At 60.8% G+C, this 114512-nt stretch carries 109 protein-coding genes, 1 tRNA gene and 4 pseudogenes (1 of these 114 running past the window's edge); 42 read left to right on the forward strand and 72 right to left on the reverse strand.

The genetic code is table 11. From position 1 onward, the window contains the following. Positions 1–137: transposase (locus HKD27_RS16790; RefSeq protein ID WP_370544274.1), on the reverse strand; the 137-nt coding region annotated here is incomplete at its 3' end. A gap of 188 nt (positions 138–325) precedes the next feature. Between HKD27_RS16790 and HKD27_RS12380 the strand changes: the two are divergent. Beyond that, a pseudogene (locus HKD27_RS12380) lies at positions 326–1062 on the forward strand (IS5 family transposase). An 11-nt stretch (positions 1063–1073) separates the two neighbouring features. Here HKD27_RS12380 and HKD27_RS12385 read toward each other — a convergent pair. After that, entirely contained in the window at positions 1074–1556 is a 483-nt protein-coding gene (locus tag HKD27_RS12385; protein WP_194690216.1) for a hypothetical protein, read from the reverse strand. Between the two features lie 558 nt (positions 1557–2114). Here HKD27_RS12385 and HKD27_RS12390 point away from each other — a divergent pair. Then, positions 2115–2948 (forward strand): annotated as a pseudogene (locus HKD27_RS12390) (IS481 family transposase). On the opposite strand, the pseudogene HKD27_RS12395 reads toward HKD27_RS12390, so the two are convergent. Then, positions 2946–3338, reverse strand: a pseudogene (locus HKD27_RS12395) (IS5 family transposase); the annotation flags it as partial. The pseudogenes HKD27_RS12390 and HKD27_RS12395 overlap by 3 nt on opposite strands. Positions 3339–3564: 226 nt before the next feature. On the opposite strand from HKD27_RS12395, the gene HKD27_RS12400 reads away from it, so the two are divergent. From HKD27_RS12400 to HKD27_RS12415, 4 genes are all read left to right on the forward strand, one after another. Further along, positions 3565–7548: a non-ribosomal peptide synthetase gene (locus HKD27_RS12400; protein WP_228518509.1), complete on the forward strand. Its 3984-nt coding sequence runs from the start codon at positions 3565–3567 to the stop codon at positions 7546–7548. 19 nt (positions 7549–7567) lie between these two features. Then, positions 7568–8863 (forward strand): glycosyltransferase, encoded by a 1296-nt coding sequence (locus HKD27_RS12405; RefSeq protein WP_194689739.1) that lies wholly within the window; start codon positions 7568–7570, stop codon positions 8861–8863. Positions 8864–8934: 71 nt separating this feature from the next. Beyond that, on the forward strand, positions 8935–9648 hold the full coding sequence (locus HKD27_RS12410; protein WP_197436616.1) for an ATP-binding cassette domain-containing protein: 714 nt from the start codon (positions 8935–8937) through the stop codon (positions 9646–9648). Between the two features lies 1 nt (position 9649). After that, the gene (locus HKD27_RS12415; RefSeq protein ID WP_062494179.1) at positions 9650–10399 is read left to right on the forward strand and encodes an ABC transporter permease; all 750 of its coding nucleotides are present in this window, start codon (positions 9650–9652) and stop codon (positions 10397–10399) included. A 304-nt stretch (positions 10400–10703) separates the two neighbouring features. Here HKD27_RS12415 and HKD27_RS12420 read toward each other — a convergent pair whose 3' ends face one another. The 5 genes from HKD27_RS12420 to HKD27_RS12440 all read right to left on the reverse strand — a co-directional run bounded on the left by HKD27_RS12420 (position 10704) and on the right by HKD27_RS12440 (position 15544). After that, positions 10704–11102: a tyrosine-type recombinase/integrase gene (locus HKD27_RS12420; protein ID WP_408875981.1), complete on the reverse strand. Its 399-nt coding sequence runs from the start codon at positions 11100–11102 to the stop codon at positions 10704–10706. A gap of 313 nt (positions 11103–11415) precedes the next feature. Next, positions 11416–12711, reverse strand: coding sequence for a DEAD/DEAH box helicase (locus HKD27_RS12425; RefSeq protein ID WP_194689741.1), 1296 nt, complete (start codon positions 12709–12711; stop codon positions 11416–11418). A 299-nt stretch (positions 12712–13010) separates the two neighbouring features. After that, complete coding sequence (locus HKD27_RS12430; protein WP_194689742.1) at positions 13011–13619, reverse strand: nitroreductase family protein; 609 nt, start codon at positions 13617–13619, stop codon at positions 13011–13013. Positions 13620–13748: 129 nt separating this feature from the next. Beyond that, positions 13749–14354 carry a methionine biosynthesis protein MetW gene (metW, locus tag HKD27_RS12435; RefSeq protein ID WP_024716992.1) on the reverse strand — a complete coding sequence of 202 codons (606 nt, stop codon included), beginning with the start codon at positions 14352–14354 and terminating at the stop codon, positions 13749–13751. After that, positions 14354–15544: a homoserine O-acetyltransferase gene (locus tag HKD27_RS12440; protein ID WP_194689743.1), complete on the reverse strand. Its 1191-nt coding sequence runs from the start codon at positions 15542–15544 to the stop codon at positions 14354–14356. The genes metW and HKD27_RS12440 overlap by 1 nt, the downstream gene beginning before the upstream one ends. 148 nt (positions 15545–15692) lie before the next feature. On the opposite strand from HKD27_RS12440, the gene HKD27_RS12445 reads away from it, so the two are divergent. Both HKD27_RS12445 and HKD27_RS12450 read left to right on the forward strand, forming a co-directional pair. Then, positions 15693–19475 (forward strand): glycoside hydrolase family 99-like domain-containing protein, encoded by a 3783-nt coding sequence (locus HKD27_RS12445; RefSeq protein WP_194689744.1) that lies wholly within the window; start codon positions 15693–15695, stop codon positions 19473–19475. Between the two features lie 276 nt (positions 19476–19751). Then, on the forward strand, positions 19752–20354 hold the full coding sequence (locus HKD27_RS12450) for an SCO family protein (protein WP_194689745.1): 603 nt from the start codon (positions 19752–19754) through the stop codon (positions 20352–20354). Positions 20355–20357: 3 nt separating this feature from the next. On the opposite strand, the gene HKD27_RS12455 is transcribed toward HKD27_RS12450, so the two are convergent. The 3 genes from HKD27_RS12455 to HKD27_RS12465 all read right to left on the reverse strand — a co-directional run bounded on the left by HKD27_RS12455 (position 20358) and on the right by HKD27_RS12465 (position 24454). Continuing rightward, positions 20358–21695: a PepSY domain-containing protein gene (locus HKD27_RS12455; RefSeq protein WP_194689746.1), complete on the reverse strand. Its 1338-nt coding sequence runs from the start codon at positions 21693–21695 to the stop codon at positions 20358–20360. Positions 21696–21709: 14 nt separating this feature from the next. Next, positions 21710–24028: a TonB-dependent receptor domain-containing protein gene (locus HKD27_RS12460; protein ID WP_194689747.1), complete on the reverse strand. Its 2319-nt coding sequence runs from the start codon at positions 24026–24028 to the stop codon at positions 21710–21712. Positions 24029–24094: 66 nt separating this feature from the next. Beyond that, positions 24095–24454, reverse strand: coding sequence for a hypothetical protein (locus HKD27_RS12465; protein ID WP_228518511.1), 360 nt, complete (start codon positions 24452–24454; stop codon positions 24095–24097). Positions 24455–24673: 219 nt separating this feature from the next. Here HKD27_RS12465 and HKD27_RS12470 point away from each other — a divergent pair, with 219 nt between their 5' ends. Continuing rightward, positions 24674–24940 carry a hypothetical protein gene (locus tag HKD27_RS12470; RefSeq protein ID WP_370544273.1) on the forward strand — a complete coding sequence of 89 codons (267 nt, stop codon included), beginning with the start codon at positions 24674–24676 and terminating at the stop codon, positions 24938–24940. A gap of 97 nt (positions 24941–25037) precedes the next feature. Here HKD27_RS12470 and HKD27_RS12475 read toward each other — a convergent pair whose 3' ends face one another. Next, a complete protein-coding gene (locus HKD27_RS12475) occupies positions 25038–25325 on the reverse strand; it encodes a hypothetical protein (RefSeq protein WP_194689748.1) in 288 nt (95 codons plus the stop codon). A 637-nt stretch (positions 25326–25962) separates the two neighbouring features. Here HKD27_RS12475 and HKD27_RS12480 point away from each other — a divergent pair. From HKD27_RS12480 to HKD27_RS12495, 4 genes are all read left to right on the forward strand, one after another. Continuing rightward, positions 25963–26328 (forward strand): antitoxin Xre/MbcA/ParS toxin-binding domain-containing protein, encoded by a 366-nt coding sequence (locus tag HKD27_RS12480; protein ID WP_194689749.1) that lies wholly within the window; start codon positions 25963–25965, stop codon positions 26326–26328. Continuing rightward, complete coding sequence (locus HKD27_RS12485; RefSeq protein WP_194689750.1) at positions 26325–26843, forward strand: RES domain-containing protein; 519 nt, start codon at positions 26325–26327, stop codon at positions 26841–26843. Before HKD27_RS12480 ends, HKD27_RS12485 begins: the two co-directional genes overlap by 4 nt. Before the next feature lie 276 nt (positions 26844–27119). Continuing rightward, positions 27120–27217: transfer RNA gene (locus HKD27_RS12490), tRNA-OTHER, on the forward strand. A 3-nt stretch (positions 27218–27220) separates the two neighbouring features. Beyond that, complete coding sequence (locus HKD27_RS12495) at positions 27221–28117, forward strand: hypothetical protein (RefSeq protein WP_194689751.1); 897 nt, start codon at positions 27221–27223, stop codon at positions 28115–28117. A gap of 300 nt (positions 28118–28417) precedes the next feature. Here the strand turns inward: HKD27_RS12495 and HKD27_RS12500 are convergent, their stop codons facing one another. Further along, complete coding sequence (locus HKD27_RS12500; protein ID WP_194689752.1) at positions 28418–29314, reverse strand: AraC family transcriptional regulator; 897 nt, start codon at positions 29312–29314, stop codon at positions 28418–28420. A gap of 220 nt (positions 29315–29534) precedes the next feature. Between HKD27_RS12500 and HKD27_RS12505 the strand changes: the two genes are divergently transcribed. Next, positions 29535–30455, forward strand: a complete 921-nt coding sequence (locus HKD27_RS12505) for an SDR family oxidoreductase (RefSeq protein WP_194689753.1) — start codon at positions 29535–29537, stop codon at positions 30453–30455. Positions 30456–30809: 354 nt separating this feature from the next. Here HKD27_RS12505 and HKD27_RS12510 read toward each other — a convergent pair whose 3' ends face one another. Next, positions 30810–31775, reverse strand: a complete 966-nt coding sequence (locus HKD27_RS12510) for a GlxA family transcriptional regulator (protein ID WP_194689754.1) — start codon at positions 31773–31775, stop codon at positions 30810–30812. A 168-nt stretch (positions 31776–31943) separates the two neighbouring features. On the opposite strand from HKD27_RS12510, the gene HKD27_RS12515 reads away from it, so the two are divergent. The 6 genes from HKD27_RS12515 (at position 31944) to HKD27_RS12540 (ending at position 36661) form a co-directional block, all read left to right on the forward strand. Continuing rightward, entirely contained in the window at positions 31944–32603 is a 660-nt protein-coding gene (locus HKD27_RS12515; protein WP_194689755.1) for an HD domain-containing protein, read from the forward strand. Between the two features lie 167 nt (positions 32604–32770). Next, complete coding sequence (locus HKD27_RS12520) at positions 32771–33343, forward strand: TetR/AcrR family transcriptional regulator (protein WP_173571237.1); 573 nt, start codon at positions 32771–32773, stop codon at positions 33341–33343. Positions 33344–33417: 74 nt separating this feature from the next. Next, the gene (locus HKD27_RS12525) at positions 33418–34158 is read left to right on the forward strand and encodes an SDR family NAD(P)-dependent oxidoreductase (protein ID WP_194689756.1); all 741 of its coding nucleotides are present in this window, start codon (positions 33418–33420) and stop codon (positions 34156–34158) included. A gap of 41 nt (positions 34159–34199) precedes the next feature. Continuing rightward, entirely contained in the window at positions 34200–34601 is a 402-nt protein-coding gene (locus HKD27_RS12530; protein ID WP_173571236.1) for a nuclear transport factor 2 family protein, read from the forward strand. A gap of 45 nt (positions 34602–34646) precedes the next feature. Beyond that, positions 34647–35612, forward strand: coding sequence for a quinone oxidoreductase (locus tag HKD27_RS12535; protein WP_173571235.1), 966 nt, complete (start codon positions 34647–34649; stop codon positions 35610–35612). A 125-nt stretch (positions 35613–35737) separates the two neighbouring features. Continuing rightward, positions 35738–36661 (forward strand): LysR family transcriptional regulator, encoded by a 924-nt coding sequence (locus tag HKD27_RS12540; RefSeq protein WP_194689757.1) that lies wholly within the window; start codon positions 35738–35740, stop codon positions 36659–36661. Here HKD27_RS12540 and HKD27_RS12545 read toward each other — a convergent pair. Genes HKD27_RS12545 through trbB form a run of 11 tightly spaced genes read right to left on the reverse strand, consistent with a single transcriptional unit; the run spans position 36567 to position 45926 of the window. Further along, the gene (locus HKD27_RS12545; RefSeq protein WP_194689758.1) at positions 36567–36833 is read right to left on the reverse strand and encodes a DUF2274 domain-containing protein; all 267 of its coding nucleotides are present in this window, start codon (positions 36831–36833) and stop codon (positions 36567–36569) included. The genes HKD27_RS12540 and HKD27_RS12545 overlap by 95 nt on opposite strands. Next, a complete protein-coding gene (locus HKD27_RS12550) occupies positions 36830–37990 on the reverse strand; it encodes a TrbI/VirB10 family protein (RefSeq protein ID WP_194689759.1) in 1161 nt (386 codons plus the stop codon). Before HKD27_RS12550 ends, HKD27_RS12545 begins: the two co-directional genes overlap by 4 nt. Then, a complete protein-coding gene (gene trbG, locus HKD27_RS12555) occupies positions 37987–38973 on the reverse strand; it encodes a P-type conjugative transfer protein TrbG (protein WP_194689760.1) in 987 nt (328 codons plus the stop codon). The genes HKD27_RS12550 and trbG overlap by 4 nt, the downstream gene beginning before the upstream one ends. Then, positions 38973–39653 carry a conjugal transfer protein TrbF gene (gene trbF, locus HKD27_RS12560; RefSeq protein WP_194689761.1) on the reverse strand — a complete coding sequence of 227 codons (681 nt, stop codon included), beginning with the start codon at positions 39651–39653 and terminating at the stop codon, positions 38973–38975. Before trbF ends, trbG begins: the two co-directional genes overlap by 1 nt. Positions 39654–39655: 2 nt before the next feature. Next, on the reverse strand, positions 39656–40915 hold the full coding sequence (trbL, locus tag HKD27_RS12565; RefSeq protein WP_194689762.1) for a P-type conjugative transfer protein TrbL: 1260 nt from the start codon (positions 40913–40915) through the stop codon (positions 39656–39658). Positions 40916–40919: 4 nt separating this feature from the next. Next, positions 40920–41192: a putative entry exclusion protein TrbK-alt gene (trbK-alt, locus tag HKD27_RS12570; protein WP_194689763.1), complete on the reverse strand. Its 273-nt coding sequence runs from the start codon at positions 41190–41192 to the stop codon at positions 40920–40922. Next, on the reverse strand, positions 41192–41938 hold the full coding sequence (gene trbJ / locus HKD27_RS12575) for a P-type conjugative transfer protein TrbJ (RefSeq protein ID WP_194689764.1): 747 nt from the start codon (positions 41936–41938) through the stop codon (positions 41192–41194). The genes trbK-alt and trbJ overlap by 1 nt, the downstream gene beginning before the upstream one ends. Continuing rightward, positions 41935–44361, reverse strand: a complete 2427-nt coding sequence (gene trbE, locus HKD27_RS12580) for a conjugal transfer protein TrbE (RefSeq protein ID WP_194689765.1) — start codon at positions 44359–44361, stop codon at positions 41935–41937. The genes trbJ and trbE overlap by 4 nt, the downstream gene beginning before the upstream one ends. A 7-nt stretch (positions 44362–44368) precedes the next feature. Then, positions 44369–44635 (reverse strand): VirB3 family type IV secretion system protein, encoded by a 267-nt coding sequence (locus tag HKD27_RS12585; protein ID WP_077807154.1) that lies wholly within the window; start codon positions 44633–44635, stop codon positions 44369–44371. After that, on the reverse strand, positions 44635–44961 hold the full coding sequence (locus tag HKD27_RS12590; RefSeq protein WP_194689766.1) for a TrbC/VirB2 family protein: 327 nt from the start codon (positions 44959–44961) through the stop codon (positions 44635–44637). The genes HKD27_RS12585 and HKD27_RS12590 overlap by 1 nt, the downstream gene beginning before the upstream one ends. Next, positions 44958–45926: a P-type conjugative transfer ATPase TrbB gene (gene trbB, locus HKD27_RS12595; protein WP_194689767.1), complete on the reverse strand. Its 969-nt coding sequence runs from the start codon at positions 45924–45926 to the stop codon at positions 44958–44960. Before trbB ends, HKD27_RS12590 begins: the two co-directional genes overlap by 4 nt. Before the next feature lie 233 nt (positions 45927–46159). Here trbB and HKD27_RS12600 point away from each other — a divergent pair. The 4 genes and pseudogenes from HKD27_RS12600 to HKD27_RS12615 form a co-directional block, all read left to right on the forward strand. Then, a pseudogene (locus tag HKD27_RS12600) lies at positions 46160–46297 on the forward strand (HU family DNA-binding protein); the annotation flags it as partial. 208 nt (positions 46298–46505) lie between these two features. Then, the gene (locus tag HKD27_RS12605; RefSeq protein WP_194689768.1) at positions 46506–48122 is read left to right on the forward strand and encodes a dsDNA nuclease domain-containing protein; all 1617 of its coding nucleotides are present in this window, start codon (positions 46506–46508) and stop codon (positions 48120–48122) included. Between the two features lie 2 nt (positions 48123–48124). After that, a complete protein-coding gene (locus HKD27_RS12610; protein ID WP_194689769.1) occupies positions 48125–50314 on the forward strand; it encodes a DEAD/DEAH box helicase in 2190 nt (729 codons plus the stop codon). 8 nt (positions 50315–50322) lie between these two features. Beyond that, on the forward strand, positions 50323–50649 hold the full coding sequence (locus HKD27_RS12615) for a hypothetical protein (RefSeq protein ID WP_197436617.1): 327 nt from the start codon (positions 50323–50325) through the stop codon (positions 50647–50649). Positions 50650–50776: 127 nt separating this feature from the next. Here HKD27_RS12615 and HKD27_RS12620 read toward each other — a convergent pair whose 3' ends face one another. Beyond that, positions 50777–51202, reverse strand: a complete 426-nt coding sequence (locus tag HKD27_RS12620; protein WP_194689817.1) for a CopG family transcriptional regulator — start codon at positions 51200–51202, stop codon at positions 50777–50779. Positions 51203–51207: 5 nt separating this feature from the next. Next, entirely contained in the window at positions 51208–53190 is a 1983-nt protein-coding gene (locus tag HKD27_RS12625) for a conjugal transfer protein TraG (protein WP_194689770.1), read from the reverse strand. A 117-nt stretch (positions 53191–53307) separates the two neighbouring features. Here HKD27_RS12625 and HKD27_RS12630 point away from each other — a divergent pair, with 117 nt between their 5' ends. From HKD27_RS12630 to HKD27_RS12640, 3 genes are all read left to right on the forward strand, one after another. After that, a complete protein-coding gene (locus HKD27_RS12630; RefSeq protein ID WP_194689771.1) occupies positions 53308–53727 on the forward strand; it encodes a DOPA 4,5-dioxygenase family protein in 420 nt (139 codons plus the stop codon). Between the two features lie 104 nt (positions 53728–53831). Continuing rightward, on the forward strand, positions 53832–54458 hold the full coding sequence (locus tag HKD27_RS12635; protein WP_194689772.1) for a hypothetical protein: 627 nt from the start codon (positions 53832–53834) through the stop codon (positions 54456–54458). A gap of 4 nt (positions 54459–54462) precedes the next feature. Next, positions 54463–55053, forward strand: a complete 591-nt coding sequence (locus HKD27_RS12640) for an RES family NAD+ phosphorylase (RefSeq protein WP_194689773.1) — start codon at positions 54463–54465, stop codon at positions 55051–55053. An 11-nt stretch (positions 55054–55064) separates the two neighbouring features. On the opposite strand, the gene HKD27_RS12645 is transcribed toward HKD27_RS12640, so the two are convergent. The 13 genes from HKD27_RS12645 to HKD27_RS12705 form a co-directional block, all read right to left on the reverse strand. Beyond that, positions 55065–56819 (reverse strand): DUF3363 domain-containing protein, encoded by a 1755-nt coding sequence (locus HKD27_RS12645; RefSeq protein WP_194689774.1) that lies wholly within the window; start codon positions 56817–56819, stop codon positions 55065–55067. A gap of 246 nt (positions 56820–57065) precedes the next feature. Continuing rightward, a complete protein-coding gene (locus tag HKD27_RS12650) occupies positions 57066–57767 on the reverse strand; it encodes a lytic transglycosylase domain-containing protein (RefSeq protein WP_194689775.1) in 702 nt (233 codons plus the stop codon). Next, entirely contained in the window at positions 57754–58092 is a 339-nt protein-coding gene (locus tag HKD27_RS12655) for a DUF736 domain-containing protein (RefSeq protein ID WP_194689776.1), read from the reverse strand. Before HKD27_RS12655 ends, HKD27_RS12650 begins: the two co-directional genes overlap by 14 nt. A 1-nt stretch (position 58093) precedes the next feature. After that, positions 58094–58636 carry a S26 family signal peptidase gene (locus tag HKD27_RS12660; RefSeq protein WP_194689777.1) on the reverse strand — a complete coding sequence of 181 codons (543 nt, stop codon included), beginning with the start codon at positions 58634–58636 and terminating at the stop codon, positions 58094–58096. Next, on the reverse strand, positions 58633–59130 hold the full coding sequence (locus HKD27_RS12665; RefSeq protein WP_194689778.1) for a DUF2840 domain-containing protein: 498 nt from the start codon (positions 59128–59130) through the stop codon (positions 58633–58635). The genes HKD27_RS12660 and HKD27_RS12665 overlap by 4 nt, the downstream gene beginning before the upstream one ends. Next, entirely contained in the window at positions 59127–59369 is a 243-nt protein-coding gene (locus tag HKD27_RS12670) for a hypothetical protein (RefSeq protein WP_194689779.1), read from the reverse strand. Before HKD27_RS12670 ends, HKD27_RS12665 begins: the two co-directional genes overlap by 4 nt. Then, positions 59366–60109 carry a site-specific DNA-methyltransferase gene (locus HKD27_RS12675; protein ID WP_194689780.1) on the reverse strand — a complete coding sequence of 248 codons (744 nt, stop codon included), beginning with the start codon at positions 60107–60109 and terminating at the stop codon, positions 59366–59368. Before HKD27_RS12675 ends, HKD27_RS12670 begins: the two co-directional genes overlap by 4 nt. Beyond that, positions 60106–60744: a ParA family partition ATPase gene (gene parA, locus HKD27_RS12680; RefSeq protein ID WP_194689781.1), complete on the reverse strand. Its 639-nt coding sequence runs from the start codon at positions 60742–60744 to the stop codon at positions 60106–60108. The genes HKD27_RS12675 and parA overlap by 4 nt, the downstream gene beginning before the upstream one ends. Then, entirely contained in the window at positions 60741–61796 is a 1056-nt protein-coding gene (locus tag HKD27_RS12685) for a replication initiator protein A (protein WP_194689782.1), read from the reverse strand. Before HKD27_RS12685 ends, parA begins: the two co-directional genes overlap by 4 nt. After that, entirely contained in the window at positions 61796–62089 is a 294-nt protein-coding gene (locus HKD27_RS12690; RefSeq protein ID WP_194689783.1) for an AlpA family transcriptional regulator, read from the reverse strand. The genes HKD27_RS12685 and HKD27_RS12690 overlap by 1 nt, the downstream gene beginning before the upstream one ends. Before the next feature lie 169 nt (positions 62090–62258). Next, positions 62259–65435 (reverse strand): error-prone DNA polymerase, encoded by a 3177-nt coding sequence (locus HKD27_RS12695; RefSeq protein WP_194689784.1) that lies wholly within the window; start codon positions 65433–65435, stop codon positions 62259–62261. Next, the gene (locus HKD27_RS12700) at positions 65432–66955 is read right to left on the reverse strand and encodes a DNA polymerase Y family protein (RefSeq protein ID WP_228518512.1); all 1524 of its coding nucleotides are present in this window, start codon (positions 66953–66955) and stop codon (positions 65432–65434) included. Before HKD27_RS12700 ends, HKD27_RS12695 begins: the two co-directional genes overlap by 4 nt. Then, a complete protein-coding gene (locus tag HKD27_RS12705; protein ID WP_194689785.1) occupies positions 66870–67634 on the reverse strand; it encodes an ImuA family protein in 765 nt (254 codons plus the stop codon). The genes HKD27_RS12700 and HKD27_RS12705 overlap by 86 nt, the downstream gene beginning before the upstream one ends. 157 nt (positions 67635–67791) lie before the next feature. Between HKD27_RS12705 and HKD27_RS12710 the strand changes: the two genes are divergently transcribed. Together HKD27_RS12710 and HKD27_RS12715 are read left to right on the forward strand one after the other, a co-directional pair. Continuing rightward, positions 67792–69894, forward strand: a complete 2103-nt coding sequence (locus HKD27_RS12710) for an ATP-dependent helicase (RefSeq protein ID WP_194689786.1) — start codon at positions 67792–67794, stop codon at positions 69892–69894. A 13-nt stretch (positions 69895–69907) separates the two neighbouring features. Next, positions 69908–70555 carry an SOS response-associated peptidase gene (locus tag HKD27_RS12715; RefSeq protein ID WP_194689787.1) on the forward strand — a complete coding sequence of 216 codons (648 nt, stop codon included), beginning with the start codon at positions 69908–69910 and terminating at the stop codon, positions 70553–70555. Positions 70556–70677: 122 nt separating this feature from the next. On the opposite strand, the gene HKD27_RS12720 is transcribed toward HKD27_RS12715, so the two are convergent. The 6 genes from HKD27_RS12720 to HKD27_RS12740 form a co-directional block, all read right to left on the reverse strand. Continuing rightward, positions 70678–71226 carry a DUF2285 domain-containing protein gene (locus HKD27_RS12720; protein ID WP_228518524.1) on the reverse strand — a complete coding sequence of 183 codons (549 nt, stop codon included), beginning with the start codon at positions 71224–71226 and terminating at the stop codon, positions 70678–70680. Further along, complete coding sequence (locus HKD27_RS16490; protein ID WP_370544275.1) at positions 71144–71512, reverse strand: transcriptional regulator domain-containing protein; 369 nt, start codon at positions 71510–71512, stop codon at positions 71144–71146. The genes HKD27_RS12720 and HKD27_RS16490 overlap by 83 nt, the downstream gene beginning before the upstream one ends. 63 nt (positions 71513–71575) lie before the next feature. Further along, positions 71576–71854, reverse strand: coding sequence for a DNA -binding domain-containing protein (locus HKD27_RS12725; protein WP_194689788.1), 279 nt, complete (start codon positions 71852–71854; stop codon positions 71576–71578). Positions 71855–71865: 11 nt separating this feature from the next. Continuing rightward, positions 71866–72150 (reverse strand): XRE family transcriptional regulator, encoded by a 285-nt coding sequence (locus HKD27_RS12730; protein WP_194689789.1) that lies wholly within the window; start codon positions 72148–72150, stop codon positions 71866–71868. A 157-nt stretch (positions 72151–72307) separates the two neighbouring features. Continuing rightward, a complete protein-coding gene (locus tag HKD27_RS12735; protein WP_194689790.1) occupies positions 72308–72460 on the reverse strand; it encodes a hypothetical protein in 153 nt (50 codons plus the stop codon). A gap of 341 nt (positions 72461–72801) precedes the next feature. Beyond that, positions 72802–73128, reverse strand: coding sequence for a DUF736 domain-containing protein (locus HKD27_RS12740; protein ID WP_012553539.1), 327 nt, complete (start codon positions 73126–73128; stop codon positions 72802–72804). A 760-nt stretch (positions 73129–73888) separates the two neighbouring features. Between HKD27_RS12740 and HKD27_RS12745 the strand changes: the two genes are divergently transcribed. Continuing rightward, positions 73889–74479 (forward strand): hypothetical protein, encoded by a 591-nt coding sequence (locus tag HKD27_RS12745; protein ID WP_194689791.1) that lies wholly within the window; start codon positions 73889–73891, stop codon positions 74477–74479. Positions 74480–74497: 18 nt separating this feature from the next. Here the strand turns inward: HKD27_RS12745 and HKD27_RS12750 are convergent, their stop codons facing one another. The 4 genes from HKD27_RS12750 to HKD27_RS12765 form a co-directional block, all read right to left on the reverse strand. Further along, the gene (locus tag HKD27_RS12750) at positions 74498–75424 is read right to left on the reverse strand and encodes a DUF2493 domain-containing protein (RefSeq protein WP_194689792.1); all 927 of its coding nucleotides are present in this window, start codon (positions 75422–75424) and stop codon (positions 74498–74500) included. A 323-nt stretch (positions 75425–75747) separates the two neighbouring features. Then, positions 75748–76794: a toprim domain-containing protein gene (locus HKD27_RS12755; protein WP_194689793.1), complete on the reverse strand. Its 1047-nt coding sequence runs from the start codon at positions 76792–76794 to the stop codon at positions 75748–75750. Continuing rightward, entirely contained in the window at positions 76781–77221 is a 441-nt protein-coding gene (locus HKD27_RS12760; RefSeq protein ID WP_194689794.1) for a hypothetical protein, read from the reverse strand. The genes HKD27_RS12755 and HKD27_RS12760 overlap by 14 nt, the downstream gene beginning before the upstream one ends. Before the next feature lie 83 nt (positions 77222–77304). Continuing rightward, positions 77305–78507 carry a DUF932 domain-containing protein gene (locus HKD27_RS12765; protein ID WP_194689795.1) on the reverse strand — a complete coding sequence of 401 codons (1203 nt, stop codon included), beginning with the start codon at positions 78505–78507 and terminating at the stop codon, positions 77305–77307. Positions 78508–79301: 794 nt separating this feature from the next. Here HKD27_RS12765 and HKD27_RS12770 point away from each other — a divergent pair. Then, positions 79302–82826: a hypothetical protein gene (locus tag HKD27_RS12770; RefSeq protein WP_194689796.1), complete on the forward strand. Its 3525-nt coding sequence runs from the start codon at positions 79302–79304 to the stop codon at positions 82824–82826. 245 nt (positions 82827–83071) lie between these two features. Here HKD27_RS12770 and HKD27_RS12775 read toward each other — a convergent pair whose 3' ends face one another. Further along, on the reverse strand, positions 83072–85129 hold the full coding sequence (locus tag HKD27_RS12775) for a ParB/RepB/Spo0J family partition protein (RefSeq protein ID WP_194689797.1): 2058 nt from the start codon (positions 85127–85129) through the stop codon (positions 83072–83074). Between the two features lie 392 nt (positions 85130–85521). On the opposite strand from HKD27_RS12775, the gene HKD27_RS12780 reads away from it, so the two are divergent. Together HKD27_RS12780 and HKD27_RS12785 are read left to right on the forward strand one after the other, a co-directional pair. After that, positions 85522–85716 (forward strand): hypothetical protein, encoded by a 195-nt coding sequence (locus HKD27_RS12780; RefSeq protein ID WP_007400124.1) that lies wholly within the window; start codon positions 85522–85524, stop codon positions 85714–85716. A gap of 12 nt (positions 85717–85728) precedes the next feature. Continuing rightward, entirely contained in the window at positions 85729–87399 is a 1671-nt protein-coding gene (locus HKD27_RS12785) for a recombinase family protein (protein WP_194689798.1), read from the forward strand. 30 nt (positions 87400–87429) lie between these two features. On the opposite strand, the gene HKD27_RS12790 is transcribed toward HKD27_RS12785, so the two are convergent. From HKD27_RS12790 to HKD27_RS12820, 7 genes are all read right to left on the reverse strand, one after another. Further along, a complete protein-coding gene (locus HKD27_RS12790) occupies positions 87430–88110 on the reverse strand; it encodes a DUF4410 domain-containing protein (protein ID WP_194689799.1) in 681 nt (226 codons plus the stop codon). Further along, positions 88107–88475, reverse strand: coding sequence for a hypothetical protein (locus HKD27_RS12795; RefSeq protein WP_194689800.1), 369 nt, complete (start codon positions 88473–88475; stop codon positions 88107–88109). Before HKD27_RS12795 ends, HKD27_RS12790 begins: the two co-directional genes overlap by 4 nt. 37 nt (positions 88476–88512) lie before the next feature. After that, positions 88513–88872: an EF-hand domain-containing protein gene (locus HKD27_RS12800; protein WP_194689801.1), complete on the reverse strand. Its 360-nt coding sequence runs from the start codon at positions 88870–88872 to the stop codon at positions 88513–88515. Between the two features lie 72 nt (positions 88873–88944). Continuing rightward, on the reverse strand, positions 88945–89496 hold the full coding sequence (locus tag HKD27_RS12805; RefSeq protein ID WP_194689802.1) for a glycine zipper family protein: 552 nt from the start codon (positions 89494–89496) through the stop codon (positions 88945–88947). Between the two features lie 127 nt (positions 89497–89623). After that, complete coding sequence (locus tag HKD27_RS12810) at positions 89624–90076, reverse strand: periplasmic heavy metal sensor (RefSeq protein WP_194689803.1); 453 nt, start codon at positions 90074–90076, stop codon at positions 89624–89626. Next, the gene (locus HKD27_RS12815) at positions 90073–90585 is read right to left on the reverse strand and encodes a hypothetical protein (protein ID WP_194689804.1); all 513 of its coding nucleotides are present in this window, start codon (positions 90583–90585) and stop codon (positions 90073–90075) included. The genes HKD27_RS12810 and HKD27_RS12815 overlap by 4 nt, the downstream gene beginning before the upstream one ends. Beyond that, positions 90582–91253, reverse strand: coding sequence for a sigma-70 family RNA polymerase sigma factor (locus HKD27_RS12820; RefSeq protein WP_228518514.1), 672 nt, complete (start codon positions 91251–91253; stop codon positions 90582–90584). The genes HKD27_RS12815 and HKD27_RS12820 overlap by 4 nt, the downstream gene beginning before the upstream one ends. 137 nt (positions 91254–91390) lie before the next feature. Between HKD27_RS12820 and HKD27_RS12825 the strand changes: the two genes are divergently transcribed. From HKD27_RS12825 to HKD27_RS12835, 3 genes are read left to right on the forward strand one after another with little or no spacing between them, the layout of a single operon-like run. Beyond that, on the forward strand, positions 91391–92059 hold the full coding sequence (locus HKD27_RS12825) for a DUF4410 domain-containing protein (RefSeq protein ID WP_194689805.1): 669 nt from the start codon (positions 91391–91393) through the stop codon (positions 92057–92059). Positions 92060–92091: 32 nt separating this feature from the next. Then, positions 92092–93492, forward strand: a complete 1401-nt coding sequence (locus tag HKD27_RS12830) for an ATP-binding protein (RefSeq protein ID WP_228518515.1) — start codon at positions 92092–92094, stop codon at positions 93490–93492. A 43-nt stretch (positions 93493–93535) separates the two neighbouring features. Next, positions 93536–93964, forward strand: coding sequence for an ester cyclase (locus tag HKD27_RS12835; RefSeq protein WP_228518516.1), 429 nt, complete (start codon positions 93536–93538; stop codon positions 93962–93964). Positions 93965–94027: 63 nt separating this feature from the next. Here HKD27_RS12835 and HKD27_RS12840 read toward each other — a convergent pair whose 3' ends face one another. The 9 genes from HKD27_RS12840 to HKD27_RS12880 form a co-directional block, all read right to left on the reverse strand. Then, a complete protein-coding gene (locus HKD27_RS12840; protein ID WP_194689807.1) occupies positions 94028–94429 on the reverse strand; it encodes a DUF6691 family protein in 402 nt (133 codons plus the stop codon). Next, positions 94426–94857: a YeeE/YedE family protein gene (locus HKD27_RS12845; protein ID WP_010665739.1), complete on the reverse strand. Its 432-nt coding sequence runs from the start codon at positions 94855–94857 to the stop codon at positions 94426–94428. The genes HKD27_RS12840 and HKD27_RS12845 overlap by 4 nt, the downstream gene beginning before the upstream one ends. A gap of 123 nt (positions 94858–94980) precedes the next feature. Next, positions 94981–95172, reverse strand: coding sequence for a hypothetical protein (locus tag HKD27_RS12850; protein ID WP_010665737.1), 192 nt, complete (start codon positions 95170–95172; stop codon positions 94981–94983). A 10-nt stretch (positions 95173–95182) separates the two neighbouring features. Beyond that, complete coding sequence (gene cydB, locus HKD27_RS12855) at positions 95183–96319, reverse strand: cytochrome d ubiquinol oxidase subunit II (RefSeq protein WP_010665736.1); 1137 nt, start codon at positions 96317–96319, stop codon at positions 95183–95185. Positions 96320–96333: 14 nt separating this feature from the next. After that, the gene (locus tag HKD27_RS12860) at positions 96334–97959 is read right to left on the reverse strand and encodes a cytochrome ubiquinol oxidase subunit I (RefSeq protein ID WP_194689808.1); all 1626 of its coding nucleotides are present in this window, start codon (positions 97957–97959) and stop codon (positions 96334–96336) included. A gap of 89 nt (positions 97960–98048) precedes the next feature. Next, positions 98049–99746, reverse strand: coding sequence for a thiol reductant ABC exporter subunit CydC (gene cydC, locus HKD27_RS12865; protein ID WP_018307985.1), 1698 nt, complete (start codon positions 99744–99746; stop codon positions 98049–98051). After that, positions 99743–101428, reverse strand: coding sequence for a thiol reductant ABC exporter subunit CydD (cydD, locus tag HKD27_RS12870; RefSeq protein WP_010668599.1), 1686 nt, complete (start codon positions 101426–101428; stop codon positions 99743–99745). The genes cydC and cydD overlap by 4 nt, the downstream gene beginning before the upstream one ends. A gap of 288 nt (positions 101429–101716) precedes the next feature. Then, complete coding sequence (locus HKD27_RS12875; RefSeq protein ID WP_010668598.1) at positions 101717–102118, reverse strand: helix-turn-helix transcriptional regulator; 402 nt, start codon at positions 102116–102118, stop codon at positions 101717–101719. Next, positions 102115–102771 (reverse strand): peroxiredoxin, encoded by a 657-nt coding sequence (locus tag HKD27_RS12880; RefSeq protein WP_010668597.1) that lies wholly within the window; start codon positions 102769–102771, stop codon positions 102115–102117. Before HKD27_RS12880 ends, HKD27_RS12875 begins: the two co-directional genes overlap by 4 nt. A gap of 106 nt (positions 102772–102877) precedes the next feature. Here HKD27_RS12880 and HKD27_RS12885 point away from each other — a divergent pair, with 106 nt between their 5' ends. Genes HKD27_RS12885 through HKD27_RS12895 form a run of 3 tightly spaced genes read left to right on the forward strand, consistent with a single transcriptional unit; the run spans position 102878 to position 106320 of the window. Then, a complete protein-coding gene (locus HKD27_RS12885) occupies positions 102878–103804 on the forward strand; it encodes an MBL fold metallo-hydrolase (RefSeq protein ID WP_010668596.1) in 927 nt (308 codons plus the stop codon). A gap of 55 nt (positions 103805–103859) precedes the next feature. Then, complete coding sequence (locus HKD27_RS12890) at positions 103860–105545, forward strand: bifunctional protein tyrosine phosphatase family protein/NAD(P)/FAD-dependent oxidoreductase (protein WP_018307987.1); 1686 nt, start codon at positions 103860–103862, stop codon at positions 105543–105545. Between the two features lies 1 nt (position 105546). Further along, on the forward strand, positions 105547–106320 hold the full coding sequence (locus HKD27_RS12895; RefSeq protein ID WP_010667964.1) for a sulfite exporter TauE/SafE family protein: 774 nt from the start codon (positions 105547–105549) through the stop codon (positions 106318–106320). Positions 106321–106432: 112 nt separating this feature from the next. On the opposite strand, the gene HKD27_RS12900 is transcribed toward HKD27_RS12895, so the two are convergent. The 4 genes from HKD27_RS12900 to HKD27_RS12915 form a co-directional block, all read right to left on the reverse strand. Then, a complete protein-coding gene (locus HKD27_RS12900) occupies positions 106433–106867 on the reverse strand; it encodes a CopG family transcriptional regulator (RefSeq protein WP_026200066.1) in 435 nt (144 codons plus the stop codon). A 162-nt stretch (positions 106868–107029) separates the two neighbouring features. Beyond that, positions 107030–109141 (reverse strand): relaxase/mobilization nuclease domain-containing protein, encoded by a 2112-nt coding sequence (locus HKD27_RS12905; protein WP_194689809.1) that lies wholly within the window; start codon positions 109139–109141, stop codon positions 107030–107032. Positions 109142–109905: 764 nt separating this feature from the next. After that, a complete protein-coding gene (locus tag HKD27_RS12910; RefSeq protein ID WP_007396174.1) occupies positions 109906–110382 on the reverse strand; it encodes a DUF2840 domain-containing protein in 477 nt (158 codons plus the stop codon). A 298-nt stretch (positions 110383–110680) separates the two neighbouring features. Continuing rightward, entirely contained in the window at positions 110681–111280 is a 600-nt protein-coding gene (locus HKD27_RS12915; RefSeq protein ID WP_039998249.1) for a TetR/AcrR family transcriptional regulator, read from the reverse strand. Positions 111281–111370: 90 nt separating this feature from the next. On the opposite strand from HKD27_RS12915, the gene HKD27_RS12920 reads away from it, so the two are divergent. Beyond that, a complete protein-coding gene (locus HKD27_RS12920; protein WP_039998250.1) occupies positions 111371–112606 on the forward strand; it encodes an FAD-dependent monooxygenase in 1236 nt (411 codons plus the stop codon). Here HKD27_RS12920 and HKD27_RS12925 read toward each other — a convergent pair. Continuing rightward, positions 112582–113430 carry a helix-turn-helix transcriptional regulator gene (locus tag HKD27_RS12925; RefSeq protein WP_007396177.1) on the reverse strand — a complete coding sequence of 283 codons (849 nt, stop codon included), beginning with the start codon at positions 113428–113430 and terminating at the stop codon, positions 112582–112584. The two genes, HKD27_RS12920 and HKD27_RS12925, sit on opposite strands and share 25 nt — an antisense overlap. A gap of 94 nt (positions 113431–113524) precedes the next feature. Here HKD27_RS12925 and HKD27_RS12930 point away from each other — a divergent pair, with 94 nt between their 5' ends. Then, complete coding sequence (locus HKD27_RS12930; protein WP_194689810.1) at positions 113525–114412, forward strand: SDR family oxidoreductase; 888 nt, start codon at positions 113525–113527, stop codon at positions 114410–114412. A 25-nt stretch (positions 114413–114437) separates the two neighbouring features. Continuing rightward, positions 114438–114512 carry the start of an aldehyde reductase gene (locus HKD27_RS12935; RefSeq protein ID WP_194689811.1) on the forward strand. Its footprint extends 951 nt past the window's final position, so the window shows 75 of its 1026 coding nt (coding positions 1–75); its start codon is at positions 114438–114440; the stop codon falls past the right edge of the window.

Here is a 114512-nt window from a genome sequence, read left to right on the forward strand (position 1 = left end):
CCAGTGCGTAGGATGTGCAGCATACCATTGAGAAAACGGCGGTTATCTCCAGACGGGCGCGCCCAACGTCCACGCTCAGAAGGCAGAAGCGGACCAATTATCGCCCATTCCTGATCCGTCAGATCGCCTCGTGCCATGCCTGTTCTCTCTGCTCCTTACCCCACAGGCAGGAAGTGAATCAGATCTCAGGCAGATCGTATAGATCTTTTGTCAACGTGACCTAGTCTCTAAAGCGTTTCGCTGTCAGACATATACGGAGCGCCAGCTAGGGCCTGTTAGACCTTGAATGACAGAACGGACTGCATAGCTGTTTGTGATGAGCATGATGCAGTCTGTTTTTTCTGATCAGGCCTGGTCTGTATGGGAACCGCTGATCGAGGAAGTCCGTCCGAAGGGAAAAACTCCACCGAAGAACCTTCGACGGACGATATCCGCGCTGTTCTGGTGACGCCAGAACAGCGCGAAATGGCGTGCCATGCCACCCGAGTTTGGTCCCTGGTGGATTGCGGCACAGTTGTTTATTCGCTGGTCGAAGCTCGGTGTGTGACAGCGCTTCTTTGACAAGGTCAAAGATGGGGATCGGAGCCTGGGCATGGTTTTTCTTGATGGCACGACAATCCGTGCCCATCACAAGGCGGCCGGAGCGGCTAAAAAAGGGGGCTCAGAGAACGCCGAAAAGATCGTGAGGCTCTTGGCCGCTCACGGGGAGGGTTTGGCACCAAGGTCTGCGTAGCTGCGGATGGACATGGCAAGGCACTGTCTTTCACGCAGTCACCCGGACAGGCGCACGAACTACCGTATGTCGTCTGCGACCGTGGGTATGCCTCACATAAATTCCGTAAAGATCTTTGGAACCGCGGATCTCGTCCCGTCATCCCACCCAGGAAAAACGATCCAGAAGTCGCCTGTCCAAAATGGGCATACAAACACCGGCATCTGGTCGAAAATCTGCGGGCAAGGCTTAAGGAATGCCGGGCTGTCGCGACCCGATATGAGAAGACCGCCGCATCCTTCTTCTCCGTCATCCTCATCGCTGCAACCGCAGACTCTATCAAGGCCTAACAGGCCCTAGATCAGATTTCTTTGTCGTGCTCTAGATTCAAAGAAGTGAATCCAGTGCCGTCGTCTATGCCAATAATGCGGTGACTAAAAACTCGAACAAGGTTTTTTAACTGTATTAAGCCTCCATAAGGCCAAGACGCAAAATCGAACTCTAAACGCCCTATCCCTTCATCATCTCTTGCAACACGTAAATACTGAAAATCGTTTTCTAGCAAACCAGACACCAAAGATTCAAAACTCATCCGCCTTTTCAAACCAGGATCATGCTTCCGAATATTTACTGGAGTATTAAACCAACGCTTTCGCCAATCCTCATCCTCTTTCTTTGTATACGTCGGGAAGTTTTTTACAAAATCGTCTCCTAATTCGGATTTCAATGCCTCTATATGTACCGACACCTCAGTGTTTATGTGCCTGTTAAATATTTCTACGCAATTACGTAGTTTTTCGAAGTGGTTTTTATTATAAATCTCAAATAAAATATAGTTACTCACCCCTAATTCCTCCACCTCTCTTCGTGGGAGACTCTGTTTCTGAGTTTATACTTAAATCAATATCGTCTAACGCCTTCATCCTGCTAACGGGAGCATATCGCACCGAATAGCATAATGGTGAATGGGAACAGCGTGGCCGATGAAATCGCAGATCATATTGAAGGCGTGTACGGAGGATAAAATTCGCAAGTTTCCACTCTCTCGTCGTCACTCACAGAAGTCCGCTTTCAATTTGAATAGCTAAAATATCTGTCATTCGCGGTTTAAGACTCACAGCCAAAACATGGCGGTTGCGACGAGACAGATGGTCAGTGACGCAGACCAAGGCGCGCTGGACGCGCATCTCCTCGGCAAACGTGACAGATCGCGTATCCCAATCGAACACCGAGAGAAAACGGCTTGTGGTACTGGGATTTGACTGAAACGCCGGCCATGCTCCTGTTTCCTCGCAGCCTACCTGTTTAGTCCCGGGGTTTGATGGTGCATTATTTTCACACGCGTGGAAGGAAGCGCTATGGGCCAGATTCTTCACGGGAGCGCTACGGGGTCAACCCGAAGATGGTCGCCAAATGGAAAAGGCGGAGCGATACATCGGATTGCCGCACCGGCCCGAAGGCTCCTTCTTCGACCGTCCTGTCGACCGAGGAAGAAGCGATCTCTTGGCATTCCGCCGTCATACTTTGCTGCCTCTGGACGATTGCCTTTATACGCTACAGGCGACGATCCCACACCTGACGCGCTCTTCATTGCATCGCTTCCTTCAGCGTCACGGCATCTCCCGCCTGCCTGATACCGAAGGCGACAAACCGAAGCATGCCAAGTTCAAGACCTATCCGATCGGTTACTTTCACATCGATATCGCCGAGGTTCAGGCAGCTGAGGGCAAGTTGCGCCTGTTCGTCGCCATCGACCGGACCAGCAAGTTCGCCTTTGTCGAGCTTCATCAGCAGGCGGGTAAAATGGTCGCAGCGGGGTTCCTTCGGCGCTTGATCGAGGCCGTTCCCTATAAAATCCACACGGTTCTGACCGATAACGGCATCCAGTTCACCAATCGGGCCTGCGATATTTATGCCTTCCATCACATCTTCGGCCGGGTTTGTGATGAAAACGGTATCGAGCACCGTTTGACCAAGGTGAAACACCCCTGGACGAACGGCCAGGTGGAAAGAATGAACCGCACGATCAAAGAGGCAACCGTCAAGCGCTTTTACTATGAAACGCACGACCAGCTCCGCCGCCACCTCGCGGACTTCGTCGCAGCCTACAATTTCGCCCGCAGGCTCAAGACCCTGCGCGGTCTCACGCCATACGCATTCATTTGCCAGCAGGGGAAAAAAACCATCACGGTTCAAACAAAGCCCGCACCACCAAATCCCAAGACTAAACAGCTAGGGCGTGGATCTTGCTGGTAAGGCGGCCGCGGAAACGTCCCATGCCGCCATCATTTCCATCCCCTTTTTTCCCGTGACTGCATGCTGGTGAACGCGAACACAGGTCGAATCGATTATGACGATGTCACCATCGTAAGCCGCTGAAACGACCTCAAGAAGCCGATCCCAAACCCCAGCTTTTCGCCAGCGGACGAAACGGTTGCAGCAGGTGGGCGGCGGCCCATAGCGTTCGGGGATTTCTGCCCAGAACGAACCTGCCCGAAAGCGCCAAAGGATGCCCATCCAGCACACGGCGATCATCGACGCGGGAAACACCACGCGGCTTGTTGGGTAGCAACGGCGATAGGATAGACCATTCGCAGTCGGTGAGTTCATAGCGGCAGCGCGTCATCAAGGCCCCCTCAGCCCGAAACCTTGAATCACGCGTGCCGCTAAACACCAACAATTTTTATGAGTTCACGACTTGGAGAAACAATATCCATCAATTCCGGGACGGCCAAAAAGATGCAACAGATTGCGTCCCATGGATTGAATATGAAACAATCATTTCGTACCGTATTTATAACGATATGTCGTGAATTTTATCATCCTTTTCACAATGGATTGTCCACTCGGCTATGCAACGCGCGATTTGTCACGAGAGACTCCCGTTAACTCAGGCACAGAGAGGCCTCTGGATGACGCAGTTCATAGCGCCGTCCGGGTCTAACCTGAATATTGCTGAAGCTATTCACCTGCATGGTTCATTGCACTTCCAGACCTTCATTTCTGCCCTGCAGCAAACCCAGGCAGAAGCCGAAACGCTCAGAACCAGAATCATACAGACGCACGAAGGACTGGTTTATGAGATCCTTCCTGACGCTGGAGCATCCTGTCCGGTCATTGATTGTCGGGAAGCAAAAAATCCAGACAATGCGGCACTCCTCTGGATGCAAACTCGTCTTCGGGCACCGCTCGATCTGGCAAAAGACGAACTCTGGCAGAATGCCCTTCTGAGAGTAGGTGAGACACATTGGATCTGGTTTCATTGCTGTCATCATGCTGTGCTTGACGGTTTCGCGGGCGGTCTGATCGCAGCGCGTGTAGCGACACTCTATACGGCACGTCTCAAGGACGTAGAGGCGCCCTGCTCAGCGTTTCTGCCTCTTGCGACACTGCACGAGCAAGAGAAAGCCTATCGCGCTTCCGAGCGATATCTATTGGACAAGGCTTACTGGCTTGAGCAGTTGCGTGATGCGCCGGAACCTGTTTCTCTCTCGCTCAGACCTCATCGTCCCCCAAGTGGAGACCATGGTGGTGCTATCACCCGCTCGAAAATGATGGTTGGTGCCAGGGCGGAAGCCCTCGCCATGCTGGGGCGCGCCAACGGATCGACCCTACCTCAGATCCTGACGGCACTTCTCGTCAGTTACCTCTATCGTGTGACAGGGCAGGATGACCTCGTCGTAGGCATGCCGGTGAGCGCACGCGCGACGCGTGCGCTCAGACAGACACCAGGTATGGTCGCTAATGCTGTGGCGCTTCGCTTCCGGATCGAGCCTGGTACGAACTTTACCGGGATGATCACTCTGGCACGGCGCGCCATGCGCGGTGCCCTGCGTCATCAGCAATATCGCTACGAGGACCTCAGACGTGATTTGGGTTTGTCTGGCGCGACGCACCAGATCAGCCGCATCGGAATCAATATCGAGCCATTCGACTACGATCTGCCTTTCGGTGATCTGGCCGTGCGCAATGTCAACCTGAGCAATGGCGCAATGGAAGATCTCACCATCTTCGTCTTCGACCGCAAAGATGGGGGCGGTCTGTGCATCCAGTGTGATGCCAATCCGGCCCTTTACACGGAAGACGAACTCGATGCCCATCTGAACCGCATTCTACGTTTTTGCGATACGTTACTGGCCACGCCAGAGATTCCCCTCGAAAAATGCCTCATCCTTACGGATGCAGAAAGAGCGCAGCAGGCTGAACGCAACAGCCGAACGGTACGGCTCTGGCCCGATACACCCCTGCCCCTGCTTGTGACAGAGGGAATCCGCTCTGGTACTTCGATGCTCATCAGCGATGCCTCAACGGTTCTTTCCAGAGAAGACTTTCTGGAAAACCTTGATCGGTTGGCATCCGTTCTCCGAGACGCGGGGATTGGTCCGGGACATCTGGTAGCTCTGGCGCTGCCCCGCGACCGACGTATGGTCCTGTGCATGGCAGCCATCATCAGGACAGGTGCTGCCTGGCTTCCTATTGATGTCGATGCTCCCCTTCCGCGCGCCAGACTGATTCTTGAGGATGCCAGACCCAGCCTTGTCATCCTGCCAGACCAGACTTATGCCGACTGGGCCTGCCAGCGCACAGCCTGGTATATTGATAGTGACACACTTCGCGCGCACCCTCTTAACAGAGAGTCTGCACCCCCTCCCCCGACTGAAAGCGTTCCTGGCGACACCGCCTATGTCACCTATACTTCTGGCACGACGGGACGCCCTAAAGGCGTAGTCGTCCCGCGCTCTGCCCTGAGCAATTTCCTGCACTCCATCAAGGAACGTCTCGCATTCGGTGCTGCTGATGTCCTGCTTGCCGTGACGACCTGGACGTTTGATATCGCCGTCCTTGAAACTCTCCTTCCACTTGTGAGCGGAGCAAGCTGCGTAATCGCAACACAGAAGGATGTCCGTGATCCGAAACGACTGGCCGCGCTGATCATCGATCATGGCGTGACCGTCATGCAGGCAACACCGACATTGTGGCAGACCATTCTCGGCACTGTTGCAGAGAATGCCCTCAAGGGACTTCTTTTTCTGAGTGGTGGCGAAGCCCTGCCCCCTCATATGGCCCGGCAGATGGTCCGGCTTGGCCGAGGCGCCTATAATCTTTACGGTCCAACCGAGACGACCATCTGGTCCACAGCCTATCAGCTGACCCTGCATGAAAGTGATTCTCCTCCAGCAGGCCTGCCTTTGGCCAATACACGTCTTTCTGTTATCGATCGGTGGGGAAATATAGTGCCCGATGGTATAATTGGCGAGTTGCTGATAGCGGGAGATGGAGTCGCAACGGGATATCTGAACCGTCCTGATCTGACGATCAGCCGCTTTATTCCGGATCCGGACCAACCAGGAACAGCCCGCGCCTATCGTACAGGTGATCTGGCTGTGCTCGACGAGCACGGTGTTCTCACGATTTTCGGACGTGCCGATCAGCAGGTCAAGATACGCGGCATGCGGATCGAGCCTAACGAAATCGAGAGCACCCTGTTAGGTTTACCGGAGATTCTTCAAGCCGCTGTTGTGGTCGAGACAACAGGAACGCAGACTCTCCTTGCCGCCTATCTGGTTCCTGCTGTTCCAGAGACAATACTTGATCCGGCACAGATAAGGCGGGCATTGTTCGCCCTTCTGCCGCCACAAATGGTTCCGGCCCAGTTCATCAGTGTTGAGGCCCTTCCCCGTCTGACAAGTGGCAAGCTCGATCGTTCTGCTTTGAAGATCCTCAAGGAACTACCGTCTGTAAAGGCTCTGACCTATGCCTCGACGCCAGCCGAGCAGATGTTATCAGACCTCTGGTGCTCCCTGCTGAATGTAGACAAAGTCGATATCAATACCAGTTTCTTTGATCTGGGCGGCGACAGCATCATGGTGGTGGAAATGGCGGCTGCACTCTCTGCCCAAGGCTACGAGTTGCCCATTGGGCAGGTTTTCGCTGCACCTACGATTGCCCTTCTGGCCCCTCTCTTCGAGGGGAAGTCTGCCGCATTCGATCCGCTCTCCGTAACATTGCCAATCCGTACCGTCGGTGACAAACCGCCGTTCTTCTGTATTCATCCGGTCATCGGTATGAGTTGGAGCTTCAATACGCTCGCACCTCTCCTGCCTGAGGGACATCCTGTCTATGGTCTGCAGAATGCTGGACTTCTCCTTGAGGATGACCCTCCTCTAACACTCGAGGCGTTAATCCACTGCTATGTCGAGAATATCCGTACGCTACAGCCACAAGGCCCCTATTATATCATCGGTTGGTCAATGGGAGGCGTCATCGCTCAAGGCATTGCCCATCTCCTGCGTGAGGCTGGAGAGGAAATTGCTCTTCTCACGCTACTCGACGCCTATCCAAGTCTTTCTGGAGATGGAGTTTTGACTCCGGACAGTCCGGAGGCGCTCAAGGCAGCGCTTGCATTCCTGCACATCAACACAGAGCCAGGCGCGTCCGAGCCACAGACCCTGGATGACTTGGCAGATCTTCTTCTCGCCGGTATCGACACTGCTCTCCTTCCGATTCTGCCAAGCAGTGAGACAGGCGACCTGGCAGAACTTGCTGAAAAAATACGCCTTGTGACGCGTAGCAATCTGGAAATGCTGGTCGCTCATCGTCCCGCAAAAACGGATGTCGATATCCTTTTCCTACGTGCCAGCCAAAAGACCGACACGCTCGTCACCGATTGCCCACAGGCCTGGTCAGAGTTTACAACAGGACAGATTTTCGCTCATGATTTACCATGCCGTCATGGTGACATGCTGACACCAGGGCATGTGGAAGCCGTGGCGCGTCTGATCTGCTCTCATCCGGCTCTTGGGCAAGCGATCCCTCCCTCGCTCACCGCTGCCTGAACCGAAATCGATATTCCTGATGAAAATCGTAATATTTACCATTGGAACGCAAGGAGATGCCCGGCCTTTTGTGGCACTTGGCAGACGCCTTTCCGCCCTGGGGCATGACATCCACATTGTGACGTCCGCACGACATCGCCCACTCATTGTTGGCGGTGGCCTGAATCTCATCCCCATTGAATCAGACTTCGCCGATCTTATGGCAAAAGAACATGCTGCCATGGACAACGGCAACCAACTCCGTATTGGCAGACAAATGGCACGCGCCTTGTGCGACTGGATGCCTCTTTGGGTTAAACAGGCCCTGGCCGCAACCGAAGGAGCAGAACTCGTCATTGGCTCGGGATCGGCTACGGCACTTGGTGCCTCAATTGCCGAGAAGCGCAATATTCCCTTTGTGCAGGCGCAGTTCATGCCAATGACACCCTCCAGACATATTCCGCCGCTCTGGCCCAACCCCAATCTGCCTCTGCCCGGAACCGCCAACCTTCTTCTGACTCATCTGGCACGATTTCTGATCTGGCAACTCATGTCGGCACCTGTTTCCATCATGCGGAGCGATCTTGACCTGGCTCCGATAGGATGGCGTGGTCCATGGTCAAGGAGAAGCAAACATACTCGCAATCAGTATCTGCTTTATGCCTTCAGTCGCCATCTGCAGCCACAGCCAGACGACTGGCCTTCTGATCGAATTGCCGTGACAGGCAGCTGGTTCTACGACCAGACGGAAGAATGGACTCCTCCCCCGGCTCTCACGCGGTTTCTCGAAGCGGGCTCGAAACCTCTGTATATCGGCTTTGGCAGCATGATGTGCGGCAACCCCGAAGCATTCACACGCATGATCCTTGATGCTGTGCGCCAGACAGGCAGACGAGCCATTATTGCGACTGGCTGGGGCGCACTGCGTGCCTTGCGCGGGCAGAAGGACGATTCCCTCTTCTTTATCGAGAATGCCCCGCATGACTGGCTGTTTCCACGTGTCGCGATGGCGGTGCATCATGGTGGTGCCGGCACGGTTGCAGCAGCCTCACGCGTTGGCCTGCCGCAGGTCATTATTCCGTTCCTGGCAGACCAGTTTTACTGGAGCTGGCGCCTCAATACGATCGGCATCACACCCATGATCCTTAATAGAAGAAGGCTCACGGCCGAAAAGCTTGCCCATGCAATCAACAAGGCTTGTGCACGTTCTGTTTCGGAAAAAGCCCGCTTGCTCGCACCTCTCATCGAAGATGAAGAAGGCATCGGGCGGGCCATTGCGGCCCTTACGCACTGGGGACTTCTCAAGCCCCCCATACCTGCCGAGCCCGCTGTCTGATGAGCGCACCTCCCTCGCGTCCCCCTGCCATCATCGTGGAGTCACTTCTTAAGTGTTATGGTGGGAAAATCGTGGTCGACCAGCTGAATTTTTCGGTCGCTGCGGGTGAAACCTTTGCCTTTCTGGGGCCAAACGGCGCAGGTAAGACCACCACCATCAAAATGCTGACTACCCTTCTTCCCCCGGACAAAGGGCGCATCCTACTAAATGGTGTGGATCTCGCGAAAGATCCGATGGGCGCACGTCGCCATTTTGGGGTAGTATTTCAGGATTGTACGCTCGATAAAACTATGACCGTGCATGAGAATCTGTGGATGCATTGTGTCCTCCATCAGATTCCACGCGCAGAGAGACGCGCACGTATCGGAGACGTGCTTGCCCTTTTTGATGTTTCCGATCGTCGTGACAGTATGGTCGATGCACTGAGCGGCGGCCTCAGACGGCGTATCGAGATCGCACGCGCGCTTCTGCACCGACCGGCTCTGGTCTTTCTGGATGAACCTACGCTTGGCCTCGATCCGAAAAGCAGGCGTATCCTCTGGGCGCATCTGCAGCATCTCCAAAGCGAATACGGAACGACCATTTTCCTGACCAGCCATTATCTCGATGAAGTAGAGCGGTTCGCCCACAACGTGGCCGTGATCAAGAAGGGGCGTATCATCATCCAGGGCTCGGTGGATGCCATCATCCGTCACTCCGAAAAAACGACCCTTGAGGATAGTTTCTTGTTTCTGACCGCTGAAGAACAGGCGGAAGAAGACCTTTCTGCCGTTGCCGGAGCCTGACATGGTCGATGTCCTTTACTGTCTCTGGCTGCGACAGATCCGGAGTTTTCTACGTGCACGCGGGCGTGTCATCTCGGCGCTGGCCCAGCCTTTTCTGTTCCTGATAGCCCTCGGCCTTGGCTTTGCACCTGTCTTTCGCAAGGCTGGAGAGGGGAACTATTTCGCCTTTCTCGCTCCTGGTGTGATCGGCGCAGGCATTCTGTTTAATGCCGTCTACTCAGGCTCAGATCTTCTCTGGGACCGTCAGTTCGGCTTTATCAAGGAAACGCTTGTGGCACCGGTGTCCCGCATCTGGATTCTGCTGGGCAGGGCGCTCGGAGTTGCCAGTGTGGCCTTGCTTCAGGCCGTACTCGTGGGTCTGCTCTGTCTTGTCGCAGGAAATGTTTTGCCCGGTGCCGGGCAGATTGGGCTCGCTCTCCTCTTTGCGCTCCTGATAGCACTGATCTTCGCCTTTTTCGGCTCAATCCTCGGTTCCGTCATGAGCGACGCGCAGAGTTTCTCGCAAATCGTCAATTTTATCGTCACGCCTCTTTTCTATCTCTCAGGCGCGGTGTTTCCCCTTGAAGGCCAGACAACGTTCATCCGTGCTCTGGCATTCTGTAATCCCCTCACTTACGGAATTGACGGGATGAGGGGAGCATTGTCAGGTCATTTCATGGTCCCTCCCTCCCTTTCCCTTCTGCTACTTATACTTTCAGCCATCTTAAGTGCCGGTCTTGCCCAACTGGCTTTCTCGCGCATCCGCCCGTGAAGGAGAGATTTGCTCCCTGATTGTTTGACAGTCCGTTATGTGCGACCGATGCGGGCCATTATGGGGATAGTGGAGTACCAGAAGAAGATGCTCAGGCATCTGTCGTAGCGTGTTGAGACGAACCTCCAGGCTTGAGCCTTCCGAATATGATCTCGATGCAGTTACGACACTTGTACTTCCGTCTGTCGTATTTGGCAGGTCTCCTGCGGAAGCCCCCCCTTGGAATGCAGGGTCTGATCCCTCTAGGGCTGCGGGAAGGCTTCGGTTGCGGTCAGGCAGACGAGAAGCGTGCGGCCACACCATGCTAGGCGCTGAGGCGGCTATAGCCTGGTAAGAGGTCGCGATAGGGCACGGCTGCATGATGCACCACCCTGGCGACCGCCGTGGGTTTGGGGAGGATGTTGGCCAGATGACTCCGCCAGCGGGCCGGGTTTTCGCCTTCGCGCCAGTGATGGCCCTGCGCGTAATCCAGAATACGCTCCATCCGTCCACGCAGCCGTGTTGCGGTTTCGGTCGTGTTCTCCCAGATCGGTCGCAGGACAGCGAGCACGTCTTCTGTCTGCATGCTGCCAATCGGTCTCGGACCGAGGATGGGATAGACATGGCGGTCCAGAGAGCTGCGCCACATGGGCGCCGAGCGCGGATCTTTCCAGCCGGGAGCCTGCTCGGTGATGTACTGCTCGGCAACCTGTGCGAAGGTCAGATCCGGAACGGTCTGTCCCTTCTGCCAGGCTTTCTCTTCGAGGGGTCAATCCCTACTACATGCGTCTATCTGGTTTTTCAGGACGGCATGGATTTTAGTAAATACATGAAAAAACAACAGTTATTGAGCCGATCCGCTTTTCCATGACGCCTCACAGCGACGGACACTCCCTCCGCCATATCCCCCATAAAGCACTCTGAACACGTCACCATTCTTGGAGCGCATGATTTTGATGCTTGTTGTCAGACTGGAATGCAAAAAGGCCGCCCCTGCATTGGCAGAGGCGGCCTTTTCAGTATGCGTTTGAATGAGATCAGCGCGCGCCTGGGCGGGGACCACCACGACCGGGCGCGCCACCACGGCCACCACCTGGACGACCACCCGAGGGCGGTCCCGAGCGACGACGTCCACCACCGCCGCCACCACGACCACCGCCCAGAACCGGCGGACGCTGCGTGGACAGTCGGGCATCTTCGGAATGGAAGGGATGATCCATCACAACGGGAATGGGCTTGCCGATCTTCTTCTCAATATCCTTGAGCCATGCGCGCTGTTCAGCGTCACACAGGGAGACTGCACAACCCTCACGTCCAGCCCGGGCCGTACGGCCGATACGGTGAACGTAGGATTCCGGCACATTCGGCAGATCATAGTTGAAGACGTGGCTGACCTCGTCCACGTCGATACCGCGGGCCGCGATGTCGGTTGCGACCAGCGCCTTGATGGCGCCACTGCGGAAACCGGCCATGGCGCGCTCACGGGCACCCTGGGACTTGTTGCCGTGGATGGCTTCCGCGCGGATCCCGTTCTTGTTCAGGAATTCGGCAACCTTGTTGGCTTCATGCTTCATCAGCGTGAAAACCACAGCCCGGGCTACGCTCGGGCTTTCCAGCAGCATGAGAGCCGCATCTTTCTTGCTACCCGAGTCAACGAACATGACAGCCTGATTGATACGATCAACCGTGCTCGATTCAGGCGTGACCTGAACCGTTGCCGGGTTCTTCAGAAGCGAATGGGCCAGGTCGCTGATGGACGGCGGCATGGTTGCCGAGAACAGCAGGGTCTGACGCTGCTTGGGAAGCAGGGCCATGATGCGCTGGATATCGCGCACGAAGCCCATGTCCAGCATCCGGTCTGCCTCATCGAGAACGAGGATTTCCAGAGTGGAGAGATCGATATGCTTCTGCCCGATCAGATCAAGCAGACGGCCGGGCGCGGCCACGAGGACGTCTACACCGCGACGGGTGGCCTCGATCTGGCGTCCCTGCCCGACCCCACCGAAGACGACGGCATAGGAGAACTTCATGTGCCGCGCATAAGCAGCAAAGCTCTCACCGATCTGCGACGCCAGTTCACGCGTGGGCGCAAGAACCAGGGCACGGACGCCCTTCGGCGGCGCGGGGCGACGATTCGTGAAAATATGGTTCAGAATGGGAAGCGCGAATGCTGCCGTCTTGCCTGTGCCGGTCTGGGCCAGACCGAGAAGATCGCGGCCTTCGAGCAGGTAAGGAATGGCGCCGGCCTGAATCGGGGTCGGGGTGGCGTAGCCTTCTTCCGCGAGAGCCTTCTGAATTGGCTCGGCAAGCTTGAGTTCGGCGAAACTGGTCATGGACCTCTCCTTTGAGACGGCAAGGTCATGCTCAGGCAACCGCACCGTTATATCCCCTGCCTGACCAACTGGCCGCAGGCATTTATGGCAAGCGACCCCATTTCCACCCTGCTTCACCTGTAAAACCGGGCCTGAAACAGGCCCGGACAGAACAGAACCGGCGGGTTATGAAGTCATCATCACACTTCAGCAGACTGGCCCTGAAGTGCCCGTGGGATGTAGGACAACACTTGTCCCATTGCAAGGAGACAGGGACCCTTAGCTGAAAAAAGCCATTGGTATTTCTTGAAATTTTGCAATCAAGAGAAGCAGTCGTACTGAACCACTGCATCAAGAGGCAAAAACCCGCCACGGGGTCGAGGCGATGATGCCTCACGTCCAAGCGCGACGAACATCACAATTTCATGATCCGCTGGAAGATTGATGATCTCCCCAACCTGATCGAAGTCGAAACCATCCATGGGGCAGGTCTGAAGACCATGCGCCGCTGCCGCCATCATAAGGGCATAAGCCGCAAGACCACAGGACCGGAGCCCCTCGTCCCGCTGCACCTGCTCACGTCCTTCGTAATAGGAGCGGATCATGCCGACATAGCCCTCGCGCACGGACTCGGGCGCATCTTTCCAGTAGCGGGCCGGATCTTTCTCCCAGGCCTTGATGTCAGCACACATGACAATCAACGCAGCACAATCCTCGACCTGCGGCTGGTCCCAGGCTGCGGCACGGATACGACGGCGCTGCTCTCGGTCCCGTACGACCAGAAAGCGATAATTCTGGATATTGAATGCAGTGGGGGCATGACGGGCGGCTTCGAGGATGGCCGTCAGTTCGGCCTCAGGGATCTGATATTCCGGATCAAAATGCTTGGTCGCGCGCCGGGATGCGATGGCTTGAAGAATTTCGCTCATGAATCGGCAACTCCACTCTGACGGTTATCAACCCGGACCCTGCGAAAAGCAGACTCCGGCTTCAAGGTTTAACCGTACCGCAGAGCGAAGGTTGCGAAATATGAAAACGGGCCCGTCAAAATAGCGCTGTCAGTGTCCCGCACGCTTGAGCAGGAACATGGCCTGTTCACCGAACAGGTTGGCCAGCCGGATGGAACGACGCCACGGGGCCCGGGCGCCATCTTCATCAATCGCCAGCCATTGCTGAATGACATAACCCTCTTCCTCGCAGAGCAGGAGAAAGTCCCGGATCGTGCAGGGATGAATATTGGGTGTGGAATACCAGGGTGTATTCCACACGGGCGTCATCGGCATCCGCCCGGTCGTCAGAAGCTGAAGCCTCAGCCGCCAGTGACCGAAATTGGGAAAGGATACAATGGCATGGCGCCCGATCCTGAGCATCTGCCTCAGAACCTCGCGCGGGCGTTCGACGGCCTGAAGCGTTCTTTGCAGCACGACGTAATCGAACGTGTCATCGGGATAGTCCGCCAGATCGTGATCGGCGTCTCCATGCATGACCGGCAGGCCGTGCGCGACGGACTGCGTCACGTTCTGCATGTCGATCTCAATCCCCCGCGCATCGCAGGACCGCGTGCGATACAGATAATCGATCAGGGTGCCATCCCCGCTTCCGACATCGAGAACACGGGCACGGGGTGCAATCATTTCGGCAATGAGCCGCTGGTCCACGCGCATCAGCGTTCTCCCGCCTTAAGGGCCGCATGTTCGGCTGCACCCGCGATGAAACCCCGGATAGTCCGGTCGAAATCCGGCTCCTCCAGCAGAAAGGCATCATGCCCGCGGTCGCTCTCGATTTCCACGAAAGAGACGTTCGCCCCTGCCCGGTTGAGTGCCCGCACCAGAAGGCGGGACTGGGATGTGGGGAACAGCCAGTCCGAGCTGAACGACACGACACAGAAACGGGTCTGCGATTTCCGGAACGGGTTGGCCAGATCGCCGTCATGTTCTGCGGCCAGATCGAAATAATCCATCGCCCGGGTGATGGTCAGATACGAATTGGCATCAAAGCGCCGCACGAACGATGAGCCCTGGTGGCGCAGATAGCTCTCGACTTCGAACATTTCCCCGAACAGCGACGGGCTGCTGGACGCGGGCACCGCTGTTGCCGCGTCATGCCGGACCCGCCGTCCGAATTTGCGGCTGAGAGCTTCCTCGGACAGATAGGTGATATGCGCCATCATGCGCGCCACCCCCAGTCCGCGGGCAGGAATGGCGCCGAAATCCCTGTAATGGCCGTCATGCCAGTCCGGATCGGCAAAGATGGCCTGCCGGCTGACTTCATTGAATGCGATGTTCTGGGCCGAATGGAAGGGCGACGTTGCGATCGGCATGGCGGCGAACACGCGGTCCGGAAAGTCCGCGGCCCAGGTCAGCGCCTGCATGCCGCCCATCGAACCGCCAATGACCGCAAACAGACGATCTATGCCCAGATAATCGATCAGCTTCGCCTGCGCGGCCACGATGTCATGCATCGTGATTGGCGGAAACTCACTGTCCCACGCCTTTCCCGTCTCAGCACAGATCGATCGCGGTCCCGTCGTGCCCATGCAGCCGCCAAGGACATTGGAGCACACGACGAAATAACGATCCGTATCGATCGGAAGCCCCGGTCCCACCATCCGGCTCCACCAGCCAGGTTTGCCGGTCAGGGGATTGCGTTCCGCCAGGTACTGGTCCCCCGTCAGGGCATGACAGACCAGGATCGCATTATCCCGTGCTGGTGAGAGCGTGCCGTAGGTGCAGTAGGCGACCTCCAGCGGCGCCAGATGCACGCCACATTCCAGATCGAGACCGCTGTCCAGCCGCACGGTCTGATGTGTGTAGACCGGCCCATCCGCGATACTCGGTGACGCGCTGATGTCCATCCCAGATACACCCCTGATGCCACACTGAGGCCTCATGCCTCCCGGGCGCCACGGTATGGCACTGCCTGCCGATACGATCAAATCCCCTTTTGGATTGACGATGAATTAACACCTTGAATAAAGTTAAAAAAACGTAAAAAAGTTATATATGCCGCATCCGTTCTCACATTCCTCTGTTGAAGATTCACGGATATCGCCGTTTCCGGCTGACGCATCTCCCCTGCAGATTCTCGGGCATTCCGGCATTTTTGACGCATTTTATTATCTGAAATCCAACCCGGACCTGCACACGCTCGGAACCGCCGTTCTTCGGCATTACCATCAGCATGGATGGCGGGAGGGCCGTAAACCCAACCCCTTCTTTGACCCGCACTGGTATCTCAGCCAGAACCGCGACGTCATCGGTGATCCGTTGCTGCATTATATCCTGCACGGGGAACGCGAGGGGCGCCGTCCGATCGCGTGGTTCGATCCAGTGTGGTACGCGCGGACCTACCACGTCCCGGAACGGATGCTGGCCCTCGCCCATTACCTGAAGAACCGCCACAACACGCCGCTGCGCCCGATCCCGGAGTTCGATCCGGACTTCTATCTGCGCGCCTATCCCGATGTCGCCAAGGCTGGCCTCGATGCGCTTGAGCACTACATGGTTCAGGGGTTTCGCGAGGCCCGCAAACCTTTCGACGGGTTTGATCCCCTTTATTACAGGCGGAAATACCTTCGGCATTCTCCGGACAGCAATCCGCTGCTGCATTATCTGGAAAACCGTAACCGGCCGGATATCCATCCGTGCAGCCCCGAAACCGAGATATCGGTTTTTGGTGAAATCAAGCGTCGGAGCAAGCCAGGGCCGCTTTTTGAAAAAGCACGCCCGTTACCCCGAAGCGCTATCCGCCGCGCCCGTATTCTGGCCTATTACCTGCCGCAGTTTCATACCATTCCTGAAAATGACGCCTGGTGGGGCGAAGGTTTCACGGAATGGACCAACCTGCCCCGGGGTATTCCGCGTTTTTCGGACCATTACCAGCCCCGTATTCCACGGGATCTGGGGCATTACACACTGAACACACCCGAAATCCTCGAGCGACAGGCTGCGATGGCCCAGGCCGCGGGGATCGAAGGCTTCATTTTCTATTTCTACTGGTTCAACCGCAAACGCCTGCTTGACCAGCCTCTGGAAATCCTGCTGTCGAACCCGCAGATCGATCTTCCATTCTGCCTCATGTGGGCCAACGAGAACTGGAGCCGCCGCTGGGATGGATCAGACGATGATCTGCTGATCGCGCAGGATTACCGTTCCGAGGACGACGAAGCCCTCGTGGACTGCTTTGCCCGGTATCTGCGTGATCCACGCTACATCCATTTTGATGGCCGACCCGTGCTCATGGTCTATCGGCCCGGGACCATCCCCGATGCTCCAGCCGCCTTCGTCAGGTGGCGTACGCTGTTCCGCACCCGCCATGGGCTGGATCCGCTTTTTGTCATGGGACAGGCCTTCGGTGACGAAAACCCCGATCTCTTCGGTCTGGACGGCGCCATCGAGTTTCCGCCCCACAAGGTTGTCTCGAACTGCAACCTGATCAATGACGAAATCACGCTGTTCGATAATGACTTCAGCGGTCAGGTCTATGACTACGGCGAAGTGGTGGATAAAGCTCTCGCCCAGCCCAGAACACCGTTCCCCCTGATCAGGACCGCAGCGCCTTCATGGGATAATGACGCGCGACGGCAGGGCAAAGGCCTTGTTCTGCATGGGTCAACGCCGGAACTCTATGAACGCTGGCTCAGCGGCCTGATCGAACAGGCCCAGTCCCGCACATTCTTCGGAGACCCGGTTGTCTGCATCAACGCCTGGAATGAATGGGCCGAGGGCGCCTATCTGGAACCGGACCAGCATTTCGGAAGCGCCTATCTCAACGCAACGGCACGCGCCTGTACCGGCGCCGGGAAAAACCGCTCGCGATCCGGACTCCTTCTGATTGGACATGACGCGTTTCCGGCAGGCGCACAGCGACTGCTGCTCGAAACCGGCCGCACGCTGAAGCACTGCTTTGGCGCTGAAATCCAGTTCCTCCTCCTCGACGGAGGCGCCCTCCTCGACGAATATCGTAAAGTGGCGCCCACAGAGATCGTTACGGTGGCCTCAAAAACCACCACGGCGCGTCTGGAACATCTCCGCAGGCAGGGATTTCAGTCTGCAATCCTCAACAGTGCGGCCAGTTCAGCCCTGGCACCCCACCTTGCGGAAGCGGATATCGGCTTTCTGTTCCTCATTCATGAGCTTCCCGCGCTCCTGCGCAGTCGTAACCTGCACGTCCCCATGAAAAAGGCCTGTACGCTGGCACGCCATGTCATTGCACCGGCGCAAAGTGTAGCGAAAAGACTTGAGCTGGAAGCCCTGAACAACCTGAAGGTCCTGCCGCAGGGTCTCTACACTGAAGTACCCTTTTCGGTGCAGGCCCGACAGATAATCCGCAGGGAAATGGGTCTTGGGGCAACTGACCGGATCATCATCGGTGCCGGCTATGCAGACCTGCGTAAAGGCTTTGACCTTTTCCTTCAGCTCTGGCGCAAAATGCCGGGCGCAGTCCACTGTGTCTGGCTGGGCGATATTGATCCGTCCCTGAAGAACAACCTGGATGTCGAACTGAACAGTGCCCTCTCCAGTGGAACATTCCACATGCCTGGCAGGGTCGAAAATGTGCCGGCATGGCTGGCTGCGGCAGACGTCTTTGCTCTCACTTCACGCGAAGATCCGTATCCCTCAGTCGTCCTGGAAGCTTTGGCGGCCGGGCTACCCTGTGTTGCGTTCGAGGAAACCGGCGGAATTCCGGATCTCCTGCAACAGATCGATTTTGAAACAGACCATCGCAACAGTATTGTTCCCTTTGCGGATGTGCCCGCGATGGCGAACGCGGCAAACAAACTGGCGGCATGGTCCACAGAACGCTCGAACCGCGAACGACAGAAAACCGCTCACGCTGCTGCCCAACGCTTTAGCTTCGGGCATTATGCCCAGGAACTTCTGAGCCTCGCCCTGCCCGTGATCCCGAAAATTTCCGTCGTCATCCCCTCACACAATTACGCACGCTATATGGGCCGCCGCCTTTCTTCGATTTTTGCGCAGACGGTACCGGTCTTTGAGATCATCGTGCTCGACGACGCCTCAGACGACAACAGCCTCGAAATTGCCCGACAGACGGCAAAAGACTGGGATCGTGAGATCATCTGCATCGAGAATACCATCACCTCGGGCTCGGTCTTCAGGCAGTGGCACAAAGCCGTCAGGATCGCACATGGGGACTGGGTCTGGATTGCCGAGGCGGACGATTTCTGCGAACCGGAATTTCTTGAGCGTATTCTGGACGGTATCAAGAACAAGCCCGCTGTCGTCATGGCATTTACGGACAGCCGGGCCGTCGACGAAGACGGCGCTCCAATTTTTCCATCCTATCGCACCTATTACTCTGAGAGCGCAGGATTACTTATGGAAAGTGACAGTCACTTTACAGGAGAGAATTTTCTCCGGGGCTGCCTGTCGGAACGCAATCTTGTCCTCAATGTCAGCAGTGCGCTCTTTCGAAAAAAACATTTACTGACAGCGATCAATGCCTGCCAGACAGACCTGAAAACCCTGCGCGTTGCAGGCGACTGGCGCATTTATCTTGAACTGCTCACGCAGAAAAACGTCGAGGTCATCTATCTGGCTCAACCCCTCAATGTGCACCGGAGACATGGAGACTCAGTCACCCATACGCTCAGCCGGCGTAATCACATCGACGAAGTCGCCTACATGCATCGCCTTCTGGCAAGTCGACTTGCCCTTCCGGAAACACATATCAGTCGCCAGAAGTGCTATTGCGCAATGTTGGAACAGCAGTTCGGACTGGCACCACATAATAATTCTGAAAAAGTCTTACCGCTTTCCTGACCAGCACACGCTCAAAGAACACTGCCGCCTGTGCGCAGGGACCACCTCAACTGTAAGGAATAAGACGATTCATATCTGCCATAACCGTCATGTATTCTTTTATCAAAGTCATACGGCCAGCCGGCAACCAGGTCGTGCTTTTCAACCCAGCGCGCCCCTCGTGCACCATAAACGATGGCACGGGGCTGCCATGATAGGGTAGGCTGCGTTGGCTTACCGGAGGACAATGTGCCAACTCGGCCTCATAACCGCAGAACACCGTCCCGACAAACACCCATGCCAGCCGAGAGAGTGATAAAGGCGGTTGCGCCAGTTCTCGTCATTGGCCTGCTGCTCAGTGGGGCGATCGGGCTGCGCAGCTTTCTTGCCGCCCGCTCTTCACAGGTCATCGGTGGTCCTTATGCCCTGATGGATACGCAGGGTCGTGATGTTACCCAAAGCGCTTTTCATGGGCGATATACCCTGATTTATTTCGGTTATACCCACTGCATCGACGTTTGTCCTCTGACGCTTGCGACGGTCTCCCAGGCGCTCGACATGCTGGGGCCGAAGGCACATCGTGTCGTTCCGATTTTCATCAGCGTAGATCCTTCCCGCGATACTCCGGATGTCGTGGGCGATTATGTCAGGCATTTTTCACCTGATATCGTCGGCCTGACAGGAAGTGTGACGCAGATTCATACGGTCATTGAGGAATTTCACGTCATGGCGCGGCGGCGCGCTACAATCGCGGATCATATGAGTGACGACTACCTGATGGACCACAGTTCCGTTCTCTATCTGATGGACGGTGATAACCGGCTTGTTTCCGTTCTGCCGGTGGATAGCAGCCCGCAGGAAATCGCCGACCGGCTTCGTCGCCTCCTGCCGGCCAGTTGATCGCTACGCACGGCCGACGCGTCGTGCGATCATTGTCACGAGGCATAGCACAAGTAGCGATCCGCCAAGTTCGGGCAGGAGCAGCCCCAACAGGATCAGGGCCATGACAGCCCCGACGCCGATACGCCCATCCGGTAGTGCTGCCGGGGCGCCCAGACGGCCAGGCGGCTTGCGGCAGAGCCAGATGACGATCGCGGCCACACTCATGGTCAGGAGACCGCACGCTACGAGAAGATTCAGCACTTGATTGGCAACGCCGAAAAGCTGTCCTTCATGGGCTGCCACACCATAGGCAATCATGCGGTCAACGATCCCGTTGTCTGCGAAATGACGGACAGAACGTATCGTGCCAGCAGTATCCACCAGGGCAGAGATGCGTTCGGGCCGGTTCTGCGTATCCGAACGCACACGCCATGCTGTTTCGTTCCCGGAAGGCGCGGTGATCAGAACGGGGGCCGGATACCCCAACCGCATTGCAGTCGCCACGACATTATTCAGCCCGTCTGGCACGATGCTCTGCGAGGCAGTCGTCGGTGTCATGTCCATGCCGGGCATCGCATTCATCCCCGGCTGTGTGGGAGCCTGTCCCGCAATGACGGCGCGAGCCGGCACCGCGCCGATTTCCCAGTCCTGAATTGTGGTGAGGCGACTGAACCGGGTTTCGACACGGGACAGCGCGTGCCCCCAGACGAACGACCAGGGTAAGCCGGAGAGTAGAAACAGCGTCAGGAACAACGATACCCACACGCCGCTTACGGCATGCAGATCGCGCCATCGCATCCGGCCTCCTGCGGTCAGGCGCGGATAGAGAACGCCTGCTACCCGGCACTTTCCACGTGGCCACGAGAGGATGAGTCCGGTGAAGACAAGAACGATCGTCCAGGACGCGACCATTTCCATGATTGCCGAGCCGATATTCCCCAATAGCAACTGACCATGCAGTTTCAGGATGATGCGCTCGAACCGGTCCTCTTCAGCGACCTGCTTGAGAACTGCGCGTGAGCTCGGATCGACATAAACCCGAATGGCCACACCGCTGCGATCTACAATGACCCGTGCTGCGCTATGCTTGGCACTTGGAAGTTCATAGGCCAGGAAATGGCTTCCAGGCACGGCAAGCAGTGCCGCATCCACCTCCTGCGCCGGTGTGGAGATCAGACCAGCCATGGGGAGATGATCGTAGCGCCAGTCGATCCAGCGCTCGATCTGCGGTTTGAACAGGTAGAGCGTGCCCGTCAGGCAGAGAAAGGCCACGAAGGGCAGGCAGAATAACCCGGCGAAAAAATGCCAGCGCCAGACGGTGCGATAATCGGGCCAGAGAGAAGATCTGGAGACAGTCATGATCGTAACGCCCTTCAGAACCTGATCCGTACACCGCCAAAAAACGCGCGTGGCGTTCCAGCATAGATCGATCCGGTCTTGGCTGCGAGGACGTCGCGCCCGGCCTGCTGCCCGTTGGCCAGCAGCGTATCGCTGATGTCTGTTGCGCCGGCAGCATAGGTCAGGTTGGCCACGTTCTGCACTTCGAAATAGCTATGGAGGCGATGGATCCATCCCAGGCGAGAGGGCGGATCATAGTGAATTTCGAGGTTCAGCAAAGCATAGGACGGCGCTTTGAGAATATTGGCGTTATCGATGTAGAAGGCGCTTCGCCAGGTGACTTCCGCAAATGCTCCCAGACCCTGAAACAATCCGTCCGGCTGATCATAGAGAACACGCGCATCGAGGAAATGCGGCATGACGCCGGGGATCAGGTTGCCCTTGCGCGAAAAACTGCGTGCCAGAGTGCTGTTGGACAGAACCTCTGTATATTTCGTGTAGATCTGGTTGTCATAGGTATAGGACAGCTTCAGACGCGCACCCGGCAGTGCGACGCGCCATGGCTGCCATGTCGCGCCGAGTTCGACGCCACGATGCTGAGAGGCCGGCGCGTTGAACGTATAGCTTCCGGCGGGAGTATTAACCCCTGCCGACTGGCTGACGAGCTCGTTTCTGTAGAATTCATAGAATCCCGTCGCCTGGATATTGAGGCTCGGCGAGGGGTGCCACTCGGCACCAAGATCGAAACCAAGGCTCGTCTCGCTTTTGAGCTGTGTATTGTTGCCGTAGGTACCCTGTGGCGTCACGAAGAAGCTCGAATATCCGGGCGTCGCATAGGCCGTGCCGACCCGGGTGTGGAGGGTCAGAGTCTGTGACGGTGCGTAGACCAGGGAAGCCTCCGGTGCGAGCTGGAAGAAGCGTCGATTGACGGTGATGTCGCGCTGGGTCGTCGAAGATGCCGCATGGGTGTAGAGCGTCTCGACGGCGCCGACGTCAGACTGTGTACCGCCAAGCCCCACCACAGCGTGCCAGCGCGGTGCAAACTGCCAGTCTTCCTGAAAGCGAAGGCCGATATTCCACTGATGTCCGTAGGACGTGGAATTCAGCGCCCCACGCGTGGCACCGCCCTGAGGTGTGAGATTGTAAACCTGATAGCCGTAATCCATGTAATCGAAGCTGGCCCCCACGAAACTGGTCAGGGGTGTTCTGCCCACATGTCCGTGGTTCGTCAGATCGGTCTGGATGTTATAGGAATTGAATGGGCCTACGAACGCAGTGGTCGAGGTCGGCTGATCGATGTGACGCTGGTCGTAGGTGAACTGCGTGCGCCAGGTTGTCCGCGGGTCGAAATCTTGCTCCCAGCGCAGGCCGGTAATCGTGCGTCGGTCGAAACGGCCCAGGCCCGCCTGTTGTGGACTTGTCGTCTGATACGCCCCATAGGCACCATTGGTGAGAAGATTGACCGAGGCGCAGCCGGCCGCCGCCGACGCGGCATTGGCACAGCCGTTCTGGTAGGGGTTGGTCCGGAACTGATCGAGTGAAAGCCGCAGCGGCAGGGACGTGTCCGTGACATTGTTGACGAATTTCAGGATCAGTCGGTCCGACGGCGTCAGACTGATGCGCAGACGCATATTTTCAGTTGAAGTATTGTAGCGGCTGTTTGGGATGAACCCGTTGCCACGCACATCACTGCCGAACAGCATGAAATCGTAGGATTTGTTGCCCGCGCCAATTGTCATGTAGTTATTGAACGTTCCGAAACTTCCGAAATCCGAGCCCAGTTCAAGGCCGTGAATATTCGCTCCATTGCGCGTCCTGAAATTGATCGCGCCATTGATTGCATAGTTGCCGTAGAGCGTTGAGGCAGGCCCCTGAAAGACGTCCACGCCTTCATATGCATGCGGATCAATCAGGTCGGCGCGTGCGGTGCCGTCCGGTTGTGTCATGGGAAACCCGTCTTCCGTAACCTGGATATTCTTCAGGCCGTAGGATTGTCGTGCGCCGGAGCCACGGACCGAAACAACAGTGTCTCGCGGGCCATTTCCCTGGAGAAATGTGACACCAGGAACGGTTGCCATCATATCGGCGACCGACTGCGCGCTCCGGCTGGCGAAATCGGATCGTTCGGCGCTGTAGGTTGTCTGTCCGGCAGGATGGAGTGTCGCCGAGGCGCGCGACATGCCGGTAACAACGATATGTTCCGGATGAACGACAGGGCGTGAACGGGTCTGGGGTGTCAGGATACGCCTGACGCGCTTGTGTGGCTGTTGCGCAATGGCAGGGAAGATCCAGGCGAGGGCGCAGGCAAGTGCAACCGCCTCCAGAGAGCGGGTGGAACAAAACGGCTGTTTCATGATGTCAGACCTGAAAAAACGCAAAAAACCTTCCGTCGCAGCAGCGAAGAAGGCACAGAATCAGCGTCAGATCAGATGGGGAGGACCTTGGGCGAAAAGGCTGCACAACTGCCTGAGTGGCGGCCCCCGAACTGGTGGGAAGCACCAGAAAACGGACAGACAGGTTACAAACCGTGCGACGAAAACGACGAGGGCACAGGCCAGTACGAAAGTCGCCAGCAGATCGTCCAGAAGGAGAACGCCATCATCCATGTCTGCGGAATGGTGATGGGCGGGGCCATTCTGGCCACTGTCCTGACTGTCGCAGAGAGTAGAGAGCTGGCTGAGTTGCGCGAACGGGTCGTCGAGTGCGACCTGCGGCAACGGAAGACTGCCGATGCTCAGACGAATCATAACAGCAAGCAGGACCAGGGGCCAAAAGGCCAACCACCTCCTGTCATGTCGCGTGATCCAAAGCATCATCATACAATTAGAACGCTCTGAGCATTTTCACCAGACGATGTCGTCTCGAAATCTCTGCCGACAAAAGGCAAGCAGGATCCTGGAGCGCCAAAATGGAGCGGGGCGATTGGCCTGACCTATGATGACAGCGTCTATTTCGGAAACTTCAACTTCCGGTATCAGGGGCAACAGTATTCCACGCTTATGAACGATCAGAAAATTCCGGGATATGTGACTGCGGATATCAATATCGGGCGGACACTGCCGTCGTTCCACACCCGGATTCACCCCAAGGTCATGCTCAACCTCGTCAATATGGGTGGCGTCAATTACCTGTCATCCATCAGCGGCTTCGGTCTGACGGCCGTGAAGCAGAAGGGGATTTTTGGCAATACGGTCAACGCGTCCACACCGACCTATGTCGTAGGATCAGCGTTTACCGCGATGGCGACGGTGTCCGCAGACTTCTAAGAGAAGCCCCCTTTTCCGACTATCAACGGAAAGGGCGTTTCAAACAGCGAACCCAACCTGACGGCAGGGGCATCCAGAATTCTGGATGCGCCTTTTTTCAGACGTTATGACGACCAATGGCAGGGTCGGTAATGCTGGGGCGGCCATTCTCGATATGCCCGGCAATCTTCCATTCCAGAACAGTCCTGTCTGCGGCACGGACGGCCAGGTCATACCAGCCGGACGTTGCCACCGTACTGATTTCGATGCGCACGGGCGATGACGCGGCCGGATAATGCGTTACATGGTGGCGATAGCCATCCTCCACGGACAGAGCCATGCCAGGCGCCTCCACCATCAGGACGCAGAGTTGACGGCTGCGGTCTGTGGCGCTGCTGATGGACATGTTTCTGCCCTGTTCATCAAGTCTTCCAGACAGTCCGCGGAAAAAACCGTTTGGACCATGAATGTCGAGATCATATCGCCCCTGTGCATCCGTCTATAGGTCAGGACTTCGGGGACGTCCGCTGTCTTGCTATTACTGTCAGATAGCCGACCTTCTGCTCCCCCCATTGCCGTCATCCCGTCATGGCCATCATCTCGGGAGTGTACGCGTGACCCCGACTGCGGCCCTCTCCCCTACTCTTTTCTCCTGCGCCTGCTTACGCCTCAGTACGCCGAATCCCGCCCATCTACGCCCGTATCTGGAGCAGATGGTTACGGGTGTAGGTCACCCCCGCTTTGAACCTGCGGGTGCCAAGGCATTGAAATGATGGGGGATTTGATAGGCGTCTGGTGCTTGGCAACAAAAAAACCCGCCTTTGAGGGGCGGGTTTATTGTGTCCGATCAAGGACTTATTCAGTGGTTGCGGGGGAAGACAACCAACGATACTTGCGATTGGTGGACCGCGAGATACCCCGCCTCGCCGCATGACAGGGTAACCATGCCAAAGTGCGTGCGGACATCCAATCGGAATCCTTGTCACAGGCAGGCCGCCTCATATATGATCCCATAATACGGGCAACCTATGAGGCAATACGGCATGTCTGAGATTACATTCCTCTCCGACGCCTTCGATCCATCAGGGCTGATCACGGCGGAACGGCTGAGCAATATACTGCATATCACGAGGGGCGAACTCGCCGCTACGCTGGGTCTGTCACGTGACGCCGTCTCCAAAAGCGCCCGTCTCGGCCGCCCCGCTACCCAGACAAGGCTGCGCGACATGGTCGAAATCCTCAATCGCGTCCGGCCATGGGCGGGCTCAGCCCAGCAGGCTTTTGCCTGGTACCGGTCACAACCCCTGCCCTCCTTCGGTGATCAGACTGCCGAAGCGCTCGTCCGGGAGGGGCGCGCCGATGCCGTCCGGCGCTACCTGGATCGGATTGCGACCGGCGGTTACGCGTGAGGTTTACCGGACGAGTATTCCGGGCTCATAATCCCCGCTGGTCTTTCGCCCCATTATCAGGCGACGGTGCGGCGCTTCATGGTGGTCGGTTCAACCCGGTCGGCATACCTGCCCTTTACACATCACTGCGGATGGAGACTGCCTGGCTCGAAGCCCAGCAGGGTTTTCCATTCAAGCCGCAGCCTTTGACCATCTGTGCCTATGACGTCGATAGTGAACCCGTCGTCGATCTGACCGATCAATCCAGTCCTAACGATCTGAGCTTCTCTCTCGCTACCTTGGCCTGTCCTTGGGAAGACCTTGCTGACCAAGGCAAGGCGCCGCCTTCATGGGAACTGGCAAAGGCACTCATGGCCGACGAAGCGGCGGGCATCATCGTCCCGAGCTTTGCTCCCGGAGCAACACAAAATGACAGAAACCTCGTCTTCTGGGCATGGTCAGACAGTCTGCCCTCCCGCGTCACCGTCGTTGATGATGAGAGGCGACTGCCCACAACTGCAGCGTCATGGCCATAAGCTGACTGGAGAGTAGAAATTACCGAATGGCGGCTATCCAGCGTCAAAACTTGACGACCGCCTTGGGGGGGAATGAGACCGTCCGCTTCGAAGAGAAAGCACTCGATAGTAGTCATCTCTGCCATTCCCGTGGCGGTTCACGGTTTTTCGGCGCCAGCTCCCAAGCGCTATAGCTTTTTGGAATCGCTTCACTAATTTTCGACCAACCCCTCATGCAGCACGTCAATTATGTTGATCAATTTGACATATAATGTGATATCGTATTATGTCATTCTCGCATTGGTAGCTTAACGGCAGAGCATCGGGTCTGATAAAGTTCGTTAGTAACTTCCTTATCCCCGAGGGTACCCGTTCGATCCGGGTTCAATGCGCCAAAAATGCAGCTTTTTTTAAACAAAAGTCCGTCAAGGCAAAAATATCAAAAATTTCTAGGCCCGGTAAATCATCTAATTATCACCTGTATGGTGGGGCTGGACGCGATTGAGCGGTATCAAGTAGATAGTGCTCCCGAAGAGCTTAGAACGACGTGGAATCCAGTTGATTATAGAATTTCGGCGCGGCGGTCTCGACGTCTAGTTCTCGACATGTCCCTAGTAAAAGCAATCGATTGTATAGATTTTTACATAAAATCGATCAGGGCTTCTCCGTGCCTTATACAAAATGCGCCAACTGAAAATGGTATTGACAATAACTCAGAGAAAATTCTCAATAAAATAAATTTACTGGTCGATTTATGTGAATTGTCCAATAATTATTTGTCAGCTATGGTCCGGGTACTAGTTCGCTGGAGAAATCGGGCAGCTCACTTTTCAGAAGAAGTAAAAATTTCAGAAGAGGATATGAAAATATTAGTAGAAAGAAGAGAAGAAATTACGGAAAGGTTTTGTAATTTGAATGTAGATAGGATTATTGATGGGATAGACAGCAAAAACTATGTGCCGACATTCAAAGAGACACTTTCTATAATAAACGCATCTAGTAGATTCGTCCATGAAATAGATGGCTTTTTATTGAACAAATTAGATGTCAACGAGTATATTATTTCTATAATTCGAAAAGAAAACTCTCGCTCAGATCAGCGCCTCCTGCAGTCTATTTGGGGAAGAGACTTATCAACAAAAAAGAATTCTGTAGTGGGTTTTTTGAAACAAAATGGATTTTCAGAAACCCGGGAAGATGAAGAATCGTTGGGGTTTGCTTCCATTTCTGAAGAGTTTGTTGAAAAAATTTCCGCCATGAGCGTAAAAGAAGTTAGAGGCTGGATAGGTATTTGACTGATATTTATTAACTTGTGTACATAAGCGGTTTTCCCTCGTTTACATGACACAAGAGGGTTAATTTATTGGTCGTAAGTCATGCTTAGACCCACGAAGATCGACTCTCTTTAAAGTACGTTGTCGCGTCCGCTTTGCGACGAGGTCACGCCCTGCTCTGGCGTCCGGTATGAGGCGTCTTCTGCCTGTCTGCTCATCCTATTCGATGGACAGACTGCGTTGGCCGGTGGATCGCAATTTCCGAAAACAGGAAATCTGACACAGACAGATTAACAGAACCCCGGACACGGTTCCGCATGGTCAAATGACAAAAGACCGAAGTTCCATCACATCGCGTTTGGGCGCTATCCCGAACCTGCGAACATAGTCCCGACTGAACTGCGACGGGCTTTCATAACCAACCTCAAACGCCGCGTGCGAGACGTTGACGTCTTCCGACACCATCAGGCGGCGTGCCTCAAGCAGGCGCAACTGCTTTTGATACTGGAGCGGCGTCATGGAGGTCAGCATTTTGAAATGCTGATGGAAGGACGAGAGGCTCATGCGTGCGACAGCGGCAAGATGCTCGATCCTCACCGGTTTCGCAAAGTTGGCGCGCAGCAGGTGAATGGCTTCCGCAACCCGTTGCATGTGACTGTCGGGCAGGACGAGTTTACAGACTTCGCCTGCATGAGGTCCTGTCAGAAGCCAGAAGCAGATTTCCCGCATGATCGCCGGCCAGAGGATCGGGGGCGCCGCCGGATTATCCAGCAGTCGTATGAGCCGCCGCATGCAGTCGGACAGATCCTCCGACAGATCGGCGACGAATACCCCGATACCCTGATCGTTCGACGGTAAAGGGGGCTGAGCAAGTTCCGTCATAACCTCACGCAGGATCCCTGCGTCCAGATCCAGGGTGATGCCGATATAGGGACATTCAGGGCTCGCCTCCGTCACACGACCAAGAGCGGGTATTTCGATGCTGACCAGCAGGAAGGCCATGGCCCCATACTCGAAAATGGCGTCACCAAACTCTACTGCTTTCGCGCCCTGGAGGGTGATACAGAGCGACGGCTTGTAGACCATGCCATTCGGCGGCGTCTTTTCGCTTAGCCTGATGATATTCAGACCGTCGAACGACGTCGCGAAAAGCCCGCTCGTGACACAACCCTGCGCGTCCAGATAGCGGGTTACAGCTCTGGCGAGAGATGAAGACATTCCTTGCTCCGGCCAAAATTCCAACAGTCTCCGTTTACACGCTGCGCCTCGCCTGAACCAGACCATTGCAGGATCGGGCAAGAAATTTGGGAGTTCGGGCATTCGGTCCCTCAACCTGCCCAGCTAAGTATCGGGTATCAACCGGAATCAATGGCGAGCGCCGTCGAACTATCAGGCACTACTCCCAAAAGAGAATTTCTTGCTTGTACAGGAGCCAGATATGAGCAAATGGACGACATCGAACATTCCAGACATTCGCGGCCGTGCGTTCGTCGTGACCGGAACAGGCGGCCTCGGGTTTGAGGACGCACTGGCGCTCGCGCGCGCCGGAGCAACGGTCATTCTCGCCGGACGAAACCCAGGCAAAGGCGCGGAAGCCGTTGTCCGCATCAAAAGGGACACCCCCGAAGCAGACATCAGCTTCGAAGTTCTGGATCTGGCTGACCTTGCGTCGATTACCGCGTTTGCTGAGCGCCTGGGCAGCCAGCGCGACCATCTCGACGTGTTGATCAACAACGCAGGGGTGATGACGCCCCCCACACGCAAAGTGACCTCGGATGGTTTCGAACTGCAGTTCGGAACCAACTATCTCGGGCACTTCTCACTGACCGCGCATTTGCTACCCCTGCTTCGCAAGGGTCATGATCCGCGCGTTGTCACACTCTCCAGCATCGCGGCACGTGACGGTCGGATCGCGTTCGATGATCTTCAGGCGACACATAATTACAAGCCGATGCCAGTCTACAGTCAGTCCAAGCTGGCCTGCCTGATGTTCGCGCTGGAACTTCAGCGTCGCAGCGAAGCGGAAAACTGGGGGATCACCAGCATCGCCGCCCATCCCGGTATCTCGCGTACCGATCTGCTTCCGAACGGAGCTGGCGCTTCGAGCGTGTTTGGCCTCGCGCGGCGGATATTATGGTTTCTTTTCCAGCCAGCCACACAGGGCGCATTGCCGACCCTGTTCGCCGCGACATCATCGGAGGCAAAGGGCGGCGGCTATTATGGCCCTGACAGACTGAGTGAGACGCGTGGGTATCCCACCACGGCTAAAATACCTCCCGCTGCGCTCGACCGGCAGGCCGCCGCGCGCTTGTGGGATATTTCCGAACAACTTGCCCATGTGCAGTTCAGCAATAACTAATTAGAGATCACTGCAAGGAGGAACAAAGCAAAAGCAATAAGACGCAAAATAGTCTGCTTCCTCACAAGAGCGCGGCAGAAAGACGTCTGCCGCCTCGCCCCGTGTCCTGACGATGCCGGGTGGCCCCATGGCAGTAAGATTTCTGTTTGCGCGTCAGGATCGCCTGTTTCGAGGTTGCCGGGAACCCTCTCTCATGTGCCGAAAGCTCAGGAGAAATACTCTCCAACCATATTCTCGTTTTTTGCCCCAGGCGCGTCAGCGTGCGCGTGGTCAAGAGCTTACTCATACAGGCTGATTTCAAAAAGCCGCGGAACATCACGAGGCTCAGCACATGAAGCGAATTAGTCGGCGCAACTACGCTCTGTTACGATTCCGCCGACGTAGAGCCTGTGGTGGCTGTCCGTAGACGCGCAGGCATGCACGACGCATGCGTTCGAGATCGCGGAAGCCAACATGCAGGGCAATCTGCTCGAAAGGCTCGCTTGTATTTTCGATACGCGGGAGAGCGGCGTCACACCTCAGGCGCTCAACAGCACGAGCCGGTGTCTCCCCCGCCTCCATGACGAACTGTCGGGCGAACTGGCGTGGACTGATCCTCGCGACATCTGCCAGCCGCTCAACCGACAATGGCTCCCGCAAGTGCGTATGAATATAGGCAATAGCATCGCGAATGCGCCCTGGGCGCGGCTCCAGGTCGAGAAGAGTCGAAAACTGAGACTGGCCACCACTGCGGCGATGATAAACCACAAGTTCCCTGGCGACCGCCTTAGAATTTTCGATCCCGAAATCCTTTTCGATCATGGCCAGCGCAAGATCGATGCCGGCGGTAATGCCCGCCGAGGTCCAAACTATACCGTCGTGAATGAAAATCCGGTCGGCCTCGACCTTGAGCGAGGGATAGCGGCGCTGGAGATCAGCCGTATGTCGCCAATGTGTCGTTACGCGATGTCCGTCAAGCAGCCCTGCTGCCGCCAGAACGAACGTTCCGGTGCAGACGCTGGCGCTGCGCCGCGCATGAGGCGCCAGCATGCGCACAAGTGCAATCAGATCATTCTGCTGGGAGAGCATCTCCGTATCGGGAGCCCCCACGACCACAAGCGTATCGAAGCGCCTGGGCACAGGTGGCTGGATGGTGTCGATTGTCACTCCCGACGAGCTGGTCACGAGCCCACCGGATACGGAGACGATCCGAATGTCATAGCCCGTCCGATGAAAGTCGCGCGCCAGATTAAACGCGCATAGCGGACCACTTACGTCGAGGAGTTCGAACCCGGGAAACACGACGAACCAGATGGCAAGGGCATCGGAGGGAGCCGGCATCACCTGTCACCTCATGGCAGAATACGAGGTCTATATGTCATTTCTGCCACCCGTGACAGAGAATAAAATCCGCATGAAACGACAGGCTTCATGAGGCAGGAGGTCGCCGGATGGTCGCGACACCGGCGTCAGGATCGTCGGAACTGGCAACAAAAGGAAGTTTACGTCATGATAGATACGCTTCGTTCTGGGACGAACATCAATGGCATCGTCGTGCCGGACTCCTCTCTTGGCCGCGCGATCACGGAGTTTATTCGTGATACCGAAAGCGATCTGCTCTTTAATCATTCGAGCCGCGTCTATTTTTTCGGCGCGCTTGCCGGGCAGCAGCGCGAACTGACCTTCAATCCCGAACTTCTCTACGCTGCAGCGATGTTTCACGATATCGGATTGATGCCATCGCACAGCAGCGAGAATCTTCGTTTCGAAGTTGACGGCGCCAATGCCGCACGGGACTTCCTCAAGAGTCACGACGTCGACCCATCTGACATCGAAAAGGTCTGGACGGGCATCGCCCTCCACACGACCCCTGGCGTGCCGGAATTCATGCATCCCGTGATCGCGCTCACCACGGCCGGCGTCGAAATGGACGTTCTCGGCCTTACGTACGACCAGTATCCCGACACGGTCCGCGAGGCAATCGTTGCCGCCTTTCCAAGGACACCGCATTTCAAGGAAGATATCATCCAGGCATTCTACGACGGTATCCGCCATAAGCCGGACACGACCTTCGGTAACGTAAAGGCGGATGTGATCGCTGATAAGGAGCCTCATTTTCACAAAGGAAACTTCTGCTCAATCATCCGCACATCACGCTGGAGTACCTGACCGCTGCGTCATGCGCATCTTCACATGATAGTGAAGGCGTTTGCATGTCAGTCCGAGAACTGCATCCACAGGATGCGTGTGATAACCGGCATGATACAGCCACATGAAAAATATGAAGACTTACACCGTTCTTGACACTTCGTTCCATAATTGCGATATGTCATTCCATGGCAAGACCGAAAGCATTTGACCGGGGAGCGGCCTTAGCTGCAGCGACGAAGACCTTCGCGACCTACGGTTACGAAGGGACTTCGACCGAGGCCCTCGTGAAAAGCATGGGGATCGGTCGCCAGAGCATGTACGACACTTTCGGGGACAAGCGCGCACTATATCTTGAGGCTTTGCAACATTACTGCTTCGAAAGTGTGGGACAAATCGCGGTAACGCTTCAGGCGACCGGCTCTCCTCTGACCGCAATCGAAGCCGCCTTGTTGGGATTCGCGGCCCGCATTCAGGATGACAGCATGTGTCTTGGCGTGGGCTCAGTATGCGAATTTGGCCGACGCGATCGTGAAGTAACGGCAATCGGCAAATCATCTGCCGCAAGCATGCAGAACATTTTTGCCGCAACGATCCAGCGCGGCAAGGATCTCGGCGAAATCCCGCCGGAGATCGACCCGAAGAACGCCGCACGGTTCATCAACGCGACGTTCATCGGATTGAAAGTCATGGCACGCGGGGGGGCAACACACGACGAATTGCGTGCGACAGCACGGATGGCCTTGCGCTGCCTCGCTTAGGAAAGCCCTTTTTTTGTTCTTTATTTGACTATTCGTTCCAGAATCCTCGAATGGACGACCAGGAGTTTCTAACAATGAGCCTTTCACTGACCGGAAAAGTGGCTTTTGTTACCGGCGGATCGCGCGGCATCGGCGCCGCGATCGTCCGTCGTCTCGCGGCAGATGGTGCAGTCGTGGCGTTCACCTATGCCGCCTCGACCGACGAAGCCGACAAGGTTGCATCCGAAGTTGCCGCGGCCGGGGGCAAGGCCCTCGCCATTAAGGCGGACAACACCAATGCCGACGAAGTCAGGGCTGCCGTCTCCCGCACGGTCGTGGAACTGGGCGGCCTCGATATTCTCGTGAACAATGCTGGCATCGTGCTCGGCGGCCCGGTGGACGAATTCGCACTCGATACTTTCGACAGGATGTTCGCCGTCAATGTGCGCGGCGCGTTTGTCGCGATTCAGGCAGCCACCCCGCACATGAAGGAAGGCGGCAGGATCATCAACAACAGCAGCGTGGTCGCGCATTACACCGCGTTCCCCGGCTCCTTCGCCTATGCGATGACCAAGGGGGCCGTCAGCTCCATGACGCGCGCCATTGCCCGCGATCTCGGCCCGCGCGGAATTACCATCAACGCGATCGAGCCCGGCCCGACCGAAACCGACAATATCAGGAACGACGCGGTGCGCGCCATGCTGCGTCCCCGCATGGCGCTCGGCCGCCTGGGGTCGGATACGGAAGTCGCGAGCTTCGTGGCCTACCTAGCCAGCCCTGAATCCAGCTTCATCACGGGCTCCCTGCTGACGATCGACGGCGGTTACTCCGCCTGATCCCGGCCGACCGGCACCATCCCCAGCAAAGGACTGTCCAGATGTCAGATGCAGGAGAAACAGTCCGGCAGTTCGTCGCATCTTTTGAGCAGAGAGATGCGGACCTGCTCGGGACATTCCTTGACGACGCCATTGTATTTTCCAACCACGGCGATCCCGAAGTGCGCGGGAAAGAAAACGTCGTGCAGGTCTGGAAGCGGGTCTTCACAACATTCGCGCAGGTCCGCTTCGAGACGATCCATCAGGCCGTCAACGGCGCGATCGTGCTGGCCGAACAGATCCATCACCTGGCCCTGCCCGGTCGTGAATCCGCCGCCATCCCGAACATGGCGACCTATGAGGTCCGCAATGGCCGCATCGTGCTTTGGCATGATTACAGCGACGGGCAGTCCGCCCGCGAGGCCCTGAACGCCACGAAGCCGCTTGCGGCGCCGCAGTCGTGACCTGACGCATACCCCCTTCGACTAACCATTCCAAGGAAGACTGACATGCACGCTATCGTAATGCGCGAACCGGGCGGCCCCAAGGTTCTTGAACTGATCGAGAGACCCGACCCGGTGCCGGGTCCCGGCGAGGTTCTGGTCGATGTGGCCGCGGCCGGCGTCAACTTCATGGATACCGGCGTCCGGCGCGGTATGTTCTGGATTGAAGCCGATCCGAAGATCCTCGGCGTCGAGGGCGCGGGCCGCGTCCTGTCCGTCGGCCAAGATGTCGAGAATTTCCGACCGGGCGAGCGCGTGGCCTGGGTTTATTCCCCCGGCAGTTATGCCAGTCGCGCCGTCATTCCGGCAGGGGCACTCGTGCCCGTTCCCGACGCGATTGACGACCAGACAGCTGCGTCCGTCATGATGCAGGGCCTGACGGCCAGCCATTTCGCGACGGATTTCTACCCGGTCCAGCAGGGCGAATTTGCCCTAGTCCACGCGGCGGCCGGTGGGCTCGGCCTGCTACTGACGCAGATCATCAAGATCCGGGGCGGCAAGGTCATCGGCCGGGTATCTTCGCAGGAGAAGGTCGAGATCGCGCGTGGGGCCGGTGCCGATCATGTCATCGTGGATGCCGGCGGCGATTTTGCCGAAGAAGTCATCCGCGTGGCTGACGGCGACGGCGTGCATGTCGCCTATGACGGCACGGGTCCTGTGACGTGGCGGGCATCGCTCAATGCTCTTCGCCGCTCCGGCACGCTGTGCTGGTTCGGCCCGGTGCTTGGTGGCCCCGGCCCAATCGAGATCACCAGCATCCCGAAAAGCATCAAGATCGGTTATGCGGTCTTCGTGGACCATATTCATACGCCGGACCTGCTACGCGCCCATTCGGCGCAGATCTTCAATTGGATCATCGAAGGCAAGATGAAGGTCCATATCGGCGGCACCTACCCGCTGGCCGACGCTGCCCGCGCTCATGCCGACATGGAGAGCCGCAAGACGACCGGCAAGCTCCTGCTGATTCCGTGAAGAGGCCGGAAAGCAGGCTTAAGCGGAGACGCGGCATTCTGCATTATCTCGGGCCACATGAGGAAGCTGCCGGAATCCTCATGTGAGCGAGATTTTGGCGATAGTGACACAGGTTCGCTCGTACCATGCGCAGTACAAATCTCGAATATTTCAGGTTTGCCGTTGAGGCCGGTAGCCTGACACGGGCGGCCTGGCTTCATGGTGTCAGAGTTTCGACAATGACCAGAGCAATCGATAACCTTGAAGATGAACTTGGCGTTACCCTGCTGGAAAGAACCCACAGCGGCATTCGACTGACTGCGGCTGGCGATGTCCTCTTCCATCGAATCAGCTCATTGCTTGATGATTGGGACGAAATAAGAGCCTTGTCGCAAATTCTAGGAACGGGCCGCCGAGGGGTCATTCGGATTGGCAGTCTACTACCCCTCGTCGGCCAACGCATCAGGCTGGCGTTATCAGCATGGCGAAAAAAACATCCCGATATCAGAGTTGCTTTTCACGAAATGGGAGATCTTGACCTCCAATCCGCTCTATTTCGGCATCGTGTGGATGTGATTTTCTTCACTCCATTCATTCAGTCCGACTACCTTGAGTCACTTCCGTTTTGCATTGAAAATCTGATGTTAGCCATGCCGAGCGAGCATCCACTACGTCAATATGAAAGCGTGACACGCAAGGAATTGCAGAACGAAACATTTCTACTACAGGATTGGGGAGGTGATTATAGTGTGCGACGTCGTTACCTAGAAATTTTGGGCAGCAACATCACCCTTGAAAGTCATCCGGCGGGAAAGCAGTCCGTATTTGCGCTTGTTGGATCTGGATATGGCATGACCCTTGCCGTCCAGAGTCAGGCGGAACAGGGTTTTCCGGGTGTCATTTTCCGGCCACTACGGGAGAGGAATACGCAATTGCAAATTTGCCTCGGCTGGGATGCCAATAATCAGGACACCGTTACGGGTCGGTTCGTGGCTTTTGTCCGTGATCTAGTTCCGGACGACCGGCGAGAAGACGTCTTGCCAAGGAAAAGGCTCGATCGCCAGCCATGAATCGCGCGAGCATCGGTGCGATCAGCTTTGCTGGCGTGATCTCGGCTTGACCGTTCTCATGCGCAAGTAGGCGCCCGTATTCGATCAGATCGCGATGCACGGCGGCGGGAAGTTCGAGAGTGAGCCGAACCGGTTTGTCGTCCGCGATCGGCCCGAGCCGGAGTTTCGTCATCGGGAAACCTCCTGTCCGTAAGGGGTAAGCACCAGGTCACGATGCACCATGACCCGCACCGGAAAGCCCGGCCGGATGATATTGGTCGGCTGGATATTCAGCGACCGTCCGACGATCTGTTCGCCGATCTGGTTGAAGCCCTGCGAGCCGCCGGTGCGCAGCGCTTGGGCTATGCCATTGCCGCCGCTGATATCGGCCTCGGAGCCGACGCTGAGGATGGTCGAGACCAGGGCAGCCTTGAACACCTCGCCCCAATGGTTATCGGTCTGATCCTGCAACCCGGCATAGCCGGCCGCATCCGCGGCCGGTTCGTTCTCCAACACGATCGAATCCCCGGCCCCGCGCATCAGCCGGATCCAGACCAGCAGCACACGGGTCTGGCCATAGGCGATCTGGGAATCATAGCGGCCGATCAGTTTCGCCCCCTGCGGGATCAGCAGGATATGCCCGGTCGAAGAGTCATAGACGTTCTCCGTCACCTGGGCCGTGACCTGGCCCGGCAGATCAGAGCGAATGCCGGTGATCAGCGCACCGGGAATGATCGCGCCTGCCTGGAGCAAATAGGGGCTGGGAATGGGTGTCAGCCTCTCGACGCTGACGGTGCGGTGATCGACGGGACCGTCGAGGAATGCCTGCTTGCGATCGGCAGGAGCGCCGCTGGGCTGGGCCGCGGTCGCGCCCGGCATCGCGGGCGCTGCGACATCCCGCTCCATCTGCGTCTGGGTGAACAGATGGCTGACCCGCGCCGCTTCCTGCTCCTGAACGATGCGCTGCTTTTCCGGATCGGCGGGCGCCGCCGGTGTCGCCATGCCAGGGACCCCCACGCCCGCCTTGAGCAGCGGCCCACCAAGATCGCCAGGCAGCGGCGGTCCGAGGCGCGGCAGATGGGTATAGTCGCCCGGCAGATTGGCCAACCCGTCCGGCGTGGTGCGATTGCCAGTATCGTAGAGTTCGGCATTGCTCTTCGGTGGCACCGGCTTCAGCGCCAGATAAAGCGCGCCGCCGATGCCGCCCACGGCGATGACCGACAGGCCGAGAATCACCTTGCGCGACAGCCGCGTGACCGGCGGCCGCGTTGCCCGCAGCCGCATCTCGCCCGGCGGCCTGACGGCGCCCCCTGGCGTTTCGGTGCCACCGCTCCCGGCGCTCTCGCTCATGACCGCCGCGACCCGTCAATGCGGACGATGCGCACGACCTGCTGGTGCTTCGCACCCAGCCGCAACTCGGCGGCGGCGAACAGGCGATCGACGATCATCCGATTGCCGCGCACCCGATAATTCACCAGCTGGCCGTCGCCCTGCGGGCCGATCACCCACAGCGGCGGCATCTCGCCCTGGGCGATCCCGGTCGGAAACTCGATGAACACCTGCCGCCCGTCATCGAAGGCCCGCAACGGCCGCCACGGCGCCTCGTCGCCCTCGATCCGATAGCGGAAATTCAGCGCATCGAGATCGACGCCGGTCGCGACCGGATCGTCAAGGTCAGCGTCACGATCCTGGCCGTGCAGGGCCACGATCTGGTCCTGCGGATAATCCCAGGACACCGAGGCCATATAGGTCCGCTCATCGGAGCGCAGTTCCAGATGATAGGTCCGCCGGTCGGTATTGATGACCAGGTTGGTCGTCAGGTCCGGGCGCGTCGGCTTGAGCAGGATATGAATCCGTTTCGACCCCCCTGCGCCGCTCTCGGTGTCGCCGATAATCCAGCGTACTGTATCACCCGCGGCGACCGGTCCGGAACCGACCAGCTTCTCGCCCGGCTGCAGCGCGATGTCGGTAATCTCGCCGGGTGCGGCGTAGAGTTGATAGAGCGCGCCCTCGGAGAATGGATAGACTTGGATCGCATTGAGATAGCCGGCCCGCGTCGGCTGGATCCGCGCCGCACTGTTGGCGCGCTCGACCCGCTGGTGCGGATCCGTCGGGTCCGGGGCCGCATGCCGGTATGGGATCGGCTTGAGTTGCCCCGGCAGCGGCAAGGGCTCAGGCACTTCCACCACCTGCACCGGCTTGGGCGGCTCCGGGGTGAGAACCGCCTGCCGGGGCGTATCGTCGTATTTGATGACAGGCGGCTTCCATGAGGAGCAGGCCGCCAGCGGCGCCAGCAGGATCATGAGCGGCGCGATGGTGGTGAGGGTGCGCATCAGCCGAGTTCCCTGGACCAGTTGAGGGCGTGGATGTAGATACCAAGCGGGTTCTTGCGCAGCCGCTCGGCATCGGTCGGGGTGTTCACAACAATGGTGAGGATCGCGCTCCAGCGCTCGGTGGCGGCCAGCGCGCCGTCGACATAGCGGCGCTCGATCCATTCCACCCGGAAGCTGTCGTTCGAAGCGCGGATGACGCTGGCGATCTCGATCGCCACCTGCATCTTGCCGATCCGGCTGAACGGATCGTTGGTGCGGGCATAATCGTTCAGGGCCAACGCGCCGCGGTCGGTGACGTAGTTATAGGCGTCAAGCCAGTTCTGTCGCAGCACCACCGGATCGGCCGGGATGCCGCGCACCTCGGAGATGAAACGCGCCAGATACCAGGCGATCTGCGGATCGGTCGGCCGATAGGCGGCGGTCGCCGGACCGACGGCCTGCGCCTGGCCGAGATGATCGATCTGCACCACCCACGGGGTGACGGTGCCGCGCAGCGACTGCCAGACCAGCCCGGCGCCCAGGCCGCCGCTCAAAGCCAGGCAGCCGAAGAAGGCCAGCCGCCAGTTGCGGGCCTGGACGCGGGCCGAGCCGATACGGTCGTCCCAGACCTGTCCGGCCTTGTGATAGGGCGTCTCGGGTTCCGGCGTCCGGCCGAAACGCACGGTGGGGCGGCGGAACATGGCTATTCTCCTTCCGAGAGGTCGACGTCGTGGCCGCCGCTGGGCCGGTCGCCGCCCTTGATCGCCTGCGCGGCGGCATCAGCCCCGCCCTTGATCCGGTTGTTGCGCTGCATCCGGCTGGCCCAGGTCGGCGGCTTGCCGGCCGCACTCCCTCCACCGCCAGCACCCGAAGCGGTCGCACCACCAGCGCCGCCGGTCGCGGCCGCCCCGCCGGCCTGATAGCTGGTGCGGACACCGGCCGCCGCGCGGCGCAGCGGGCTGGTGGCGGCGGACAGTCCGGTTTTGGCCACGCCTGCCGCGCCGCCAGCGCGATAGGCGGCGGTGGTGCCGCCCGCGACAAAAGCGCCACCACGCACGGCGGCCGCCGCAGCGCCCACGGCAAGACCGGCACCAGAAGCGGCGGCCACGCCGGCACCGACAACCCCGGCCGCAGTGGCGACAGCGGAGCCCGCACCCAGTTGCGGACCTCCGGCGATCAGCCCATTAGCCAATGCCGGGCCGAACACGGTCAGGCCGAGCAGCGTCAGGGAAGCCAGGATCAGGGTCAGCGCATCATTGATGGTGGGCGGGTTGTTGAAGCCGCTGGTGAACTGGCCGAACACCGTCGAACCGATGCCGACGATGACGGCCAGCATCAGCACCTTGATCCCGGACGACACCACGTTGCCCAGCACCTTCTCGGCGAGGAAGGCGGTGCGGCCGAACAGGCCGAACGGCACCAGCACGAACCCGGCGAGGGTGGTCAGTTTGAACTCGATCAGCGCCACGAAGAGCTGGATCGCCATGACGAAGAAGCTGATGACCACGATCAGCCAGGCGATCAGCAGCACCGCGATCTGGATGGCGTTGTTGAAGATGGCGACGAAACCGACCAGCGAGGAGATCGAGGTCAGGATCGGCTTGCCGGCATCGATGCCGACCTGTGCCAGCCGCCCCGGCTGAAGCAGTTGCGCCTGGGTGAGATGCCCACCGCCCGCCTCGATACCCAGCCCGGCGAAGGATTCATAAATAATCCGTGCCAGTCCGTTAAAGTCGCCGATAATGAAGGCGAACATTCCGATGAACAGGGTCTTGCGGATCAGCCGCGCCAGCACGTCCTCATCCGGCACCAGCGCCCAGAACAGCCCCGCCAGGGTGATGTCGATGGTGATCAGCACACTGGCAAGCCAGTGGACGTCGCCCTGCACCAGACCGAAGCCGGAATCGATATACTGGGTGAAGATGGCGAGGAAATTGTCGATGACGCCGGTGCCCTGCTGCATGGCGTCACCGTGCCGCGTCGGGCGCGAAGAAGCGCTTGCGGTTCTCGGCCCAGATCGCAGCACAAGCCGGATCACCGTCCGCCTTCATGCCGAGGGCCTGGCAGCGCGCGAGACCGGCAGCCAAGCGGTCACGCGATCCCGGCGGCCCGAGATCGGGCACCCCGACGTCACGGGGCACGTGCCGGAGATGAAGGCTGGCGGCAACCAGAATCAAAACGACCAGCCCGACGGCAACGAGCCGGAAGACGATCGGCGGGGAGAGACGTAACCCGCGCATCAGTGGAACATCTGCGCGGTGCCGGGTGTGTAGCCGGCCCCGTAATTGAGGAAATTCGCCAGTTGTGCCCTGCCCTGTTCCTCGCCTTCGAGCTGACGGGCACCGTCGAGTGCCTGGGCGCGACCCATCGCCGTGACGATCGCGGTGAGATCGGCAAGCTGGCGGGTCTGCAGCGCGGTAAGCTGGTTGCCCGATTGCGCGGCCTGCAGGGCACCGGTCGCGGACTGGCTCGAGGTGACCAGACTGTCGATCTGGCTGCGCGTGGCGTCGAGATTCTGCACCGCGCCGGTCTGCACGCGCAGCCCGTCCTGATAGGCGCCCCGCGCGTTTTGCCATCGCGTCTGCGCATCGGCGGTCATCTGCGCCGCTGAACTCGGGCTCGCCAGCGCCTGCGGATAGGTCTGGGTGAAGGCCTGATCGATGCTGGACAGGTTGTAGGAGAGTCCCTGCGCCTGGCCGACGATTTGCTCCGTCTGCTGGATAGACTGCTCCAGCGGTGCCAGCACCGAGAGCGGCAGATTGGCGAGGTTGCGGGCCTGGTTCTCCAGCATCGTCGCCTCATTGAGCAGGCTCTGCGCCTCCTGGTTGACCTGCTGCAATTCCCGCGCCGCGATCAGCACCGTCTGGACATGGGCCGCGCCGTCATAGACCGCCCATTGCGCCTGGGCCGGGACGCTCACGACAATGGATAACAGGGCGCCAAACCCAGCCACTAACGCTGCTTTGCAGATCGACGAACTTCTCATGATCCCTCTCCCAGCCTAAGCATTTCGATCGCCCAGTCCACGCCCCTGTGCGCCAGCCACGCGGCCGCGAACCCGTCGCGGCCATGCCGGGCAAAGATCCGGTCGATCGCGACCTGGTCGTCGGGCGACGACGCGGCGGTGAAGGCCAGCGCCACCTCGGACAGGCCGAGATCGAACAGCCGGTTGCCGCGCCGGGACTGGCAGTAATAATCGCGCTTGGGCGTCGCCCGGCTGAGGATCTCGATCTGGCGGTCGTTCAACCCGAACCGGCGATAGATCGCGGTGATCTGCGGCTCCAGCGCCCGGTCGTTGGGCAGGAAGATCCGTGTCGGGCAGCTCTCGATCAGCGCGGGGGCGATCGGGCTGGCGTCGATATCGGCGAGCGACTGGGTGGCGAAGATCACGGAGGCGTTCTTCTTGCGCAGCGTCTTCAGCCATTCCCGGAGCTGTCCGGCGAAGGCGCGATCGTCCAGCGCCAGCCAGCCCTCGTCGATGATCAGGAGCGTCGGGTTGCCGTCAAAGCGGTCTTCGATGCGGTGGAACAGATAGGACAGCACGGCGGACGCAGCACCGGAACCGATCAGCCCCTCGATCTCGAAGGCCTGGATATCAGCAACACCGAGGCGCTCGTGCTCGGCGTCGAGCAACTGCCCCCACGGGCCACCCACACAATAAGGCTGCAACGCCTGCTTCAGCGCCAGCGACTGGAGCAGCGCCGAAAGGCCGGTGATGGTGCGTTCCGCGACCGGGGCCGAGGCCAGCGAGGTCAGCGCCGACCACAGATGCTCCTTGAGGTCTGGGGCAACCGCGACGCCCTCGCGCTCCAGCAGGGTCGCCACCCATTCCGCCGCCCAGGCCCGTTCGCCCGGCTCGTCGATCCGCGCCAGTGGCTGCAATGCGACGGGGTCATTCACGTCCTGCGCCAGCGCGCCGCCGAGATCGTGCCAGTCGCCCCCCATCGCCAGGGTGGCGGCACGGATCGAGCCGCCGAAATCGAAGGCGAAGATCCGGGCACCGGCATAGCGGCGAAACTGCATCGCCATGAAGGCGAGCAGCACGGACTTGCCGGCGCCGGTCGGCCCGGCGATCAGCGTGTGGCCGACATCACCGACGTGAAGTGCGAAGCGGAACGGGGTCGAACCCTCGGTGCGGGCATAGAACAGCGGTGGAGCATCGAAATGCCCGTCGCGCTCCGGCCCCGCCCAGACGGCGGAGAGCGGAATCATGTGCGCCAGGTTCAGGGTCGAGACGCAGGGCTGGCGGACATTGGCGTAGACATGGCCCGGCAGGCTGCCGAACCAGGCTTCCAGCGCATTGACGCTCTCGCGCATGCAGGTGAAGTCGCGGCCCTGGATGGTCTTCTCCACCAGCCGCAGCCGGTCGGCGGCGATAGTGGGATCTTCGTCCCATACCGTGACGGTAGCAGTGACATAGGCCTGGCCGACCTGGTCGGTGCCGAGTTCCTGCAAGGCGGCATCAGCGTCGGCGGCCTTGTTGGCGGCGTCGGAATCCAGCAGCACCGAGGCCTCGTTGGTCATCACCTCCTTGAGGATCGCCATGATCGATTTGCGCTTGGCGAACCATTGCCGCCGGATCCGGCCCAACGCTTTCGTGGCATCGGTACGATCGAGGCAGATCGCCCGCGTCGACCAGCGATAGGGAAAGGCCAGCCGGTTCAGATCGTCCAGCAGGCCGGGCCAGGTCTGGGTGGGGAAGCCGGTGACGGTCAGCGTGCGCAGGTGGGCGTCACCCAGACGGGGCTCCAGGCCGCCGGTCAGTTCCTCGTCGACCAGGATCGCGTCGAGGTGCATCGGAATCTCGGGCACCCGAACCCGCTGCATCCGCGTCGAGACGCAGGAATGAAGATAGGTCAGGGTTTCGCCGTCATCGAGCCAGTCTGCCTCGGGCATGAAGCCGTCGAGCAGCGCCAGCACCCGGTCAGTCTGGTCGATGAAGCCCGCGACCACCGCCCGCCAGTCGGAGCCGCCACGGGCGCGGTTCTCATAGAGCCAGGCTTCCGCGCGGGCAGCATCGTCGGCCGGCGGCAACCAGACCAGGGTCAGGAAATAGCGGCTCTCGTAATGCGCCCCCTCTTCCTCGAACTGCGCCCGTCGCTCGGCGTCCACCAGTTCGGAGGCCGGGTCCGGAAACGGGCCGGCAGGATAGCCCCGTGCCGGAAGGCGCTGTGCCTCCACGAAAATGGCCCAGCCCGAACCCAGCCGCCGAAGGGCATTGTTCAGCCGGGAGGTGATCGCGACCAGTTCCGAGGCGGTCGAGGAGTCCAGATCGGGACCACGGAACCGGGCCGTGCGCTGGAAGGCACCGTCCTTGTTCAGCACCACGCCTTTGGCGACCAGCGCCGCCCAGGGCAAAAAATCGGCGAGGCGGTCGCGGCGGTGGCGATATTCGGCGAGGTTCATCATGGCGCGTTCATCCGACGAGATGAGTGGGATAGCGCAGGTGCCGGCGCACCACGTCGACGAAGGCGGGATCGCGCTTGGCGGCCCAGACGGCGGCGAGATGGCCGACCAGCCAGAAGATTCCGCCGGCGATCCACAGGCGCAGGCCGAGCCCGATGGCGGCAGCCAGCGTGCCGTTGACGATGGCTACCGTGCGCGGCGCCCCGCCGAGCAGGATCGGCTCGATCAAGGCGCGATGCACCGGGGCGGTGAAGCCGGGGATGGCGTCCGGCTCCATCAGATCAGCGCTCCGCCCGAGAAGGAGAAGAAGGACAGGAAGAAGCTGGACGCGGCAAAGGCGATCGACAGGCCGAAGACGATCTGGATCAGCCGGCGGAACCCGCCCGAGGTTTCCCCGAAGGCCAGGGTCAGGCCGGTCACGGTGATGATGATCACCGAGATGATCTTCGCCACCGGCCCCTGCACGGATTCCAGGATCTCGTTGAGCGGGGTTTCCCAGGGCATGCTGGAGCCCGAGGCGTAGGCCGGGGCCGACAGCAGGGCGAGCGACAGGGTGGCGCCAGCCACGGCAAAGCGGCGGCGCAGGGCGATCATGCGGGTCATGACGGATCTCCGGCGGATGCGAGGATGTAGGCCCCGTCCGGGGTCAGGCCCCGGACAGTGGCGAGTTCGGCAAGCCGCCGCGCGCTGCCGCGCCCGGACAGCACCGCGATGACGTCGATGGTCTCGGCGATCAGGGCGCGCGGCACGGTGACGACGGCTTCCTGGATCAGTTGCTCCAGCCGGCGCAGGGCACCGATCGCCGACCCCGCATGCAGAGTGCCGACGCCGCCGGGGTGACCGGTGCCCCAGGCCTTGAGCAGGTCCAGCGCCTCGCCGCCGCGGACCTCGCCGATCGGAATCCGGTCGGGACGCATCCGCAGCGAGGAGCGCACCAGATCGGAGAGTGACGCCGCGCCGTCCTTAGTGCGTAGGGCGACCAGATTGGGGGCCGCGCATTGCAACTCGCGGGTATCCTCGATCAGCACCACCCGGTCGCCGGTCTGCGCGATCTCGGCCAGCAGGGCATTGACCAGCGTGGTCTTGCCGGTGGAGGTGCCACCGGCGACCAGGATGTTCTTCCGCTCGGCGACGGCGCAGCGCAGAAACGTGGCCTGTGCCGCAGTCATGATGCCGGATGCCACGTAATCGTCGAGCGAGAACACCGCGACCGCCGGACGGCGGATCGCGAAGCAGGGTGCCCCCACCACCGGCGGCACCAGCCCTTCGAACCGCTCCCCGCTTCCCGGCAGTTCGGCGGAGACACGCGGGCTGCCGGGGTGTACCTCGACGCCGACATGGTGGGCGACCAGGCGGACGATCCGCTCGGCGTCGGCCGGCCCGATCCGGGTGCCGGTGTCCTCCATTCCGCCGGCCAGCCGGTCGATCCACAGCCTTCCGTCGGGATTGAGCATAACTTCGACGATCGACGGATCGTCGAGATGCCCGGCAATCGCCGGCCCAAGGGCGGTGCGCAGCATGCGCGTGCCACGGGCGACGGCTTCGGAACGAAAAGGAGCGACGGTCATCGGAAACCCGCGATTGGCCTCCAGAGGGAGGCGGTGGATCAGCGGGATCGATTAGAAAGAGGCATGGACACGAAAGCGCAACAAGTCTCTTGGGTCGTAGGGCGCCGGGATAGAAGAACTTGCATAGGAGTAGAGTGCGTTTGGGCGGTGACGGGGCGACAGGGCGCTGCTACCGTTTGGGGAATCGATCACGACACGGACCTGCGCCCTTATGAGCAAAGCCTTCATCGCCGCCGTCATTTGGGACGTTCACCGTCCACAAGACCAAGGCCCGCAAGGCGCTCAATCCTCGCACCGGCGAGCCGGTGAAGGTGAAGGCGGGCAAGACCGTGCGCTTCACGGCGAGCCCCAATCTCAAAAAGGCGGTTTGATCGGCATCAGTTGCCAATTATTACGGGACAGTATTTTTTGGAATAAATATAGCAGAAATTTGGCAGGTAGCGCTTTCTCTTGCGCTAGTTTTCCCAAGTGGTGCTTTAACGCCGGAATCTATTATGGTGGCTGAAACAAAAAATCTGATGAATAACTACCTTAAATCAGCCCATACATCGCGTTTAGCCCAGTCAGGAGAAGGGCCGCGTGCCTAATGATTTGAGTAGTATCGCTGCATCGTCAGATGCAGGTGGCATTGCCGCCCGTAAAGGATTTCGCATTCAGGATCATGTCGCAGCTCGCCTAGCGCTTGAGATGTTGCATGACTCCACCATATTGCAGTTGGAGTGCGAAACAGGAGACGACGTTGTCCTGCGTCGTATGGAAGCTGGACAAACAGTCATTGAATATATTCAGGTCAAAACGACCGAAATTGATGCAAAATGGTCGATCAAAGAATTAACGGCCCGTGTCAATAGTAAGCAAGGTAGTTCAATTTGCGAAAAATCTCTCCTTTGTGATAAGCACGGGGAGATCGCTTGGTTTCGGTTTGTATCCACGCGCGCGGTATCGACCAAGCTACAGCCTTTCCGCCGCCCGCGTTCTAAACGTGCGAACTATTCAGCCCTTACAGGGCTGATTACCAGTTTCTCTAACAAATTCAAGACAGTGAAATCGGCTTCAGGCCGAACTCTCGCCGACTGGGCTAGCAATATGCTTTGGGAAGTTGAGGGGGAAGAGGAAGCATTGATATCTCGCAATATCAATGCATTACTAAAAATTTCGAGCGGTCAGGGCGTCAACCCGAGTTACGAGGCTATGGAGAAAGTCTATCGTGAGCTTGCCAATAAAGTTCGCATAATGGGCGACAAACCTTCAGTCGATGTCGAGGAGAAAATCTGGACGCGCCAAAGCTGTTTGAAGTGGTGGACATCTCAGGTCGACGCGATGCGAATGGTGGCGAATGCCACAGTCAAGGTCTACCAGATTTCGAATGTCCCGCAGTTCTTCTCAGAGATCTGCTCAATGGATGAAGAGGCTATTCAACGGGCCTTGTACGCCTATGACGTCGAGTTCGATGGCGACGTTTGGCGAAGGGATGAGCTAGTCGATCATCTGCTGGATTGGCTCCCTGAGATTGCCCTCCCGCCGCAAACCTTGGCGAATTTCAATCACCTCGCCGCAAGGCGGCTGCCCGGCGAGGCATTAAAAGAGCTGGATCGCCACGGCTCCACTGACATTCCGCAGCTCATAGCCGCGCTCATGTTACACGCCATCCTGCGCCACCATTTTGATGCTGAACCAATCGCCTGTCGTATCTTCTTCTCGGTCGCTGGGACCATGAGAGCTAGCAGCGCTCACATTGTTCAATTGCCTGATAGAGAGGAAATATGGCTAGGCCGTTCGAGACTGGTCACTGCATCTTCTCATGAAACTGTGATCAATGAGGTTCTCGCAGAACTGCGGACGGCTTTAACTCGGGATGTGCTGAAAGAGGAGCGAGATATCATTATTCAACTGCGGGAGCCGAGACACCTGAGAGACGACAAGCTAGATGCAATCCTGTCAAAGACCGGAAAAACATCAGATCTGCTGAAGGTCATGCGTCTGCCCCTTTTAGTGGCTTATGATAGTGCTGCCCTCGGGACGGGCTTCGACGCCGACTATATCGAAAAGCTGAAAGAAGAAGTTGCAAAGGAATACTTCAGGGTCAAAGCGCTGCTGAGCGACGATCTGTCATCTGTCCAAATCTCATTATTGCTTGTTCCTGTAGAATGTGCCGCCACGCTCACTCAGGATTTTGAGAAGAAGTTGAGGAAATGACGATGGAACTTGATGATATCCGAGAGTGCATCGCCAACCCTGATAAAATGATCGGAGCACGCTTTCCAATTTTCCGGGAAGTGACGCGTCTCGCCAATAGGGAACAGACGAGCGCGGTGGCTCGGGATCTGGTTATCCGCTTGCTGCCTCACAAGGCGCTTCTGACTGATGGGTACGATGACCTTCTTGACGCATTAGTGCGAGAAGTCGGTCTCTATCCTTATGCCGATCCGCAGAAAACCGCCGGGATTGAAGAACAGATACTTTTCGAAGCTCACAGGGTTCATGGGATAGGACAGGAAAGATTCTTCCATAGTCTCCAGCTTGCGGTTTTTCAAGAAATTGCAAACGGACGAAACGTAGTACTGAGTGCACCCACCAGCGTCGGAAAAAGTCTCGTCATCGACGCTGTTCTTGCTACACAACAGCACAAGAAGGCAGTCATCATCGTCCCAACGATCGCGCTCATTGATGAAACGAGACGACGCATAACTGTTACCCTAGGCCGCACTCACGACATCATCACGCACCCAAGTCAGGTTTATCTTGGCGATGGTAGACCTACAGTCTACATTCTCACTCAGGAACGAGCACTCGGGCGCAGCGACCTCGAAGACGCCGATTTCTTTGTAATCGATGAATTCTATAAGTTAGATCTCCGTGACGAGAAAGATGAAAGAGCAATTGATTTAAATATATGCTTCCATCGATTAGCCAATAACGGCGCTCAATTTTATCTTATTGGACCAAATATTTCAAATATAAAAGGGCTAGCATCTTCGTATAAGCATGTATTCATGCCGTCTGATTTTTCGACGGTAGCTTTAGACATTGAATATTTTAATTTGAAGCAACGAGGCGAAGAGCGAAACGCTAAGTTAATTGAGTTGTGTGAATCCCTCAAAAGCCCCACTCTCGTATACTGTCAGTCACCCCGCAGTGCGCGTGATGCAGCGCGAACGATATACGAAACTTCCAAGCTGTCTATCAGCGAAGCTACAAAGGATGCCGTTGATTGGTTGGAGCAGTATTTCCCAACCGAATGGGAAGTGATCCAGGCCTTGAAACGCGGAATCGGTATCCATCATGGAAACGTTCCGAGAGCAATCCAGCAGTATATGGTAAGAGCTTTCGAAGAAGGACGAATTAAAATACTCGTTTGCACGTCCACAATAATTGAAGGCGTTAATACAGTCGCTGAAAATGTTATAATTTTCGACCGTCGGACAAACACCAGCACAATTGATGATTTCACATTCAAAAATATTGCGGGCCGGGCGGGGCGAATGAACCGCTATTTTATCGGCAAAGTGTTCGTCTTGGAGGAGGCTGTAGCGGATGGCGATCACGTCGTCGAATTGCCCGTAGGTCAGCAGAATGAAACGACCCCACTTTCGCTGCTTCTCGATCTCCCTCCGAGTAGCTTAACTCCCCTGTCGCAAGAGCGGATCAGGACCGTTTTCGCCGAGTCCAAGCTAAGCGAGGCCACGATCCGAAAAAATCGATACATCCCGATAGAAGATCAGAATGCCCTGTTTGAAGCCGTTTCTATTCTTTACGATACCCATCCCAACCATCTCCTATGGAAGGGCATCCCACGATCGGAGCAATTACTTGCAGCCTGCAACCTCATTTACGAACATCTCGACCATGGAGATTCGCTGCGCAAGCATAGGATTTTTGCTGGGGATCAACTTCAGGCTGTGCTCACAAGCCTCATGGCCGCAAGCGACTTCAGAGGCTTTATTTCTCAGCGAGTAGAGGGACGCTGGCAGGATGACACCATCAGCGATGCTGTCGAACAAGCCCTGTCGTTTCTCCGGAACTATGTAGGATATAAGTTCGGACGCCAGTTGATGGCCCTGAGCCGAATTCAGGCGGACGTAATTTCACGTTACAAGAAAGCTGCTCCGGGCGACTACTCTATGTTCGCTGCCCACGCTGACTCCTTGTTTATGCCAGCCGGGCTTTTTGCACTGGATGAATATGGTGTTCCTTCCGAGATAGCTCGAAAAATTATGATCAATACCGGGACGATTGAGAGCGTTGATCAGGGCCTGCGCCTCTTGGCCGGAATTGATCTCGAGCAAATACAGCTGCAACCCTTCGAAAGAGAGATACTAGAAAGCGTTCGCCAATCCTTGCCGCTACGTGCGTTTGCTCGACCCAAGGACGAAAGCGAGGAAAGTTAGAAGGGTGAATGACTGAAAGTGAAGATTTTGGAGGCAACGTGGCAAAGAAGATCGATCTATCGACTGGAAGGTCATTCAAAAATATTGCCGAGGCAAAACGGCATTTCACGACTTTACTAGATACAACCCCGTTAATGGTTGAGATTTCCGGAAGTGACCTGGAGGATGTCAATGCGGTCTACAGGGCTTATTGCGATGCTACAGAGTGGGAGTTGCCCTCGGCACCAATAAGCTTCTTCCCCGTTCATGAAAGCGGAAAAGGATACACCACTCGGTGTTTCGGAGTGAAGTTCAAGATGGTTCGACCGGTCGATTTTCCATTCAGAAAGCGCTGAGCAAGATTGCCGTGTAAGCTTATGACGCTCAACAAGGCTATAACCACAGCCGGTTCATTGAGCTAGTTTCTATGGTTATTTTACGCAGACACGCCTGCTCTCGTAATTTATACGATGGCTTGCCGGATCAACTATCCTGATCTTCTGCAGCAGGCCCCAGGTCCAGCCTCACCTCGTCGTCCAGCGTTTTCCCTCTGGCGAGCCGGCGTCCAACCGCTTCAATGAACCCATCATATCGTTCCCTCCCCTTGCTCTGCGCTGCGGCAAGGGTCGCATCCGGCAACGGCGGCGTGCTGGTGAGCCAGAACCGCACGAACACAGCCAATGATTCATTCGAAATCGTGACCCGTCGCTCCATGCGCTCCAACTGCCGCGTCATCCGGTCAAGCCGCCGGGCCAACGCAGCTTCCAGCCGTTCCGGGCCGTCCGGCGACAAGAACGATGCCAGCGCTGTCTCAACGATCAGCGCCTGCGGCACCTTCTTGCGGGCAGCGTAATCAGCGAGCCTGACGCTGAGATCGGCGGGTAGCCGGATCGTGTGCTTGACTCGCATGGTGGTCACAGCCCCATCCGGTCGGCAGGATCGAGCGACACCTGCCGTGCGAGAGCCCGCGCCCCGCGTCGCAGGGTCTGTGCTCGCGTGGCATCGTCCTCAGGCTCATCCTCGGGTGGATCGAATTCATGCACCGGCTTCCTCTGTGCCTGTACAACCTCTTCTTGTTCCGGCAATTCCGGTTCGCAACGGATGCCGGCATTGGCCGGGTCGTCGTCCCCGTTATCCTGTGTCGTCGGCTGCACCACGTCGGCCCAATCGCCCAGCGGCTGCGGTCCGATGGGTGGCGTTTCCTCCGGCGACGGTGGTGGCTCGAAGCGAGGCGGTGGGAGGATGCGCGCGGCCAGTTCGGCGTCTTCGAAATACCGCGCCTTGCGCGCCCGGATCGGCGGGCAACCAGACACCAGCACCAGTTCCTCGTCAGGCGGAAGCTGCATGATCTCGCCGGGCGTCAGCAGCGGCCGCGCGGTTTCGTGGCGCGTCACCATCAGATGCCCGAGCCACGGGGACAGTCGATGCCCGGCATAGTTCTTCGCGTCACGGATCTCGGTCGCGGTGCCGAGCGCATCGGACACCCGTTTGGCGGTCCGCTCGTCATTGGTCGCGAAGCTGACCCGGACATGACAGTTGTCCAGAATGCTGTTGTTCTGGCCATAGGCTTTCTCGATCTGGTTGAGGCTCTGACCGATCAGGAAGCTCTTGATGCCGTAGCCGGCCATGAAGGCTAGCGCGCTCTCGAAGAAGTCCAGCCGTCCCAGCGCCGGGAATTCATCGAGCATCAGCAGCAGGCGATGGCGGCGCTTTGCCTCCAGTTCCTCGGTCAGCCGACGGCCGATCTGATTCAGCACCAAGCGGATCAGCGGCTTGGTGCGGCTGATGTCTGAGGGCGGCACCACCAGATAGAGCGTTGCCGGATGGGTGCCGGCGACAAGATCGCGGATCCGCCAGTCGCAGCGCCGCGTCACATGCGCCACGACCGGATCGCGATACAGACCGAGGAATGACATGGCGGTGGACAGCACGCCGGAGCGCTCGTTGTCGCTCTTGTTGAGCAGTTCCCGCGCCGAGCTGGCGACCACCGGATGCACGCCTTTCGCCCCGAGATGGGGCGTGGTCATCATGGCGCGCAATGTGGTCTCGATGGCGCGTTTCGGGTCGGACAGGAAATTGGCGACACCGGCCAGGGTCTTGTCCTCCTCCGCGTAAAGGACATGCAGGATGGTGCCGACCAGCAGGGCGTGGCTGGTCTTCTCCCAATGGTTCCGCTTCTCAAGGGCGCCCTCGGGATCGACCAGGACATCGGCGATGTTCTGCACGTCGCGGACTTCCCGCTCACCGCGCCGGACCTCGAGCAACGGATTGTAGGCGGCACTGGCGAGATTGGTAGGATCGAACAGCAACACCCGGCCGAAGCGGGAGCGCCAGCCGGCGGTCAGCGTCCAGTTCTCGCCCTTGATGTCATGGACGATGGCCGCGCCCGGCCAGGTCAGCAGCGTCGGCACCACCAGACCCACCCCTTTGCCCGAGCGGGTGGGCGCGAAGCACAGCACATGCTCCGGCCCATCGTGACGGAGATAGGCATCGGCCGAGCGGCCCAGCACCACCCCATCTGGGGCGAGGAGCCCGGCACGGCTGATCTCGCGCGGGTCGGCCCAATGCGCTGAGCCATAAGTGGTGGCGCGCTTCTTCTCGCGGGCGCGCAAGACGGACATCGTGATCGCGACGATCACGGCAACAATCCCACCTGAGCCCGCAATGTAACCACCGATGGTGAAGATGTCCGGAGCGTAGGCGTCGTAGGCGAACCACCACCAGAAGAACTCCGGCGGATAATAAATCGGCCAGCCGAACACTATGAACCACGGAGCGCCAAGCTGCGGCTGGAAGCCGAGCCGCCAGGCGGTCCATTGCGTCGCCGCCCACGTGAAGGCGAGGATCACGGTGCCGACAGTAAACACCGAGCCCCAGAGGATCCTGGTCTGGTTCATGACAGGAACCGACCAGACAGCTCGATTCTCCGATATTCAAGGTCTAATGACAACGCCTGGGGCCGCAGGACAGCAGCGAACAATAAACGGACGGCGCCCATCCGCAGGGATTGAACGATGACCGACACCATCCGCCTGATCGACTCAGTCGCCAGCTATCATGCCCATGTCTATTTCGACAGCGCGGACGAGCGCGCGGCGGCAGAACAGTTGCGCACCGAAATCGGTGAACGTTTCGTCGTCCGGCTGGGACGCTGGCACGACGTCCCGGTCGGACCGCATACGCTGCCGATGTATCAGGTCGCTTTCGAGACGACGCTGTTCGCGAGGCTCGTTCCCTGGCTGATACTCAATCACCGGGGCCTGAGCATCCTGATCCACCCGAATACGCGTTCTCCACGCCGGGATCACATCAGCGACGGACTCTGGCTCGGGCAGCGTCGCGCCTTGCTGCCGGAGCGGCTACCGGAAGATTCGCCGAAGGCGGACGACGCAGGGGCTCCGAATACCAAACCGGCGGGCACGGCGCCGATCTGACGCCAGCCCGAAACCGGGAGCGTGGCGGCGTTCTATTGGTTGCTTTGGTTGTCATGGTTTCCTATATTGCCATAACGAAGAGGACTCTGCCAGGAGGCGACAGGATGCCCACGACACCCGTTTCGGAAACGCGCGCCCGCGTTGCGGGAAGCCATACGAGAACCCGACTTCTCGGCGTGGGCAGCATCGTGACGGTGCCGGCCGGCCTGGAACTGGCGGCACGCAAGACAGCCCGCGGACGTGTCAGCGCGAAGCCACAGGTGCTGGAATACGAGGTTCGTCCGCAAGCCGGTCGCTCCCCCTCCCGCGAGACTGCAACAGATGCCTATGCGGTCGGCCCACGGGGACTTGCCCTGTTACGCGGGAAACAGATCAGAGACGACGATCTCCGCCATGCCGGTGGTGCCTACACGCTCGATCAGGTCAGGGAACTGCTCAGAGTCACCCGCCAGGCCATCGAGAAGAAAGTCCGCGAACAGGCGATCCTGGCGGTTCCGGGACCGAGCGGCGAGCGGCGCTATCCGGTCGCGCAGTTCACCGGGGATGGGGTCGTATCGGGCCTGAAGCCGGTGCTCGCCGCCCTGCCAAGCGAAAGCGCATGGTTCCGCCTGAATTTCCTGGTCACGCCGCTTGCACAACTCGACGGGCAGACACCGATCGAAGCGCTGGGCGCTGGCAAGACCGAAGCGGTTGTGAAAGCCGCGCAGTCCATCGGCGTCCAGGGCGGCTGACCGCGTGCCGGACCAGCCCTGGCCGCCGGGAGACCTCGCCTCCCGGCAACCCCGCTGGCGCATTCTGCCCGCGGGCCATCCCCTGCATCGTTTTCACTCCCGCGCTCATGATCCGATTTATTTCGACCGTTCGCGCTCCGGGCGTCTCAACGCGCCGGACGGCTCTCATGGCGTTCTGTACACGGCGGAACAGCAGGCCGGCGCGTTCGCGGAAACCTTCCTGCGCGCGCCAGGCCGCACGCTGCTGCCGATGGATCTCATCGCCGCCAAAGCCTGTGCCATCCTGAGCGCCAATCGAGAACTGCGGCTGGTGGAGTTGCATGGCCCCGGACTGGCTGTGCTCGGCGCCACGGCGGAGGTCACATCATCCGGCCTGCCGTACGATCTGCCGCACGCCTGGTCGAAAGCCGTTCACGACGCATGGTCCGATGCCGACGGCATCAGCTACCGCGCCCGCCATGACAACGATCAGATCTGTTTCGCCCTTTTCGACCGGACGGAGAGCGCGATTGGGATCGCCTCCCAGAGCGACAACCTTGATGCGGACTGGTTCTATGAACTGATGGAGATCTATGGCGTGGGGCTGACGAGCTGACCGGCAAGGTTTCAAATCCCGAGCCCGCGCTTGCGCCCGAAATTCCAGTCCACCGCTCCACCCGGCGACATGGTGCCGGAAACCTGCCGTCCGAGCTTCTGCTCCAGCGCCGGACGCCACGGCACGAGCTGGAAGCCCAGCCCGTCATCGACCATCGCGAACCGCCCTGAGGACAGCGTGACCCGGTGGCGATAGACCCCCGAGACAATCTCGCCTTCCTTCGCGGGCCGGTGTTCCAGCCCGGTCTGCGCCGCCAATCTCGCGACCGTCTGAGCAAGATCGCGCTGACGCAGGGTGCCGATCAGGTCCGGCGCGAACACCACGCGCTCACCCTGCCGTCGGGCCAGCCCCTCGGAGGCGAGATGGTCGATCCGTTGCATCATCGCCTCTCGGACCTCTGTGCCGAAACCAGCATTGGCCAACGGCGGATCTTTGGCGAGCACCTGCTGATCGAGCCAGGTTGCACCGGGTGCTGTCACCTGCTCAGCCAGCGTGAAGTCCGAACGCGTGGCGAGCGACAGGCGCTGCGTGCCTTTGGCATCCTCCCAGGTCCGGGTCTCGACGATCGCACCGGTCCTGGCATCGCCGGTCAGGTCGAGATCGAGGAAGCGGACATGATGCGTCCGCCCGTCGGTCCCCGCGATCACCACATAGCCCGAACCCTTCAGTTCGTCATCCAACCCGCGCTCGACCAGTCGGCCAATGACGGGATCGGCCAGCTTCTCGCCATGGATCGCGAAACCCGCGACATCGGGTTCCGCCCCGCCACCGGACATGGCGCGGTGCATGGTCTTGATAATGTCGCCCCGGATGGAAAGATCGCGCAGCGTGATTTCCAGCTTCGGCTTGAGGGCCCAGCGTGCCACCCCGACCCGCTCGGTCAGGCCGAGCCCTTCCAGCTTGGTCGCCCTTCCGACCAGCAGGCGCCGCAGTTCCGGGTCTTCGGCACCCGCGCCCGGCCTCAGATCGACGATGCCACCCCCTTCGTCGCTGATGTCCTGCAGCGCGCGATCGAGGCTGGTCCAGCGGTCGGCGCCGATCTCGGTCTCCAGGGCGGTGCGGATTTCCTGCTCGCTGCGCGGACCAAGCTCCAGCGTCACCCGTTCGGCGGCGCGGTCACGCAGGCCCTGACTGATATAGGCGCGGCTGATCACCAGATCCTTGCCGTCATCAGCGACCCCGCGCACCAGGATGTGGACATGCGGATTATCCGTGTTCCAGTGATCCACGCCGACCCAGTCCAGCTTTGTGCCGAGGTCGCGCTCCATGTCCTGCATCAGTTCGCGCGCGAAGCCCCGCAGATCCTCCATCCGCGCCGCATCCTCGGGCGAGACGATGAAGCGGAAATGATGCCGGTCATCTTCGCACCGTTCCGCGAAGGCCTTGCTGTCCGCTTCGTCGGAACCGGCATCGAACAGATGGGCCTTGGCACCGTCGCGGGTGACACCCTCACGGCGGAGATAGGCAATGTGCCGGGCGAGCGGCGCGGAACGAAAGCGCGCGCCCTGCTGGCGGACGACCCGCGCCTTGACCACGACGCGCCGCGCATTGCTGCGCAGCCGCATGGAGAGTGCTGCGCGTCGGCCGCGCCCGAAACGCGAACCGCCACCGCCTCCCCTGCCCTTCGCGCCGAACCGGGTGCCGGTATGACCAGCCCTCTTCGCGGCACGCATGACCTCACCGACGAAGGATTTTGGACGTGCGCCCTGATTGCTATGCTGGATGCGTCCAGGCCGGACGTTCAGACTGTCATCGCGCGTCGGCATGGCCTGCTCTCCGCTTCGATGTGCGCCTGACGGCGCTCGGATCGTTGAAAACATTATGGAAAATGCCCGGACAGCCGCAGGCGGTGCGTGGTGAGAGGACAAATTTCCCAATCAAACCAACCACATGCAGCCCCGAATGGGCGCTGCTTTTACCTTGCCGTCCTTCTGTCCGTTGCCTGCCTCCCCCCGGCACCCCATCCTCAAGCCGCCCATAGCCCGCCAGCGCCCGATGGACCGGAACGGGAATCATCGGCGCGCCTCCCCGAGCCCTGACGCGATGAACAGCCCGGCTGACTGCGGTGCGAGCGCCGTCCAGTCGGTCAGTCGGGAACCAGATGAATGTGCCGGATCGTGTGCGCTCTCGACAGGCCGGGACGCATCGCCCGTACGCGGGAACGACGCCGGAAAGAGGGAAGAGTCCTGCCATGATGGTGCAGCCAGAGCGCCGATCGCGATGTTATCGGCGAGCGGAAGAGCCAGCCGCGCACTGACGGATGCGACGTAGTTCCGCGTCTCGGCAGGCAGCGGCCGGCCGGTCGCCAGATGGTCTGCATAGCGCGCGGGACCGGCATTATAGGCGGCGAGAAACCCGGCCTCGCCGTAGCGGTCCCGCATCCAACGTAGATAGGTCGCACCCGCCAGAATGTTGTCGTGCGGGTCGAACGGATCGTCGCCGAGACCGAGCGACATGCGCAGGCTGGCCCATGTGCCGGGCATCACCTGCATGAGCCCCATCGCGCCCGCCGATGACACGGCATGCGCATCGCCCCGGCTCTCCGCGTGCAGGACGGCAGCGATCCATGAGGCCGGAATCTGCGCGCGCGTGGCTGCTTCCGCGATCATGTCGGCGTAGGGATCGGCAACCGCATTATGCATCGGCATCGTCAATGAAACGACGGCCGGAAGCGTGACACCGAGCAGACGGAGCGCCGATTTACCGCCGGTCATCGCGCTTCACCGGACGGGTCCAGACCAGATGAAAGGCACGCCCCTGACGGTCGGACTGGAACAGGTTGGCCCGGATCGGCTGCGCCAGCATGGGGTCGTCGAGAACGAGCGAGAGATAGGTGCCCGCCTTTTCGCCGGTGCGTTTCCAGCCGGCGCCGATCTCCGGCCCGGCGTCGACGTCACCGAGATGGACGCGATAGTCGGGCGCGTGCTCGGCATCCGACGACGTCGCCGGCACGATCGTCAGTTCGACGTCGAGGGCGAGCGTGCGCAGGCGACCGGCGAAGCCGTCAGAAGTGCGCGTGAAAGTTCCGATCTGGGCCATGTCAGCCTCGTCTCTGGTTGGGTGTGGGAGGAAGCAGTGACGGCGCGAGCCACAGCGGCTGCGCGCGGCCGAGCACCGCAGCGACCGGCAGGACGCCGAAATAGCGGCCATCGAGACTGGTCGGGACTGCCGGATTCATGACGAAGATCTGGCCGGGCAGGACGTGCCGACAGCCCTGCCAGACCGGCAGCGGACGGCCGCGATGATCGCGGGCCGATGCATCGCCGAGCGCCTTGCTGTCGACCGAGACGACAGCGCCGATCCGGCAGACCAATTGTCCTGGAAGTGCCGCGACCGGCTTGAGCAGCGGCACGCCGAGCGGCAGATAACCACCGCGCGCCAGCATCCCGGCGATGTCGGCCGGCGGCCGGATCGCGATCAGGTCTCCGACATGCAATGAGCGCGCCGATTGCAAGCGATACAGCCCGACCGGCGTGCTGGCGGTGGCATTCCAGATCAGGCGGGGCGCCGGATGGATCGCCAATGACGTGCCGACACCGAGCATTGCGAAATACGTGGTGAAGAACCAGCCAAAGCGCGTCATGACACTGCCCTCCGACGCAGCCAGGCGTGGTGGCGATCGCGCGTGTAGGGGCGTGCCGCCTGCCCGGAGAGCATCCGATTATGCAGATGCCGCCAATGCTCGGGCGCAACATCGACGGGGTCGATGCCGATAGCTTCGATACGATCGACGGCTTCCAGCACCAGCCGGACCTTCGGCCAGCCGCTCTGGCGCAGCAGGCTCTCACCACCGGGGCGCACGAACGGCACCGTCTGATACGGCTCGCCGGGACGGGTGACACGCACGATGTCGATGCAGGACACCACCGTGCCGTAATCGTTCGCCGCCCAGCGCAGGAACGCGAACACAGTGCCCGGCGGAAAGCTCAGTATCCGCCGCCGACGATCAAGAACCTGCTCATGCGTGGCACGACCAAAACGAATCCAGTGCTCGATGCGCTTCTCGATCCAGGTCAGTTCGACGTGGGCGAGCGTGTCGGCCGCATGATCGGCAGCCACCCTCGGTGTGACGTTCATGGCGTGTCTCCTGGGTTCTCCGGGAACTCGCGGGCCAGCAGCGCGCGCAGCATGTCGGCGACGGTCATGCCGCGCTGGAAAGCCGCGACCTTGATGCGGGCGCGCAGCGCCGGCGTGACATCGATGGTCAACCGGGCGGTAAAGCGGTGGGTGGTCCCAGGCTTGTCCGGTGCCTTGACCCAACGCTCCGGGTCGGCGGGGCGCGACGCGAAGCCGGGCAGCGTGCGACGCTCCGTCATGGTGCAACTCCTTCGCCGAGCGGCAGCACGGAGGCGATGCGGTCGCGCGCCTTCTGCGCCATGACAGGATCGATCTCGCAGCCGACATAGCGCCGGCCGGTCAGCCGGCAGGCGACGCCCGCCGCACCAGAGCCGGCGAACCAGTCGCCCACCAGGCCACCCGGCGGGCAGCTCGTGCGGATCAGGATCTCCAGCAGGGCCACCGGTTTCTCGGTCGGATGGATGGCGCGGCCATGCGTATTGCGGACCGGAATTATGGAGCGCATCAGGCGCGGGCCTTCATCCTCGCTGACGTAATGGCCGGCATCGATCCGGCCCATATGGGGCGGCCGATGTTTCCGCCGCACCGTGCGCGCCCGCGCGTCGGACGTGGTCGGAACCGCGTTGTAGACGGCACGCCAGGGCGTATCGTCGCGATAGAACTGGACGATCAGTTCATGCACGCGCCGGAAGCGATCGGCATGAAAGCTGGAACCGTTCTGCTTCTCCCAGACCAGTTCCTGAGCATACTTCCAGCCCGCATTCCGAAATGCCGCGTTGGATGCGAGAAAGCTCCGCAAGGAGCCGAAGACCCAGAGCGAGCCGCTCGGTTTCAGGGCGGCGAGTGCCTTGCCGGGCCAGTCCACCATGCGCCGGTCCCAGGCGAGCGACGTATCGCCATAGGGGGGATCGACCAGGATCATGTCGTAGGGGCCGTGCCAGGGCATCAGGAGCGCGCTGTCGCCGGTCAGCAGGGTCATGATACCAGCCCCCCGATCTCGGTCGTCAGAGCGGCGATTTCACGGGCTGCGATCCCCTGCGGTCGTAGGTCACTGACCAGGCGGCCGGAACGTGCAGCATCGGCGAAAGCGACCCGCTGGCCGATCCGGGCCGACAATGCCACCGGTTCATGCCCGGCCAGCGCCAGCCGGGTCTCGCGGGCAATGACCGTGCGCGCGGCGCAACGGTTGAGCACGAAGCGGGCAAGCAGGCCAGGACGGAAGAGACGTGCTTCCGCCAGCAGCCGCAGCATTTCGGCCGAGGCCCAGCCGTCGAACGGCGAAGGCTGCGCGGGAATCAGCACCAGGTCGGCGGCCAGCAGGGCGGAGCGCAGCAGCGCCGCCACCCGCGGCGGACCGTCGATGACGACGTGATCCACCCCCTGAGCCAGTGCCGGCGCCTCGTGGTGCAGCGTATCGCGCGCCAGCCCGATCACGCCGAACAGCCGTGGCAGTCTCTCCCGCGCCCGCTGCGCCGACCAGTCCAGCGCCGAGCCCTGCGGGTCGGCATCGATGACCGTCACGCGCCGGCCTTCCCGAGCCCATTGGCCCGCGAGATGCAGCGCCAGCGTCGTCTTGCCGACGCCGCCCTTCTGGTTGAGGAAGGCCACGATCACCGCCCCTCTCCGGGGGTTTTCCACGGATCGGCGGGGGTGCCAACATCCTTAAAGTTAGACTCTTTTAAGTTAGATTCTAAGTTAAGGGCGTCATAACCGTTTGATTCAATGCCGTGATTCGGCGTTTTCCGCAAATGATAGCACGGATGCCGTGGCAGTGATGGCACGGATAAATCCACAACTGATAGCACGGATGAATTCACAGCTTGTCCACAGGCGCCTGTGGATAGTTTGACAGGCGCGAAGGCCAGCGTGTCATTGCCATTGCGGTCGGGGCGCACCGACAGCCGATAGCCCGGAAAAGGCTGACGCTTCGCCATCTCGCGCAGTTCGAAGGCAAAGCGGCGATATGGGGAAAGACTGGCGGATTTTTCGTAGAGATGGCGCAGGCCGAAGGCCCAGCCCGCACGCTGGCGACCGCCATGCTTGCGCACAATGCGATAGAGCCAGCGCTCCAGACCGCCAGTGAGGCCAAAATAGGCCGGGTCGATGGTCAGCACGAGCGCGTCATCGAGAACCGCCTGGTAGAACCAGTCGGGCAGGATCAGTTCGATCACGCGGGTGCGCCCTTCCCGCGCGGTATGCCGTTTCCATTCGTTGATCCAGGAAAAGCGGTGCAGTTGCCCCTTCCCGGTCTGCCGGAGCGAGGTCTTGATCGTGGTGGATTGCAGCCGGTCGAAGGCTGCTTCCAGCCGCTCATAGTCCCGTGCACTGTCTCCCCGACCGATGAAGGTCAGGATCTCGCGTGGGCTGGCCACCATCAGCCGCGACGTGCGCCGACCGGCGTCGCGTGCGGCAACGAGATGGCTGGCGGCCCAGATCAGCACGTCGGCATCCCAGATCGTGGCCATGCCATGTTCGGCTGACGCCTCGACCCGGATGGTGACGTCCGGGGTCCGATAATCGATCGGGACCATGCGAGGGGATTTGGCGAGGCTGAAGAACGGAAATGCCATCAGATCCTGCGCATCGCGAGGGGCGAAGTCTCCCGCGATGGCATGGAAGAGTTCCAGTTGCTCGCGCTCGGAGCGCGCTCTGCCGGTCGGGGACATCAGCGTCCGTTCCCGCGTGAGGTCGCCGACGTCGGCGGGATCAGCGGGCTTTGCCGCGCGGCGGCCGACACGGTGCCAGCGGTGGTGTCCGAGGTGTGGGCGCGTGCCCCGCTCTCGACCCAGGCCTGCAACTCATCGACCCGATAGACCACCCGGCCACCGAGCTTCGAGTAGCGCGGACCGGTCCCGTAAATCCGATGTTTTTCCAAGGTGCGAATGGAAAGTCCGACGAAACGCGAGGCGTCGGGCGTGCGCAGATAGCGCGGCGGCAGGTCGCTGTAATTGGCGGACATGAGAAAGCTCCGTGATCGCTGTCTGGGGCCGCGGGACAAATGCGGCCAGCGGGGATCAGCGTGGCGGAGCGGGGGCTTCCGGGACTAGGACCGATCTCACCGGGGGGCGAGATCGGTCTTGGACAAGCGGATAGAATGGCCATGACGGCTCTCCGCCGTCGGCCAAGGATCAATGAAAATTTCTTGATTTTACGGAGAGTGTCTCGACTGAATGATCCACGGCAGTTCCACGGCTTCGGTCGAAATCGCGGTTGCCTACATCGGCGAGCAACGCGGAGAGATCGGTGATCTCGAGCGCCACCAGATGCACGACCTCGCCTTCTTTCTGAAGCCGCCCCTTGATGCCGAGCATCTGCCCCGCGAGAACGACGCGGCGATATTTTTCGAAAATATCCTTCCAGATGATGACATTGAGGACGCCGCTTTCGTCCTCCAGGGTCAGGAACACGACGCCTTCGGCGGAGCCGGGGCGCTGGCGGACCAGGACCAGGCCCGCGGTATCCAGTCGCTTGCCATCACGTGCCTCATGGGCTTCACGGCAGGAGAAAAATTTCCGCTGGCGCAGATCGTCACGGAGAAAGGCGACGGGATGATCCCGCAGGGTCAGGCCAAGCCGGTTGTAATCCCGCACCACCTCGGCTCCGTCGCGCATGGGCTGAAGGAGCACATCCGGCTCCTCCGCTTCCCGTGTCACCTGTGCTGCGGCAAACAGCGGCAAAGGCTCATCGCGCAACCCCTTGATCGCCCACAGCGCCTCGCGCCGTGCCAGCCCGAGCGAAGGCCGGAACGCATCGGCCTCGGCCAGATGGGTTAGCGCTGCCGCCTTGACGCCGGCACGACGCCACAGATCATCGATCGAGGTAAACGGGCGTGAGGCTCGCGCGGCAACAATGCGGGCCGCATCGTCATTGGCCAGCCCCTTCACCAGACTCATGCCTAGTCGCACGGCAAATCGGCCATCCGGTGTTTCCGGCCCTTCCAGAGTGCTGTCCCAGCGTGAGGCATTCACACAGACAGGCCGGATTTCCACGCCGTGCTCCCGCGCATCACGGACCAGTTGTGCCGGCGCATAAAACCCCATTGGCTGGGAATTCAGAAGTGATGCCAGAAACACGTCCGGATGGGTACATTTCATCCACGAGGACGAGTAGGCCAGAATGGCGAAACTGGCCGCGTGGCTCTCGGGAAATCCGTAAGAACCGAAGCCTTCCAACTGCTGGTAGATCCGCTCGGCGAATTCCTCATCATACCCATTGGCGCGCATGCCTTCGATCAGGCGTGTCTGAAACTGTGAGACAGTGCCGGTATTCTTGAACGTCGCCATGGCCCGACGCAACTGATCGGCCTCGGCAGCGGTAAAGCCCGCACAGATCATGGCGACCTGCATCGCCTGTTCCTGAAACAACGGGATCCCGAGTGTCTTTTTCAGAACCGCTTCCAATTCCGGGGTGGGATAGTTTTCCGGTTCGATCCCTTCACGCCTTCGGAGATAGGGATGGACCATATCCCCCTGTATGGGGCCGGGACGCACGATCGCCACTTCAATGGCGAGGTCATAAAATACGCGTGGCTTGAGCCGTGGGAGCATGGACATCTGGGCGCGGGATTCAATCTGGAAGACACCAATGGTGTCAGCCTTGCGGATCATGGCGTAGGTGCGCGGATCCTCGGCCGGAATGCTCTGGAGCGTGAAGTGCTGGCCCTTGTGTTCGGCCAGAAGGTTCAGCCCCTTTTTCATGCAGGTCAGCATGCCAAGTGCCAGGATATCGACCTTCATGAATTTCAGAACGTCGATATCGTCCTTGTCCCATTCGATGATCTGGCGCTGCTCCATCGAGGCCGGCTCAATGGGCACCAGTTCATCCAGCCGGTCATGCGTCAGCACAAAACCGCCGGGATGCTGTGACAGATGGCGGGGCACGCCGATCAGGCAACGTGCCAGGTCGAGTGTCAGGCGGATGCGCCGGTCGGACAGGTCAATACCCGTCTCATTCAGGGCCTCATCATCCAGTTTGCGCCCCCAGCCCCAGATCTGACCTGATAGCGTGCGGATCAGATCTTCGGGGAGACCCATCACCTTGCCGACGTCACGCAGCGCTCCCTTGGCGCGATAACGGATCACCACTGCTGTCAGGGCCGCCCGGTCGCGACCGTAATGCTCATAGACCCACTGGATGACCTGTTCACGTCGCGCATGCTCGAAATCGACGTCGATATCCGGCGGTTCGCCGCGTTCTTCAGAGACGAAGCGCTCGAACAGCAGCGAGTTGCGGGCCGGATCAATGGCGGTGATGCCCAGCACGTAACAAACGGCGGAATTGGCCGCCGAACCACGGCCCTGGCAGAGAATATTCTGACTGCGTGCATAGCGGACAATGCTGTTCACGGTCAGGAAGTACGGCGCATATTGCATGCGCCCGATCAGGCCGAGTTCATGGCGGAGCGTTTCCGCCACGTCATCCGGTACGCCATCCGGATAGACGGAACGGGCGCCCTCCCAGGTCAGCGCCTCCAGCGCCTGCTGCGGTGTCTGGCCGGGTACGGAGACTTCATCGGGATACTGATAGGCCAGATCGTCGAGCGAGAAGCGGCAGCGCTCCACGATATCTAAGGTGCGATCCACCGCCTCAGGATAGCGATTGAACAACCGGGCCATTTCCTGCGGTGGTTTGAGATAGCGGTCGGCGTGACGTTCGCGGACAAACCCCGCCTCGTCGATCGTGGTGTTATGCCGGATGCAGGTCACGACGTCCTGCAGGATGCGGCGGTCATGGGTATGGAACATTACGTCATTGGTCACGACCGTTGGCACACGTGCCTGATGGGCAAGGTTCGCCAGTTCGTAGAGCCGCATCTGGTCATTGGGACGGCGCAGCAGGGTGAGCGCCATATAGGCGCGGTCGGCAAAGGCGTCTTTCAGTTTGCGCAGATGCAGGGCGCAGGCATCATCCGCTGTATCCGGGATCATGACGACGAGCAGGCCCTCGCCCCAGGCGACCAGATCCTCCCAGAGCAGGTAGCATCTGCCTTTGCCGGCACGGGCCTTGCCGAGGCTCAGCATTCGGCAGAGACGGCCATAAGCCGCGCGGTCGGTCGGATAGACCAGTACCGGCGGAAAATCGGCCAGGTCGACGCGACAGCCGACGACCAGCCGGACGCCGGTAGCCTTCGCAGCTCCGTATGCCTGCACCATGCCCGCCAGGGAATTCCGGTCGCAGATGCCCAGCGCTTCGATCCCCAGCGCCTTTGCCTGTTCGAACAGTTCGATCGGCGAGGAAGCTCCCCGGAGGAACGAGAAATAGGTCGTCACCTGCAGTTCGGCATAGCGCGGTGCCGAGGTGTTCATCCGAAGATCCCATGCAGAAACCAGCCCTGCGATCCCGTCTCGCCATGCTCACCATCGCCGGCCCGGTAGAGCCAGAACCGTTCTCCACTGGTATCCTCCACCCGGAAGTAATCCCGGGCGATGGTCAGCTCGGCATCACTCTTCCACCATTCGCCAAACACGCGCTCCGGCCCGTCCGCGCATTTCACCTTCCGCCGCACGCCGCGCCAGATGAAGAACAGCGGCGGCTGGTCCGGCAGTTCCGCCATGGCCTGCACGGGTTCGGGCCGCGCCAGCAGGCGTGTCGGGCGTGGCCAGTGCTCCGGCCAGTCCTTCGTCTCCTCGGGAGCCAGTGCAGGCACACGGCAGAAGGAGCGTTCGGGCAGGTCGCTTTCCACCGGGGCAAAGCGATAGAGCGCCTGCGTGCCGACACGGTTGGCCAGCGTGTCGATCAGGTCGGACACATCGGCGTCTTCCTCGGCGATCAGGGAGGAGACCGTCTGCCGCCGGTCCATCGGCTCGGCCAGAGAGGCAATCAGCACCATGCGTTCGATGCCGAACCCCGGATCGATGGTTTCGATCTTCTCGCACAACAGCCGGGTCAGACGTCTGACGTCCCGCACCGGCATGGCCGTGGCCACGCGGATCGCCTCGGTCCGGCTATCGACCCGATGCAGCAGCAGGTCGAGACGCCGCACGCCCTGTCCGCGCTCGTCCAGCTGCTGACAGAGCAGTGGCACCAGCTTGTCGATATAGCATGCAATGGTTTCGGCGGCTCCGATGGGTTCGGCGAAGTTCCGGCTGACCTCGACCGGATCGACCGGGCGGACTGGCACGATGGCTTCCCCAATACGCCCTAAAGCCTGCTCCAGCCTGCGGGCGATATCGGGACCGAACCTCAGCGCCAGCGGTGCCCGTGGCATCGCGGCCAGGGGTCCGATGCGCGACACGCCTAGTGTAGCCAGTCCGTCGATGATCGTGTCCGGCAGGCGTAGCGCATCAAGAGGAAGATCGGCCAGCGCAGAAGCTGTTCCGCCTGAGGGCACAATGGCAATCGGTGCCCGACCATAGCGGGCGATGGCGTGCGCAGCGCCCCACGTGTCCGCCACCACGGCCTTTGCCCGAAAGCCGGCGCCCGCCATGCGATGAACCATATCCTTGAGCATGGGGAGTTCACCGCCATGCAGGTGATCCGCTCCCGTCGTGTCCAGAACCAGCCCGTCCGGTGCATCGACGGCCACGATGGGCGCGATCCGGTGCTGGAACCACAGCGCCAGCTTTTCCAGCCCCAGACGGTCTCCCTCGGGATCGGCGTCCATCAGCACCAGATCGGGATACAGCGCCTGGGCCTTGGCGACTGGTGTGCCGGGACGCAGCCCCAGCTTGCGGGCGGCCAGATCGACCGACAAGACAACTCGTCGTCGTCCTTCACGCCCAACCAGCGCCAGCGGCGCCTCAGGCGCTGGCGCGTCTTTGCCCAGCCGCTTCCTGATCCGATCCGTCGGCCAGAGCGGCAGGTAAAGAGAGACGACCCTTGCCATCACAGGCCTCCACTTCAAAATCGGCACATTCGCCCGCACGGGCGCGGATCAGTTCCAGCAACCAGCGCGGTCTTCCCACGCCGAGTACCGGCAATGGCACGGAGGGCAGGACGGAGACCCGCCAGCGTGTGACGGAAGCCGTGGGCTGGCCAAAATCCGCCGCATCCGTCTGTCGTCGCCAGCGCCTGATTGCGAGGCCCAGGGAGCCGGACGTCTCGGCTGCCAGCTGCAGGCGGCGTGAGGCGGTCATGGACAGCCGGGCTACCTCGGCGACAACGGCCCCAAGGCCTCCATGCCGCAGTCCCTCTTCAAAGCAGGCCAGCACGTCGACGTCCGATGCCGCCTCGACATAGATGGTCCGGCGTGCCGACAGCCCGACCTGCTTCAGGGAGGGCGCGAACACATCCTGGCGGGTCACAATCCACAACACCTTGCCCCGCGTGCGCGCGGCAATCCCGGCGCAAAACTGACCGGCGGCCGCACTGTGCAGGGCATCATTCCCGCCTCCTGCCACTTCGTGCAGAGCGCCCAGAGCCAGGCCGCCACCCGGCAGACGCGCATCGATCTCGCGCACGCCAAAGGGCAGCACCTTGCGGCGTCGGTCGCTGTGCCCTTCGAGACGGCTGATCGCGGCCCGCAGCGTCTCCAGGCCAGGTTTCTTCCGGGTTTCAGTAGTCATTTCACGGTCTGGCGTCCCTTGTGCAGGTGCATTTCATGATTATATGTTCGTGATTTGTTCCGATGCAGCGATGGAAGTCAATGCAAATTCGCACCGCCTCAGGCATGATGCAGGACGCATAACCACCCGGAATTATTGGCGAAGGTACCTTAAGGAATTGAATTCAGAGACTTCTCCTGCCTCAAACAGCGACGATTATCTGTCCCGTCTGAATGATGCGCAGCGACAGGCCGTCACGCACGGGTCCGGAGTCTTGCCGGGCGGCGCGGTTTCATCCCCGCTGCTGGTCATCGCTGGCGCCGGATCGGGCAAGACCAACACGCTGGCGCACCGGGTCGCGCATCTGATCGCCTCGGGCGCCGATCCGCGCCGGATCCTGCTGCTGACCTTCTCGCGGCGAGCCAGTGTCGAAATGGCGCGGCGGGTGGAACGCATCTGCAAAACCGTGCTGGGAGACAAAGCCGGTCCACTAGCCGACGCGCTGGCCTGGGCCGGGACGTTTCATTCCATCGGCGCGCGGCTGCTGCGGGAGTATGCCCAGCAGATTGGCATGGATCCGGCCTTCTCGATCCATGACCGGGAAGATTCCGCCGATCTGATGAATCTGATCCGGCACGATCTGGGATTTTCCAAAACTGAAAAGCGGTTTCCCGGCAAGGGCACGTGTCTGGCCATCTATTCCCGGGTGGTGAATTCCGGTGCGCCGCTCGCCGATGTGCTGCTGAAGCACTATCCGTGGTGCTCGGGGTGGGAAGCGCAGCTCAAACAGCTCTTCGCCGGTTATGTCACGGCGAAGCAGGAGCAGGGCGTGCTGGATTACGACGATCTGCTGCTGTGCTGGGCACAGATGGTCAGCGATCCGGTGCTGGCCGTCGACATCGGCGGCAAATGGGATCATGTGCTGGTCGACGAATATCAGGACACGAACCGGCTGCAGGCGGAGATCCTGCTGGGCATGAAACCGGACGGGAGCGGGTTGACGGTGGTAGGCGATGACGCGCAGTCGATCTATGCCTTCCGGGCCGCGACCGTGCGCAACATCCTCGATTTTCCCACGTCCTTCGATCCCCCGGCCTGCATCGTGACGCTGGATCGGAACTATCGTTCCACGAAACCCATTCTGGATGCCGCCAATGCGGTGATCGGGGAAGCGGCCGAGCGGTTCACCAAGGATTTGTGGACCGAGCGGGCCTCGGATGAAAAGCCGCGACTGGTCGCCATCCGGGACGACACTGCTCAGGCGAACTATATCGCCGATCGGGTGCTGGAAGAGCGGGAGGCCGGCACGCCGATGAAGCAGCAGGCGGTGCTGTTTCGGGCTTCGCACCATAGCGGCACGCTGGAGGTGGAACTGACCCGGCGCAATATCCCGTTCGTGAAGTTCGGCGGCCTGAAGTTTCTCGACAGCGCCCATGTGAAGGACGTGCTGGCCCTGCTGCGTTTTGCGCAGAACCCGCGCGACCGCATCGCCGGCTTCCGGGTCCTGCAGCTTCTGCCGGGCGTGGGGCCGACCTCGGCCCGGCGCGTGCTGGATACAATGGGCGAGAGTGCCCATCCCTTCGAGGCGCTGCGGGACGTGAAAGCCCCACCGCGCAGCGGCGAGGCCTGGACGGGTTTCGTGAACCTGCTGACAGCCCCTGGCAGTCATCAGGTCGGCTGGCCGGGCGAGATCGCGGCTGTGCGGTACTGGTATGAACCGCATCTGGAGCGGCTGCATGAGGATGCCTCGACCCGATTGGCGGATCTGATGCAGCTGGAGCAGATCGCTGGCGGGTATCCCTCACGGGAAAAATTCCTCACCGAACTGACGCTGGACCCACCGGATGCCACATCCGATCAGGCCGGCGTGCCATTGCTGGACGAGGATTATCTGATCCTCTCGACGATCCATTCCGCCAAGGGGCAGGAATGGAAGAATGTGTTCGTGATGAATGCGGTGGATGGCTGCATTCCGTCCGATCTGGCGACGGGCGAGCAGGACGACATCGAGGAGGAACGCCGGCTGCTCTATGTCGCCATGACGCGAGCAAAGGATTCACTCGATATCATGGTGCCGCAGCGCTTCTACGTGCATGGCCAGCACAGCCGTGGTGACCGGCACGTCTATGCCTCGCGGACACGCTTCATTGATCGGGACATGCTGCCCCTGTTTCAGGCTGTGGCGTGGCCGGTCGTGAAACCGGAAGACCAGGCCCGGCAGGAGGCGGTAAAGTCCGTGCGGATCGACATGGCTGCCCGCCTGCGCGGCATGTGGTCGTAAGGGAGCAACGCGGATGTGCAATCTCTATTCTATGACGTCAAACCCCCAGGCGATCCGGGAGATTGCGAAAGTCCTTGAGGATCGCACGGGGAATCTTCAGCCGCTGCCCGAGATCTATCCAAACACGATGGCGCCGATCGTGCGGAATGGTGAGAATGGTCGCGAACTGGTCATGGCGCGCTGGGGCATGCCGACACCGCCTGGTTATCTCAAGGGGCACAAGGTGGATCGCGGTGTGACCAACATCCGCAACCCGACCTCCACATGGTGGAAGCGATGGGAAGGCGTGGCACATCGCTGTCTGGTGCCGCTGACGGCGTTCTCGGAACCGGAGCGTCTGCCTGACGGGAAATCGCGGCCCGTCTGGTTTGGGCGGAATGATGGACAGCCGCTGGCCTTCTTTGCCGGCATCTGGTGTCGATGGACGTCGGTGCGAAAGCTGGCGGACGGCGAGACGACGGACGACCTGTTCGGATTCCTGACCACCGAGGCCAACCGGGAGGTCAGCGCGATCCATCCGAAGGCCATGCCTGTGATCCTGACACAGCCGGATGAGTTGGACGTTTGGATGAATGCACCGTCAGAGGAGGCTCTGCGGCTTCAGCGGCCGCTGGCCAATGGCATACTGACACGAATTGAAGCTGCACCTTCTTCGAAATGATACTTGCGGGCAGAACACTCGATATATCCACAAGCGGCATCATTGACACCAATACGACGCCACCGAACAATCCATCTGCGGTGCTTTTGGAAGCCCCCGGATTGAACGAAACATACTGCACGTCACCGCCCCCGGAATGGATGAAGCAGCAGGCGCCGGTATCCCCCTTCTGTCAGTCCCCGCGCAAAATGCGCCAGCCGTTTCATGCGGAAATGCAGATCGTGCGAAAGCCAGTCCCGTGCGGAAACCTCCCGACCGAACAGCACACCGGCGACCTCGCGCTGCGAAACCCCGTCATCCAGCCCATCGAGCGTACGGAGCGCCAGGATCAGCCGACTGACCCGATCTGGCGACAGGATCGCGGGATCGGGGCCAGAGCGCCGGCCCATCAGCGTGCGCCAGAGCCGTAACGCGGCCTGGACGCGCACCTCGAACAGGGCGTCGAGCGGCAGGACGACGGAGAGGCCTTCGATCCCTGGCGTTACCAGATGCAGGCGCAGAACGACGCCGGGACGCTCGAGCAGGAGTTCACCAACCTGGCCCGCCGGCAATCCGATAAAAACGGAGGAAAGCGGCGGGTGATCCGGGTCAGCCAGACCGGTCGGTGCTTCCATCATCGCGATCACGCCCGGCAGCACCGCGGCACTCCACAAGGCAGTACGCGGATTCAGCGCAGTGCGGACACTTTCGAAATCGCAACCCCCAGCGCCGGGCGAAGGCCTCGGCATCCGGCTGCATCAGGGCACCCCGGCGCAACGCGCGCTGAAGGGTGGCACGCTCGCGGATAAAGTCCCGATTGCGACTGACAAACTGCAAGGCAAAGGCAGGGGCGTCGAGCGACCGCAGGCCCTCGTACGCGCCCGCCGACCGCCAGTTGGCGCGGCTCATGGCGTCGTCTCCGATGCGTAACGGGTGGGAACAGGGCAAGCACTTGCTCGCGAGAGTATGCCAGCCCATCCCGGCGCCCGCTACGCCCCGGTCCTGCAACAGGTCTTGCGGATCACGCAACGATTCAGGGTGTCAGTGGGGTGCGCCGCCGCGCAGGAGATGCTGGTAGCCATGCTCCGTCATCCAGTGCGCCCGCGCCAGATGGCTGTGCCAGCAGCGGCGGACACCATCGGGATCGGCGGCGGGATCGCGATGAAGCACGATGCGAGCCACCTCGCGCCAGTCGGCACCATCGGCCTCAGCATCCAGCAAACGCAGATAGGTGATGAGGTGCTGTTCGTCATAGCCGGTAAGACAGGACGAATCCGGAGCGCTGTCGGCGACGGACGGGTCGAGGGGTGGCTTCTGCATGGTAGGGCCGATCAGGTCGGAGAACGAACGCGACGCATCCTAGCCTGCCGCGTTTCGGTTCCGGAAGTCTCGTTAAGAAACATGACGCCACGCCCTTGTCCGGACTCGATGAACAGGATGCCCGCCGCCTCCAGCGCACGGCGGACCTGGTCGGTCGTGCCCTCATGGACACCGAGACCGCGTTCGGATTCGAGGCGCTTGAGCGCGGTCAGTGCTACGAGGGCTTTTTCAGCGAGCATCTCCTGTGTCCAGTTCAGGAGTGCCCGTGCCGCCCTTACCTGTCGGCCAGTGATCATCCATGATCACATCCGACACGCGGGGCATGCACACCAGAAATACGACTATAATAGTCGCTTTAGAGAGATTCAACATCGTTCTTTCAGGATGATGGCCAAGTGGAACCGACGTCTGGATGTCCGAAGGTACGGGCGACCATACGAAAAGCCCCCCGCTCTATGCGGGGGGTGTCTCGTCGCATCGGTCCGCCGCGAATTGCGCGCATGCCAGCTTCAGTTCGCGCTCGATCTGTACCCGCTCGCGGCGGCTGAGTGCGTAGCTGGTGAGTTCGGCGCGCAGCATCTGGATGTGGTCGTGTAGCGTGGTCATCGTCCTGCTCCTTTCGTTTGTCGAAGACAGGACTCCGCCTCATGCACGCGTGAACCGGGTCAGGGATCGCCGCCGGCGACCGCGCCAGCGGCGCGCGGGGGAGCCGATTTTGTCTGGTGTGCCCGCAGGGTGCGCCGGGCAAAATTGGGGGGACCGCGCGTCCTTGAGGCGGTTCACGCCGGGCATGGTACAATGGGAAGGCTGAGGGAAGCCCCTGTTCCCCTTTCCTGCCCGCACACCGGCGGATCGGGCACGGCGCGACTGCTGCGCCCATGTGCCGGTTCCCGATCGGTCATGCGAAGGCCCCGCCCGGACCGACCGGGCGGGGGATCGCGGGCGCCTCAGTCGCCGTTGCGGCGACCGTTGGGGCGGGACCAGATCAGACTGTAGCCCTCGCCGTCCTCGTCATCGAAGAGATTGGCGAAGATCGGGGCGTTGAAGCTCGGGTCGTCGAGCTTGAGGCTCAGATAGTCGCGCCCCTCGTTGGAGCGCCGGGACCAGGCCGCTCCGATCTCCACCCGGCCGACGAAGACGCGGTGGCTGGGGGCGTTCTCGTTCGCGCGCGTGGTCTCGGGGGCGATGCGGACGTTGGGGGTCTGGAGCGAGAGGGTGACGATCTCGCCGTTATACCCGTTGCCGACTTTCTTGAAGGTGCCGATGGTGGCCATGATACTGCTCCGTGATCTCTGTTATCGAGCCCGCACCATTGCGGCCTCGATGGCGATCGGACAGACGGAGGCGAGCGGCGGCGCATCCCGCAGGGACCGAAGCGTAGCGGAGGACAGCGGGACGGAATTTTCTTGTTTCGCGAGGAATGACGGCGCAGCCGGCAGGGGAAGAAAATTATGGCCCGCTGTTGCGCCATAGCCGATCGAGGCGTAGCCGGCCTTCGGCTAGATCAGCCATCTTGAGAGGCAGCATGCGTGCGCGGCCCGACAGAGCACCCATCACGGAGACCATGGCGACCGGCACAGCACACGAAATCCGGCGGCAACCAGAATAGCGGCGTCATCCTCCTTCCATACCAGCCACCGAACCGGCCCATTCCGGGACAGCACCTCGCCGGACAGGCCCGGCTTTCCCCGTTGCGATCGGCCTGCGGACCATCAGAGCGCCAGTCCTGATGTCTCAACAGGCGAACCGTATCCGGCCCAGCACGCCGGTTACGGGCTTCTCGGCCCATCGTTCTCCGGCTCTCGATGACGTGGAAAGACAGGCTGGTGCCTGATCCTGGCCTGCCCGCCAACTGCCGTTCAGGCAGTCAGACCCGCGCGATATTCCCGCCGGCCGGTCCGGGCGGGGCCATGCCGGTAAAGCGGGCGAACGCAATGTCGTCCACCAAAATATTGCAGACATAACAAAACCACAGAATTCCTTTAAGGAATTCAAAATGGACCACCTCACCAAGACGACAATTGGAGTGAAAAAATGCTTACTACTTCAGAAATTATAGGATATTTTATAAAATACATTGCTCCAATATCTATTGCAGCCGCTAATTTTTTTAAGTTTATTTACAAAATACGATTTGGATTTCTTCACCTATCAAAGTCAAAGACAGAAAGAATCTTTGCTCTTTTTTCTCAAGACCCGTGCAAAAATACAGCCAACAGATATGCGCTGTATATTGCGGTCGGAGATGCGTTGAGTAGCTTTTATCCAATACCTGAAATTGAATTCGCTTTTGCACGTAGCAATCCTCTCGTCATGCTACGAGACATGAGAGCCGTGCGACACCTGGTGCGACTAAATGTAGAAAAAAACATCATCGAGAGTCCTCGAAAGAAAAGTGCGAAATATTTCTACGTCCAGAGTAATTTATCTTATGGGGTATCTGCTTTTTCCTATTTTCCGGTGATGGCTTTTGCCATTTTTATCCAACATAAAAGTCAGGCTATTGGTGCATTTTTAGTTATTTCTTATCTTGTCCTCGCTATATTAGGTTTCTGGCGTGGCCTTCAAATGAACCGCGCATACCAGCTCATGCAAAGTGAAAAATTCTACCCCCGACTGTCATAGGAACCGACAAGACGGCGCTCACGCGCCGCCGCCGAACCGCAGGACTGGGATGCCGAGCCGCTTCGCCTTGTCGGCGAGGTTCTCCTGAATGCCGGTTCCGGGAAAGACGATGACGCCGATCGGCATGGTGTCGAGCAGCGCATCGTTGCGGCGGAAGGGCGCTGCCTTGGCATGCCTGGTCCAGTCCGGCTTGAAGGCGATCTGCACGATCTCGCGGTGATCGGCCCAGCGTGAGGCAATGAATTCGGCGCCCCTGGGCGAACCGCCATGCAGCAGCACCATGTCGGGATGCTTGGCCCGGACCTTGTCGAGCCGATCCCAGATCAGGATATGGTCGTCGAAATCGAGACCGCCAGTGACGACAACCTTGGGACCGGGCGGGACCAGCAATTCGCCCTCGGCACGCCGTCGGGCGTTGAGGAAATCGCGGCTGTCGATCATGGAGGCCGTCATCGTGCGGCGTGAGACCAGCGAGCCGACCTTTGGTCGCCACGCGCTCAGGGTCAGGCGCTCGAACTGCTCCTGCGCCTCGTCGCGGAAGATCTCGTAGGCGTTGCGGCGCTCGATCAGGGTCAGCCCTTCGGCGATCAGCCGCTCCAGTTCCACCGAGCGGATCTCGCTGCCGTCCTGTTCCTGCTGGCTGCGCTTCTGCGCATGCTCGTTACGGTCAAGCTCACGCTCGACCTGGCCAACCATGCGATGGAAGATGTTGACGGCAGACCAGAGCAGGGTTTCGAGGTCGGGTTCCAGCCGCGTGTCGGTCAGCGTCACGGCGATAGCGTCGAAGATGTCGGCCACAGCACCCCCGATGCGCGGCGCTTCGGGCAGCGGCCTCGGGTCCGGCTCGTCCTCGAAGGGACGGTAGCCATACATCTGGAGCTCAGCCAGCACATGCGCGGTGGAGGAAGCGGCGTGCGGCGGTTCAAAACCTTCGGTGCGGGTCATGTTGCGGTCCTCCCAGGTCTCCGGCCGCGCCCTTCGCGGCCTTTCCGGGGGCGGATAGCGGCAGACCAGGGACGGGCCGGAACCGCGCGCTCGCGCGCGGCCGCAGCGCAGCGAAGGATGGCAGGGAGCCAGCTATTTTGCTTCGCGATGTAAAGCGCCCCCACAGGGGCGCGACGGAAAATAGCCGGCTCACGCCATTGAAGGCCTGACCCGGCTGACGCCCGCTCCCCTCCAGAAAGGCGGAGGCGCGGACCAGCCGGACGGGAGGCACAACAGGACCGCCAGACGAAAACGGAAACCGCCCGCCCCTCTTTCCGGCCTGCTCAGGTGCCGGCGGTCTCCAGAAAGCGTGCTACGTCCGCTGGTGCGAGTTGCGGATGCAGGATCGCCCGCAGCGCGCCACGTCCAAGGGCACGGAGATCATCATTGAAATCGCCCAGCCGCGGCGACAGACCGATCAGCTCGATCCCGGCGTCATCCGCGCGGGCGTGCAGCGTCGCCAGCGCCTGATCCCCGGCCGGATCGTCATCGCGCAGGACGTAGAGACGGCGCAGCAGCGGTGGAAAGATCAGGGCAGCGAGATGCGCCGAGGACAGGCAGGCGGCCAATGGCAGATCGGGCAGAACCTGCCGCAGCGACAGCACCGTCTCGATGCCTTCCCCGGCGGCGAGCACATCGGATGCCACCCCGAAGCGCACGGCATGACCGAGCAGGCCACCCAGCGCACGGCGCGGATGATCGACCGGCGCCTTGCCGCGCCCTTCCGCCGCCAGCCAGGTGCGATGCACGCCGGTCAGAGTGCCGTCGAGGTCGGTGACTGCGGCGATCATCGCGGGCCAGGTCTCGGTCGGACTGTCCTCGTCCGGGCGGTAAAAGCAGCGTGGATGAAAGCGCAGGGCTTCGGCTCCGTGCAAAAGCGTAATGTCGCGTCTACGGAAATACGCTTCTACGGATGTCCCCGCGATCGGCCCGGACATGGCCCATAGCCGACGCGCGGCTTCGGAAGAACTGGCGGAGCCACGCTCAAGTGCCGGACGATCCCGCGACGACGGTACCGGATCAGGACGCGGCAGGCTGAGGAAGGCACGCGCCTCGTCGGCCACGTCGCGGAAATCCACCAGGCCGAGGCTTGCGCGGATCACGTCGAGCAGGTCGCCGTGCTCGCCCGACTGCGCGTCCGTCCATTTGCCTGCCCTGCCGTTGGCGGTGTCGTGGAGCCGGAGGAACAGCGACCGGCCGGGCGCATTCCGCACGTCACCGACCAGCCAGTAATTGCCGTGACGGCGACCGGCGGAGAGATACCGCCGGCACACAGCCTCTGCGTTCTCCGCCAGACGGCGGGCCAGATCGCCCGCGTCATGCAAGGTCATTGCCCAGCCCTCCTGTGTCGGGATTACCGCTGTCCAGGGCGATCGCTAACCAGCGATCAGTGGTCATCCATGAAATCGTCTTGCGCCTGCCGAGGTCAAGCAGATGCGCACCACCGCTGAACGCGCCGATCCGGGGACGTGAACAGCTATTGGCCCACTGGAATCCCCATCGGCCCCGCAACCGGAATGTTCGCGCACAACGTAGCACGAATTCCACCACCTGCTGCGGATCGCCGGTCGTCTCATCGTGCATCCAGAGTTTCGTGCCCCCATATTCCGGCACGATCGACAGAATGAAACCGTCAGAGGGCGGGTCTTCCGCCGCCAGTTCGTCCATGAACGCGTTGTAGAGGTCGAGCGCCTTTGCGGCATTGTCCACTGTGCCCACATCAAGCACGCAGGAAAAATGCGTGAAGAAATCAGCCATCGGAAGAACTCCCGAAACGAAAAAGCCCGGCACAATGGCCGGGCTCGTAAAAACATTTTTGCGGAAAAACGGAGAAGCGGCTTTCAGGAAGCACGCTCCATCAGCCTGCGGGCCTTCTCTTCCAGATCCAGCCGCGTGTCCTGATTGGCCCTGGTGCGAGCCAGTGCCGTGATTCCCTGCACGAAATCAAAGACGCTCTCGGGCTTGCGCCCTTCCTCGTGCAGCACGGTTTCGATGATCTTCGCGGTTTCCGGTTTGGAGAACCCACGCCGACGCAGGAAACTTTCGCGATCGTCATCGGTTCTGGCCACCAGCGCCTTGCGCGAGGCCTGAATGCCGGAGACGAACGAGGCCGGGCTGGCCGTGGCGAAATTTCGCAAGGCCGGTGTGGCCTGATGCACGAAGCGTGAGGCGGCAAACTTGCTATGCCGGATCGTGATCTGTTCGAAATTTTCCACGCCCCAGAGCATCCGGTTCTGGCACACTCCGCGCAGATAGAAGGAGGCGATGCCGAGGCTCTTGCTACCGACCTCGCTGTTCCAGGCATAGAAACCCCGGAAATAGAGATCGGGTTCGCCGTTGGGCAGACGGCCGGCTTCAATGGGATGCGTATCGTCGACGAGAAACAGGAACACATCGCGATCCGATGCGTAGAGCGTCGTGGTTTCCCTGGTGATGTCGACATAGGGATTGTGGGTCATGGTGGCCCAGTCGATGACACCCGGCACCTTCCAGTTGGTGTCACCCGTGCCGTCGCCGGCGATCCTCCTTACCGCACCGACCAGTTCATGGTCCCAGATGCGGCCGTAATCAGGGCCGGTCACGGCGCGCAGTTCCACCCGCCCGTCCTCGGTCTCCAACGTTTTCACCAGTTCGGCGCGGTGCGACAGCAGCCCGTGCTGCAGATTGATCGCCGCCAGCGGAGCCGGGAGATTGCGCAGATAGGAGGACGGCGCGCTGACCAGGCTGCACATCTGGCCGAAGGACCAATGCGTCGGCGCGATCGGCTCATGCTGTCCTGGCACGGTCAGGGTCAGACGTTCGGCATTGTCGCGCGAGGCCTCGACGCGAATTGCGCGACTCTCGACAGTGCGGGCCGTGGCCCGATCCGCCCGCGCCAGAGTGGCAGCATGCAGGTCGGACAGGGACAGGTAGCGCTCGTCATCGGGGCGCGAGAACCACTCGGACGATACGCGGGCGCTGCGTTCGCCACGGGAGGGATCAATCCGGAAGCCGCCAGACGCGGCACCACGGGACGCAGGGGACAGGATGGTGGTCGTGGTCATGGAAAACTCTCCTCTGATGCCGGTTATTCGGCACAGAAGGCGAAGCCACCCTCTTCCTCTGATCACCGCTTCCCACGCGGGATCCCATCCGACCGCAGCAACACCCAGCCCCTCATCCCGGAACGCAGCATTCCCGTCACCTATCGGAAATCACGACTGCCATGCGGGGGAGAGTGGAATGTCCGCTGTTGGTGATTGTTCTTCAAGTGGATCTTTTCTGATCTCTCCGTGGCTTCAGAAAATTTTGATCATAACCTTTCATAGGCCAATCACCGACGTGGGACACGATGTAGGCCAACCTGCTTTTTCACAGGATACCATCTACAATTCCGCTGTATTCAAGCTGTACAAAGTATGCCTTCTTGGATTCTATCAATATTTGAATAGAAACAGAATCGATGGAATATTTAAAATATAAAACAGATCTAACGCGTTATTACGCGCAGCTACAATCCGAGAAATACTGTCTTCGTCGCACTCACCCAATTTTATCGCAATCACACTGGAGCGACACCATTTACCAACAAAACCTCGCCCTGAGAGACATCTCTGGTCTGCAAAAAACTCTCGCAAAATAACTTGCTTAAATGCCGATTTCTGCTGTCCTATCGACCATGTTTGAATTCGATGTACCATCCCGCCTGCTAAGAGATGTCCGGCGCTTTGATCGTGACGACTTACTCGTTAAGCTTGCCGGGTTCTCGCTTGATCCCGCATTTCAAGACAATCATCTGCGGGTCTTCACGCTAGTCCAGCTTACGATCGCTCGTGCGGTAGGTCGAAAGCGAGCTACCGTGAAAGATCTGACAGCAATGCTCAACATGTTGCTTGACCATGACAGTGGCCGCAAAGAGGATCCTTCAGAGGACGTATTTTCTGGAACAGTGACACATCCGGATCTCGGAGACTTACGGATTTTTTTCGGAAATTTCCCTGGCAGCGATTTTCATCTACAACGTATGCTCGATGCTTTTGTACAGAGTCATATTGCTACCAGAAATAATCTTTCCCCATGCTTAGCTCTATTGCAGCTGAGTGAGGCGATTGCTGCTCGCTGCGGAACTGAACCAATTGCGTTCAAAAGTGGCGAAATTTACCGCGAAAACTGGCTATCCGGATTGCCAGCACTAGTTGCGCTAGGTCGACAATCCTGTTTCAGCAATACAGATCTCGTAGAGCTTGCCATAGACCCCGCGTCTCTGGCGCGATTTATTCTCACAGAGCCCGAGGCATTACTCGATCTTAGCTGCGGTGAAAATGAGATAATGGCACGTCCACTCGTGCAAACGACGTTCGGACTTTGTCTTCCAGTACCATCCTTAGTTTCCCCTGCGATCCGCTTATTCCTTACACAAGAGATGCAGTGTAATTATGAAATTGCTCGTGAGATCAAAGAGCATCTATACACTGCGCTTTGGGGGCGTTGGCTTGTTTATGACTTTCCACGCCGTAGTCATATACCGATTGATAATGAAACTCTCATGTTAGATGCGCCATCTTTTGAGATGTTTGGCGATTATGCACACAGTATATTACGTTTCGACGAAGATAAGGCTGCGCACCTAATTTGGCTTGGACCAGACTGGTCGGATCCTCCCACTTACGCACTCCACAAAACTTTTAATGAGCCTCCTAATTTTACCTTGAATTTTAATCGTTATATTGAGAAATGTATTGACCAGATTAAGACGCAATTCAATCGTGGACTAACAATTGTTGTTTACGATTCCCCGGGCTGGAATGTCGATTTCTCCGTCAACATTCAGCGTAGGGACGACTGGTACATCGTCGGGCTACCATCACACGCACTCGCCTTGCTTCTATCCGATCCAACGTTTGATCTGATCGCGTTGTGGAAGATGGAACGCCAATTGCACCTGTTGAGTGAGCACAGCATTGTCGTTTCATTATATCCAGATCTCATAAACTTTTGGGCATTTTGGCAAGAGTTAGGAGGTACCTTTCGCCCGCCGGGCATCGATCTCGAAGCCTTCGGAGGAATTTCGGCCGATACAAGCGCGATTTTGCCTTGGGTTGCAGGCGTGCGGGCTTTCCGAGGCACTCATGGCGCTCAAGCCGGTAATGGCACATGGGAACGTGTCGAGAGGCGGCTAAACCCAAGAGCAGCTCCAGAAGAACTCATCAAACCGATCTTTTTCCAGCCTCGTGCAATCGTTCTGAGCACGATGCGCTATGTTATCGAAGGGAACGGCTCTTGGTGGGTGAGCACGGCTCGACCACCCTTTTCAAGGGAAGACAGTCAGTTCCTTTTTTTACTCTGGCAAACTGCTTCTGAGTGGATGCTGCTTCTTCAGACGCACCCACTAAATCCACTTTCTGGGCGCTTGCCGTGCTTTGAATTAGGGCTTTTCCCAGTACCAGACCTCATTGTCGATGCGCCGCAACAGTTCGAACGACAGTCGATTGAGGACTTCCCCGCTGTCGTCCTTGTCATTCCGCCAAAATTCATGAAGGAAATGGCAACCCCGGACAATAAAGGGGAGGCAAATTTAGTCGATGAGATCGCTTTAAGCGCAATCAGTGCCAGCGGTGTCGAGGTAAGCGAAGCTGATCGCCGTGCTTGGGTCGACGCCGTTACCGCCGATCCAGCACTCAAAATGATGCACGTGACTTTGTCAGCCGACAAGGGCGTTGCTGTCGATCTTGTTACCCAGCTTCCGAGCTTTCGACCGCTTTCAAAAGTCGATCTCACCGATACAGGCTTCAGTGCGCGCGCGCTGGTCTCGCAAGATCAGATACACGAACAGTGTGTAATTACCGATCCCAACACAATTAAGACCCTTTTATCCAAGATTGTGGACGCACGTTGGCAGCGCTGTCGCGCATTACTTTCCACTCTTGATCGATCCCAAGTAATTATACTCGTTTATCGTCAGATCGAAGCTCTGCTGCACGAACGAGCAGAGGATGCTCGAGGCGCTCTTGCGAGGACGCGTTTCTATGTTGCCTCGCAGGATTCGGGCTGGATGCTCGGTAGAATTAGCAATAGAGACGCAGCGTACCGTTGTTATCGTGTGATTGCAGAAATGGCGGTGTGTGAATGTCCACTCGTTGGGGGGCGCATTCCCGGTCTTACTGATATTGATGAGATATCTGCCGAGATATTTCATCTGATCTCCAGTGCCGAGTATAGCGACGCTGTCAAGTATAAGCTAGTCCCAGGTCAGCTTGAGTTTTTGCCAGACGGTTCGCTCGACACCGGCGAAGATGGTGCACAGATTGCAATGCCGGAATATCTGCGGGCTTCTCTTCAGGAAATCGTCGATGTAGACGTCGAGAGCTATCCGGAGCATTTCATTGCAGAGTTTGGTAGCGATAGCGATAGCGATAGCGATAGCGATAGCGATAGCGATAGCGATAGCGAGGATACTTTTTTCGGTGCTTATGAAAACGAATTTGGTATTCCGGTATTCGATGCGGTGCAGATTTCTCTTGCGCTTCAGTCTATTTGCGTTGAACGCCAAGCACATGTTATCGATTTGCGACGAAGCGAGGTTCTTGCTTCAGCTGCCTTTATAGAGGCGTCAATAGATGACAATCAACTTGATCTCTTTCTTCAAGCATTTGGCCTCGCTACGCGGCCCGCTTGGGACGTCCCGCCCAAAAGCTTCAATGGTGCCGATATATGGCCTTGGTTGTTTGAGCGCCGCTTGTCGCTAATGGTCCGCCCAGTGCTTATAGTGGATACAAGTGATGATCCCTTACTGATTTATGGGGTCCGGCATCTCGAGTTTTCGGGCCAATACTCTGCTCATTTGCTTGAGGACGCGATATGGTCACGTGAGCTTTTACGTTCAGACATTGCAAAATCCTTCTATGATACTGTCGTCGCAAAACGAGGCGATGACTTTGAAGCGGAGATCGTAAATCTTGCTCGTGCTGCTGGCTGGCACGTTATTCCAAAGCTCCAAATGAGGCGCCTTGGTGCACCGAAAGGCCTAGGGGAAATTGATGCTCTTGCAGTGCATCATGCAACAGGTATCTGGATGGTGATCGAATGTAAGTGGTGCGGGCACGCACGAACTGCACGCGAAGTAATGAACTGGATGCAGGGATTTCATGGTAAAGGCGGGGACAAACTCGATCATCATTTACAGCGTGTGACGTGGATAAAAAATAATCTTGAAAAATCCGCCAAACAATTAAGCCTTGCATTGCCAACACGAGTAATAGGTCAGATCGTTTCAACGCAGCCGGTGCCCCTCGCCTTTGCACAGACTGTGACGGCGGATGTCGGCACATTGACAAAACGCCAGTTCGTCGAGGCCCTCTGTACTTTAGCTGGAGATGCAAAGTAATACACAATTTCGGATCTAAACCCAATAAGATACGAATCAGTAGAAATTTGGAGATCGTCCATATTATCGATCCGACCAATCAGGCTGGATGAAATGCTTGTAGGCTACGTCAGTTCTCGGGAAGTCTGGAAGCCTGATCGAATGACGGGAAGGAGGCGTAAGCAGAAGGACTGCCAAGTAACATGACAGTATGAAAAATGGTGGCTCCCGGAGACCGGAAGCCGCCATTTTCATTCAAGGAAATGCTATTCCGCAGCAACCGCCGCAGGCCCATCTGCTGAGTAATCGGGGACTTCGTCATTTTTCATCTGCGCGAACAGTCCTTTCGTGCGCAGTGCCTCTGGCAACCAGCCCGAACCGTCCAGAAGCTGCTCGGCAGCCTGCGCCATGTCGGCCTTTTTCAAATGTGCGATGCGGTCAGCAGCCTCGTCACCGCGCGCTTCACGCACGGCTTCGAGGATGCGCGCCTTGGTGACACGGCCGAGATAATTCTCCACCGTCGGCTGCCAGCCCGCTTCGGCCAGGTCGAGCCGGAGCGCGATGGCGAGCCGGTCGGCGCGAGCCAGCCGCTCCCTGACGCTACGTGCCAGAGACGGACCATGGGATGATTCATGCAGCGCATTGATCCCAAAAGACAGGCAATGCGCCAGCAAGGCCAGGCGGCTGGTATCGTCCAGCCCATCCAGCCACTGCCAGAGTGCGTCCTCGTCCTCCGGCAGATCGTGCTTCCAGCCCTCGTTGCGCTGGCGCAGTGCGTGGGCCGGAATACTGCCCGGCATGTCGGGGGAATGGGTCGACAGCGGGATTTCCCGGACATAGGCTTCCAGGCAGTCCGCGCCCGAGACCTGACAGTAGACGTCACGCACCAGCGTGTGGAGCAGTTCGGTCAACGCGATATGCGGATTGGCCGCAAACGCATCGCGCAGAGCCAGCGTGCGCCAGGCCGTCAGTTCGGTCAGCAGGCGATCGGAAAGCGGCTTCAATCCGTCTTCTTCCTCGGGCTCGGCGTCAGGTGCGCCTTCCCTTCCGTCCCCTTCGACGTCGTCGCCCGCGCTGTGATGGATGATCGCGTCATCATCACCCTCGGGTGCATCGTGGCGGTCCTCAGATTCGGCCAGCACGTCTTCCGGCCGGACGAAGCCCCGTTCGACCAGCAGCGTGCCGTCCGTATCCAGGCTGACGAAGGCACCGGCCCGGGCCATGTCCGCCGGATCGAAGGATACCGGGGGTTCTTCCAGCGCCTCAATGGCCTGCTCGATTTCACCGAGGCGTAAGTCGACTTTCTCCGGGAACTCGTCGGCCTGCGCGTATTCCGCCTCGATGGTTTCCTGCTCGCTGTGCAGCGCAGTCAGACGGGTGGCTTCTTCCTCCGAAATGGCAACAGGCGTGCCTTCGATCTCCGCGAAGTCCCGTGTGTGCCCCCAGGGGAAGGACAGCGCCGTTTCGACCCATTTCCAGCCTTCGGCGCGGATCTGTTCGGCCGCGCCAGCCAGTTTGTCCATCACCAGCCGGTCGAGAAGAGTGGGATCGTCCAGCCAGCCGCCATCGTCAGCCTCGAACAGGTCGCGCATGACATGGCCACCGGCAGCGAGATAGGCGTCCAGCCCGACGAAGCGCACGCGGCGATCCGATGCGCGCACGGTTTTTTCCGTCAGCATGCGGCGGATCAGATAGGGCTCGCGATTGTGGCTCTGGGCAATAATCTCCCAGACCTGCTCCTGCCGGGCATGGTCATCGCTGATGGAAAAGGCCATCAACTGGTCGAGCTTCATGCCATCCTGCTCATAGATCTCAAGCAGCTTGTCTGAGACGGTCATGAGCCGCAGGCGCTGCTTGACCACGGCTGGCACGACGAAAAACACGGCGGCGATCTCTTCCTCGGACATGCCCTTCGCCAGCATGTCGCGAAAGGCGCGGAACTGGTCCAGCGGATGCAGGGCCACGCGCTGGACATTCTCGGCCAGGGAATCATCCTCTGCGAGAATGGCCGATCCGGCCTCGCGCACGACACAGGGCACCGAGGCCGTCTTCACCAGTTTCTTCTGCGTCACCAGCAGTTCAAGGGCGCGGAAGCGGCGGCCGCCAGCCGGCACCTCGTAGGAACCTGTCTCAGTCCCGTCATCGTTCAGGACAGGGCGGACGTTGAGGCTCTGGAGCAGGCCGCGGCGTTCGATGTCGCGGGCTAGTTCCTCGATCGACAGGCCGGCCTTCACACGCCGCACGTTGGACTGCGACAGCACCAGCTTGTTGAAAGGGATATCACGGGACGCATTGAGGGCGATTTTCTGGATGGCGCTCGCCATGGCGGAACACTCCGTGACAGACGGGCGGAAGCCTCTCTCCCACCCCTGAATCCGTCACGAAAACCCCACTTTCCTCTTCCTCTCTCCCGGCCCCACCGGAGACCAGATCGCATCCGCGGAATGGCACGAACACGACTTTACGGAAGCTCTCTCTGCGCCAGTCGATCTGCGATTCGACACGCACCACGGCAAATTGCGACTATTATAGTCGCTATCTCACCAATTTGTGATAGCGCCGACCACGATAGCCGTGAATGTTCGTGACTATCCCGAAGCCCTCTTCCTACGATCCATCTCTTTGTTTCCGTGTATTTTTCTGTTCACGTATAGCCCGTCCGACATCCAAAGTGCCGTCAGAGCCAGGCAAAGGTCCATGCAGAAAGGACGGGAAGATGGCACGCCAACGCGATACGATAGCTGGCAAGCTGCGGCTCGTTCTCGACGCCCCGGACGCCAACGTGACACCATTACGCAGTGGAGCCGATCCGCGGCTGGTCAGTCTGGTCCGGCTTCTGGCCCGTCAGGCCGCGCGGGATTTCGTCAACGCTGAAGTGGAGGCCGCGAGGCGACGCGATCTCCAGGATTAGGGAGATGGGATTGTGAAAGTCGCGCTCTACGCCCGCTATTCCTCCGAGAACCAGCGCGACGCCTCGATCGAGGACCAGTTGCGCCTCTGCCGGCTTCACGCCGAAAAACAGGGCTGGACGATCGTCGACAGCTATACCGACCGGGCGATCTCGGGCGCCTCCCTGCTCCGCCCCGGCATACAGGAACTGATCCAGGATGCCACACGCGGCCGCTTCACGATCGTGCTGGCCGAAGCCATGGACCGGCTGTCACGCGATCAGGAGGATATCGCCGGCCTGTTCAAGCGGATGACCTTCTCCGGCGTGCGGATCATCACCCTTTCCGAAGGCGACGTCACACACCTGCATATCGGCCTCAAGGGTACGATGAACGCCCTGTTCCTCAAGGATCTTGCCGAGAAGGTCCGGCGAGGGCTGCGCGGGCGGGTCGAGGACGGCAAGTCCGGCGGTGGCAATTCCTATGGCTATGACGTGGTGCGCCAGTTTGACGCGAAGGGTGAGCGCATTCGCGGCGACCGGACCATCAACGAGGACGAGGCCCGTACGGTCAGACGGATCTTCACCGATTACATCCGTGGCAAGTCGTCGCGCACGATCGCGATGGAACTGAACCGGGATGGTGTTCCAGGCCCGCAGGGACGCGAATGGGGACCGTCCACCATTCATGGCAATCGGGAACGCGGCACCGGCATCCTCAACAACGAAATGTATGTCGGGCGTCTGGTCTGGAACCGGCTGCGCTATCTGAAGGATCCCGATACCGGCAAGCGCGTCTCACGCCTGAATCCTGAATCCGAATGGGTGATCCAGGAGGTGCCTGAGTTGCGGATTGTCGCGCAGGATCTGTGGGATGCCGTGAAGGCGCGCCAAGCCGAAACAACCTTCAGCCAGCCGGAACGGGGCAACGAAGCGCTCAGTGAGCGGCGCCGTCCGCGCCATCTCTTTGCCGGGCTCATCCGCTGCGGCTGCTGTGGCGGTGGCTACAGCATGATCTCGAAAGACCTGCTCGGCTGCTCGACGGCGCGCAACAAGGGCACGTGTGACAACCGCCTGAACATCCGTCGCGACGCGCTGGAAGCATCGGTCCTAAGCGGACTGCGGACGCATCTGATGGAACCGGAGTTGTTCAAGGAGTTCTGCAACGAGTTCACCCGCGAGGTGAACCGACTGCGCATGGAGCACGGCGCCGATTTGGTGGCCATGAGAGCAGAATTACCTCGTATTGATCGGGAACTGGCAAAACTTCTAACGGCGCTCAAGGCTGGCGGACCAATCCAGGCAATCGTCGACGACATGAAGCGGTTGGAAGCACGCAAGGCCGAAGTCACAGAGCGTCTGGCCAACACGGAGGAGCCGCCTCCCCTTCTCCATCCGAGCATGGCGGAGATCTACCAGCAGCGGATCGCGTCTCTCTATGAGAGCCTTCAGGCCGAAGAGACAAAGACCGAGGCAGCCGAACGACTGCGCACACTCGTCTCAGAGATCACGCTTCAGCCGGCCGACGGCGAACTGGCGATCGTCCTGCGCGGTGACCTAGCGGCGATCCTGCAGTTTGCGGCACACAAGAAAAACGCCACGGTCCATCCGGACAGTGGCGTTCTCGATGCGTTCGTATCGCAAGTATCGTTGGTTGCGGGGGCACGGTCTGGCCGATACCGACACACGCTCGAAATCGCGATTTGAGTGGCTTGGAAAAGGACTGGGACAACGGAATTATTCGCTTCCCACATTTTCAGGCGGCAACCATCCGTTCGCTCGATAGTACTCCACCATTTTCTTGACGATAGCTTTTGCGGTCCTGTCCGCGTCTTCATGGCCGTCGCTCAACGCCTCCTTTGTGATGGCACGCGCGCTGTGGATGCCAAACCCGATCGGGTTCCAGGCGCTGACGATGACCCCAGGCATGGAACCGCTATCGGCCTTGACGGTAAAGTCCAGAAGATCCGTCAATTGTGTTCCACGTTCATCATATAATATAATATGGGATTGCAGGCGGCTTTTGCCGGTCCCGAAGCCGACCAGTTCACGCGTCCAGGCACTGCCAGCCTGGAGTGTGCCGATATCGACCACGAGCGCAAGTTCACCACCGTTCGCATGAGGCGTCGCCTCCGATGGGTCGGCAGGGTAAGCGACGATATGTGCCTTCTCCAGGCTTTTCGCCAGGCCAGCGGCCAAAGCCTGCGTGTTGCGATCCAGGCGCGGTGCATTCTCCGTCGTCCGGGGCATGCTGGTCGTCACGGTCACGGCAACCGGGGCGACAGGTTGTCTATCGGTCATGGTCACGGGATTCTGGACGTGAGCGCCGGCACAGGACGTGAGGAGCAGAACCGCTCCGATCACCGGGAATTTTCCTGCGACCGCCGTGGAGCGGCCCTTCAAAAAGAACGGCGTCATGGTATCGGGCGCGCCGGATACACATAGGCAGGAGCGGGCGCTACGATGACCGCAGGCGGATAGACGACCGGGCGCGGTGCGACATAGACCGGATAAGGATAACCGTAAGGATAGGGATAAGGATGCGCTGCCGCACCGATCGCGGCACCCGCCGCGACGCCGGCCGCAACAGCCCCCGCCCCGCGCCAGGGGGCGTAGCAGCAGGGACCGGGCACCGGGTGAACATATGGGCCGGGCGTATGCACCGCAGCCACGCCGCCATGCGGCCCCCAGTAGGTCGCTGTTCCGGCTCCGGCCGGAGCGGCGAAAGCGATGGAAGCCGCGATGCTGATGGCGCCACCAAGCGCATGAGAGATTTTTGACATTCTTTTCCTCCAATATTCAAGGTCGCTTTGTTTTTCTTCAGGACTGCGGATGCCAGTCGTCGGGCGTCAGATATCCTTTGCCGCTGGTATCCATCTGGGCGAATTTTTCGTCGAGCCGTGCCTTCTGGTCCTCGGGCGCGAGCCGGCTGAACATGGCGGCGCGCATGCCGCCGGACGACGCCATCCGGGCCTTGGCAAACGCCTCGAATTCATCTTGCGAGATGTGCCCGTCGTGATTCGCATCAGCTGCCTGGAAGCTCGCCATGCGTCGGTCGCCGGAACCGTCCTGCGCGAACGCCATGTCACTCAGAGCCGGTCCGACCATGCCCAGGATGAGAGGTGACAGAAGAGCAAAAGCTCCGATCCTGATCGCGAACTCTTTGAAAGCGTCGAACATGCTGACCTCCGTTCGATTGTCCAATGCTGTTACGGACGGAGAACCGGAATACGACAGCGTCGACACGAATTTTTAAGGACCGACAGGCACCGGGTAGATCACGGCTGGTGGCGGATAGGCGATAACGGGCGGCGGTCCATAGGCCATCGGTGGTGGGGGCAATTGCTCGCCATGGCCGACCATGCATTGGGCATACGCGCCGTCATAACGATGCTGGAGCGTCTGGCTGGTCTGCCGCGCGCGACCCGCCCCGATGACCGAACCGAGCAGGAGGCCGCTTCCCGCACCGATCGCTGCGCCGTTCCCGGCGTTGCCGGTCACGCTTCCGAGCAAAGCGCCCGAAGCGGCGCCGACGCCAGTGCCGAGAACGGCGCTTTTCAGGCCGCTCGATGCAGCACCCTGCGACGGCGTCTCGCCCGTCTGCGTCTGTGCGTAGAGACGGCATTGGGCGTCATTCTTCTGGAACGTCGCGAAGTTTTCGTCGGGACGAGGCATGACCGCGAAACTCGGTGCGACCGGAGCGGGCGAGGTGCATGCCGCAAGCGTGAGAGCGCCAAGCAGGGGGATCACGGTCCGCCCGTAGGAGAAGAGTGGCTTACGCGTGGAGAATTGTCTTTGAAACATGAAGCCTGACCCACCAGGGTTGAGGTAGAAACCATGGTCGCGCTGGCGACCATGCGTTCTACGGACGACGGATCGGCGTCCCCCGGATCAGGCGTTTCAGCTGTATCCTTCTTCGTCAAAAAATGGATCAGAGATCCGGCCGCTGGTGTGGCGCGGCATTGACCAGCGCACGACGCCCCGCTGGAGACAGACGGCCCATGGCCTCGACCAGAGCGTCACTGAACGTGCCGACGAAGACATTCCACGCGGCCCGCCATTGTTGCATGGCGGCGCGTGTCGCCACCGGGTCGAATTGCGGCGCCAGCAATTGACGGTCGATTTCCGCGCGGGCCAGCGCGAGGTTTTCCTGTGCCTGGGCATAGCGTGGCGCTTCCTGGCGCAATACCGTGCGAAAAGCCTCCGCGTCCTTTGCATCGAGCCGAGACGTCACATGCTGCAGAACGCGCATGAGAACAGGTGCATTACCCTCACGATGGCGCAGATATTGACCGCCGACGACGGCAACAAGAAAGAGATTCAGCAGAAGCGAACCGACCAGCAGCCATCGGCGAGGCCCGCCGTTCGCGTCGTAAAAAATCATGATCCGCCACCACTTACTGGAATCACAAGTAGCGAATTGAACAGGTCGCCCGCCCCGCCGGACGACTGCACCCATCCCAGCCACAGACCACCTGTCACGGCAAAGGCGCAGCCGAGTACCAATCCCGCGCGACGGACGACGACAAGGCCGTCTACTGTCATCGCCCAGGCTGGCTGCGCGCGTGGCCGATGGAAAATAAAGCGCCGCCATCCACGCGATGGGCTCATTTTCCCGCTTTGCTCAGCGATCCGCCCGGCCACGCCTGCGCGCAGGCGCGTCAGGGCGGCATGCGTGTCTTCATGGGCGCTCAGGGCATGCAGTTCCGCGTCCTGAGCGTCGAACGCACGGGCAATGACGGCATCCACCTCCTGCTGTTCCCGCAAGACGGCACGGGCCTCCGGAGACTGTGCGAGAAGCGTTTCCGCCAGTCCACGATCGGCCGCAGACCAGCGGGAGAGATCCGCGCCGTAGCACTCCGCCAGAGTGCGGAATTTTTTCTGCGTCATCATGAGCTTTGCTCCCCTTCCGTGCGTCCATCCTTCCCCAGCGTCTCCCGCAGGAGCGCCCGTCCCCGCGCGAGCAGCCGTTCCACCGCCTTGGCCGAAAGCCCCATGCGGCGTGCCGCTTCCGCGCCGGACAGACCTTCGTCATACACCAGCGCCATCGCCGCCCGTTGCCTCGGCGGTACCGCCTGAAGCGCTGTGACGAGCGCCTGGCGTTCCTGTATCGCATCCAGACGGCTTTCAGCGGACGGTCCGTCATCGGTCATATCGAATCCTTCAGGCAGCGGTTCTGGCTGCTTCCGGCGGGCAAGATCTATGCTGAGATTGACGATGACCCGGTAGAGCCAGGTGGTAAACCGAGCGCGCGAACCGTCGAAATCGCGCGCGTGACTCCATGCCCGCACGAAGGCGTCCTGCACCAGATCCTCTGCCGCTTCGACATTGCGAGTCAGGCGACAGGCCGTGCGCAGCGCATACGGACCATGCCTGAGCACGATCTGATCGAACGCGTCACGATCCCCCATTCCCGACCAGCGCAGAAGATCGTCATCGGACGCCTCGCCATAGCGCCGACGCTCATCCGCCATCGACCGATATCCCGCCCCTGTGTGGCTTGGAGCCGCGCATTCGGCAAGCTGCACGCCGATCACCCTGCTGAAGCGCCATCCTGTCATGCCATTCCGCCGTGTCCGCTGTTGGCGATGATACGGCGAATGATCGACCATCCCCCGCCAGCGGACCAAAATTTTCCAACCACGCATTTTTTTACGCTGGAACCGGGGGAGCAAGCCTTACAGACCGTAACAATGGCATGACACACGCTCATCCTACCTTAGTGATCCGTGGCACGACATTCGCCAAAGTCGCCAGCATGCTGACGTTGCTGGTCCTCGGTGGCTGTGCAGGTGCCACGGTCAGCCACCGCCAGCCTGGCGCCGTGGTTCCGTTCGCCGCCCTTTCCCCGCCGGACGTGGTATTCGTCGCAGTGACGGGACCGGACGCCACGATCTCCCAGGCAGACGCTACACTGGCATCCAGCCTGATCCCGGCCTTACGGAAGGCGGGAATTCCCGCCGCATTGCAGATGCCCGGTATCTCGGACCCGGCATACCCGATCTTACGTGTAACGCTCGCGAGCGTCGATCCGGGTAACGCCATGGAACGCACGATGATCGGTTTCGGTGCGGGACGATCGACGCTCGCCGCCCATATCCGGCTTGACGATCCGCGTCGCGTCGATCGCGCGCCGGCAACCGCCTTCGACATCAACGCCGACAGCGGCCGCAAGCCCGGACTGATCGTGCCCGCGGCGGTGACGCTCGGAACGGCCGTCCCGATCCACATGGCGATCGGGGGTGGCCTCAACCTGCTGCTCGGCCGCCGGCAGGGAACGGACGCCGATCTGCACAACGCGACGGGTGCCATCACGCGCGAAGTTCTCGCCTGTTACCGGGCCATGGGCTGGAGTGTCCCCGCATGAGATTTCCCCGACCAGGATCTCTGCGCGGGCAAATGGCGCTTCTGCTCGGCGGAAGCTCGGTCGTCATGCTGGCAATGGCGGCGGCAGCGTTCCTGACGCTGCGCACTGAGGAACCAATGCCGCCGCCCGGTCCGTGGCCCGACGCCATCGGCATCGCCACCACGCTCCGTGCGATCAAGGCGGTTCCGGCACCGGACCAGTCCGCTATCGCGTCGTCGCTCTCCACGCCCGACCTGATCGTCGTCCTGAACACCGACACGCCTTGTCGGCCAGAAACGGACGTTTTCGCGACACGGACCCTGCGGCGCGCTCTCTATGCACTGGAGATGCCTGCCACGCCGGCACCCCTCGTCATGAATTGCGCAAGTGACGTCTGGCGCCCGGGATTTACCCATGTCAGCTTCGACGTCCCGAGGGCGACTTTTCTCGTCCGCAATTACGCCCGTGTCAGCGGGCCGGGCATGATGCTGGCGACGCTGCCCATCATGCTCTGGATCGGAACGATTGCCGCCGGCACTGCTGTACTGCTGCTATGGTCGGCATGGTCTATCCGCCGCCCGCTGGGACTGTTGGCGGACGCCGTATCGCAGTACGAAGCTCAGGATCGACCCGCACCGATCGATGAGACGGGGCCATCCGAGGTCCGGGGCGTCATCCGCGCATTCAATGCGCTTCAGGAGCGTCTTGCCCGATCGAGTGAGGCACGGATCTGTGCCCTCATGGGTGTCGCGCATGATCTTCGCACGCCCCTGACTCGCCTCGCATTGCGGGCGGAAATGGGTGACGAATATACGCGAAGGGAGGGAATGAAACGGGACATAGGCCTGATGAAACGCATGTTGGACAACGCCATGTCGCTGTTCCGAGGCTATGACGAGACTGAAGAATGGCAAGTCGTCGACCTTGCGGCCCTCTCGCAGGAGGTGAGCGCCGACTTCGTCGCCGTGGACCGCTCGGTGCGGAACCTGACTGAATACCCGATCCTCCTGCGCTGCCAACCATTGGCCATGACGCGGGCACTCGGAAATCTGATCGAAAACGGATGTCGGCATGCGAGTAACGTGTCTGTCACTCTGCGCGAAGAAGATTGCGAAGTCGTCCTGGAAGTCAGCGATGATGGTCCTGGGATGCCTTCACGGCAACGGCGGGCGGCACTGCTGGGAGACACGCGAAAGGTTCCGGATCGCGCCGATTTCGACGGGCATCTTGGTCTCGGCTTGCCGATCGTCGCTGAAATCGTTCGCCGACATCAGGGGCACATGGCGCTGCTCGATGCGAACCCATGTGGCCTCATTGTGCGAATTGTTCTGCCCCGCACGCTTTCTTCAGGTGCGTCGCGGCGGGACACATGGGGGATCGCCGGTACGCCGACATGCTGCGCTCCGATGTCAATGACGGCATCGCCGTTGCGCATTGATGGCGCAACGGGTTGATTCGGCTCCGATACTAAAAAATATCACGATGAAGGCATTGAAAATGCAGAGCGATATCTTGATTGAAGAGAACAAACAGGTCGTACTCGACTTCAACATGCAGGTGATCGTGGCGGGAAACAGGGGCGCCTTCGATGCGCTTATGAGACGAGATTTCGTCAATCGCTCGGCCCCGCCCGGCGTACCTGATGGTCGGGAGAGCCTGTGGAATACCTTCGAGAATATTCTTCGTCCGGCATTGGGAAACCTGACCGTGGAAATACACGACCAGATCGCGGAAGGGGACAAGGTCACGACGCGCAAGACCATCAATGGCGTCCATATTGGACCCTTCATGGGTGTTCCCGCGACCGGCAAGCCCGTCACCATCAACGTTATCGACATCGTTCGCGTGGAACAGGGGCAGTATGTGGAACATTGGGGAATCAACGATCTCACATCGGTTCTAGCTCGATTGAGTAATCCCGCCTGATGCATGAGCGACACGATGCAGCACGGCCGGAGGCCATATGTTCGAAAACGTCGCGACATCCCCTCAGGACAGTGATTCGGCCAACATACCGGCCATCATTGCAACGGCGAACACCAAGCCGCCACCTTGCGCGAGCCCCAGTGACACGATCGCCGGTCCAGGACATAACCCCGCCAACCCCCAGCCGATCCCGAACAATACCGCCCCACCGATGAGGCGGCGATCGATCGCGGTTCGGGTGGGCAGGTCGAAATGTTCGGTGCAGACGGGCCGACTCATCCTGCGCGACAGACGATAACCCAGAAAAGAGACAGAGACCGCGCCGCCCAATACGAAGATCAGGCTTGAGTCCCACGCTCCGGCGAGGTCGAGGAATCCCAGCACGCGCGTAGGATCGACCATACCGGACAGGGCGAGGCCAAGGCCAAACAACAGCCCACAGCCTAGGGCAACGATGATGCTCACGATCCACCCCCTATCAGGTGCCGGGTGACGAACACGGTGATAAACGCCGTGATCATGAAGGTGGCGACGGCCGCCGCCGAACGCCTGGACAGGCGAGCCAGTCCACAGACACCGTGCCCGCTGGTGCAGCCCGATCCCAGCCGCGTACCGAAACCGACCAGCAGCCCAGCCAACACGAGCACGGGCCAGGACGCGGCGATATGGACAGCCGGCCATCTTCCAGTAAAAACTCGATAGAGCGGCCCGGCCAGGAGGAGCCCCGCGATGAAAGCGGCGTTGCCGGCGGTCGCGCGGTTCCGGGGTCCGAGAAGGCCTCCGAGGATGCCGCTGATGCCGGCGACCCGCCCGTCGAGCAGCAGGAAGAGCGCCGCCGAGAGGCCGATCAGCATGCCTCCGCAAGCCGCCTGGATGTCATGCGCCCAGTTCATGCGCGTCTCCTCCTGCCTGTGCTCACGGCAGCAGGCGGCGCGCGCAGGCGACGGCCAGCAGGTAAAGCGCAAGATAGAGCGCGGGAATAAAGAAGATGATGCGTTCCAGATCGCCCAACATGATCAGATCTCCCGTTCCGAAGCCTGTTCATCCTGCGCATCGAGCAGGATGGCGCCGGCGCCGGCGATGAGGATGATCATCACCGTGCCGACTACCCAGGCGAAATACCATGGCCCCTGGTCGCCGACAAAGACGGCGAACAGAAGCGAGACGACCAGGGCGACGGCCAGCCCGGCCAGGCGCATGATGTTCATGACAGGGTCCTTAGTAGCTGTGGGTATCGTGGATGACGTCGGCTGTGCGGACCTTGCCGCGCATGACGTAATAACACCACGATGTGTAGGACAAGATGATCGGCACGAAGATCGCCGCCACCACCAGCATGCAGGCCAGCCCGTAGGCGCTGGCGGTGCTGTTCCAGATCGTCAGGCTCTGGTCCGGCGTGGTGGCGGAGGGCATGAGAAAGGGAAACATCGCGGTGCCGACGGTGCCGATCGTGCCGATCCACGACCCCACACCGGTCCACCAGGCAAGGACCGGACGGTCGGCGCGCACCATCAGCGTGCCGAATAGCATGCAGGCGACGCCCAGAAGCGGGATCAACCACAATGCCGGGTGGGCCTGGAAGTTTTCCAGCCATCCGCCGGCGCTGACAGTGACATGCTGGCCCTGGATCGGATTGGCGGGCATGCCGGGATCGGCATCGGTCAGGCGGAAGCCGTTCAGGCGGCTGATCCACACGCCGCCGGTTGCGAACAGGATTGCAGCGGCGATGCCGCCGCGCATCGCATAGCGCCGCGCGCGACCGTGGATCGGTTCCTCGGAGCGCAGCATCAGCATGACTCCGCCCTGATAGACGCTGAGGGCGACCGACATCAGGCCGCACAGGATCGCGAACGGATTGACCAGGTAGGACAGGAACGATTCGTCCTGGTAATACTGGCCGGTCCAGCCGAAATGATAGCCCACGCCCTCCAGCACATTGCCGAAGGCAGCACCGTAGATGAACATCGGCAGCGTGCCGGAGACCAGGAACGCGACGTCCCAACTGGCGCGCCAGTGCCGGCTGTCGGCCTTGGAGCGGTATTCGAACGCCACCGGCCGCAGGATCATGCTGAACAGCAGCAGGATCATGACGACGTAGAAGACCGAGAACGAGGTGGCGTACAGCGTGGGAAAGGCGGCGAAGATCGCGCCGCCGCCCAGGATGAACCACACCTGGTTGCCGTCCCAGTGCGGGCCGACGATGTTCAGCGCCGTGCGGCGTTCGCCGTCGTTGCGGCCGACGAAGCGCAGCAGCGTGCCCACGCCCATATCCATGCCGACCATCGTGCCCAGCCCGATGAACAGGATGCCGAGGATGGCGGCCCAGACCAGTTTCAGAATTGCGTACGAGTCCATTTTACGAAATTCCCTTACGAAGACAGGGAGGAGGCGATGGAAAACGCATCCTTCCGATCGTGTGCGACGATCAGGTGCGGCCCTTGCGCGCCATGCGCGCCGTGATCGGGGCCGAGGCGGGCGTATTTGAACATCAGGAACAGTTCGGCGGCGATGAAGGCGGAGTAGAGCAGCGCGAAGCCCGCCAGGGAGAAGATCATGTAGCCGACGCTGTGGCTGGAGGCCGACAGGAACGTGGGCAGGCGGTTGAAGACCGTCCAGGGCTGGCGGCCGGCCTCGGCGGTGATCCAGCCGAATTCGGTGGCCAGGATCGGCAGCGGGATCGACCACATGCACAGTTTCAGCAGCAGCCGGTTGCGTTCCAACCGGTTCTTCAGGCTGACATAGGCCGACAGGGCGAAGACGGCGAAGAACCACAGCGACAGGAACACCATGATCCGGAACGACCAGAAGGTGACGAACACGTTCGGCAGGATGTCAGGCTCGGTCTGTCGCACCACGCTGTCCATCTCGGCGGCGGAGATGGCGGTGACGTCCTGGCCGGGGGCGTGGCGCATGGCCAGGAAGCCGAAGCCCATGTCGGCCTCATGCGCCCTGAACAGCGCCAGGTCCGCCGGGTCGTGCCCCTGGCCGTAGCGGCGCAGCGCCGACAGGGCCTGGATGCCCGATGCGATGCGCGGGCCGGCCTGCTCTTCCAGTTCGGTCATGCCGGTGATCGGCGTGTCGAAACTGTGGGCGACCAGCGGCGTCAGCACGAAGGGGACGCCGATTTCCAGATGGTTTTCCTGTCTGGCGTCGTCGGGCAGGGCGAAGGCCAGCCACGGCTCGAACGGCGGCTTGCTGGTGTGCCACAGCCCCTCGATCGCGGCGATCTTGGTGGGCTGGTGTTCGTAGTCCAGCCGGCCCAGCACGTCGCCCAGCGTGATGACGGCGACGGTGGAGATGATGCCGAACAGGGCCGCCATGCGGAAGGAGCGCGCGGCGAAAGCCTTGTGCTGACCACGCAGGATATAGAACGCGCTGATGCCCATGACGAACATCGCCGCCGAGACGTAGCCCGCGACCGACGTATGGACGAACTTGGCCTGTGCGTCGGGGTTGAAGATGACCTTCACCACGCTGTCGAACTGCATCCGCATGGTGTCCGGGTCGAAATGCGCGCCTTCCGGCATGTTCATGCTGGCGTTGGCCACCAGAATCCACAGCGCCGACAGGTTGGAGCCCAGCGCGACCAGATAGGTGATGGCCAGGTGGGCGGGACGGCTGAGGCGGTCCCAGCCGAAGAACATCAGCCCGACGAAGGTGGATTCCATGAAGAACGCCATCAGGCCCTCGATGGCCAGTGGCGTACCGAACATGTCGCCGAAAAAGCGGGAATACATCGACCAGTTGGTGCCGAATTCGAATTCCATCGTGATGCCGGTCGCGACGCCGATGGCGAAATTGATGCCGAACAGCTTGCCCCAGAACTGGGCCATGTCCTTGTAGATCTGCCGGCCGGTGACGACGTACACCGTCTCCATCGCCGCCAGCATGAAGGTCAGCCCCAATGTGAGCGGCACGAACATGAAATGGTAAAGTGCCGTCAGCGCGAACTGGAATCGCGACAGGTCGACGACATCCGGATTGATAAGCTCCACGCTCAATTCTCCTGATTTCTGCAATCTGGTCCGCGCGTTTTCGGCGCGGGGGTCATTGTCGTGTCCTGGGACACGCGGCCGCCGTCATGTCATTGCGGCCTCCTGCGATGTGTCGCGACGTCATGGAAACCGCGATCGGTCATGGCGATCGCCCGGTCCAGAAAGGGCAGGATGGCCGTGCGATGCGTGATGCACAGGAGCGTCGCATCCGGCGGCAGGGAGGCCATGAGGGCGGCCATCACCGCTCGTTCGGTCGCCGCGTCCAGCCCCTCGGTCGGCTCGTCGAGGATCAGCCAACGGGGACGGCGCAGCAGGACGCAGGCCAGCGCCAGCCGCCGGCCCTGGCCGCCGGACAGGCGCAGCCCGGCCTCGCCGATCAGCGTGTCCAGGCCGGCCGGCGCCTGGCGTACGAAGGCGGCCAGTTGGGTGGTTTCGAGCGCCGACCACATCGCGGCTTCATTCGCCGTGGGGCAGGCCATGGCCAGGTTACGGCGGATGCTGCCCTGGAACAGGTGGGCGTCCTGCGCCATGATGCCGACCAGGCCGGGCAGCGCGTCCGGGTCCAGCGCGCGTGCTTCCACGCCGCCGAAGCGGATCGTGCCTTCCTGGTAGGCGTGGAAGCCGAACAGCAGGCGGGCGAGCGTGCTCTTGCCCGCGCCGGACGGCCCGACCAGGGCCACGCGCTCGCCCTGGCGGATGGTGAGGTCGGCGTGGCGCAGGACCCAGTCCTCGTCCGGAGCGTAGCGCATGCCGACCGCGCGCATGTCGAGGTCCAGCGGGGCGACCGGGAGCAGCGACCCGCCGCTTGACGGAGGCGGCAGGGTGCAGGCCGCGCGCATGCGCCGGGCGGCCAGCCTGGCATGGTGGGCCATCTGGCGCGCCGCCGGCAGCGGGGCCACGCTTTCGAATGCCGCCAATGCCCCCAGACCGAGCATCGGCAGGCAGGCGGCGGACAGGAGGCCGGCATGCAGGGCCGTGGATGCGCAGGCCAGCACGCCCAGCGCGGTCAGCATGGCCATTGCGCCGGTCAGGGCCCGCGCGCCGCCCTCGATCGCCGCCAGATGCAGGCGGGCGTGGCGGATCGCCGCCTGTCGGGTGTCGAGGCGGCGGCGCATCGCATCCTCCGCGCCCAGGAAGGCGATCTCGTCCGCGCCTTGCAGGATGTCCACCAGGTCGCCGTGCATCGCGTCCTGCTGGGTGGCGATGCGGGCGGTCGCGCGATCCGACAGCCATCCGGCCGCCAGCGGCAGGAGCACGCCGCAGGTCAGCAGGCCGGTTGCCAGCACGAGGCCGGCCGAGGGGACGAAGGCGCCGACGAGGCCGACGGAGGCCAGTCCGCAGATTGCCGCCGTGACGAAGGGTACGCCGGCATCCAGATAGGCATGGCCCGCGCGCTCGGTGTCCGAGACGAAGCGGAAAAGCTGTTCGCCGCTGCGCTGGCGCGACAGGTGCGCGGGCGGTTGCCGGACCAGCCGGTCGAAGCTCCGGGCGCGGATCTGGCCGACCAGGCCCAGCGTTGCGTCATGGGTCACGACCCGTTCGCCGTAACGGGCCAGGATGCGGAGCGTGGCCAGGAACCGGACGCCCGCCGCCGGCAGGGCCATGTTGAAGGCGTGGGCCGCCACCAGCCCCACCAGCCCGGCGGTGGCCGCCGCCGCCAGCAGCCAGCCGGACAGGGCCAGCAGGCCGATATTCGCCAGAGCCGCCAGGCAGGCCAGGGCCAGCCCGGCCGCCATCCGCCGGCGGATTGGCCGTGTCGGCGCGAACAGGGGGGAGATCTGGCTCATGCTGCCGCCCTTTCGCTGGCGGACAGGGGGCGGATCGTGCCGTCTGCGACCGAAAGCAGGTGATCGGCCTGCCCGATGATCGTCTGCCGGTGCGTCGTGACGATGACGATCCGCCCCGGCACGGCGCGCCGGATGGCATCCGCGACCCGTCTTTCGCTGTCCGGGTCCAGGTCGGATGTCGGTTCGTCCAGGATCAGGATGGCCGGATTGCGGATCAGGGCCCGCGTCAGGGCCAGGCGGCGCGCCTGCCCGCCCGACAGGCGGGCGCCGCGTTCGCCGATGGGCGTATCGAACCCCTGGGGCAGCGCCTCGATGAATGCCAGTGCGTCGGCCTGTGTCGCCGCCGCGCGCAATTGGGCCAGATCGGCGTCCGGAGCGCCCAGGCGCAGGATGTCGGCAATGGTGCCGGACGGCAGGCAGGGGCATTGCGGCACCCAGCCGATCCGGTCGCGCCAGGGGCCTGCGAGCGGCTGCCCCGCTTCACCCTGCGCGACGATATCGCCCGCCGACGGGGCCAGAAGGCCCAGCAGGAGGCGCAGCAGGGTCGTCTTGCCGGCTCCGCTTTCGCCGACCACCACCGTCAGCGCGTTGCGGGGGAACTGGCAGGAGGCATGGGCCAGGACCGGCGCGTCGTCGGTGCCGTAGGTGGCCGAGAGATTGATGCAGGCGATGCCGGCGACCGGCCCGGATGGCGGGGGGGATGTGTTCGTGGCCGCCATTGGCGCCTGAGGCAGGGCCAGCAGGGCGGCGATGCGACGCATTGCGACGGTCGCGTTCTGGCGCGCGTGATAGCTGGCGGAAAAGGCGCGGAGCGGCATGAAATATTCCGGGGCCAGCAGCAGGACCAGAAAGGCGGTGCGAAAATCGGCTTGGCCGGACAGCAGGCGTGCGCCGAACACCACCGCGACCAGGGCGATCGACAGGCTGGCGAAAAACTCCAGCGCCGCCGAGGTCAGGAACGCCACCCGCATGACCGACAGGGTGGTCCGGCGATAATCGTCGGCCATGCGCCCGACGGTGCTTGCGGCCTGGTGCGCGTGGCCGAACAGCCGCAGGGTGGTCATGCCCTGAAGGAAGTCGAGAAACCCGTTCCCCAGCAGCAGAAGCTGGGTCCATTGCCGGTCCATGATCGCCTGCGCGCGATAGCCGACCAGCGCCATGAACAGCGGGATCAGCGGCCCGGTGCAGGCCAGGATTGCGAAGCTCCAGCCGTCCAGGCCAGCCACGCAGCCCAGGATCATCAACGGCATGACGACCATCATCGCGGCGCGCGGCAAGTAGTGGGCGACATAGGGCTCCAGGGCGTCGATCCCGTCGGTCAGGGTTGTGACGGTCTCGCCGGTGCCCAGGCCGGCCATGCGTGGGGAGCCGACCCGCAGCAGGTGGGCCAGTACGTCGGCACGCAGGGCGGCCGTGACTTTCATGCCCGCCGTGACGGCGGCCATGTCCGCCAGCCAGCCCAGGATCGCGCGGCCGGCCAGCAGGGCCGCCAGCCAGCCCGCGCGGCCGGCTTCCTGGCCGAACGGGTGGGCGTGGAAGGTCAGGTTGTCGACGATGCGTGCCAGGACGACCAGTTGCAGCACGAGCATGGCCGCCGCCGCGCCATTCAGGACCACCGCCACGCCCAGCCAAAGGCCGGCGCGCGATGCCAGGCCGCTCAGCCCTCTGTCCGCCGTCCGCATGGGTTGCGCACTTTCACCTGCCGCACGGCAGGATTGGTAATACTTTCATGAGTTATGAAAGTGTAATTTAATATAATTATGAAATTATATGCGGTCAAGGGACCGTGATCGCGTCCCATGCGGAGCTGCGGCCTGCGTGGTGACGGATGGAATTGGGTGGAGTGGGCGCGCGGACGGCCGCTGGCGTTCGCGTCGCACCTGGTGGGCGGCGCGAACGTGCGTTCTGTCGTCAGTATTTTTCGAGGTCGTCCCTGGGGCCGTTATGTGGCCCCGTTGGGATGCCTGGGGTTATTCCCGGCTGGTTGTCGCGCCGACGCGGGCAAAGACGGCCCCGGCTTCCTCGCGCGCGATGCGGGGCGTGTGGGTGATGCCGGGGTGGCTATGGGTGTCTGTGCTGGATTGCGTTGGCCGCATGCCCAGCAGGAGGCGCACCCATTTCTCTTCTTCGGTGTCGGCGAAGCTGTAGAATATGGCGCGGGATTCGCGTTCGGTGCGCAGGATGCCGGCGCGGCGCAGGATGCCGAGCTGCTGGCTGAGGACCGGCTGGCCGATCCCCGTGCTGCTTTCCAGTGCGCTGACGGCGCGGGGGCCGTCGAGCAGTTGGGCCAGGATCAGCAGCCGTTGCGGCTGGGCGAACAGTTTCAGTCGTTCGGCCAGTTCTCGGGCGCCGTCCGCCGTCAGAATGGTCACGCGCGGGCGTCCGGCCGGGTGCGCATGAACCACGCCAGGCCTGCTTCCGCTGCGTCCTGCTGGGTCTGGACGGCCGGCAGGACCGTATCGTGGCCCGGTTGCCAGCCTTCGGGCGTCAGCACGTCTTCCGTCGAGACTTTCTGCAATGCGGCGACCAGGCGCAGCATTTCCGCCACCGAACGGCCGACAGACATTGGGTACCATGTGATGGCGCGAATGATGCCGTCGGGGTCGATGACGTGCACGGTCCGGACCGTGGCGCTGCTTTCCGCCGTCAGGTCGAGCATGCCGTAGGCGCGTGCGATCGCCATCGACGGGTCTTCGATGACGGGGAAGGGGATCGTGACCCTGAACTGGGCACGGATGGCCTCGATCCACGCCAGGTGGGCGGGCAGGCTGTCCACCGACAGGCCGACCAGGGCGCAGTCCAGGGCCTGGAACTGGTCGAAGGCCGTCGCGAAGGCCAGAAATTCGCTGGTGCAGACAGGTGTGAAATCCGCCGGGTGGGAAAACAGCAGCACCCAGTGCCCTCGCAGGTCGCTCAAGCGCAGGCGTCCATGCGTGGTCCGCGCGATGAAATCCGGGGCCTCGTCGCCGATTTTCGGCAGGGATGCGGGCGCGGCGGCGCAGATCGTCGAATCGGAGTCGGTCATGATTCCTTTCATAAATCGCCCGCCAGCCTTGACGCAAGGATGTTTCATTATTAAATAAATTGATATACATTAGTTAAGAATTTTACTTAACAAATGGGAGGCCGTCATGTCCGATTCCGCACTGGAAACCGCCATCGCCCAGGTTGAGAAGGTCGAGCGGGGACAGGCTCCTGCCCCCGTGGTCCGCTCGTTTTTCGATGAGGCGACCTTTACGGCTACGCATGTGGTGCATGACCCCGCCACCCGCCAGGCCGCCGTCATCGACAGCGTGCTGGATTACGAGGCGGCATCGGGCCGGACCAGCCATACCACGGCGCAGAAGGTCGTCGATTATGTGCGGGCCGAGGGGTTGGAGGTGCAATGGCAGCTCGAAACCCATGCCCATGCCGACCATCTGTCGGCGGCCCCCTGGTTGCAGGCGCAACTGGGCGGCAAGCTGGCCATCGGGGCCGAGATCGTGCGGGTGCAGTCGGTCTTCGGCAAGATCTTCAATGCCGGCACCGAGTTCGCGCGTGACGGCTCGCAGTTCGACCGGCTGTTCCATGACGGCGACCGGTTCGCGATCGGCGGGATTGAGGCGATCGCCCTGCACGTACCCGGCCATACGCCCGCCGACATGGCGTTCGTCATCGGCGATGCCGCCTTTATCGGGGATACGCTGTTCATGCCGGATTACGGAACGGCGCGGGCCGATTTTCCCGGCGGGGAAGCGCGTCAGCTCTTCCGCTCGATCCGTCGCCTGATGGCGCTGCCGGACGCGACGCGCGTGTTCCTGTGCCACGACTACAAGGCGCCCGGTCGCGACCATTTCGCGTGGGAAACCACGATCGGTGCCGAGCGGCGGGACAATATCCATGTGCATGATGGCGTGGGCGAGGATGCCTTCGCCGCGATGCGGACCGCGCGCGACGCCACGCTGTCGCTGCCGAACCTGATCATGCCTTCGGTGCAGGTCAACATGCGCGGCGGGCGCATGCCCGAACCGGAATCGAACGGCACCCGTTACATCAAGATTCCGATCGACGCGCTCTGATCGCCATTTTCCGCACGCCTTTTCTCCATTCTCCGCCGACCGGGAATTCCGATCCATGTCCTTTCGTTTCCTGACACCCCAGTTTGCCGTTTCGCCCCAGCTTTCCGTTGCCGACGTGAATGCGGCGGCGTCGGACGGTTTCAGGACCATCATCTGTGCCCGCCCGGATGGTGAGGGGGCCAGCCAGACGCCCTCCGCCGAGATCGAACAGGCGGCGCGCTGCCGGGGGCTGGATTTCCTCGCCATTCCCGTTCGTTCGGGCAGCCTGCCGAGCGACGGGGCGGTGGAGGCCATGCGTGCTGCGCTGGAGCGGATGCCGGGCCCGGTTCTGGCCTATTGCCAGGGCGGGAACAGGGCGGCGCGGCTCTGGGCCCTGGCGCAGGCGGGCAGCATGCCGGCGGATGCTATCCTGGCGGCCGGCCGGACGGCGGGGGTCGATCTGTCCGCGCTGGGCGACCACCTGAACGCCGCGCCGCATGTGCCGCAGCCGGCGACCGGGCGGCCGGGTGCACGACGCTTCAACGTCGTCATCGCGGGTGGCGGTGCGGCAGGACTGGCCACGGCCGCGAGCATCCTGCGCCGCAGGCCGGGTATTGCGCTGGCCATCGTGGACCCGTCGGCCACCCATTATTATCAGCCGGGATGGACCATGGTGGGGGGCGGCATCTTTACGCCCGAACAGACGCGCCGCCCGGAAGAGGGGCTGATTCCGGCTGGGGCGACATGGATCCGTCAGCCCGTGGCGGGCTTTCTGCCGGAGGCGCGTGAAACCGCGCTGGAGGACGGGACGGTGCTGTCCTACGACGTTCTGGTGGTGGCCACCGGCCTGACGCTGGACTGGGCGGCGATTCCGGGCCTGGAGGAGACGCTGGGCAGGAACGGCGTCACCTCCAACTACCGCTACGATCTTGCGCCCTATACCTGGCAACTGGTGCAGGGCCTGTCGCGCGGCAGGGCCCTGTTCACCCAACCGCCCATGCCGATCAAATGTGCCGGGGCGCCGCAGAAAGCGATGTACCTGTCCTGCGATGCCTGGCGGCGGCGCGGCGTGCTGAAGGATATCTCGGTGGGTTTCGACACCGCAACGCCCGCCCTGTTCGGCGTCGCGGCCTTCGTGCCCGCGCTGATGGCCTATATCGAACGCTACGGCATCGACCTTCATCTGCGTTCGAAGCTGGTGGCGGTGGATGGCGCGCGGCGCGTGGCGACTTTCGAGCGGGCGACGGAAGGTGGGTCGGAGCGGGTCGAGCAGACATTCGACATGCTGCATGCGGTGCCGCCCCAGGTGGCGCCGGCGGTGGTCAGGTCCAGCCCGCTGGCCGGGGCTGACGGGTTTGTGGCCGTCGATCCCGCGACGCTGCGGCATGCGACCTTTGCCGATGTCTTCGCCCTGGGGGACGTTGCCGGCACGTCGAACGCCAAGACGGCCGCCGCCGTGCGCAAGCAGGCCCCCGTCGTGGCGGTCAATGTGCTGGCGGCGCTGGACGGCAAGGCGCCCGTCGCGACCTATGACGGGTATGGCGCCTGTCCGCTGACGGTGGAGCGCGGGCGGATCGTGCTGGCCGAGTTCGGTTACGGCGGGCGGCTGGCGCCGACCTTGCCGCTGTGGCTGCTGCGCGGCACGCAGCCGACGCGCCTGGCATGGTTCCTCAAGGAGAAGGTCATGCCCCAGCTCTACTGGCGGGGCATGCTGCGCGGGCGCGAACTGCTGGCCGCTCCCCGGAACGCTTCAGGAGCGTGACATGCCGCCCGACCTGACACATCTGGCGCTCGAGGTTCTCTCCGGTGCGGTGGTTGGCTTCACGCTGGGGCTGATCGGCGGCGGGGGGTCGATTCTGGCCGTGCCGCTGATGGTCTATGTCGTCGGTGTTGCCAACCCGCATGTCGCCATCGGCACCAGCGCCCTTGCCGTTGCGGTGAATGCGCTGGCGGGGCTGGCGCAGCACGCGCGCGCGGGCACGGTCAAATGGCGCTGTGCCGCAATTTTCGCCACCTGTGGCGTTGTGGGGGCGTTCGGCGGGGCGACGTTGGGCAAGGCGATGGACGGCCGTCGCCTGCTGCTGTGCTTTGCGCTGCTGATGATCGTGGTCGGCGTTCTGATGGTGCGCGGACGGCGCAACCAGGGGTGCGCGGGGGCCGCCTGCAATCGTGAGAATGTAGGCCGCGTCATGACCTATGGCCTGGGGACGGGGGCGCTGTCGGGCTTTTTCGGGATCGGCGGCGGGTTTCTGATCGTGCCGGCGCTGATCGCCTCCACCGGGATGCCGATCCTCAACGCCATCGGCACCTCGCTGGTCGCCGTGGCCGCGTTCGGGGCCAGCACCGCTCTCAGCTACATGGCATCCGGCCTGATCGACTGGAACCTGGCCGTGCTGTTCATCGTCGGCGGTATCGCCGGCAGCTTCGGCGGGATGCGTGCGGCGCGGGCCCTGGCCGGTACCACCGGCGCCCTGACTGTTTTCTTCTCTGGCGTTATTTTTTGTGTAGCCACCTATATGATTTGGCGCAGTTTCTAATAGGACGATCCATGATCGCCCGCCTAAGAGTGCCTTGAAGCAGATAAGCGCATGCGCGCAAAGTACGAAGCTTGCGCTTCCTTCTGCAATATCGCCGCGACGTGCGCTCACTTTATGAGCCCGTACCTGCCTCCTTCCGCCCTGCAACATCCCGCACCCGCTCGTTAAGGAACCGCTGTCCCCTCGCCAGCCGCCGGACGAGCACCTCATTGAATTGGGCATACATGTCCGCCGCCCGATCCCTGGCGGCTTCGTTTTCGTTCGCCGGGATGGGAAGCTGATGCCTCATCCAGGCACGGGTATAGAGCGCGAACGCCTCGCCCAGCACGGCGACAGCCTCGTCCACATCGTCGATCCGCCGCCCGAGCCGGTCCAGACGCTTCGACAGGGCGGCATCCCGGCGTCCATCGTCCTCGCCAGAAACCAGCGACAGCACCGCCGCCTCGATCACCGCCGATTTCGACACCTTCCGGCGCTCCGCCAGCGCCTCGACCTGCTTCAGCAGGCCCGGCTCGAAATACACGTTCATCCGCTGCCGTCTGGTCATCGCCGTGTTCCCGATCTGGAGGTCCGATGACAGAGTGCGCTGAAATTTTCCCGACGCAAGTCCCTGATTGGTCGGCATAGTACCGGGGCGTAGCCAAGCGTAAAATTGGCGGCTTTTGTCGGTGTTTGTCAGAGTTCCGGAACGACTCGTGATACTTTCCCGCTACAGGCCAAGGCCCCTGCCCCGTCCCAGTTCCCAGGAGATGCCGCCATGCTCATCCATGGAAATGGCCATCTCCTTCTGGTGCTGTCTGCCGATCTCCGGCCGCCAGGGCACCAGCGAGAATTCATGCCCGCTCTCCAGCACCGCGAAGCGCCCGCTGGCCAGATCGACCGGGCCTTTCATCGTGCCCTGGATGGTCTCGAAGCGGTCGAGGGGTCGCCATAATTTCCCCCGCTTCTCGGCCATAGCCTGCCCGACCCGTTCCACTTCCCGCCCTTCCAGCGTCGCCAGCAGGTTCTTCCGATAACGGACCATGCCCTCCGGGGTAAGGCTGGCATCGCCACGGTCGAGCAGCGCCTTTTGCCGTCTCGCCAGCGCGTCACCGACTTCGCCTCCGAACCCGGCCTCCACCCGGTCGCCCTCACGGCTTATCCCGGCCACCAGACGCCGGTCGAGCCAGGACGCCCCATCTGAGCCGATCTGCGCTTCCAGATCGAAGGCCGACAGCAGCCGCACCGTCGCCTTCGGCGCACGGGCGGCGTCATAGGCGATGGAGCGTTGCTGGAAGTCTTCCGGGATGCGCCAGCGGTCGGCCTCCAGCCGCTCCACGATCCCCGCCCGACGTAGAGCCTCCAGACGGCGGATATGCCCCTTGATCAGGTCTTCCGGGTTACCCTTGATGCTCCAGCGGTCGAGCTGCATCCGCTCCAGATGGGCGGAAGGGCGATAGATCCCATCCTCGGTATGGGTGAGGATCGCCCGGTCGGATGGGCGCGGCTTGTCGGGGACCGGGGCCGCCGCGATTTCCACGATCGCGCCACCGGGGATGTCCTCCATCTGGGCAGGATCAAAGCCGCGCAGATGATGCACCCGCCCGTCGATCCCATCGACCACCAGCGACAGCTTCTCCCCCAGTTCTTCCGTCAGGTGCCTGTCCACCAGCCGTCCCGTCACCGGCCTCTCTGGTACCTCGCCATGAAGGCGGAAATGCGCCGGGTCGCGCGTCGGCGCTGTTCCCTTGTCGCGCGCCTTCAGGGCGCGGTGCATCTGCCGCGTGATGTCGTCGCGCTCACCGAGATTGCGCAGACGCTCTTCCAGCCGGTCGTCGAGCGTCCATCTCCCCGGCTCCGTCTGGCTGGCCAGTCCCATGCGTTCAAGCTTCGCGAGGCGCGACAGGCGCAGCCGCCGGTCCACCAGATCGGAGGTCGGCGTCTCAATGCCGGGGCGCATGTCGAGATGGTTTTCTGTTGCCTGATCCAGCAGGGCACGGTCGAGGCGGGTGAAGCGGCCGCGGTCGATCTCGGTTTCCAGCTTCTGCCGCTGCTCGATCTCGGACACGGGACCGAGTTCCAGCGTCGCGAATTCGGAGGCGCGTTCGCGAATGCCGTGGGTGATGTAGCCGCCATCGATGACGAGGTCTTTGCCCTGGTCGTCGCGGCCATTGACCACGACATGGACATGGGGATGGGCGGTGTTGAAATGATTCACCGCCACCCAGTCCAGCCGTGTGCCGAGATCGGCTTCCATCCGCGTCATCAGGTCGCGCGTGAAGTCCGTCAGATCGTCCAACCGGTCGGCGTCTTCCGGTGAGACGATGAAACGGAACTGATGCCGGTCGTCCGCACCGCGTTCGAGGAAAGCTTTCGCATCGACGCGGTCGGTCTCCGCACCATAGAGGACGCCACGCTCGCCGTCGCGGGACGTGCCATCGCGCTGGATGTAGCGCAGATGGGCGGCGGCCCCGCCTCCCTTCCCGGCCTGACGCACCACACGCGCCTTCACGGCCACACGCCGGGAACCAGGAACCTGATGCCGCCAGCCGGCGATCCCGCGCGCGCGGACGAAGGACGCGCCCCGCCCGCGTCCCACGCCACGGGTGGAACCGGAACGCGCTGCGCTCCCCGAACGCGAGGTCTCACCAGACCCGGAAGAGAAGCGGCGGCCACTGCCGCCGCCTGCCCCGCTGCCGCCCCTCTTTCCAGGGTTCAGCGATTGCCGACGAACTTGGGTGCGGATGCCCGCCAGAAAGTCGGCGCGACCGCGCGCAGCACCGCCCTTCGAGCGGATGCGTCCCGGTCGGGGACGGAACGCGGTGTCGTCATCCTGCGCCATGGCCAGACCTCACGGAAACCGGGCTTTTCGGGAAGGAGTGCCGTCAGAAACGGCGGGAAACCCTCACTCATGAAAAATGACGGCTCAGACACCAGAAATCCAGAGTGCCACTCGAAATATCCCTAACCCCATGTGCAGACAGAGAAAACCGCAGGTCAGGACCGGCTGGAGTGCCGGTTCCTTTAATCTTGCCCTCACGTTTTTTCCTCTTTTCGGCCCCTGAATTCCACTTTTCCGAATCTGATGGCCACTTCCAGCCTGACCAGGGGACTGGCAAAACCTGCCACAGATTGCCTCCCGACACCACGCGAACAGGATGATGACACGCTGCGCCGCGACCTGTTTTCGGTGCGTCTTATGACATGCCGTGAACACGTCAAAGTCATGCGCCGGACACGATCGAAAGCGACATCCGCGCATGACTGGGGACCGTCAAACTGGCGACACTTCCCGCGACGATGACCCATCGGTCAGCCTGCGTTCGTCGTGCATCCGGACCGCCTGTCCACCACATGCGGGTGGTGTTTCGGATGCGGGAAAACTCGTGTCACTGAACACCGGATCGTTCGTCGAAAGGGTGTTCGAAGGAGCGCCAAAGGCGACCGGAAACAGATGCGGCGGCGCAGCCGACGCCTTCCGCTCGCGGTACGGAGTGCCGCGTTGTCCCGGCCAAAAACCGATGCGACAGGAGTATGGAAAAGCGGGCCGGAAAGAGGAGGAAAAGGCACGGGCAAACGTCAGTCGGCCAGACGCGGACAGCACGCTCACTGCAACGCGCGACGACGCAGCCATGCCCGATGCCGTGCTTTGGTATAGGGATCGGGCTGCTGCCGTGCCTCCAGCCGATGGTGTAGGTGACGCCAGTAATCGGGACTGACTTCGACCGGATCGATGTCCTGCGCCTCGACCGCGTCGATCGCTTCCAGCACACGCTGGACGCGCGGCCATGAAGTCTGGTGCAGCAACACCTCGCCGCCCGGTCGCACGCATGGGACGGTCTGGTAGTCTTCGCCGGAGCCGACCGTGCGCACGATGTCAATGTGCGATTCAACCGTGCCATACTCGTTGGCGGCCCAGCGGACGAAGGCGAACACGCTGCCGGGCGCGAAGCTGAGCATGCGCCGTTGACGGTCGAGGATCGTGTCCGCGACCGGCCGCCCGAAGCGCAGCCAGCGTTCGACCTGTTTTTCGATCCACGTCAGTTCGACCGTCGTGATCAGGCCGGACGGATCGTCGGTCATCGCCTCTGTTTCCTCTTCACGGCCTACTCGTGCGCCAAAACGGGCATTGTCGACAATCTCAGCTACGAAAGCACCCCGAGTTTTACGACCATGTTCCGTGAGGCTCTATAAATCTCCCCGGGCCAGCACCTGGCGGAACGCCACAGGTATCTTTGACAGTCGTTTGAACCGGAGCATGAAGAACGAAAGATCAGGAACCTCATGCATAGATTATCAATCTCGTGTCGGTTTCACGAAGGGTAAATCTCTCTGTTTTGATACAGGAATGGGATAAGAGTCATGAACATGTGGCCTGTTGTCACATCTGGGAACACGACTTATCGCGGCGCACCAATGGCAGGAAGATGTCATCGACGATCTGGCGGATGGCGTCGTCAGAGAGCGGCTGGAACGTCATCATCATCTCATGCCGGGCCAGATCGAGCGGAAGCGATGCGATCCGGGGTGTAAGACGGGCTGGGTCGATCTCGCCCCGTTCGATGGCCCGGCCGATGACGGCATGGAACTGGCTGCCGTCCACGATGCGCGCCCGTATGTCGGCGAAGCTCGACCGTTCGGCGACAAGATCCTTCTGCATGTCGAAGAGCAGTTGCAGGTCCCGCGACCCGGCGCGATCCGACATGCACCGGAGAAGAAGGCAAAGTTCCTCCCGCAGACTGCCCTTATCCGGAATGACGATATTGGCCTGGGCGAATTTCTGCGCGAGTGCGGCCGCCGCGAGCGCCGTGCGGCTCCGCCAACGCCGGTGCAGCACCGGACGGCTGGTTTCCGCACGGCGGGCGACATTCTCCATCGTCAGCCCTTCATAACCGCGTTCCATTACTTCGGCCCAGGCGGCCTCAAGGATCGCCTCTTCCAGCGCCGCACCGCGTCGACGTGTCCGCCCTCGAACTCTCATGGTGCTCCATTAAGATGCATTGCGAATCTTATTGCTTCTCCTCGCGTGCCCTATAAGATGCGCGAGGAATCTTATCTATGAGTGGATATCATGAGCACGCCAACGATTCCAGCGGGTCGCCGATCCGTCCTCATTTCCGGCGCCAGCATCGCGGGACCAGCGCTCGCCTTCTGGCTCGATCGTCATGGGTTCGACGTGACGGTGGTCGAGCGGGCACCGACGATCCGGACCGGCGGATACCCGATCGACGTGCGCGGCACGGCGATCGACGTGGTCGAGCGTATGGGCCTGCTGCCCTCGATCCGCGCGGCCCATATCGCCTCCCGCGCGATGACCTTCGTGGATGGAGCTGGAAAAATCATCGGCAGCGTGCCGATCTACGAGGCGATCGGCAGCGACACCGACCGCGATGTCGAACTGCCGCGCGGCACTCTGGCAACGTTGCTCCATGACGCGACCCGAAACGGTGGCGTCGCGTACCGTTTCAACGACTCACTCGACACCCTCCATGATGACGGTGAGGGCGTCGATGTCGGGTTCGCCAGTGGCCGGCAGGCACGATACGATATCGTCATCGGCGCGGACGGGCTGCACTCACGGACGCGTCGTCTGGTCTTCGGCCCCGAGGAGCCGTTCAACCATTCCCTTGGTTTCTGCTTCAATCTCTTTTCCATGCCAAACGACAGGGGCCTGTCGCATGGCGGGATCGTTCATGCCGAGCCAGGACGCACGGCCGGTATCTGGGCGGTTCAGGACAGCCCAAGGGTCTTCGGCTTTCTTGCTTTTGCGACGGAGGAAGCGCCGGTGTCCGCCAGTCGTGACGCGCAGGAGCAGATCCGGCGTACGCGGGAAGCCTTCGCCGGCATGGGCTGGGAGGTTCCGCGCATGCTCGACGCGATGGCGCAGGCTGATGATCTGTATTTCGATTCCGTCAGTCAGATCCGCATGCCGCACTGGTCGAAAGGGCGAGTGGCACTGGTGGGCGATGCCGCGTTCGCACCGTCGTTCCGGTCAGGCCAGGGCACCAGCCTGGCGCTTGTTGGCGCGTATGTGCTGGCAGGCGAACTGGCCACCCATGACAACCCGGAAGATGCGTTTGCCGCTTATGAGCGTGTTGCGCGGCCCTTTGTCGAGGCGAACCAGGCACTGGCGACCGCTGACAATGGGGCGTTCTTCCTGCCCAGGACGCAGAAGGATATCGAGACGCGCAACCGGATCCTCGCCGAAATCGAGCGGAACGGAGCGGTCGGCGTATTCGATGACACTAAACAGGCGGTGCATAGCGCATTGCGTCTGCCGGACTACGCGTCGGCTTCGCTACGGTAAGACAGGACGGTTCTGAGCTTGTCGGCGTCGGCCGGTGTCGCGGGATTGTAGACGACCAGGGTCAGGTCCGGCCGGCCATCGACCGAGAATGTCGAGTGTTCGAAGGCGAAGGGGCCGAGGACTGGGTGATCGATGTGCTTGACGATGTCGGTGGGTGCCTCGGTGACGCTGTTCTCATGCCACATCGTACGGAATTCGGGGCTGAGCCGGCAGAGTTCCGTTACCAGGGGTGTGATCTCGTCCGCTGCCCCGGCGCGCGTCGTCTCGATCCGGAAGGCGCCGACTACGTAGCGTGCCATGCTGTCCCAGTCGGTTTGCATGGCGCGGGAGCGCGGGTCGAGGAAGATGATCCGCAGGATGTTGCGTTCCGCCGGCGGCAGGGCGCTGTAGTCCCCCAGCATGATGGTCGCCGCCCGGTTCCAGGCCGGCACATCCCAGGTCGCGGTCCGGATCAGCGCCGGACTGGGATCCAGTGCGTCGAGCACACGTTGAAGGCGCGGTGTGACGCTGCCGCTCCTGCGATACCGCGCATCGGGCGGCCGACCGAGGCCGAGCAGGAACAGATGCTCGCGCTCGACATCGGTCAGCATCAGGGCGCGCGCGATCCGGTCCAGCACGTCGGCAGACGGGGCTCCGCCGCGCCCTTGTTCGAGCCAGGTGTACCAGGTCGGGCTGATGTTGGCCCTCTGCGCGACCTCCTCGCGCCGCAGGCCGGGCGTGCGGCGACGTTCCAGGGGAAGGCCGAAGGCGACCGGATCGAGCCGTGCGCGGCGGTCCTTCAGCCAGGTGCCGAGCCGCTTCTCGACGTGCTGGTGTTCGTTCATCCTGTTAGTCTTTATAATACGATAAAGTCACTACTTTAACAGAATAGGGCATGGACCGAGATTTGTCTTCATCTGAAAACGGGAGACTTAGCTCATGCGTATATTCGTCACCGGCGCCACCGGATTCATCGGGGTGCCGACCGTAAGGGAACTGATCGCCGCCGGCCATGAGGTACTTGGTCTGGCCCGTTCGGAGGAAGGGGCTCAATCGCTCGCCGCCATCGGCGCGGACGTGCTGCACGGGTCGCTCAATGATCCCGATATCCTTCAAAAAGGCGCATCAACGTCGGACGCCGTCATTCATCTGGCCTTTATCCATGACTGGTCGAATTTCGCGGCGAGTTGCGAAACGGATCGTCGCGCCATCGAGGCAATCGGGTCCGCGCTTGCCGGCTCCAACAAGCCGTTTCTTGCCACGGGCGGTCTGGCGGGATTGGCCCTTCCGGGTCAGGTGGCGACCGAAAAGGATGTGATTCCGTTGGATTTCCCGTTCCCGCGCGTGTCCGAACAGACAGCGCTGGCGCTGATCCCGCAAGGTATCCGTGCTTCGGTCGTGCGTCTGCCGCAGGTCCATGACCGGGCCAGGCAGGGGCTTATCACGCCGCTGATCGAGACGTTCCGCCAGAACGGCACCTGTGCCTATGTGGGCGATGGAAGCAATCTCTGGCCGGCGGCGCATGTTCTGGACGTCGCCCGCCTTTACCGGCTGGCCATCGAGAAGGGTGCGACGGGTGCTGCCTGGCATGCGGTGGCCGAAGAAGGTGTGGCGATGCGCGATATCGTCGAGACGCTCGGCCGCCGTCTGGAGCTGCCGGTCCGTTCCCTCTCAGCAGACGAGGCACCCGCCTTCTTTGGGCGCTTCGCGATGTTCGCAGGCTTCGACATGCGGGCCTCCAGCGCACTGACGCGGCAGGTATTGGGATGGGAGCCGACCGGTCCGGGACTGATTGCCGACCTTGCACAGCTCGAGATCGCGAACTGATGTCTGTGGGGAGGGACGAGTTTTCATGAGCGCAACAGGAACGGTGCTGGTGACGGGCGGCACAGGCTATGTCGGGGCGCGATGCATCATCTCACTCCTG

The organism is Gluconobacter sp. R75690 (assembly GCF_015244525.1).
GTDB classification, from domain to species: Bacteria; Pseudomonadota; Alphaproteobacteria; order Acetobacterales; family Acetobacteraceae; genus Gluconobacter; species Gluconobacter potus.

Bases quoted from the DNA above. Each gene is read 5' to 3' on its own strand.
- HKD27_RS12780 (WP_007400124.1), top strand. From the start codon at position 85,522: ATGGCACGCCAACGCGATACGATAGCTGGCAAGCTGCGGCTCGTTCTC.
- HKD27_RS12800 (WP_194689801.1), bottom strand. From the start codon at position 88,872: ATGTTCGACGCTTTCAAAGAGTTCGCGATCAGGATCGGAGCTTTTGCT.
- HKD27_RS12810 (WP_194689803.1), bottom strand. From the start codon at position 90,076: ATGATTTTTTACGACGCGAACGGCGGGCCTCGCCGATGGCTGCTGGTC.
- HKD27_RS12685 (WP_194689782.1), bottom strand. From the start codon at position 61,796: ATGTCCCCGACCGGCAGAGCGCGCTCCGAGCGCGAGCAACTGGAACTC.
- HKD27_RS12475 (WP_194689748.1), bottom strand. From the start codon at position 25,325: ATGTCCATCAGCAGCGCCACAGACCGCAGCCGTCAACTCTGCGTCCTG.
- HKD27_RS12885 (WP_010668596.1), top strand. From the start codon at position 102,878: ATGTCCGATTCCGCACTGGAAACCGCCATCGCCCAGGTTGAGAAGGTC.
- HKD27_RS12630 (WP_194689771.1), top strand. From the start codon at position 53,308: ATGACCGACACCATCCGCCTGATCGACTCAGTCGCCAGCTATCATGCC.
- HKD27_RS12925 (WP_007396177.1), bottom strand. From the start codon at position 113,430: ATGAACGAACACCAGCACGTCGAGAAGCGGCTCGGCACCTGGCTGAAG.
- HKD27_RS12635 (WP_194689772.1), top strand. From the start codon at position 53,832: ATGCCCACGACACCCGTTTCGGAAACGCGCGCCCGCGTTGCGGGAAGC.
- HKD27_RS12400 (WP_228518509.1), top strand. From the start codon at position 3,565: ATGCAACGCGCGATTTGTCACGAGAGACTCCCGTTAACTCAGGCACAG.
- HKD27_RS12650 (WP_194689775.1), bottom strand. From the start codon at position 57,767: ATGACCGGCGGTAAATCGGCGCTCCGTCTGCTCGGTGTCACGCTTCCG.
- HKD27_RS12460 (WP_194689747.1), bottom strand. From the start codon at position 24,028: ATGAAACAGCCGTTTTGTTCCACCCGCTCTCTGGAGGCGGTTGCACTT.
- HKD27_RS12480 (WP_194689749.1), top strand. From the start codon at position 25,963: ATGTCTGAGATTACATTCCTCTCCGACGCCTTCGATCCATCAGGGCTG.
- HKD27_RS12900 (WP_026200066.1), bottom strand. From the start codon at position 106,867: ATGACCAGACGGCAGCGGATGAACGTGTATTTCGAGCCGGGCCTGCTG.
- HKD27_RS12450 (WP_194689745.1), top strand. From the start codon at position 19,752: ATGCCAGCCGAGAGAGTGATAAAGGCGGTTGCGCCAGTTCTCGTCATT.
- HKD27_RS12755 (WP_194689793.1), bottom strand. From the start codon at position 76,794: ATGACCTTGCATGACGCGGGCGATCTGGCCCGCCGTCTGGCGGAGAAC.
- trbK-alt (WP_194689763.1), bottom strand. From the start codon at position 41,192: ATGCGCGGGTTACGTCTCTCCCCGCCGATCGTCTTCCGGCTCGTTGCC.
- HKD27_RS12920 (WP_039998250.1), top strand. From the start codon at position 111,371: ATGAGCACGCCAACGATTCCAGCGGGTCGCCGATCCGTCCTCATTTCC.
- metW (WP_024716992.1), bottom strand. From the start codon at position 14,354: ATGCGCGTGGACCAGCGGCTCATTGCCGAAATGATTGCACCCCGTGCC.
- trbJ (WP_194689764.1), bottom strand. From the start codon at position 41,938: ATGAGAAGTTCGTCGATCTGCAAAGCAGCGTTAGTGGCTGGGTTTGGC.
- trbL (WP_194689762.1), bottom strand. From the start codon at position 40,915: ATGCAGCAGGGCACCGGCGTCATCGACAATTTCCTCGCCATCTTCACC.
- HKD27_RS12775 (WP_194689797.1), bottom strand. From the start codon at position 85,129: ATGGCGAGCGCCATCCAGAAAATCGCCCTCAATGCGTCCCGTGATATC.
- HKD27_RS12820 (WP_228518514.1), bottom strand. From the start codon at position 91,253: ATGACAGGATGGCGCTTCAGCAGGGTGATCGGCGTGCAGCTTGCCGAA.
- HKD27_RS12700 (WP_228518512.1), bottom strand. From the start codon at position 66,955: ATGGCAAGGGTCGTCTCTCTTTACCTGCCGCTCTGGCCGACGGATCGG.
- HKD27_RS12730 (WP_194689789.1), bottom strand. From the start codon at position 72,150: ATGATCACTGGCCGACAGGTAAGGGCGGCACGGGCACTCCTGAACTGG.
- HKD27_RS12705 (WP_194689785.1), bottom strand. From the start codon at position 67,634: ATGACTACTGAAACCCGGAAGAAACCTGGCCTGGAGACGCTGCGGGCC.
- trbG (WP_194689760.1), bottom strand. From the start codon at position 38,973: ATGCGCACCCTCACCACCATCGCGCCGCTCATGATCCTGCTGGCGCCG.
- HKD27_RS12765 (WP_194689795.1), bottom strand. From the start codon at position 78,507: ATGACCACGACCACCATCCTGTCCCCTGCGTCCCGTGGTGCCGCGTCT.
- HKD27_RS12545 (WP_194689758.1), bottom strand. From the start codon at position 36,833: ATGACGAAACTCCGGCTCGGGCCGATCGCGGACGACAAACCGGTTCGG.
- HKD27_RS12525 (WP_194689756.1), top strand. From the start codon at position 33,418: ATGAGCCTTTCACTGACCGGAAAAGTGGCTTTTGTTACCGGCGGATCG.
- HKD27_RS12805 (WP_194689802.1), bottom strand. From the start codon at position 89,496: ATGTTTCAAAGACAATTCTCCACGCGTAAGCCACTCTTCTCCTACGGG.
- HKD27_RS12665 (WP_194689778.1), bottom strand. From the start codon at position 59,130: ATGAACGTCACACCGAGGGTGGCTGCCGATCATGCGGCCGACACGCTC.
- HKD27_RS12890 (WP_018307987.1), top strand. From the start codon at position 103,860: ATGTCCTTTCGTTTCCTGACACCCCAGTTTGCCGTTTCGCCCCAGCTT.
- HKD27_RS12660 (WP_194689777.1), bottom strand. From the start codon at position 58,636: ATGACGCGCTTTGGCTGGTTCTTCACCACGTATTTCGCAATGCTCGGT.
- HKD27_RS12815 (WP_194689804.1), bottom strand. From the start codon at position 90,585: ATGATGACGCAGAAAAAATTCCGCACTCTGGCGGAGTGCTACGGCGCG.
- HKD27_RS12825 (WP_194689805.1), top strand. From the start codon at position 91,391: ATGACACACGCTCATCCTACCTTAGTGATCCGTGGCACGACATTCGCC.
- HKD27_RS12440 (WP_194689743.1), bottom strand. From the start codon at position 15,544: ATGGACATCAGCGCGTCACCGAGTATCGCGGATGGGCCGGTCTACACA.
- HKD27_RS12830 (WP_228518515.1), top strand. From the start codon at position 92,092: ATGGCGCTTCTGCTCGGCGGAAGCTCGGTCGTCATGCTGGCAATGGCG.
- HKD27_RS12430 (WP_194689742.1), bottom strand. From the start codon at position 13,619: ATGAGCGAAATTCTTCAAGCCATCGCATCCCGGCGCGCGACCAAGCAT.
- HKD27_RS12505 (WP_194689753.1), top strand. From the start codon at position 29,535: ATGAGCAAATGGACGACATCGAACATTCCAGACATTCGCGGCCGTGCG.
- HKD27_RS12550 (WP_194689759.1), bottom strand. From the start codon at position 37,990: ATGAGCGAGAGCGCCGGGAGCGGTGGCACCGAAACGCCAGGGGGCGCC.
- HKD27_RS12745 (WP_194689791.1), top strand. From the start codon at position 73,889: ATGCTTACTACTTCAGAAATTATAGGATATTTTATAAAATACATTGCT.
- HKD27_RS12585 (WP_077807154.1), bottom strand. From the start codon at position 44,635: ATGGAGCCGGACGCCATCCCCGGCTTCACCGCCCCGGTGCATCGCGCC.
- HKD27_RS12535 (WP_173571235.1), top strand. From the start codon at position 34,647: ATGCACGCTATCGTAATGCGCGAACCGGGCGGCCCCAAGGTTCTTGAA.
- HKD27_RS12625 (WP_194689770.1), bottom strand. From the start codon at position 53,190: ATGAACCAGACCAGGATCCTCTGGGGCTCGGTGTTTACTGTCGGCACC.
- HKD27_RS12880 (WP_010668597.1), bottom strand. From the start codon at position 102,771: ATGACCGACTCCGATTCGACGATCTGCGCCGCCGCGCCCGCATCCCTG.
- HKD27_RS12455 (WP_194689746.1), bottom strand. From the start codon at position 21,695: ATGACTGTCTCCAGATCTTCTCTCTGGCCCGATTATCGCACCGTCTGG.
- HKD27_RS12750 (WP_194689792.1), bottom strand. From the start codon at position 75,424: ATGACCCGCACCGAAGGTTTTGAACCGCCGCACGCCGCTTCCTCCACC.
- HKD27_RS12740 (WP_012553539.1), bottom strand. From the start codon at position 73,128: ATGGCCACCATCGGCACCTTCAAGAAAGTCGGCAACGGGTATAACGGC.
- HKD27_RS12510 (WP_194689754.1), bottom strand. From the start codon at position 31,775: ATGCCGGCTCCCTCCGATGCCCTTGCCATCTGGTTCGTCGTGTTTCCC.
- HKD27_RS12895 (WP_010667964.1), top strand. From the start codon at position 105,547: ATGCCGCCCGACCTGACACATCTGGCGCTCGAGGTTCTCTCCGGTGCG.
- HKD27_RS12850 (WP_010665737.1), bottom strand. From the start codon at position 95,172: ATGAACATCATGCGCCTGGCCGGGCTGGCCGTCGCCCTGGTCGTCTCG.
- HKD27_RS12520 (WP_173571237.1), top strand. From the start codon at position 32,771: ATGGCAAGACCGAAAGCATTTGACCGGGGAGCGGCCTTAGCTGCAGCG.
- cydB (WP_010665736.1), bottom strand. From the start codon at position 96,319: ATGGACTCGTACGCAATTCTGAAACTGGTCTGGGCCGCCATCCTCGGC.
- HKD27_RS12795 (WP_194689800.1), bottom strand. From the start codon at position 88,475: ATGTCAAAAATCTCTCATGCGCTTGGTGGCGCCATCAGCATCGCGGCT.
- HKD27_RS12835 (WP_228518516.1), top strand. From the start codon at position 93,536: ATGCAGAGCGATATCTTGATTGAAGAGAACAAACAGGTCGTACTCGAC.
- HKD27_RS12760 (WP_194689794.1), bottom strand. From the start codon at position 77,221: ATGGCTGATTTCTTCACGCATTTTTCCTGCGTGCTTGATGTGGGCACA.
- HKD27_RS12735 (WP_194689790.1), bottom strand. From the start codon at position 72,460: ATGACCACGCTACACGACCACATCCAGATGCTGCGCGCCGAACTCACC.
- HKD27_RS12670 (WP_194689779.1), bottom strand. From the start codon at position 59,369: ATGACGGAGCGTCGCACGCTGCCCGGCTTCGCGTCGCGCCCCGCCGAC.
- HKD27_RS12905 (WP_194689809.1), bottom strand. From the start codon at position 109,141: ATGGCGCAGGATGACGACACCGCGTTCCGTCCCCGACCGGGACGCATC.
- HKD27_RS12790 (WP_194689799.1), bottom strand. From the start codon at position 88,110: ATGACGCCGTTCTTTTTGAAGGGCCGCTCCACGGCGGTCGCAGGAAAA.
- HKD27_RS12500 (WP_194689752.1), bottom strand. From the start codon at position 29,314: ATGTCTTCATCTCTCGCCAGAGCTGTAACCCGCTATCTGGACGCGCAG.
- HKD27_RS12715 (WP_194689787.1), top strand. From the start codon at position 69,908: ATGTGCAATCTCTATTCTATGACGTCAAACCCCCAGGCGATCCGGGAG.
- HKD27_RS12915 (WP_039998249.1), bottom strand. From the start codon at position 111,280: ATGAGAGTTCGAGGGCGGACACGTCGACGCGGTGCGGCGCTGGAAGAG.
- HKD27_RS12910 (WP_007396174.1), bottom strand. From the start codon at position 110,382: ATGACCGACGATCCGTCCGGCCTGATCACGACGGTCGAACTGACGTGG.
- HKD27_RS12725 (WP_194689788.1), bottom strand. From the start codon at position 71,854: ATGCAGAAGCCACCCCTCGACCCGTCCGTCGCCGACAGCGCTCCGGAT.
- HKD27_RS16490 (WP_370544275.1), bottom strand. From the start codon at position 71,512: ATGGGCTGGCATACTCTCGCGAGCAAGTGCTTGCCCTGTTCCCACCCG.
- HKD27_RS12930 (WP_194689810.1), top strand. From the start codon at position 113,525: ATGCGTATATTCGTCACCGGCGCCACCGGATTCATCGGGGTGCCGACC.
- cydC (WP_018307985.1), bottom strand. From the start codon at position 99,746: ATGAGCCAGATCTCCCCCCTGTTCGCGCCGACACGGCCAATCCGCCGG.
- trbF (WP_194689761.1), bottom strand. From the start codon at position 39,653: ATGTTCCGCCGCCCCACCGTGCGTTTCGGCCGGACGCCGGAACCCGAG.
- HKD27_RS12405 (WP_194689739.1), top strand. From the start codon at position 7,568: ATGAAAATCGTAATATTTACCATTGGAACGCAAGGAGATGCCCGGCCT.
- HKD27_RS12845 (WP_010665739.1), bottom strand. From the start codon at position 94,857: ATGAACTGGGCGCATGACATCCAGGCGGCTTGCGGAGGCATGCTGATC.
- HKD27_RS12540 (WP_194689757.1), top strand. From the start codon at position 35,738: ATGCGCAGTACAAATCTCGAATATTTCAGGTTTGCCGTTGAGGCCGGT.
- HKD27_RS12515 (WP_194689755.1), top strand. From the start codon at position 31,944: ATGATAGATACGCTTCGTTCTGGGACGAACATCAATGGCATCGTCGTG.
- cydD (WP_010668599.1), bottom strand. From the start codon at position 101,428: ATGCGGACGGCGGACAGAGGGCTGAGCGGCCTGGCATCGCGCGCCGGC.
- HKD27_RS12425 (WP_194689741.1), bottom strand. From the start codon at position 12,711: ATGACCAGTTTCGCCGAACTCAAGCTTGCCGAGCCAATTCAGAAGGCT.
- HKD27_RS12690 (WP_194689783.1), bottom strand. From the start codon at position 62,089: ATGTCCGCCAATTACAGCGACCTGCCGCCGCGCTATCTGCGCACGCCC.
- HKD27_RS12530 (WP_173571236.1), top strand. From the start codon at position 34,200: ATGTCAGATGCAGGAGAAACAGTCCGGCAGTTCGTCGCATCTTTTGAG.
- HKD27_RS12470 (WP_370544273.1), top strand. From the start codon at position 24,674: ATGAACGATCAGAAAATTCCGGGATATGTGACTGCGGATATCAATATC.
- HKD27_RS12590 (WP_194689766.1), bottom strand. From the start codon at position 44,961: ATGACCCGCATGATCGCCCTGCGCCGCCGCTTTGCCGTGGCTGGCGCC.
- HKD27_RS12695 (WP_194689784.1), bottom strand. From the start codon at position 65,435: ATGAACACCTCGGCACCGCGCTATGCCGAACTGCAGGTGACGACCTAT.
- HKD27_RS12615 (WP_197436617.1), top strand. From the start codon at position 50,323: ATGACTGAAAGTGAAGATTTTGGAGGCAACGTGGCAAAGAAGATCGAT.
- HKD27_RS12620 (WP_194689817.1), bottom strand. From the start codon at position 51,202: ATGCGAGTCAAGCACACGATCCGGCTACCCGCCGATCTCAGCGTCAGG.
- HKD27_RS12675 (WP_194689780.1), bottom strand. From the start codon at position 60,109: ATGACCCTGCTGACCGGCGACAGCGCGCTCCTGATGCCCTGGCACGGC.
- HKD27_RS12655 (WP_194689776.1), bottom strand. From the start codon at position 58,092: ATGGCCCAGATCGGAACTTTCACGCGCACTTCTGACGGCTTCGCCGGT.
- trbE (WP_194689765.1), bottom strand. From the start codon at position 44,361: ATGATGAACCTCGCCGAATATCGCCACCGCCGCGACCGCCTCGCCGAT.
- HKD27_RS12445 (WP_194689744.1), top strand. From the start codon at position 15,693: ATGCCGCATCCGTTCTCACATTCCTCTGTTGAAGATTCACGGATATCG.
- HKD27_RS12645 (WP_194689774.1), bottom strand. From the start codon at position 56,819: ATGCCGACGCGCGATGACAGTCTGAACGTCCGGCCTGGACGCATCCAG.
- HKD27_RS12610 (WP_194689769.1), top strand. From the start codon at position 48,125: ATGGAACTTGATGATATCCGAGAGTGCATCGCCAACCCTGATAAAATG.
- HKD27_RS12415 (WP_062494179.1), top strand. From the start codon at position 9,650: ATGGTCGATGTCCTTTACTGTCTCTGGCTGCGACAGATCCGGAGTTTT.
- trbB (WP_194689767.1), bottom strand. From the start codon at position 45,926: ATGACCGTCGCTCCTTTTCGTTCCGAAGCCGTCGCCCGTGGCACGCGC.
- HKD27_RS12495 (WP_194689751.1), top strand. From the start codon at position 27,221: ATGCAGCTTTTTTTAAACAAAAGTCCGTCAAGGCAAAAATATCAAAAA.